Below are 115343 nucleotides of genomic sequence, written 5' to 3'. Positions count from 1 at the left end.
ACTCCAAATAGCGCTGAACTTAAAAAAACAGCAAGTAAACTAGCTTGAACCGGAGTAACCTTACCGAATGTAAGCCCCTCTTTCATATTTGGTATCAAGTATGAGCGAAATTGAAGCTCTTCATACAAACCTACGCTGAGCATTTTAACGAAATAACCCAATGCAGGGATTAACCAGAATGTTGAGGAAACCCTATTCCAGGCATATCCTTGTATTGTGATATCACCTGTTAGCCATTGAATGCCGAAAATCAATGACATCGCACTTGCCGCAGCAATACTTCCGACAAAAAACTCAAGAAACCATGTTTTAGAAGGGCTAATACCCGCTTCTTTCAATGAGCTTCTCTGATCAATAAACCGATAAAAAATGTGAAAGAAAGCTAAGATGATCACACCGGCAAATAGGTACTCAAATCCATATAAATCAAAACCTACAGAGAAGCCCAGCAAAATAATCCCTAAAAACAGAAATACTACAATTCGAATAAGGACTCTGGGCCTGTTTTCTGCTTGATTAAAAAATGGATTCATACTAAATGAGGATACTGCGAAGTTTCTATATATGGAGATGATACAAACATACTTTTAAAACAAACACAGGATTTATGGAGCGTTACGTTTTTAGCACGGACAAAGAGGAAATGGAAGAGATCTTTGGGGTTATACCGGGTTCAAAATCAATTCTTAATCCAACTTATAATGCAGCACCAGGTAATTCGCTTCCTATTCTTTATAAAATAGATGGACGAACCGTTCTGGAAAATTCTATCTGGGGCATGGATGAACTGGGAAGTGCTATTGATATAGATGAGCTACTTGAAAATAAAAAATACCGGGATTTACTTGTCACCAATGCCTGCCTCGTTCCTATCAACGGGTTTTACATATGGAAAAAAACAGTAAGTGATCCATTACCTTTTTATACAAGAATACACACCCGTAAGCTCTTAGGTATTGCCGGTATTTATTCTGAGCATGAGGGCCAAAGGAATACTTTTACCGTAATTACTAAAGCTGCGAATGTACTCATAAAGCCTGTTACCAATACAATGCCTTGTATTATTGATCCCGATGATTTCCAAATCTGGTTTGATGGACAAGCAGCATCAATACTTACCGAAGGATTTAATGATGTGAATTTACTTCCGGAGGTTACAGTAGTCCGGGTACCTGATCTGGTAAATGATCTTGCAAATAACTCCCCGGATTTAATACAGCCTATTCCAAAATTAAGAGAAGAGGACTAGCTCAGGAAGGTTTTGTTCCCGGTTTTCCTTCTTTCGGGTTGTCGTAATAGCGGATGGTTGGATAGGCAAAATCTATGTTATCATACTTTGCATACTCATCTAATATCTGTTCCCAAATCTTTTGACTGGTTCCTCTTCTTCTCCGGGGATCGGTTAAATAGCGGATGGTAAGATTTATACCGCTGTCTTTAACATCTGTATATACTATGGGTGTCAGGTAGGTAAATTCAATTAAATACGATTTGGAAGCCTTTGCTATTTCTTCTTTGGCTTTTTCAATGAATTCCTTAGAAACCTCACTAACAATTTCATTAAGAATCTCTTTCGCCTTTTTCCAATCACTCTCAAAAGTGACAAGTACCTGTAACTCATTCCAAATAAACTTAAAGTCGCTGGTGTAATTAGCTAGTTGTTTTGTGAATACATAGTTATTTGGAATATGAATAACCCGCCCGGTACTCTGATCAGCATCTACCCAGTTGCCAATCTCTAAAATGGTAAATTTGAAGGTTCGAACATCAATTACATCCCCTTTACTATCCCCTAGCTGAATTCGATCACCTACATCAAATGGCTTTCTCCAAATTATGAATAACCAGGCAGCCAGATCTGTTATAGGGTCTTTAAGAGCTATAGCAATACCTGCAGATAGTAACCCTAAATAGGTTGCTATATCGCCAATGCCTGAAAACCAGATCTGCCCAACTACAAATATTCCAATGAAATAAGCGACATATGTTGAGTTTTTCCGCCATTTATACTGTGTACGCTTACTCTCAGACCTCTTAACTATGATTCGAAGAATAATGAAGCGAATAAACCATAAAAGGAAAATAATGCCAATGGTTTCAAAGATATTGGCAGTTAGATCTGGTGAGTTTCCCAGGAAATTTGTTATTCGATTACGAAAGTCTTCCATCAAAGCAATTTAAGATGTTCTTTTAATTGGTTTGAAAATGCAAATTTGAATATCTTTAAGGCCTTTTGCAAAAGTTAAGTTAAAAATCCAATGCTTTATAATATTATCATTGCTGTGATCACTTTAATTTGCGTTCTGTTAACGCTGGTGATTTTACTACAAAACGGTCAGGGACAAGGTTTATCAGGAATTGCCAGCGCAGGGGCTGGAATGGGTGGAAGTGCAGGACTTGGTGCACGAAGAACCGCTGATCTTCTTTCAAAAGCTACTACCGTTCTTGGGGCTGCTTTTCTAGCACTTTGTGTACTCGCAAACTTTGCTATCGACAGAAATACTGCACCTCAAAATAGTGTACTTGAACAAGGAGCTCCTATTAATGACATTGCTGTTCCATCGCAAACTCAATCAGCCGTTCCTTCTCAAACTCCTCCACCTCCCGTCAATAATGATGGGGGTTCTGACGATTCAGACAATTAATTTTTTAAACCCTCACGCAAAAGCGTGGGGGTTTTTTGTTTACAGTATTTTATAAAGTCCTCGTAACTTTCATTCACTCCTCTCGTTGTAAAATATTTTGGCTTTTTTATGCGGGATTACTTCCTGTATATTCAAAGACCATTTCATTAACGATTAATCCTATATCTATGAAAAAATTATTGCTTGCCCTAATTGTGGGGATTGTAAGTCAACCTATTCTTCTTGCTCAAACAAAGTTGGTAGAAGAAGTAAAAAGAGAGGGAGATGAGATTGTTATTCCTTATAAAAAATACGTTTTAGATAACGGTCTTACCCTTATTATCCACGAGGATAACTCTGATCCTTTAGTTCACGTTGATGTAACCTATCACGTTGGTTCTGCTCGTGAAGAACTTTACAAATCTGGTTTTGCTCATTTCTTTGAGCACATGATGTTCCAGGGTTCAGAGAACGTAGCCGATGAAGAGCATTTTAAAATTATTACCGATGCCGGGGGTACGTTAAACGGTACTACTAATCGCGACCGAACAAATTACTTTGAAACTGTTCCAAGCAATCAGCTTGAAGTTATGCTTTGGCTTGAAGCTGATAGAATGGGATTTTTCTTAGACGCAGTTACCCAGGAGAAATTTGAAGTACAGCGTGAGACAGTTAAAAACGAAAAAGGTCAAAATTATGACAATAGTGCATATGGGCTTTGGAGTGAAGTAAATGCTGCTGCTTTATATCCTTTTGGGCACCCTTACTCATGGTTGACTATTGGAAAGCTTGAAGATCTTGATCGTGTAGATGTAGATGATCTTAAAAAGTTCTTCCTCAGATGGTACGGACCTAATAACGCAACTCTTACAGTAGGCGGCGATGTTAATCCGGATGAGGTTGTAGAACTAGTTGAAAAATACTTTGGTGTTATTCCTGCCGGACCGGAAGTAACAGATATGGAATTAGATCCTGTAGTGCTCGATGCCGATCGCTATGTTTCTTATGTAGATAAGAACATTCGCTTCCCAGCACTTCTTTTTACTTATCCTACTGTTCCAAGATTTCACCCTGATGAAGCGCCACTTGATTACCTGGCACAAATTCTAGGAACCGGAAGAAGCTCTTACTTCTATAAAAAATTCGTACTGACACAAAAGGCAATCCAGTCTTCAACTTTCCATCCAGCAAGTGAGCTAGCTGGTGAGTTCACGATGTTTGTACTCCCATTCCCAGGACAAACCCTTTCTGCTTTTGAAACAGAAATGCGTCAAATTCTTGAGGACTTTAAAAATGATGGCGTTTCTGATGCGGATATGACCAAAATCAAGGCATCCTTTGAATCAGGCTTTATCAACGGGTTAACAAGTGTTAGCGGAAAAGTGTCACAGCTTGCTGATTATGCAACTATAGAAGGTAATGTTAACTATATCGAGAAGGATATTGAGAGATATAATGCCGTTACCAAAGAAGACATCATGCGTGTTTTTGAGACATATATTTATGGCAAGCACGCAGTAATTCAAAGTGTTTTACCTAATGACGGCGGTGCAACTGCGCCTGCTCAGCCAGATAATTTCACCCCTATTACTGAAGGTGATAATCCATTCCCTACTACCGATTACTCAGGGCTTGCTTATTCCCGACCAACCGGGGACACCTTTGACAGAAGTGTAAAACCAACTCCCGGAACTGCACCCTTAGTACCAGTTCCTGATTTCTGGAGAGCTGAAATGGATAATGGCATTAGAGTTATCGGAACTGAATCTAATGAGGTTCCATCTGTTACCATCCAAATGACTATTAAAGGTGGTCACAAAATGGATGCTTATCATTCTCAGAAAGCTGGTCTGGCTTCTATGACTGCAGCAATGATGAATGAAGCGACAGAGAATTATACCTCAGAGGAAATCCAGGAGGAGTTAAGGCTTATTGCCAGTTCTATTAGTGTATTTGCTGGTAATAATACTACTACTATTAGTATTAACTCCCTTACCAAAAATATTGACCGAACTCTTGAACTTGCAGAGGAAATCTTATTCAGCCCTGGTTTCACTCAGGAAGATTTTGACCGATTAAAGCAACAACAAATAGAAGGTATCCGATCTTCTTATCAAAACCCTGCAAGTATTGCCGGACAAGTTTACAATCGTCTGCTATATGGTGATGAGCATATCTATTCTGTTCCTGTAGGGGGTATTGAAGAGACTGTTGAGCGAATCACGCTTGACGATGTAAAAGCATTCTACGATCAATTCTATACTCCTGAGCTCACAGAAATTGTAGTAGTAGGTCAGATTTCAGAGGACGAAATCCTCCCAAAACTTGACTTCCTATCTGGTTGGGAACAAACTGGTGCAGTATTACCTGACCTGCCAAAACCAAGTCCAATAGATTACACAAAAATCTATTTGGTTGATAAAGCTGGAGCACCTCAATCTCAGATTAGAATCGGATATATGACTGATCTTACCTATGATGCTACAGGTGAGTACTATAAAACCACTCTAATGAATTACACCTTAGGTGGAGCGTTCAACAGTAGAATCAATCTTAACCTACGTGAGGATAAAGGATGGACTTATGGTGCACGTTCTTTCTTTGGTGCTAGCGAAGATCCTGGTGCATTCACTGCATCTGCTGGTGTTAAGGAAGTAGCTACTGATAGCTCGGTATACGAATTCATGAAAGAGCTTTCAGATTTCCGGGAAAATGGAATTTCGGATGATGAATTAACTTTTATGAGAAACTCTATTGGGCAAAGAGACGCTCGTCGTTACGAAACTCCTTTCCAAAAAGCAGGCTTCTTGAGTACTATTATGAGGTATAACCTTGATCGCTCTTATGTTGATGAACAAGCAGAAATCATCCGCACTATAAGTAAAGAAGAGATCAACGAATTAGCCCGAAGACATCTCGATATTGAGAATATGCATATTCTTGTTGTTGGTGATGGAGCTTCTCATCGCGATAAACTTAAAGCCCTAGGCTATGAAGTAGTGGATGTAACTGAAAAAGGTGACATCATTGAAGAAATAAAAGAGGGAGACTCGGACGGTAAATAAAATACCAATCCCTCTCTGAGTTTAAACCCCGTTACAAATATGTGACGGGGTTTTTTATTCAGTAATAGTAAATGTCTGTGTTTCGAAAAAAGGAATACCTGTTTCTGTTATACCTTCTACTATGATTCGATATGTTGAGGGAACATCATTAGCCCAGAAGCTAAGTGTACTTCCTGATCCTGTCACTTCAAAATCAGACTCCCAGTGCAAGGTAATACGGTTATCCTTAGTGGGATAGTCACTGGGAACAGTTACTCCATATCTGGGAGAATAAAATTGGCTTGGTAGTTGATATCCGATGAGGTTAGCTTGGATCAATCCTCTTACAGATTCATTAAAATCTCCTCCTTTCTTAAGAGAAACTACAATAACTCCATTAGCTCCTCTTGATCCAAACATTGCAAGATCTACTGAACTTCTCATCACTCCTATAGTTTTTATATCATTTCCGTGCAATGATAAAATGTCCGCAGCTCCAACTTCTATTCCATCAAGAAAATAAAGAGGCTCGTTTTCGGGATCATCATCTTCTGGATTATTAAAAGTAGCTCCCATTTCTACTTCTATGCCCGGTGTAATACCTCTATAAACAGTCCTTACTCCCGGTAATTGATCTAATATTTGCGCTACCCTAAAGCTCTTCATCCAGTCTTTTTCATCCAGATTGATATATGCACTTTTTGTATCACTTTGCTTTAACATTTGAACCAGATAGTCTTCTTCTAATTCCTCCTCTGTAAATCCTATACGGTTTGATGTTACAGTTATCTCGTCCAGCTCTGCCTGTTTCATTACTTCAATAAACTGCTCCGACTCTTTGCTGGCTTCTACAGCTCGCTCAAATAATTCCTCTTCTTCCGTACCTGTAGCTTCTATTTCTATAAGCTCCTCTTCGAGTAGCTTCTTCAGAACCTGGACTAATTCTTCTTTGCTCTCGGGTAAATGTGAAAATTGATCGTCCATTTCAATCACAATATTATCACTACCTTTTCTATCGTTCGCTTTTATTTCAACCCTTTCATTCCCATATATCTTCAATCCATCAATCACGAAATAGCCCTCTTCATCGCTAGTTACAAGCCAGGAGCCCTTTTTCTCCCCTCCCATGGATAACATAACCGGGGACTCAGCACTCCCAGTTCGGGTAAAACCTGATATGATTCTTCCAGAAACCCTGAAGCCCTGTTCAGCAAAGGAATACAACTCTATGTTCTCCCACTCTAATACACTAGACATATCATAGGCACGCCAACCTTGTGTCATCATCAAAATGTCCAGATATTCGTCAGCCTGTGAATGATCGCTAAAATAAAAGCCAGGATGTTCAATATGCCCTTCAAGTTCACTTTCGAGGTAAAGGCGACTAACTATTGAAGGTCTGTTACTATTAAATGGATCAATGGAATCATCATAAATCGATATACTCGCACTGGAAGCAAACTCTCCTACAGTCTCACTAGCTACTCTAATTCCAAGATCTATACGGTCACGTAACCCCACTTCTTCATCTGATAAGCTTAATGAGACTTCCAACTCATCTACCTCATTCTTATTAAAGGCTAATCTTTCAGCTACAGGAAGCCCGCTTTGATTCAGTAAGGTAAAGTGCACAACGCCTGTAGGTAACTGAGCTTTTGAAATAAATACCTGTCCCTTTCCATTTTGCATATTCACCAGTTCCGCAGAAAATACTTCCCCTCTTACGTGAGCAAATAAAAGAGGAGTACCTGCTACATCTGTACTGTTAGAAAGAACATTGACACTAAATTGATCTTGATCGTCATTTACAGATAAAAGAGTTCCTTCAGTAACAACCTCAGGTAAGGGAAAGGTCTTGCCGTTTACCTCAGCATAATACTCTCCATTCTGCTGGGGAGTAAATTCTAATACACCCATTCCAAGATGTGCAGTAGAAAATGGAATAGAATCCTGAGCGCCTTCCCGGTAAACCACTCCATGTATATCTTTACCCAATCCATCGGTACCAATTGATTTGAATGCTAACCGTGTAGGTAATCCAGCGACTAATATTCCGCCCTCGGGCATGAATTGTACATCAAAATCTTGTTCTTTGGCAGTAAGTTTACTTTCCTCTCCGGTTCTAACCTCAATATTTTTTTGGAATACATATGAAGGCCCAAAATTAAGAGCCCAAGCCGTATAAGCCTTAATTTTGTAGATACCTGGTTTATCTGATTTTTCTGTAAAACTTATATTTCCACTTGCTCTTCCTTGCTCTATTTCAACGGTTACACGTTCTAGCAATTTGCCTTCAGGCTCATACAGCTCTACATATAACACTTTGCTTAAATCGGAGGGCATGTTGAAGCTCCCAAGCTGTACATAAGCAGAAAACCAGATTCTATCACCCAGATAATAACTATCCCTATCGGTATGAAGATAGATTCTTTCTCTTGGCAGCTCCTTCTCAAGAGCTTTAAACTTCGAAATAAATTTTAATTGATCCTGACTTACCTGTGAATTAGCGTTCTGGTAAATGAACGTACTGCCCAGAAGAATTAGAAAGCAGAGTTTTTTCATGATAGAGTGAGTTAGTTACATAAAGAGTTAAATATATCGTGTTAATTTTTTCAACAATCGCATATTAATGCTAGCAAAATATGCTCTTATGATTACACTTCTAATAACCTTGGAAGCCAGGTTCTAATACTCTAGAAACAAGATTATTAAAGAATTAATAAAGAGTGGGTACTTACGAGAAGAAATAACTCATTTGTACCCTTAATTGAAGCCATTACATTTTTTATTTACCTGTAATAATTGATGCTTTAGTTGTACTAATCCTGGTAACTAAACAACTAAATCCTTACATCATGAAGAGACTCTTAGCCAGGATACTATTGTTCATAGCAAGCTTTTTATTTGGAATAGGGCTCGCAAAAATTACCAAAGCAGCCGAGACTTCAACTAGTACTTATTCGGAAATAGTAACTGTTCTAGTCTGATAAAAAGGAGTACCTGTTTCTGTTACGCCTTCTACTATGATTCGATAAGTAGACGGCACATCATTAGCCCAGAAACTCAATGAGCTTCCTGATGATGAAACCTCAAATTCAGGCTCCCAATGTAGCGTTAGCCTGGCATCATTGGTGGGATAATCACTTGGTACATTCACCCCATATCTGGGAGAATAAAACTGGACTGGCAATTGAAACCCAACTAGGTTGGTCTGAATAAATCCTTTTGCAGGTTCGAACCTGGCACCATTTCTGAGTGTAATAATAATTGCTCCACCTGCACCCTGTGCTCCAAAAATAGCCAGGTCAACAGAACTGCGCATAACTCCGATGGTTTGTACATCATCGGGATCGAGAGACAGCACTGCGTCGAGATCGGTAAATACTCCATTTATCAGAAAAATAGGCTCTACCGGAGTACTAAAACTTCTTGTACCTGTATTTATGGACAAAATATCAGGCAATACGAACGTAACACCAGGCAATTGAGTAATAATAGTTGGCATTGTAGCGCTTCTCATCCATTCTTTTTCATCCAGATCGAAATAACTCCCTCTGGCTTCCGATTGTTTTAGCATCCTTTCGGTATAGTCTTCGTTAATTTCCTCTTCATTAAAGCCTATTCTTTCTGATGTCACAGTTATTTCATCAAGCTCTCCCTGCATCATCACTTCGATAAATTGTTCCGCTTCAGTACTTGCTTCAACTGCTCTTTCAAAAACTTCATCCTCTAATGGAGATTCATACTGATTTTCTTCTGTAATTTCCTGCTCAAGCAAAGCCCCAATAACCTGAGATGTTTCTTCTTTCTCAGTGGGTAAATGTGAAAATTGATCGTCCATTCTTATCGTAATATTATCACTACCCTTTTTGTCATTAGCTTTTATCTCTACCATTTCACTGCCATACACTTTTAATCCATCGATAAAGAAATTTCCTTCTTCATCGGTAGTAACAACTTGAACCTGTTTTTCTTCAGTACCCATTGTGAACATTACGGGTGCTTCACCCTGACCTCTTCGAAGTAACCCTCCCGTTATTCTTCCAGAAACCCTGAAGCCTTGCTCGGCAAAGGAATACAACTCTATGTTCTCCCACTCTAATACACTAGACATATCATAGGCACGCCAACCTTGTGTCATCATCAAAATGTCCAGATATTCGTCAGCCTGTGAATGATCGCTAAAATAAAAGCCAGGATGTTCAATATGCCCTTCAAGTTCACTTTCGAGGTAAAGGCGACTAACTATTGAAGGTCTGTTACTATTAAATGGATCAATGGAATCATCATAAATCGATATACTCGCACTGGAAGCAAACTCTCCTACAGTCTCACTAGCTACTCTAATTCCAAGATCTATACGGTCACGTAACCCCACTTCTTCATCTGATAAGCTTAATGAGACTTCCAACTCATCTACCTCATTCTTATTAAAGGCTAATCTTTCAGCTACAGGAAGCCCGCTTTGATTCAGTAAGGTAAAGTGCACAACGCCTGTAGGTAACTGAGCTTTTGAAATAAATACCTGTCCCTTTCCATTTTGCATATTCACCAGTTCCGCAGAAAATACTTCCCCTCTTACGTGAGCAAATAAAAGAGGAGTACCTGCTACATCTGTACTGTTAGAAAGAACATTGACACTAAATTGATCTTGATCGTCATTTACAGATAAAAGAGTTCCTTCAGTAACAACCTCAGGTAAGGGAAAGGTCTTGCCGTTTACCTCAGCATAATACTCTCCATTCTGCTGGGGAGTAAATTCTAATACACCCATTCCAAGATGTGCAGTAGAAAATGGAATAGAATCCTGAGCGCCTTCCCGGTAAACCACTCCATGTATATCTTTACCCAATCCATCGGTACCAATTGATTTGAATGCTAACCGTGTAGGTAATCCAGCGACTAATATTCCGCCCTCGGGCATGAATTGTACATCAAAATCTTGTTCTTTGGCAGTAAGTTTACTTTCCTCTCCGGTTCTAACCTCAATATTTTTTTGGAATACATATGAAGGCCCAAAATTAAGAGCCCAAGCCGTATAAGCCTTAATTTTGTAGATACCTGGTTTATCTGATTTTTCTGTAAAACTTATATTTCCACTTGCTCTTCCTTGCTCTATTTCAACGGTTACACGTTCTAGCAATTTGCCTTCAGGCTCATACAGCTCTACATATAACACTTTGCTTAAATCGGAGGGCATGTTGAAGCTCCCAAGCTGTACATAAGCAGAAAACCAGATTCTATCACCCAGATAATAACTATCCCTATCGGTATGAAGATAGATTCTTTCTCTTGGCAGCTCCTTCTCAAGAGCTTTAAACTTCGAAATAAATTTTAATTGATCCTGACTTACCTGTGAATTAGCGTTCTGGTAAATGAACGTACTGCCCAGAAGAATTAGAAAGCAGAGTTTTTTCATGATAGAGTGAGTTATAAAAAAAAGGCTAGAATGATTCTAGCCTTTAGACAACAAAAACAGATAAATGTTATTGTTGCAAAAAAATAAATATTTAACTGATACTTACGGACTAACTACTCTGAATGGGCTCTCCTTTACAATTTTATGACTAACCCTTGTCATAATATCTAAGTAGTGGTTGTATTCCGGATCACTTGCTATCGGCGCCTGATCCCCAACTAAACCCCAGGAAATAATCTCTTTCGTAGTTTTATCATATAAATAAAACTCTGTTTGGAACATTAACACCCGGTAAGAAGACGCTTCATTACCAGCGTAGCTTGATCCTGTTGTTTGTTGTTCAGCTACTCTAAATCCGTAACCTTCCAAAAAGTACACATATCGCTCAGGAAAAGAGTTTAACAAACTATCAGGAGGAAGTGTGATTTCAATAGACAGATTTTCAGCATCTAGCATCTTTCTTTCGAATGCAGTAACCGGAAATTCTACATCTTCATTAAATATTTCTACCGGACTTAAAGTGCTTTTACTAAAGCCTGATTCCAGCGCAAGATATAAATATTCTTTAGTTGTTCCGGTAAGCGGAGTAATAACTGCATCCGGAACCCATTCTTTTTGAATTGGTACAACTGCAAAAGAACTCGTAATGGAGTTCTTTTCATAATTTTCATCAAGATAAATTGTCTTAGTAGGTGCACAAGCGATTGCAAATACTAATACACCAAGACTCAGGGATAAATAATTTTTTCTCATAGCTTATTTTAATTACTCTCTTTAGAGTTTTATGAAGACTATTAAAATAACAAAACATTGTTAATAGGTGTTAACGAAAAAGTAAAAAAGTGTTTGCTCTCTTAAACAAACAGTACTTTTAAAAGGATAAATTTTCCTTTTTCGTTTCTACTTCAATGTATTCTCTCATTTTTTTCTACTCCATCGAATTGGTATCATTATTTGCCTATACAAAAGCGAGAAAAGATAGAGTCCAGAATATGCTCGTTTGTAATCTCCCCGGTAATTGTTCCCAATTCGTTAAGGGCTGCTCTTAAGTCGATCGATAAAAAGTCACCAGTGAGATTCTGATTCAACCCTATTAAAGCGGCTTGAACATGGTCTTTCGCTTTTTGAAGACCGTCTCGATGACGAGTTGAGGTAACCAGTATACTGCTTGCATCATAGTGCTTGTTTTCAAGCGCTCGGTTCTTGAGCAGCTTTTTTAGTCGATCAATTCCATCTCCATTGGCTGCTGAAATTTTTAAATCAAAAACAATCCTGCTTTCCCTCTCAATTTCGATATCCGCTTTTGTACCAAGTAGTATAAATGGTGTTTCTCCTGCTTTTTGCTGAAGTGCGGCGATTTCCCTTCTTTCCACCTCATCAAACGGAGTGTTAAGCTCTTTTAGATAAATAGCCAGATCAGCAGCTTCAAAAGCATTCTGTGATCGTTTTACTCCCTCCGCTTCTACTATGTCCTCTGTTTCCCTTAGGCCCGCAGTATCAATTAGCTTGAATAAGAGTCCGTCAAAATTCCAGTCAGCATCTATGGTGTCTCGGGTAGTTCCGGCTATATCAGTTACAATTGCCCGTTCACTACCAATTAATGTATTTAGCAGTGTAGACTTCCCGGCATTAGGGCGCCCTATAAATACTACCTTTATTCCATCTTTAATAAGGCGACCAGCTTCATATGTATTCAACAGATTCCCTAACTCTTTATCTACTGCTTCAAGTAAATTTCTGAGTTGTTCCTTATTGGCAAACTCAACGTCTTCTTCAATAAAATCGAGCTCAAGCTCAATCATTGCAGTCGCATCAATAATTTGCTGGCGAAACTGTTTCACATGCTCCCCAAGCTTTCCTTCTAGTTGTTGGTTTGCTGCATCTATTGCTTTAAGACTTTTAGCATGAATTAAATCTGCTACTGCCTCTGCTTGATCTAATTCAAGTTTCCCGTTTAAAAAAGCACGTTGGGTAAACTCCCCGGCTTCCGCTGCTTTAACGCCCAATGCTAGAATGGTTTCTAAAACCTTTTGAGTAATAAGCACCCCGCCATGGCAGGATATTTCTACCGTTTCTTCACCTGTATATGAGGTAGGTGAGTGAAATACAGTTACCAGGACCTCATCAACAGGTAACCCTTTTTCATCTATTATTTTGCCAAAATGAACCGTATGTGATACCTGTTCAGAAAGGTTTTTGCCTATGAAAGCCTTGTCAACTATTGCAATAGAATCTTTCCCCGAAATCCGAATAACCGCTATCCCCCCTTCACCTATCGGTGTGGCTATTGCAGTTATTGGGTGTGCTTCATGTATTTCGCTGTGCATAGCTTAAGATACAAAGATCCCCGTTTTACTTCGCTTTACAGACATTAGAGTTTTTTTGTGATGAACCGCTTTCAAGATGTGGTAAGTCGTTAAACTGATCGTATTTGGCAATCGTACTATTGTTAGGCGTTCCTTTGATGTTCAGAAAGGGTTTACGCTTGATCAACATGAACAAATATAAATGCCATGAAAACTAAGTCTTTTTTTGTGCTACTACTGCTAGCCCTTTTTGCAATTAACGCGTACGGCCAGGATGATAAGGAATACAACCTTTTTGTTGCTGCAAATAACGGAGATACTAAATCCATTTCTTCACTGATTTCAGGAGGAGTAAATCCAAATATTATGGATCAGCATGGGAATACTCCCCTTTACCTTGCTGCCATGAAGAACAATGCTTCTTCAGTTAGCTTACTTTCCAAATTAGGTGCGTTTATGAACACATCCAACCGTTCAGGAAATACTCCTCTTGCCATAGCTACCATTTATGATAACCATCAGGCTGTTGAGGCATTACTGGCATCCGGAGCAGATCCGAATTATATCCGCAAGGACGGCTTTACCCCAGTCCATATCGCTGCTTCGAAAGGTAATTATCAGTCTCTTGTTTATCTGATCGTTTACAATGCAGATATAAATAAGGCGGCGAATAATGGAGTGACCCCTCTAATGTTAGCTGCTTCAAAAGGACATAAAGATGTTGTCACCTTATTGCTCAGTAATAATACAGCTGATCGCATTAACGAATCCGGAGAAAGTGCTTTAAGCTGGGCTATTGAAGCCGGGCATACTGAAATTGCCGAATTAATCGAAAATCGGAACACTTCGTTTTAAGAATGTATAGATAGAGCAATGAAAGGCTTCTTACTGATACTAAGAGGCCTTTTTTATGCTCGATTCTCTAGAAAGCAGTGAACTTATGGTCAACATCACAACTGAGACTATTTAAAGTGAATATCCTGGCCGTGAAAATTAAATCCGATTTGGATTCATAAAATGCTTTCTGTGATATAAGAAGCATTTTTTCTAGCTCCTGCTTCAGGAACGCAGGCGGAACTATCTTTTTTGAATTTATCTCTATTGTAAAAATGTAGTAGACTAATAGTCTACATGATTATTGAAACTGGTCAAATTAATTATACTCAGCTTAATAACATTAACCCTATTTAGAATTATGAAACGTTTCTTTTCTCTCTCAATGATTTTCCTATTCGGGACAATCATACATACAAACGCTCAAACTTTATATTCTGATCGACCCGGAGACGGATATAGCGCCAGAACAACCAGTGGATTTGTATTAGAAGCTGGCGGTAGTTTAAATGATGATATAAGTGATATTGGACAACTACACCTAAGATTTGGTGTAGGCAAAAACGCTGAATTACAGTTCGATGCAGGTTCTGTTGTTTTTGCTAATGATGAATCGGATCTGACTTCTCAGGCTGCTTTATTTAAGTATCAATTCCATAACGATGGTAAAATTATTCTCACAGGACTTGTTCGAACTGTTTTACCTTTTATCAATCAAGATGACCTTGAAGAAGACTTTTCCACTCGAATTGGTATCCTGGCTGATTTTAATTTTTCCCCTAAGTTTATGCTTAATGCAAATCTTGGCTATGGAGAGTTTTTTAATGATATAGATGATGGCTCCTTCAATTTTAATGTTACCCCTTTTATTGACTTAACAAATACTACAGCGCTTTACTTTGGCTATGCCGTACTATGGTACGATGATAGTGATGCTGATACTGACAAACTCGAAATAGGAATTGCTCATAAACTTGACAGGTCCTTTCAATTAGATGTAGGAATTATGGATATAGAGGGTACTACTTACTTGAACTTTGGAATTGCCAAGGCTTTCTAATATCCCGGTATTCCCAGATGATCAAAGCTCCATTGCTAAAGCATGGGGCTTTTTTTGATTTATGGAATGTTGATTTTCTCTGCCTTTCACAGTTATTTGTTCACTGCTTTCAAAACTAACTAAGCTCTTTTTATGCGAATCATTTCATTCCTTATTCTATTCCTTTTCTCGACAGAAATACTTGCTCAGCAAACCACTGACAATAACAATAAAAACCAGGCGATCGCTTCTATTGAAGAAATGTCTCAAGACTTAATTCAATTAAGCGATGAAATTTGGGGGCATGCAGAAATAGCTTTTAAAGAAGACCAGTCGTCAGCAACTCTTTCTAATTTTGCAGAGAAGCACGGGTTTAGAGTAACACGAGGAGTAGGTGAAATTCCTACCGCTTTTACCGCTGAATTTGGGAGTGGCGAACCTGTTATCGGAATTATGGGTGAGTTTGATGCCCTTCCGGGGCTTTCACAAGAAGCTGTTCCCTATAAATCTCCGATGATTGAAAATGCCCCAGGGCATGGATGTGGGCACAATATTTTTGGAGCTGCATCACTTGGAGCGGCTATCGCTATCAAAAATCTAATTGAAAGCGGAGAACTGGAGGGTACTATTCGTTTCTACGGCACACCAGCAGAAGAGAAGTTTTTTGGAAAGCTTTGGATGATCCGTGCTGGTCTTTTTGATGATGTGGATGTAATGATGGATTGGCACCCCAGTAACAGAACCGAGGCAGATGTGCAAAGCAGTCTGGCTCTGGTCGATTTTTTAGTCGAGTTTCATGGACAGGCTGCCCACGCCTCAAGCGACCCCTGGAATGGGCGTAGCGCCGGGGATGCACTGGAGTTGTATACCGATGGAATTAATATGTATCGTGAGCATATTAAACCAACTGTTCGTATTCATTACCATATACAGGATGCTGGAAAAGTGGTAAACGTAGTACCAGATTATTCCAAAATTTGGGTCAGGGTTCGTGATACCAAACGCGATGGAATGAGGCTGGTGTATGATCGTGTTGTAGAGATGGCAAATGGGGCTGCAATTATGGCTAACGTAGAACATGAAGTTTCGCTCATCTCAGGAATACATGAAGTACTTCCTAACAGAACCGGAGGTGCAGTACTACAGGCAAACCTGGAAACACTTGGAACCATAGAATACACCGATGAAGAGATTGAGTTTGCTAAAGCTATTCAGCGAGCTACCGATAAACCTGAGGTAGGAATTGATATGAAGATCGATCCAATGAAGGAGACGGCCGAACATCCTACAGGGGGGTCAACCGATGTTGGTGATGTAAGCTTTATTACGCCTACTATTCGGTTAAGAGGAACTACAGCCCCATCCGGAACACCCTGGCATTCATGGGCAGTAGTAGCTACCGGAGGAATGTCGATTGGGCATAAAGGACTGGTTTATGCTTCCAAAGCATTAGCAATGACCATGGTTGATCTCTATGAAAATCCAGAACTAAGAGATGATATCCGTTCCGAGTTTTTAGAACGAAAAGGGGACTATGTATATGAAGGAATGATCCCAGCTGGACCACCACCTTTGGATTTTGAGCAGTAAAAAAGAAAAGGCTCTGTAGTTGAGAGCCTTTTCTAGTTTCATGATTTATACATTAATGAACATTACCCATCAACTTCTTCATTGGTTTGATAAGTAACAAGAGTAAGAAACCTGCACCTACAGTTGTATATACGATCATTAAATATTGATCTGGCATTTGAGCCAATGCTTCCGTGCTTTCACCGGAAATCTCCCCACCTATTCGACCAGCGATTAAGTTTCCGAGTGAAACGGACATAAACCAAACACCCATCATTTGTCCATAGTATTTCTTAGGGGCAAGCTTTGTCGTTAGACTTAAGCCTACCGGACTTAAACTAAGCTCTCCAAAGGTGTGAAACAGATAGGTAAATATTAACCAGGTTGGTGCTGCTAAATCTCCCGAAGCGGCAATTTTTGCAGCGAAGAACATAACCAGGAATCCTATACCAAGTAAGATTAGACCCAGAGCAAATTTAAGTGGGCTTGATGGTTCCAGGTTTTTTCGGGCTAGCCACACCCACATTGCTCCAAAAATTGGGGCAAATATGATAATGAACAGAGCATTGATAGATTGAAATGCTCCGGCAGCTATAGTAAATCCTAAAAATTCACGGTTAGTAAAACGATCGGCAAATAAATTGAGCGTTGACCCTGCTTGTTCAAAGCCAGACCAGAACATGGCTGAAAACACAAATACAATACCTATTGCTCCAACCTTCTTTTTCTCATCATCGTTAAGACCACCAAAAAAGGCCACATACCCTAAGAAAAGGAGGGCTGAGCCAACAATCAGATAACCAGAAATATCTGCGATGTACACCGCATCAATTGGTATAATGCCCGAAAATGCCAATACTATAACTAAAATACTGAGTCCTAAAGCGATAGACAGGTTGCGAACAATTTTATTTTTTGCTGCAATCTCATCTTCTGTTTCAAATGTCGGAGCGTCCCCTATTCCATCCAAATACTTCTCAGTATATCGGTATTGAATTAAACCAAACACCATAAACAATCCTGCAGCACCGAATCCTAAGTGCCAGTTAATTCCTTCCCCTAAGGAACTGGCGATAAGTGGACCAAACAGCGCCCCAATATTGATACCAGAATAAAAAATAGAAAAGCCGGCATCCCTTTTTGCACTTTCACTTTCGGGGTACAGAGAACCAACTACAGAACTTACATTAGGCTTTAGAAGTCCTGTTCCAGCTGCTACTAAAATCAATCCTAAAAAGAATGGATAAGTATCCAGTTTTGTGACCGTTTCTGCGGGGTTCATACCAAGTACTTCTATGAAACCAGGAATAGCAATTGTAAAGTGTCCAAGAGCGATTATGATTCCACCCCACCAAACCGATCTTTTGAGACCGAGTAATCTGTCGGCTATCCAGCCCCCAGGAAGTGCCAATAGATAAACGCCCATGGTGTACAAGCCATAAATTGCCCCCGCATTTTGATCATCAATACCCAGACCACCATCCATGATCGCTTTGGTCATGAAAAGGATAAGAAGAGCCCTCATCCCATAGTAGCTGAAGCGCTCGAACATTTCTGTAAAGAATAAAGTGGCTAACCCGCGCGGATGTCCAAAAAAAGTAGCGCCTGAGCCATTGTCTGGATTTGACATAGAGGTAGTTTAATTAGCTGTTACAACATATAAAGTGCGTTGATGATACCTAAACGCTCTGTACACCGCAAGCGAGATTTAAAAAAGCGCTTTTCTAATGTTTTTGATCAATTCGAAACTTTGATGTTCGGTATTCGTGTGAGTTTGAGTAAATTTTTTCGCTATGGAACTACTTTGGATTGCCCTCGGTGTTATTTGTATTCTAATCGGTCTAGTCGGTGCTTTTCTTCCGGTTATGCCCGGTTTACCATTCAGTTATGCAGCTCTTTGGATTCTTCAACTTAGTGGAGTTGCACAGTTCTCAACATTCTTCCTGGTTGCATGGGGGGTTATAGTGGTAAGTATTTTAGTGCTTGAAAACGTGATTCCCATGTACACGACAAAAAGGTTTGGTGGCTCTTCCTATGGAGTTACCGGTAGTACCATTGGTATGATAATAGGAACACTTTTCTTCCCGCCAGTAGGCTTTTTCCTTGGCACACTTGTAGGAGCTTTTGTTGGTGAATTCATCTACAAGCAAGATGCTAATATTGCACTTAAATCTGCCTGGGGATCTTTTGTAGGCTTCCTTACAGGAACTATGATTAAAGTAGTAGTAGCAGCTATGATTGCTTTCGCATTCCTAAGAGCAATCTTATAACTGGTAATAGCAAACAAACTATTAAAGGTCATTCCGTTGCGGGACCCGGAATCTGTGAAGATCAATTTGTTGATAAAATACAGCTTCTTTCCAGCGGTTTAATCTCTAGAGATCCTGAAATAATTTCAGAATGACTGATGAAAAGGCTTTCGATTCACGCTAACAACTACTTCACCAGCAACATCCTACCTATTTCAACTTCACCGCCTGCTCTTAACTGGTAGAAATAAGTTCCACTTGGTAGTTCGCTAGCTTCAAAAGAAACATAAAATTCTCCTGCTCCCTGTACCCTATCCACCAGGGTTTGAACCAACCTCCCGTTTACATCATACACTTTCAAACTAACCTGACCCTGCTGCTTCAGTTCATAAGGAATTATGGTAGAAGGATTGAACGGATTTGGGTAATTATTCCCTAATCTGATAGCTCCCGGAAAATCGTATTCTGGTTCATTTGGGGAACCTTGAGGCAAATTCATTTCATAAGCCCCATTTCCATGGGTAGCAACCCTAAGCATTCTGTTTGATTGAGAAATCACTAAATCCATGGCAAATACAGCATCGGGCAAATTTCCATTGATGTTTTCCCAGGTTTCCCCTCCATCTAATGATTGAAAGACTCCAATTTCATTACCTACAAAAATATGATCCGGAAATTGTGGGTCAACCGTTACCGCCCAGGTAGGCAGATCAGGTAAGCCGCCGCCAATATCTATCCAGTTAGCCCCTCCATCAATAGATTTGAAAAGATGAGAGCTTTCAAAACCTGCAAAGGTGATGTAGACAATCTCATCATTATTAGGATCTACCACAATATCAGTAGGGAAACGGTCGGGAAGATCATTAGTAATATTTATCCATGTATCTCCTCCATTAATTGTCCTATATACTCCCGATCGGGTTACTTTCGGACTTGAGGTAGCATAAACTACGTCTACACTTTGGTGGGAAGCAGCCATTGCCGACATAGAGTTTCCATCCAGGTTTAGGTTTGAATTTGTAGCAAACCAGGAATCGCCACCATCTTCGGATTTATAAATTCTTTCCCCACCCATATACATGGTGGTATTGTCTACCGGGCTTAATACAAATGGAGCAATAAAATTAGCTTCTGAAGTAGGAAACAACTCAAAGCTTGGTCGAGCCCAGGTATCTCCGAATTGAGACTGGGTAAATAGATCGTCCGTTTTAACAGCCTGTGCAAATTGAGCAGAAAGATAGGCTATGTTATTATTATCCTGGTTTAAAGCAGTCCATGCACCATCACCAGCCCATCCCCTTCTCCAGTTTAAATCTCCTTCGTAAATAATACTATTATTGTCCTGAAGACCTCCCAACATCAATGAGCCATTCGTATTGGAGTTAGATACTCCATTATAGAATTGAACGGTCTGGTATCCTGAATTACAATTTTCAAGGGTGGTACCTCCATCAGTAGTTCTAAAAATTCCTCCATCGTTTATAAAGTAAATGATGTTAGAATTTTGGGGATGGAATACAATATCATGATGGTCGGCCCAATTGCTTAAAAAAGGATATAGATCTCCAAAGTCGTTAGGACCAGCAGGTTGAGCAGGATTAGCAAATACGGTATCCATATTACTACCGCCATTAGTTGACCTATATAGTAATTCGGGCTGCCCGGTAGCCCAGATCAAATCCGGGTTAGTTGGATGAATGGCTACTGCATGGGAATACCATCCTTGAAATCGGGCATAAAAATCATTGCTTTCAAATTCTGTAGTCCAGGTGGAGCCACCATCTTCTGTTCTCATTAGCCAGGTTTTGTTAGCTTCTTCAACGGCACCAATTGCTCCATTCGAATTCCCTATGCTTACAACTACTACATCAGGGTCGCTTCGTGACATATCAAGCACGGGTTTTCCCTGAAAACTAATCGGCCCGCCAAAGCTAGACAGGCTCACCTGCTCAAAGCTCTCCCCACCATTTATAGTTCTATATACTCCATGACCAATACTTCCCTGTCCGCCATTCGTAATAAATACCTTAGTGGTATCAACAGGATTAATGGCAATATCCGTGGCCATAGCCACATTATGAATAAGCTCCCAGGTTTCACCTCCGTCCAAGGTTCTGTAGGTTCCTTCTGTAGTAGCTGCCCAAACTGATAATGAATTCTGCGGATTTACCTGGATTTTCTGTACTGCTCGCCGTTGATCAACGGTCCAATCCAGGCTTTTCTCCCAGGTTTCACCTCCATCTTCTGTTCTAAGGATTCCTATCCCATAGCTTCCACGAGTAGTTCGTACCGGACCAACACCGGGCATGAGAGTTTCTGTACCATAAGATTCGCCTGTACCAATGTACATCACATCTGGATTTTGAGGATCCATCGCTATCGCTGCTACTCCAAGAACAGGAAAACCGGTACTCACATATTCCCAGGCATTTAGTCCAACTCCGGCCGAAGTAGTTTTCCAAATCCCTCCGCTAGCCGAGCCTGCAAACATGATATCAGGAGTATCAGGATGAATAGCCAAAGCCAAAGTTCTCCCTCCGATGTTAATCGGGCCCATAGCTGTCCAATCTGGGTTCACAAATCCTTTCGCTTTTGCTCTTTCATTAGAAACTTGAACTTCCTCGAAAGCCTGAGCAAAACCCTGATCCGGAATTGTAAAATTGGGATAGCTTCTGGCCAAACTCACATAATCCAGGGCAAGTTTGGCCCCTGTTGCAGGGCCATCTTCAGGAGTTAAAAGCTGATTTTGTTCAGTAGGGGGTTCTATAAAAAAGAGAATTCCGAATAGAACAAGAGTACAAAGGCAGGCAAGTTTGAATAGCTTCATAACACAAACGACTTATTAGGCACTAACATAGTATGCTAAAAAAAATTGCCAAGCGGAAGGGAATCGAACATTGAACATTGAACATTGAACATTGAACATTGAACAATTGATAATTGGATAATCACATTGTCAATGCATACTTAGTTTTGTTTATTTGGCAGGTGCAGGCTAACCCCAAACATATATTACCGGTCATAGTATTTGCCCAATTTGCAGGAACTTCTCTTTGGTTTGCAGGAAATGCCGTTGTTGACGACCTGATTGCAGAACTCAATTTGCTGGAGATGTTTGTAGGCTTCATCACCATGGCTGTACAATCTGGCTTTATTATTGGCACCCTGGTTTTTGCTTTCATTAACCTGGCTGATCGCTTTTCTCCGGTTAAGGTTTTCCTTTTTTGTAGCCTGGCCGGAGCTTTAGCTAACCTGACCGCCATTTGGAGTACTAATTTTACCGAGATCATGTTTGCCCGATTAGCGACTGGTTTTTTCCTTGCTGGGATTTATCCGGTGGGAATGAAAATAGCCTCCGACTGGCACAAAGAAGGATTGGGAAAAGCCCTGGGCTATTTAGTGGGGGCACTTGTTTTGGGAACAGCTTTTCCTCACTTACTTAAGTATTCCGGCAGCTCTTTTTCCTGGCATTCGGTGATTATTGGAACATCCATCCTGGCTTCGTTTGGAGGAATTCTTTTATTCCTGACTGTTAAGGACGGACCTAATCGCCAAAAGAACTCCAACTCAAAAATTGAAGTCCGTGCTATCCTGGAGCTATTCAAGATCCCCAATTTCCGATCGGCTGCTTTTGGTTATTTCGGACATATGTGGGAACTCTATACCTTTTGGGCCTTTGTCCCGATCATGCTTGCTTACTACCTGGCCACTAATGAACTCGAGTCTATCAGTATTTCCTTGTGGGCTTTTATCATTATTGGAATTGGGGGTGTGGGCTGTGCCATAGGAGGGCATTTATCTCTTGGCAATCGAAGTAAACAGGTGGCCATAGTGAGTCTGGTCATTTCTGGGCTTTGTTGCCTGGTTCTACCCTTTCTCTTTTCTGCACCTATTGTTGTTTTCCTGCTGGTTATGTTGATTTGGGGAATTTTTGTGATCCCTGATAGTCCCCAATTTTCAACCTTAGTGGCTCAATCATCCCCTTCTGAGTATGTAGCCACTGGGCTTACTATTGTGAACAGCCTGGGATTTGCACTTACTATTGTAAGTATTCAATTAGTGAACCTGATTTGGTCTGCTAATTCAAACCCAATGGTATTCTTGATTATGCTGGTTGGGCCCGTTTTGGGACTGTTAGCTATCTCAAGGTATAAACAGGAGGTAAATGAATACTTCTGATAAGAAAAAAATTAGTGCCATCATTAAAGTTCAAATCCAGGCTTTGAATAAAGAAATAGCTGAGCTAAAGGAGTTTACCAAACCGATTCCCTTGGACGCCTCGATAGGAAGAGTATCGAGAATGGACGCCATCAATAACAAAGCCATTAACGATGCTGCTTTAAGGGATAAGGAAAAGCTGCTAAAACGACTAGAACGAACCCAGGATAGAATTGATGAAAAAGACTTTGGACGTTGCCTAAAATGCGGAAAGGAAATTCCCTTTGGGCGATTGGAATACATGCCTCATGCAACAAGATGTGTTTCTTGCGCCGGTTGATTATACCCGCTTAACATAGCCTGGGTATCATTGGTAAAAACTTTATCTAATGAACCGATTTTTACTTTTTCTCCCTCTTCTTTTTTTAGCCTGCTCTATCGATCAGCCAAATCCTGACAACAATACTACACAATCTGAACTAGCATGGCCCGCTTGGTACACCCCTCTCGATACAGTTCGGGTATTGAGTTGGAATGTGGAGCATTTCGTGGATGATTTCGATAACCCATATATCAATAACCGACGTGAGGATAATCCTCCAACAAATATGCCTGAACGGAGAGCTCAACTGGCAGAAGTATTAAAACTGGCTGATGCCGATATCGTCGTATTCCAGGAGTTTGAAAGCAGTACCTATGCAAAGGTTCTGGCAGACGAATATTTCCCTGAATTAGGCTATCAGGTGTATGGAGGATTGGAAAGTGATGACTGGTATATGAATGTGGTGATTCTGAGCCGGGTTCCTCTGGGTACTTTTTATAGTTATGCTACTTCCAATACCCCAATTATTGGGCAAACCAATGACGACGGAACACCAGCTATGCAGACCTTTATTAATAACAGGATGTGGTCAGTGGATGTATTAGTAAATGAGGAGTATGACTTCAATCTTACCGGAGTGCATTTGAAAGCTGGTCGTGGAGAACGAAATGAACAATGGAGACTAGGAATGATCAACCTAATGAGGGACCAATTCTCAAAATTTATAAGCCTGGATCATGATCAAAACCTGTTGGTTGTAGGTGATTTTAATGCTACTCCTGATAGTGATGAATTCAACGCCTTTTTAGGTGATTCAACGGATTTACGTTTTATTGATCCTTTGGCTGGAACTGGAATATTCTCACATCCGGCTGACTCAGTATTTTGGAGAATCGATCACATCATTCCTAATGAATTCATGATGCCTGAGCTTGTTAATTCCGTCCAGGTCTTCACCCCTTTTTCACCTGATTCTATGGATTTTATTGCCGACCATTTGCCCATGATCGCTGATATTGTTGCTTCGGACTAAGGCATTTTGATTGCCAGTTTACTTTGCTGATATTCGACCATGCAAATTTTAGGAATAGATGTTGGAGGCTCAGGGATAAAAGGAGCCATTGTCGATACAGAAAAAGGGGAGTTAATTACGGAGCGTTTTCGGCTCGTAACCCCACAACCCGCCACGCCGGATGCAATGATTGAAACGATGATTGCAATCATTCGGCATTTTGATTGGCATGGTCCAATCGGTTGTGGGTTCCCCGCAGCGGTTGTAAATGAAATCATAAGAACTGCTGCGAATATAGATAACTCCTGGATTGGAGTGAATGCGTCTAAGCGAATTGAAAAAGAAACTGGATGCCCGGTACATTTAGTTAATGATGTGGATGCCGCCGCTTATGCCGAAATGAACTTTGGCGCCGGAGTTGGGGAACATGGTACTGTGGTAATGGCTGCTTTCGGAACAGGAATCGGAACAGCAATCTTTCGAAATGACCAATTGATTCCAAATACAGAATTTGGCCATGTTTATCTAAAAAACGGAAAGAAGGCCGAGCATTATTCAGCCAATTCCGTTCGCGAAAAGAATGAGATGAGCTGGAAAAAATGGGGCAAGCGAGTAAATAAATACCTCCAATATATGGAAGCGTTGTTCTGGCCAGACTTGTTCATAATTGGTGGAGGTGTAAGCAAAGATTTCGATTCTTTTAAAGAATACATTGATGTTGAAGCTCGTGTTGTTCCTGCCGCAAGTCGTAATCACGCAGGTATTATCGGTGCGGCACTTTCAGCAAAAGATTTTGCAATCTCCTGATCGGATTCCTTAAAAGTCTTGTGTACATTTTTCCCGAACGCTGAGACGGCTAAGATTTGAAAAATATCCTCCTTTTTGTCACTCCCTGTTTGATCTGGGGTTCTACCTGGTACGTAATCACTTTCCAGGTTGGTGAAGTAGATCCTTTATTCTCAGTATCCTATCGTTTTGCACTTGCGGGAGTATTAATGCTGGTGATTTGTTCCATCATGAAGCTTAATCTAAAATTCACCAGAAAGGAACATGCTTTCATTCTGCTCCAGGGCCTTCTGATATTCGGTTTCAATTACTGGTTGATGTATATGTCGGAATTGTATCTAACCAGTGGGGTAGTTGGCTTGATTTTCTCCCTGCTCGTTTTCTTCAACATGATCAACAGTAGGATTTTCCTTAAAACTCCTTTTGAGAAGAAAGTGATCTTCGGGGGAGTGTTGGGAATTATAGGAACGGCCTTCATTTTCCAGGAGGATTTATCTCATTTCACCTTTTCGGATACCAAGATTATGGGACTCCTCATGGCCATTGGTGGAACTATCATCGCTTCTTTTGGAAATATCACATCGGCACGTAACCAGGCCGCCGGTATTCCGGTTATTCAATCCAATGCCTTTGGTATGTTTTATGGAGCCGTTGCGATGTTCCTGGTGGCTATTTTTTCTGGGAAAACCCCCACCTTTGAAATGACCCTCGATTATACCCTGTCATTGATATATCTCACAATTTTTGGTTCAATCATCGCCTTTGGCTCTTACCTTACATTGATTGGAAAAATCGGTGCCAGTAAGGCTGCTTATGTTTCCCTGGTTATTCCCATCATAGCACTGACCATTTCCACTTTCCTGGAAGGCTATACCTGGACAGTCATCAGCTTTTCAGGTGCAGCGTTGATTATCATTGGTAATGTGATTGCCCTGAGGCTTTCAAGGAAGCGGAAAGTTGAGGTAGCGGAGTAGACTGTAGTCATCCTGAGCATACTTGCGAAGGATCATACTTACTCAATATCCACGTTGATCCTTCGGCAGTAGCCTCAGGATGACATTAAAAAAATCAATCCAAAAACTCTGCAAAGAGCGTTCCTGCCAGTTTCGCTGTTCGATTATCCTGGTCAAACTCAGGGTTCAACTCACATACATCCATAGACAAGAGCTTCCCGGAGTTCTTTACTAGCTCGATAACCTTGATAGCATGCTCTGCAAAAATCCCATTCCAGGCTGGAGCACTTACTCCGGGAGCAATAGCGGCATTAAATACATCTAGGCAAACCGTTAGGTAGATGTAGTCTCTCTCCTCGATAAAAGCTGCTACTTTTTCTAAAGACGCTTCCTCTTCAGACATGACTTCTTGGTTCTCTATCCATTGAACGCCTAAACTCTCGACTGTCTTAAAAAGTGACGCAGTATTATTGTGCCGATTAAGCCCATACACAAAATACCTTAAATCCATGTTCTCTTTTTGAGCGTGTTCATGAGCCTGGAGAAAGGGTGATCCTGAATGAGGAGTTCCGTCGTAAGGTCTTAGATCAAAATGGGCATCTATATTTAGAATGCCCAGCTTAGCATCTGGTTTTGAGGATGATAGATAATCTGCTATCCCAAGATAATGACCAAAGGCTGTTTCATGTCCACCACCTATCACAAAACTCTTTTTCGAATTTCTTAGAAGATGGGCTACTCCCTTTCCCAGTTCTGCCTGAGCTACTTCTAAATTTCCAGATTTTGGAAGGATATTTCCTACATCTATAAATCCGGATTGCTCTCCGTGCCAACATAAAGAACCAATTGCCGACCTAAATGAATCAGGTCCTTTCGAAGCTCCTATTCTCCCTTTGTTTCGCACTACGCCTTGATCTGATGTAAATCCTAACAGCGCTACTTCTTTGCTTTCTGAAATTCTATCGAGATGAACAGGTTTGGCGACCTGATGGTATCGAAATTGATCAGAATCGGTATCCGAATCTGTCCGCCCTATCCACACATCTTTTTGAGGGGCCTGGTAGTAATTTAAATCAATGTTGGATGCACTCATCACCTATAATAGTATGGGTTGGATGTAACTGACCCTGGCTATAAAAAATATTTCGAAAGTCATCGCCCTCATAAACTGTAAACCTTGCATTATCGCCTATCCTTATAGTTCCAGCATTAACTCTCAAAGCATATGCCGATCGATAGGTTATAGCAGCCAGTGTCTCTGCGATGCTCATCTTCTCGTTGGCGCCAATAATGGAAGCCTGGGCAAGTAAATGACCCATTGGAGCGGAACCTGGATTCCAATCGGTAGCAATGGCTACACATGCGTCATTATCTAACAATTGACGACATGGTGTAAAAGCCATCCCCAATCCTAAAGAAGCACCGGGTAGTGCTATTGCTACGGTTTTGGAATTCCTAAATTTAGTGATGGAATGTTCATCGATACTTTCAAGATGATCTGCTGAAATGCAACCTGTCTCTACAGCCAGACTTGCTCCTCCGGAGCTGAATTGATCTGCATGAACCGTCATCTCAAAACCGAGTTTTTGCATTTCTTTGATGTACCATTCAGATAGTTCGATATCAAAAGCACCTTCTTCAACGAAAATATCCGCTCGCTTCGCAAGTCCTTCTTCTAATACTCTTGGTGCAACTTCATTTACTAAATAAGCCAGGTACTTTTTATGTGTGCCCTCAAAATCCTTTGGCCTGATATGAGCTCCCAAAAAGGTTGGGATTAATTTAGCCGAAGTATGATTATTCGTTTCTTTTATTGCTCTGAGCATTTTGAGCTCATTATCAAGATCCAAGCCATATCCAGATTTAACTTCTACAATCGCTACCCCCTGAGCCAATAGGGATTCTGTTCTTTTAAGAATAAGCGTTACCAATTCTTCTTGAGTAGCACTTCGGGTAGCCAACACTGTATCCATAATTCCACCCCCTGCTTTAGCTATTTCCAGATAACTTTTCCCTGAAACTCTCATGGCATAATCATTGGCTCTATTTCCAGCCCAACAGATATGGGTATGACAGTCAATAAAAGCTGGCACTACTACCTGATGTTTAGTTTCGGTAAGTACTCGTTCCGCAGCAGCATATTTTTTAAATAGCTGATGATACCCACCGATATCTAGTACCTTACCATCCTGGACTACTATCCCGGCATTTCTTATCACTGGAAGTTCATGATCCTGTAAAGGTCCATGAAGGGAAAGTCCGTCCATGGTTACAATTTCACAAAAAGGGCCATATAATTTTATATCAGTCATAGCTGCCCTTAGAGCAAAAGATTATGTTTCTCACCTACTTCGGTTGCTAAATCGTATCCTGCATCATGATGCCGAAAAACCCCCATAGCTGGATCGTTAAATAATACCCTTTTTAAACAGGCTTCTGCCCTATCAGTACCATCTGCCAGAACGACCATTCCGGCATGCTGACTAAAACCCATTCCTACACCTCCACCATGGTGAAAGCTGATCCAGGTAGCACCGCCAGTGGCATTACTCATTAAGTTTAACAATGGCCAGTCGCTTACTGCATCACTTCCATCTTTCATAGCTTCTGTTTCCCGGTTTGGCGATGCAACCGAACCACAATCCAGGTGATCTCTTCCGATTACAATCGGAGCTTTTACCTTGCCTGCTCGAACCAGATCATTAAATATTAATCCCGCTTTTTCCCTTTCACCCATTCCCAACCAGCAAATACGACAGGGCAAACCCTGGAAGGCAATCTTCTCTTTAGCCTGTGTTAACCAGTTAATGAGGTGTGTGTGTTCAGGGAAAGCTTCCATCAAAGCCTGATCAGTTACATAAATATCTTCCGGATCACCCGATAGTGCTGCCCATCTAAAAGGACCTTTCCCTTCACAGAAAAGAGGACGGATATAAGCGGGAACAAAACCGGGAAAGTCGAAAGCATTTTCAACTCCCCCTTTTTGGGCATATGCTCTAAGGTTGTTCCCATAGTCAAAGGTTATCGCTCCCCTTTCCTTTAGCGTAAGCATATGTCTTACATGACGGGCCATACTTGCTATTGATTTCTGCTCATAGATCTTTGGATCAGTATCCCTCAATCGTTTCGCATCTTCAAGAGAGTACCCGTTTGGGATATAGCCATTAATGGGGTCATGCGCGGAGGTTTGGTCTGTTAATATATCAGGAGTAATCCCATTTTCAATCAATCGCTCCAGCACATCTCCGATATCTCCAACCAAGCCAACTGACAGATTCTCTTTTTTGATTTTAGCTTCCATGATCCATCGAATGGCTTCAAAATAGGAATCGGTCATCCTATCGATGTACCTGGTTTTTAGTCTCTTTTCAATTCGAGAAGGGTCAACATCTACACCTAGAAAAGTAGCACCGGCCATTGTAGCTGCAAGCGGCTGAGCTCCTCCCATACCACCTAAACCACCTGTCACTAAAAGCCTGCCTCTCAAATTTCCATGAAAGTGCTTTTGCCCACAAGCCACAAAGGTCTCGTACGTGCCCTGAAGAATGCCCTGGGTTCCTATATAAATCCAGGAGCCAGCGGTCATCTGCCCATACATCATTAACCCACGTTCCTTTAATTCATTGAAATGGTCCCAGGTGGCCCACTCCGGCACCAAATTACTGTTAGCTATTAATACCCTTGGGGCTTCAGGATGGGTTCTTACAACTCCTACCGGTTTTCCTGATTGAACAAGCAAGCTGTGATGTTCATCTAAATCTAACAGGCATTCCACGATTTTTTCTAGTGATTTGCGATCCCTTGCTGCCTGCCCATTACCTCCATAAACAATCAGGCTTTCCGGGTCTTCGGCTACTTCAGCATTTAAATTGTTAAGCAGCATTCGAAGCGGAGCTTCTGTTTGCCAGTTCTTTGCATGTAGCTTTGTACCTATCGGTGTTTTATAGTTTGGATGCTGTACAAACTCATTAATAAAGTCGGAAGTGCTCATTGTATGATCCGTTTAAATCTATGTTCTGTTTATTGGCTATTTCTTCAGCAGTTTTGGACAGCTGGTGTGTCTGGATAAGCCCCAATGCCTTTGCTATATCCTTTGCAAAAACGCGGTCTTCATCTGCATGATCGATATGGTCTCGAACCAGTTCATGGCAAGCTTCAAGAATGGGCCCGGATTTCATTGGTCTTCTAAAGTCAAAGGCCTGTGCGGCATTCACTAATTCTACAGCTAGAATCTTTTCTACATTTTCCACGACCTGGTTAAGCTTCCTGGAGCTGATCGAACCCATGCTTACATGATCTTCCTGGCCAAGTGATGTAGGAACACTATCGGCTGAAGCCGGAAAACACAGTGCTTTGTTTTCGCTTACTAAAGCAGCTGAAGTGTATTGCGGTATCATAAAGCCAGAGTTTAGGCCAATATCATGCATGAGTAGTTTAGGCAAGCCGTGATGACCTCCTTCGAGCAATAAATAAGATCGCCTGTCTGAAATATTACCTACTTCGTGTGCTGCAAGGGTTAGATAATCGCAGGGAAGAGCCATTGGCTGTCCGTGGAAATTCCCACCACTTATGGCTTCCTTTTCAGATAAAATGATAGGGTTATCTGTAACAGAGTTAATTTCAATATCCAGCATTTGCTTGGTGTGTAGCCAGGCATTTCTGCTCGCTCCGTGTACCTGAGGCATGCATCGAATAGAATAGGGATCCTGAACTCTTCCGCAATCTTCATGGGAGGCCACCATTTCTGAATTATTTAGCAAAGCTCTCAACCGATGAGCAACAAAACATGAACCTTCAAAAGGCCTGGTAATGTGTAGGCGCTGATCAAAGGGACTAACGCTACCTAATACACTCTCTAAACTCATTGCTCCAATTATATCTGCAGCATTTAAGCAATAATGGAAATTGTACACTCCCCAAACTGCATGCGCTGCTATAAATTGGGTTCCGTTTATAAGAGCTAATCCTTCTTTGGCACTAAGAGTAATTGGTTCAAGGGAATAGTCTTTAAGAACCTCTTTACTATCCCTGTACTCCCCTTTGTGATAAATCTTGCCCAACCCGATTAAGGGAAGGAATAGATGTGCTAGTGGAGCAAGATCTCCTGATGCCCCAACTGAACCTTGTTCAGGTACCTCAGGAATCAGGTCGTGATCAATCATAAAGAGAATTCTTTCTAAAGTCTCTAATCGAATCCCGGAATAACCCAGGCTCAGATTATGAGCCTTTAGTATCAACATTGCCTTTGCAATCATAGGCGAAATAGAATTCCCTACGCCAACACTATGACTCCTTAGTAAATTATCCTGAAGTTTTTCTGTATTCTCTCTGGAAATCACAGTACTGCATAACGGTCCAAATCCTGTATTGACTCCATATACTACTTCCCCGGATTCAACAATCGAATTTACATGATTAGAGCTTTGTATGATTCTCTCTCTGGCTTTATCAGATAAACGGATAGACTTATTCCCGTAGCAGATATCTACTACATCCTGAATTGTTGCAGTGTCTACTCCTAGATTAAATATGGCCATAGCTTAGTCCTTCTTATGGAAAGTAGAGAATGGTATTAATGTTTTGTAATTCTTTATATGCATATATTGATTACTATGGGTAATCAAATAGAACTCCGACATCTTCACTATTTCAAAACTTTGGGTCGTGAGCTTCACTTCAAAAAGGCCGCTGACAAATTGTTCATTACTCAGCCTGCACTTAGCAGGCAGTTAAAGCAGTTGGAACAGTATGTTGGAGCAGAGCTCCTTTATCGAGATAAAAGAAATGTCTCATTAACCCCTGCAGGTGCTTATTTGCTTGAGGAAATAGATTTTGTTGTTAACCGATTGGAGTTTATAACTGAAAATATTCGACTCATTCAGCAAGGGGAGAAAGGAGAGATTCGAATAGGCTTTGTTGGTTCTGCTATGCAAGTGGTTATACCCCAACTTCTGTCCCAAATAAATAAGGATTCACCCGGAGTACATTCTGTTTTAACGGAGTTACCTAATAAAGATCAGGTAGAACGTATTCAAAAAGATGAACTCGACCTTGGCTTCATTCGAACTCTTCGATTACCTGATGGTCTAAAGAAACTTGACGTTCATGTGGAAACCTTTTCTCTTGTTCTCCCTTCAAGTCATCCCATTTCTTCTAAAGAATTTACTACGGTAAAGAGCCTTCAAAATGAAAAGTTTATTCTTTTTTCAAGCCAATACAGCCATGGGTATTTCGAGAAAATCATGAGCATTTTTGAAGACCAGGGATTTACTCCACAGGTTGCTCATGAGTCTGTGCATGCCAGTACTATTTTTCGTCTTGTTGAAAGTAATCTTGGAATAGGTATTGTACCCACTTCATTAAAGCATGGTTTTTCCCTGGACATAAAGTTTATAGAGCTAGACAAAATTCCTCAAAGAACTACACTTTCTGCCATTTGGAAGGAAAACAATAGGAATCCAATTCTTGATAAAATTCTAGATTACTTATAAATAACAATTATTTAGCCTAGCCCTTATTGAATCAATAAAGCTTTTCTATTATTTTAATGTTGTAACATTAAAGTTTAACCTTTAACATTATTCCATCTTAAATATTATTTCAAACACAACAAACGATATTATTATGAAAACTTTCAATGTACCAACTCGCGAACAAGTAACAGAAGCTAACCAGGCTATCTTTGATAACTTGACATCAAAGGTTGGTTTTGTACCTAACCTATACGCTACTTACGCTTATAACGATACCGCTCTCGGTGATTACTTAGCCCTTCAAGGCAGGAAAAGCACTCTTTCAGCAAAAGAGAGAGAAATTATTAACCTGGTAGTTAGCGAAGTAAATCAATGCTACTACTGCTTATCTGCTCATACCGCTATTGGTAAAATGAATGGCTTTTCTGACGAACAAATTCTTGACATCCGAAGAGCAGAAGTCGACTTCAATCCTAAGTTTGATGCTCTGGCTAAGTATGTACAAAACTCAGTAATCAACAGAAGTAAGCCAGATGCCGAAGTAATAGAAGCTTTATTTGAAGCTGGCTACAACGAAGCTAACCTTGTTGATATCATCATGGTGATTGGTGATAAAATGATTAGCAATTTCATCCATGGAACTACTCAAGTTCCTATTGATTTTCCTCAGGCTCAACCTCTTGAAGAACTAGTTGAAGCTTGATGCATTAATGACCTCATAAAAGATCAGTCCATAGGGCTGATCTTTTTTATATTAATCACATGGCACTAGCAAGCGAACAAATACAACAAACTAAATTCTATAACGAATCTCATAAACTTCGGGTTAACCTCCTCCTTACTTCAGGTTGGTTAAAAAACGAGATCAAGGAATTCCTGGACCAGTTTGATGTGACCCAACAGCAATTCAACATCTTAAGGATTTTGAGGGGCGCGGATGGAGAGCCACTTTCTACTAACGATATTTGCGACCGAATGATTGATAAAATGTCGGACACATCCCGCATTGTTGACCGACTTGTTGCAAAAAAACTTGCTACCAAAAGACCATGCCCACACGACGGTAGAAAAGTGCAGGTTTTTATTAGTTCTGATGGACTTTATTTGCTTTCCACCATTGATACAAAGCTCAATAACCTGGACGCCATTTTCGATAAGCTAAGCGAAGATGAAGCAAAACAGTTAAATGATTTGCTGGAAAAGATTACCTCCTAAGGAGTTACATCTTTTAATACCTATTTATCTCCGTTAATAATTGGTATGAGGAATTTGGAATACATTATATAAAGTACAATGAATTATTACACAATAGTTACTTACTGACCTTATGCGTTATTCGGTAATGGTTATTGGAAAGATAATTCACCAATAACCATTAACAGCTGACAGAAACACATAAGGTTCACCAAAAAATGCAATAAACTATATGTAAAGATTTAATAGCATCTATATAATTATACATCCATGCTTTCTAAATTTTTTAAAACCACACCGTCTATCTCACCTCTAATTGCCCGTATTACTATTGGGCTTGTCATATTTCCTCATGGAGCGCAAAAAATTCTTGGTATTTGGGGAGGACATGGCCTTACTCCTGTAATGAAATCTTTTGAGCAATGGTTTGGGATACCCTTCTTTATCACTTTCCTGGTCGCTGTAGCTGAGTTTTTTGGGAGCATCGCCCTGATACTTGGTTTTTTATCAAGGTTTTCAGCTGGGAGTATTATCGCTGTTATGCTAGGTGCTATTTACTTTGTAACCGGAAGTCATTTCTTTATGAACTGGTATTCCGAACCCGGACGAGGTGAGGGCTTTGAACTTCATCTTTTAGTGATTGGCCTCTGTTTGATCGTCTTAATTTCCGGAGGAGGGAAATACTCCATTGACGGATGGATTCATTCTAAACTAAATACTAAAGAAGAAAATGAGTGATAAAAAACACACACTGGCCTGGTTTGAATTACCAGTCTCTGACATTACAAGAGCCAAAGCATTTTACTCTACAATCCTGGGAGTTGAACTGGCCAGTATGGATTTAGGAGACGGTTTTAAAATGGAAGTATTTCCCGGGGAAAGCGGTAATGTAAGTGGAGCACTGGTTTGGCATGCCGAAGGATGGTATGCTCCAAGTAATACTCACGGCCCTTTAATCTATTTCGATGCCGACCCTGATTTACAACTTGCTTTGGATAAAGTTGAAGAAGCAGGGGGTTCAGTGTTCATTCCTAAGCGACAAATATCAGAAGATCATGGGTATATGGCTGTAATCGAAGATACCGAGGGAAACAGGGTAGCCTTGTGGTCTAAGTCTTAAGGCTTTTCTTTGGTCAAAATCTTTTGGTTTCGAAACCGCAATGGATAAGAAGCGTAGTCGTTTCATCTTTTAAAAAAACTTTATGGCATGAAGCTTCCTAAAACACTTCGCTTTCTTACTCCTTTTCTCTTCTTACTTTTTCTAACTATTTCTGCACAGGGCCAAACTGGCATCCAGTCTGGCGTCGACCTTTTTGAAGACGGACAATTGGAGCAAGCCAAATCCTTTTTTGAAAACTACCTGAAATCAAATAAGTCAGATTCAGAAGCTAATTTTTACCTGGGAAGAATTCTATTTGATATGGAAGAGTTTGGAGATGCTACCAAATCGTTTGAACAGGCAGCCAAATACGAAAAAGGAAATTCCAAATACCATATGTGGTTGGGGCATTCTTTTGGGAGGAGAGCTCAAAATGCTCCAAAGCTAAAACTCCCGGGCTTGGCCAGGAATAGCAAAAAGAATTACGAAAAGGCTATTGAATATGACCCCTCCAATGTGGAAGCTCGAGAAAGTGCTATGGAATATTATTTACAGGCACCAAAATTTGTAGGTGGGGGAAGGGACAAAGCTGAGGAACAAGCCAAAGCCATTTTTGAAATTGAAAAAGAAGCGGGATATATCGCCTGGGGTAGAGTGTACTCTTATTTTGATGAAGACGAAAAAGCTGTTCAAAACTATAATGAAGCCATTGAATCCTATCCTGAGCTAATGAGGCCTTATTATAGCTTGTACAGTTTCCATTTTAATAACCAGGAGTATGGAAAAGCTGCAGAGATAGCAAAAAAACAACTCGCTGTTAATGATACGACTGCGGCAATCTATAATAATCTTGGTAACGCACTTCAGAGAGACAGCCAATATGAAGAGGCCTATGAAGCTTATCAAAATGCCCTCGAAGCAGATTCTGAATACTATAACACCTATTATCAAATTGGTCGGCTAGCAGCAATTTCCGGAAGCTACCTTGATGAAGGAGAAGAATATTTAAATCGTTTTTTGAACGCCGACCTGGATTTGACTGACAACTTCAAAGCCTGGACTTACTATCGATTGGGTACTATTTATGAAAAAAGAAATAATCCAGAAATAGCTAAGACCCATTATCAAACGGCTCTTTCTAACGACAAAGATCACAAGGAATCTAAAGAAGCCTTGGACAGATTAAAGTAAAGTACTGATCCGGATCTCAGATCAGCTTTTGTTTCACAGCTGCATAGTAAGCAGCCCCTACAATACTGGCATCGTACCCGAATTCTGCCGGCTTAAACTTTGTATTTAATTTTATATAAGGAAGGGTCTTTTCTGGCTTCTTACTAATCTGACCTGCCATTATGAACATCCTGGGATGAAATAAATCTTGATAATGCTCCAGCACGGGTTGAAGTCTTTTTGCCCAGGATTTTCTTGAAATCCCTTCTTCTTTTCTTGATTTGTTTGAAGCGCGCTGATCAATACGAAGCCCTTTAATTTCGATCTTTCCCAGTTCTGTATTTGGAACTAGTTGACCATCTACAAAAATGGATGTCCCAAATCCTGAACCTACATTCAGGATAACAACCGTACCGTTTGTTTTTTTACCTACACCGAAAGTCATTTCGGCTATACCCATCGCGTCTGTTTTGTTTATCACATTAACCTTACACCCCGTGATTTCAGAAAAAAGGTGCTCGGCATCAGCATCAATCCAGGCCTTATTCACCTGATCCCCTGAAAGAATGATTCCCTTATGAACTCCAGCTGGAAATGCACATCCCACAGGACCTTTCCAGTCAAACTTCTTTACTACTTTATGCAGTTTAGAAATCAATTTATGTGGGCGGGTATCCTCTATTATATCCGTGGATTTTTTCCCTGATACGATTTCTCCCTTAACGACATCAACGATCGCCCCTTTAATGCCTTTACTCCCTATATCAATGCCTAGAACTTCCACGAGCTGAGTGAGTTAACAATTTCTTAACATGGGCTCCAATGATAAGGAATGAAGACTAAAAACCAATATTAATTTTCACCAGAAATGGCCGCCTTTTTACTTCTCAACCAATATCCAACCTTCTTCATCAACCAGTCGCTTCGCTACCTTCCACTTGGCTTCTTTTGTTGCTCCGGTACTCATATTTTGGATAGTAACAACCTCGTTTCTTCCAGGCTCCTGGGCTATTGCAACAGGTTTCCGTTTTACATTTGGACCTGACGGCCTTTGTTGGTCTCCGTTAATCGGCTGTTGTGGCGCCTGAAGTCCCATACCTGTTGAATCAGCATGTTGAGTTTGCATTTTACTGGTGTCAAATCTGGAACGTTGCTGCTGAGCCTGCTGAAGTTCACCAGCCTGAGCCTCAGGATATGATTTCCAGATTAATGAAATAGCTTCCTGGTTTATCATGTCGATAAGTTGCCTAAACATATCAAAGGCTTCTCGCTTGTATTCAAGGAGTGGATCTTTCTGTGCAAAAGACCTTAAACCAATACCTTCTTTCACGGAGTCCAATTCGCGTAGGTGTTGCATCCACTTATCATCAATAACTGATAATACCGCTGCTTTTTCCAGAGCAAGAGCTACTTCCTTTCCTTCGTTTTCTAGAGCAGCTTCTACATCTACCACCACACGCATTCGACGAATTCCGTCGGTAAAAATTACCTGAACCTTATCGGGCCGTCTATCCGGATTTGACTCCGTAATTTTCTTCATCACTGTATAAAGCGGCTTAGCCATCATTTCTTCTTTCCGCTTATATACTTCTAGTGCACGCTCAATAATCATGTCTACAAGTAGAGACTCATCCATTTCACGCCACTTATCGTTATCAAACTCTACGTCAACGGCTAAGTTTCTTAGAACCTCTGCATGAAGTCCCTCATAATCTCCTGTCGCTACATGATTGGCAACCAAATCTTCCACAAACTCTTCAAGCATTCCCAGGATATCGGTACGTAACTGATCACCAAGAAGGGCGTGCTTTCTTCGAGCATAAACTACATTCCGTTGGTTATTTAATACATCGTCGTATTCCAGCTGACGCTTTCTTATGCTGAAGTTGTTTTGCTCCACTTTAGACTGCGCCCTTTCAAGAGACTTGGTAATCCATGGGTGAGTAATTACCTCTCCTTCTTCGAAGCTTAATTTATCCATCACTCCAGCCACACGATCGCTCATAAAAAGTGACATGAGTTTGTCCTCAAGAGAAACATAAAACTGAGACTCTCCGGGATCTCCCTGACGACCGGAACGTCCTCGAAGCTGCAAATCAATTCGTCGTGACTCATGTCGCTCTGTTCCTAATATTGCCAAACCGCCATTCTCTTTAACACCGGGCGCCAGTTTAATATCAGTACCTCTACCCGCCATATTAGTAGCCACTGTAACGGCACCGGGCTGACCTGCCTGCTTTACAATCTCACTTTCCTTTGCATGCTGTTTTGCATTAAGTACGTTGTGAGGAATACCTGCTCGTTTGAGCATTCTACTCATGGTTTCAGAAACCTCAACACTGGTAGTACCAACCAATACTGGTTGTCCTTTCTTGTGGTATTCTAGAACCTTGTCGATAGAGGCTTTAAACTTTTCTCGCTTGGTTTTGAATACCAAGTCCTCTTTATCGTCCCTTTGAATAGGTCGGTTAGTTGGAATAACAACTACATCCAGTTTATAAATCTCGTTGAATTCTCCTTCTTCTGTTTCGGCAGTACCAGTCATTCCGGAAAGCTTGTGATACATTCTGAAGTAGTTCTGGAGCGTAATAGTCGCATAGGTCTGGGTTGACGCTTCAACTTTTACATTTTCCTTTGCCTCAATTGCCTGGTGCAAGCCATCAGAATAACGCCTTCCCGAGAGCACCCTACCTGTATGCTCATCTACAATTTGAACCTTACCATCCTGAACGATGTATTCTTCCTCTTTCTCAAAATTGGTATATGCTTTTAACAGCTGGTTTACTGTATGAATTCTGTCCCCGCGTTCTGCAAACAAGCGATGAAGCTCACTGAACTTTTGTTCTCTTAGTTGACGAATTTCCGCTTTCGCTTCATCAAGCTTTTTATCCTGGTAAGTGTCACTTAACTCTAGGGCTTTTACTTCTTCAACCTTTTCTGATTCAAGGCCTTCAATCTCTTTCTCAATTACTGAAGTTTCTAGACCCAGATCAGGGATAACGAAAAATTCGGTATCCTCGTTTTTCATAGTGATGAATTCCCGCCCCTTCTCAGTCATCTCGATAGAATTGAGCTTCATATCCACCGCATAGTATAGATATTCATCTACGATAGGCATGTTTTTAGCATTATCTGCCAAGTAGAAAGACTCCGTTTTCTGGATGAGTTTTTGAATACTTGGTTCCTGAAGCATTTTGCGGAAACGAGTATTCTTTGGAAAACCTCTTTGAGCTCTAAATAGGGCTAAACCAGCTTCTTCCTCATTACCTTCATCCAGATATTTTTGACCTTCCTGGACTAATTGAGCAACCAACTTCTTTTGAGCAGCCACCAACGATTCTACCCTTGGCTTCATCTCTACGTACTTGTCCGACTTATTATCGTGTGGTACCGGACCTGAAATAATTAACGGGGTTCGTGCTTCGTCAATTAAAATGGAGTCAACCTCATCAATTATGGTATAGTGATGCTGAGTTTGCACCAACTGCTCCTGACCAATTACCATGTTATCCCTCAAGTAGTCGAAACCAAACTCGTTATTGGTACCATAGGTAATGTCTGCCCGATAAGCTTTTCTTCTTTGCTCGGTATTGGGCTCATACCGGTCGATACAATCCACATAAATGTCATGGAAATTGAAAATGGGCTCATTCCACTCAGCATCACGTTTAGCCAGATAGTTGTTCACAGTAATTACGTGAACTCCTTTTTCGGCAAGGGAATTAAGATAGGCCGGGAAAATAGCTACCAGGGTTTTACCCTCTCCCGTTTTCATTTCGGCTACTTTCCCCTGATGTAATGTAATGGCACCTACTAATTGCACATCGTAAGGAATCATGTTCCACTCAATCTCATCACCTGCTACTTTCCAGCTTTTACCGACAAATCGACGGCAGGTATCTTTTAGTACCGCATAAGCTTCGGGCAATATGTCATTGAGTACGTCTTCAATGATATCTAATTCTTGTTGCTCAAGATCATCTAAATCTTCCGCAAGTACCCTGTGTTCGGCTGGAGAAAGCTCTTCAATATTGTTCAGCTTTTGCTTTATTTCATCAATCTGATCCCTTGTTTCCTGGGTAGCATCCTTTATTTGTTTTTTGAATGCGTGTGTTTTTCCTTTCAGCTCATCATCACTCAATTTCTCCATTTCGGGGCCGTATGATTTGATTTTTTCAACAATCGGCTGAATGGCTTTGATGTCCTTATCGCTTTTCGACCCAAATATTTTGGTAATGAGCTTTCCTACTTTATCAATCATAAATCTCTTGTGGAGTCGGGTTTAATTAAGCATTCAAGTTAACCTTATACTAAGGTTCTTTCAATGCGACTATAGCCCTTTAAACAAATATTACGCCAAACCAGCTTATATGACATGTTGATTTTGCGCTTAGCTCTTTATTTAGTGCCGCTTCTACAGTAAAGGTAGAAAGTGTATTCGAACAGAATGCAAAGAACTTTGATCTAGATTCCCGCCTTCGCGGGAATGACTTAAAAGAAAACTAAAAATGGAATCTTCCTTCAGGGAGTATTTCACCCCATAGATCCTTTAGTTCAGGATTACCAGACTTAATCAAGTTAAATTTCCACTCTCGCTTCCACTTTTTGATTTGCTTCTCTCTAACTATTGCTTGGTACATATCTTGATGTATTTCATAATACAAAAGTAAATAAGCATTGTACTTTGATGTAAAAACCGAACCATTCCCCTGTTTATGGTTATAAACCCTATTTACTAAATCACTGGTAACACCGGTATAGAGAACGGTTCTTTGGACGTTTGGCAGTATGTATACAAAGCCTTCTTTCATAATCATAAGACCCTTAGGCTCAGTATTCCTTACAACTTTTTGTTCCTTAGCCCTCGTTTAAATTGTCACCCCTGCGAAGGCAGGGGTCTAGATTTCTATATTCGTGGACTGACTTCTAAAACAAACTTATAAATTTCCTACAATTCATATTCGTTTTGCAGGATTTTCTCCTTATATTTGAAGCCTTTTTGGATATCGAATTTGAAAGTTAATTATCCTGATTCATGAAACGTACATTTCAACCAAGTAATAGAAAGCGCAAAAACAAGCACGGATTCCGTGAGCGCATGTCCACTAGAAACGGACAAAAAGTAATTGCTGGACGACGTGCTAAAGGTCGCCATAAGCTTACTGTAAGTGATGAGAAAAAAGGAGCAAAGTAATTTAATTGCTCCTTCTTCTCGAAGATTTACCCTTCCAAAATCTCACATTCTAAGGGGCAGAAGGAATTTCGAGCGCATCTTTGGAAGCCGAAATTACATTCTCACCGATTCAATTAATGCCCGATTTGTCGAATTTGATTCTGACCCAAGAGAGTACAAAGTTGGCTTTATAGCATCCAAGAAACTTGGAAATGCCATTCAACGCAGCCGTTGCAAACGATTATTAAGAGAAGCATATCGACTTAATCGACATTTGCTTAGCGAGGAATTGCAGCGTGCTGAGAAATCTATGCATATAGTTTTTTCTACCCGGGTTAATGGCCTGGATTTTGCTACAGTTGAAAACGATATGGTAACCCTGCTTACCAAATTGCGTAGTCGCCTGCTTTCGTCAAATAAAAACGAACTCTAACCCGCTTTACTTTGGATAAAAATACCGTAATCGGATTTTCACTCATCTTCCTTCTCATGCTTGGCTGGTTCTATTTTACCATGCCTTCAGAAGAACAAATGGCCGAACAGCGTCGGCAACAAGCTATTCAGGACAGCCTCGCTTTTGTAGAACAGCAGGAACTGCTTAGGGAAGAACAACAAATCCAGCAACAGGAACTTACAACCCAGCTCGAAGCAGAAAACGAAGACGATGAGGCTTCCATTGTAGGTATGTTTTCTTCGAATCAGGATTCCACGATTTCGGAGTTCACTGTTGAGACCCCACTTTATACCGCTGTTTTTACTACCAAAGGTGGAGGACCTTCAAAATTTATTTTGAAGGATCATAAAACCTGGGATGGTAAACCTGTTCAGCTAATTCGAGATACTACCAGGTCCGCATATAATATTGGGTTTTTATCCACTGAGAATTATAACGTGGAAACTCAGAATCTCAATTTCAGGCAAGTAAATGCTGGGAGCTCATTAACGGTAGTTGAAGGGGATAGCAAAGAGCTTACTTATGTATTGGATATTGGAGATGGAAGAACACTCCAATACACGTATTTATTTTTCGGGGATAGCTATGAAGTTGACCTGGATATTCGATTTGTTGGTATAAGGGATTATATAATAGGTAGAGCTGTAGATTTTGGATGGAATTCTCCACTAAACTTTACAGAGTTGGATCGAGTTCAGGAAGCCCTGGGAACCTCCGCTTATTTCTATGCCGGCGGTGAATTGGAGCAAGTTAAAGCAGACGATTTTGATGATGATAATGGGGTAGTTGAACAAAGTGTAAATGGAAATATTGACTGGGTAGGGAGTAAAACAAAGTTCTTTGCACAAATCATACAACCGACTACCCCTACTGATGGCGCTTATTTACGAGGAGAAATTAATGGTGAAGTAGATGATCCTTTAACTGATCACCGATACTCAACGGCAATTACTTCTGACATCCCTTCTGACGGCATAGTTTCGTATCGCCTTTATATGGGACCAATGAAATATTATGACGTTAAAGACTTCAACGAGCATGCTTTTGACATGGTTGAAGTTGGATATGGTTGGCTACGATGGTTCTCTGATCCTTTTGTCCGATTTGTGGTAATCCCTTTCTTCACTTTTTTCAGTGGGTTTATTTCCAACTATGGATTACTAATCATCATTTTTGCTGCTTCTGTTAAGCTGATACTCTCCCCTCTTACCATTAAGAGTTATAAGAGTATGGCTGCAATGAGGGAACTCCAACCTCAAATGAAGGAAATTCAGGACAAGTACAAAAATGATCCGCAAAAGCAACAAAAAGCTACTATGGATTTGTATAGAAAGAATAAAGTAAACCCTCTTGGAGGTTGTTTACCGATGCTTCTGCAGTTTCCTATCCTTATTACTCTATGGAGATTTTTCCAAAACTCTATCCTTCTTAGGCAAGAGCCATTCCTTTGGGTAAGTGATCTTTCTGCACCGGATTATATCATTGATCTTCCTTTTTCTATTCCTTTCCTGGGAGACCAAATCGCGGGTTTAGTATTATTAATGTCGGCTTCTATGATGTTACAAAGCAGGCTCACAAGCTCTGCTACTACCGGAGGGTCTAATAACCCTATGGCTCAGCAGATGAAAATTATGCAGTACTTCCTCCCTGTAATGCTATTGTTCTTCTTCAACAACTTTGCATCAGGATTGAGCTTGTATTATCTGATTTTCAACCTGCTTTCTATTGTTCAGCAGTTGTACATTAATAAAAGTACTCATCAGGCTGCGGTTGCTAAAGCATCATGATTTCCTTTTCGTTAATCGTTATTCTTTCACCTCTGTTGAATAACGATTAACGAGATTGAAAAGCAGTAGCACACATCATTTTCCTCAGGTAATCTTCCGGAATGAAGAGAAGCTCCTCTGGAATCCTATCCTTAAGAAGCCCTATAAACACCTTCCGGAAGAAAGAGTTCGACTCGCTTTTGTGGAATATTTGATGCTTGAGGCAGGTGTTTCCAAAAATCGTATTTCTTTTGAATCACCAGTTCGTTTACCAGGTGATAAAGGAGCTTCCAGAACAGATATTGTGTGCTATAATGAACACTTTAAACCCCAACTTCTGGTAGAGTGTAAAGCAGGAGATGTCTCTTTAAATGAAAAGACCGCACTCCAAATAGCCCGATATAATCAAAAAGTAAACGCGCCATTTTTACTGGTTACCAATGGCCTTACATATTATTGGTTTTCGCGTGATGAATCACTCCTAAAGCAACTCTCTGAATTACCAATTGAATATGATTCTAAACATGAGATTAACAGAGATTCTGAATATTGGATTAAACGAGGGTTTTTAGGGAAAAACTCTTCTGATACCGTTCAGGATTGGGCAGTCAAAAACTCTCAATTATTGTATTCCAACAGCGATTCTAGTGTTCATTATTTGAGATTTAAAGACTCCCAGTTCGAACTTGAATTGGCGAATTATTACCGAATCTTCTCAACAGGAAATGGACTTAACTTAGCAGTAGCAATAACCGCTACTCCAAAAGGCGGCTCTACACTTAATGTGGTTATGAACAGACAGCATTCAAACGTGGGTATTATTTCTGTTTCTCTTGATGCAGTAAAAAATGCTGATAGAGAAAATGCTACGCTCATGAATGAGAAAGGGATTACCCGTTTTGATGCCGTTCAGGAGCTGGGCTTTTCTTTTGATCAGGATGCAGAAACTGTATTCGAACCTATAGCAAGGTTGTCATCCTGATTACTTAATGAGTTTTTCCAGGCAATAAAACCTGCTATTGCAAGGATCGTGAATATGAGAAATTGAACACTGGTAAGTATCAGGCCTTTATAAAAATAAAGAGGGATGGAAATAAGATCTGTAATAATCCATGCCAGCCAGTGTTCCAGTTTTTTTTGTGCCATTAACCACATTCCAGTAATAGCGAAACAGGTTGTAGTAGCATCCCAAATAGGAACATCGCTGTCGGTAAAGTTGATTAGCACAAAAGAGAGTATTAAAAACGAACCTATAAGAATTCCTGCCGATATCATCCATTCCGTTCTAGAATTTGTAGTTATTGGGATTTGAACTCGGGCACTATCCTTAGTGTCTTTCCAGTGATACCAACCATAAACACTCATCACAAAATAGTAGCTGTTTACCCCCATATCGGCATATAACTGATAATTAAATGCCAGGTGCACATAAATGAGCACACTTACAATTCCAAAAGGGTAGACCAAGATATTTTCTTTCATAGAAAACCAGACACTTAAAAGACCGGTGGTTACTGCTACCCATTCCAAGCCCGAAGTCTGGGTGATTCCATTTATAAAGCCGTCAATGATCACTTGCATTGGGTTAAGATAAGAACAAAAGGTTTGGATTTTACTGTTTGTTATTTAACCTTTGGCAGTTTTTTGGAACCCTTAGTATAATACATACATGCTTTTCGGCACTTTAGATTACATCATTATCGCTAGCTACGTTTTAATTCTTATTGCGGTAGCAATTATAGCGAAACGAAGGGATCAAAAATCTCTTGATGATTATTTTGCCGGAGGAAAGAACCTACCCTGGTGGCTGGTAGGAACTTCAATGGTTGCTACTACTTTTGCAGCTGACACTCCCCTTGCAATAACTGGTATTGTAGCGTCTCAGGGAATAGCCGGAAATTGGTTCTGGTGGAGCTGGATGATTTCTGGTTTGCTCACTGTTTTTATCTATGCCAAGCTTTGGAAACGCGCTGATGTTATCACTGACTGTGAATTTATCGAGCTTAGGTATGGAGGTAAACCTGCAAGCTTTTTAAGAGGCTTCAGGGCACTTTATTTTGCCTTCCCTTTCAATTGTGTAATTATGGGCTGGGTGACTGTTGGTATGGCTAAAATAATGTCTGTACTAACAGGAGCTGATCAGTGGACTATCATTGTTATCCTCTATGGAATGACCGCACTTTACATTGCAATATCCGGGCTTTGGGGAGTAGTAATCACCGACTTTATTCAATTTGCCATTGCCATGGTTGGATCCATTGCTCTAGCCTATTTTGCGATAGATCATGTTGGTGGATTTAGTGCATTGAAATCCCAATTAGCACGCCAGGATATGCTGGAAGTACTAAGCTTTAACCCATTTACAAACCCAGAAATACCCATTGTTACTGCTTTAATTTGGGTGGGAATGGCATGGTGGGCGGCCTGGTATCCAGGAGCTGAACCAGGAGGTGGCGGTTACATCGCTCAACGAATGTTTTCAGCTAAAGACGAACGAAATGCTGTTGCAGGAACTCTTCTCTTCAATATTGCTAATTATGCCATTCGTCCCTGGCCGTGGATCTTAGTTGCCCTTGTATCCCTTGTTATTTTTCCGGAACTGGTAGATAAGGAAGCCGGATATCCAATGATGATGGCCGAGGTGTTACCTGTTGGTTGGTTCGGCTTGTTATGTGTCGCCTTTTTAGCTGCTTTCGTTTCTACTATATCAACCCAACTTAATTGGGGGGCATCCTATGTGATTAATGATTTCTATGCTCGTTTCATCAAGAAAGAAGAAAGCTTCGAAAGCTCGGAAAAAGCACAAAAACACTATGTATTTATCTCCAGATTAGCCACCATTGGTATGGCAGGAGTAGCAGTGGTTGTCTCCTACTTTTTTGATTCAGTAAAAGGGGGCTGGGAATTTATTCTTTCCTTGAGCGCCGGAATTGGTGGGGTTATGTTACTTCGATGGTTTTGGTGGAGAGTTAATGCCTGGAGTGAAATTGTAGCAATGATTGCCGCTACCCTGGGTGCAATTATTTCTAAATCACTGGGGTATGATTTTGCTACAAGCATGATTTTTACAACCACTCTTTCAACGATAAGCTGGTTAATTGCCACCTTTGTTACCAAGCCAGAGAGTGAGGAAACTCTCAAGAAATACTACCATCAGGTTCGACCTTTTGGTAAAGGATGGAAACCTTTTGCTGATGGTAAGGAATCCCAGGACAGACTCGGGCCGGCCTTAGTCTCAGTTCTGCAATCCTTTCTTGGTATTATATTCATTCTTCTAGGAATGGGAGAGCTTTTCTTTGGAGATCGCTTAGCGGGAATTAGCTATCTCTTAGGGGGAGCACTAGCTACCTGGTTTGTAGTTCGTAAGATTTAAGGCTTCAGTAAAACCTTAATTGCACTTTCTTTTTCTTCATCGAATACCCGATATGCTTCTTTTGCTTCAGCCAGAGGAAATTGATGAGTTACTACATCCAATACATCAGCAGGTAACGTGTCAATTATCGGCAGTACTTTATCGATATAGTGCCTGGCCGAGCATCTTCCAAACTTCATAGTAACGTTTTTATCATAGAGGTTTGGAGGAGAAAATGGCAGCTTGTCAAAAGCCTGAACTCCAACTGATCCAAGTACTCCTCCGGGCCTTAACAAATCGAACGCCAGTTTTAGAGGAGGAGCACTCCCTACCGCCTCAATCGCTCCATCCACCCCTCTTCCTCCAGTCTCTGCTTTAATTTTTTTCACGGCATCTTCCTGATCAATATTGATCGGAATCGCTCCAAAAGAGGCTGCTTTTTCTAATCGAAAAGGTATTCTATCTAGTGCGTACACCCTCGTTGCACCTTGTTCGAAAGCACTTAAAGCAGCCATTAATCCTACAGACCCGCAGCCTAAAACCGCATACACCCCTTTCGGATTTATCTCTACCATTTCTACTCCGAAATACCCGGTAGGTAAATTATCAGAAATGAGATTCGCCCGTTCCCAACTTATATGCTCAGGTTTATGAACCAGCGTTGAGTCTGCGAATGGAACTCTTGCAAATTCTGCGTGAATACCATGTAAACCTATTCCTTGTTCCACCCATCCATATAGTTGGCTTTGCTCGCATCTTGCCGTTAACCCATTTTCGCAATAATAGCATTGCCCGCAATTTGTAGTAAAAGGACTTATTACTTCATCTCCTGGCTTAAATCTCTTGACTGAATCACCGATTTCAATGACAGTTCCTACGAACTCGTGCCCCATTATTGTATTAATATCGATCCCTTGTTCCCGGCCATGATATACATGCATATCAGAACCGCAAATCGCTGCACATTCAACTTTTACAATTACATCATTCGGGGTCAGAATCTCAGGATTGGGTACATCTATTACCTCTACCTGTTTTATTCCCTTATAGACCAGTGCTTTCATGAGATTCAGAAATAAGTAGAACTAACGATCTTCACGCCTGTACATAAATTTCAGGCCACTCCAGTCTTCATCCACAGCGCACACCTTCACATCTACCAACCCGATTTGCAGCCCGTATCTTCTTACCTCTGCTTCTGTAAATGTCCAGCTAAAGTTTTTGGACGCTTTTTTAATCCAGGAAATCCAAATCATCCCTGTTTTGGTAAGTTTTTCCTTTAAAATGGGAAATAGATTATGAAGTGTTTCCAGATCTTCACAAAAAAAGTGAATGAAATTCAGTTCTTCAGCTTTAAGATCAAGAATGGCAATTTCTTCAGGAAGCTCTCCCAACAAATCCATGTAGTGAGAAGGTTCATTTACAAATAACACCCGCATACCTTGCTTTATGCCTAGCTTCTTAACCAGCGGAGTACCTGAATATCCGGCCATCTGTTATTCCTCGTATGATTCGGCTATAGCAAGCAGTTTTTTTAAATCCTCAATCCTGGTTGGCTGATTAAGGCGCTCGTAACTATGTATCAAATTCCGGATACAACGAATAATTATCTCAACATCAGAAGCTATTCTAAAATGATCGGGCTTAGGCTCAATATTATTCTTTTTGAGAAAGAAATAGCATTGATCATAGGTAACTATAGCCCCATTGTCATAGGGGTCAATAAGAACCTCTTCTTTATCACTTATATAGTTCAGCATAAAATGAATCGGCATATTTACACCAAAAAATGGCATATCTAAGCGCCGGGCTAAAAACATCACAACCATACTTAATGTAATAGGCAGTCCCCTTCTTCGGTTTACTACCTTATCCATAAAGCAGTTTGCCGGGTTATGATAATCTTCCGTATCTCCACCAAAATTCAAATCTTCGAAAACAAATTTAATGAGCTGTTTCATTTTTCGGCGCTCATCTAAGCGATAGCGAATAGTAGGCTCAACCATTTCCGCAAAATGATCAAGTTTTTGAGAATACTCTCTATTGCCTAGTGTAGGATTACCAAATCGGGCTAACGTGAATGCCGCATTTTCTAAATCCGTCCGGTTTTTTACTCCTCGCTCAAACAGTTCATGAAAATCACTTTCAAGTGTTGAAAAAGTAAGTTGATGAATCAGATCCCCAACTTTCTTCTTTTCCTCTGGGTTTTTTATTTCAAGCCTGAATTGATCAAGTAGTGGAACTGCATTTTCCCCAAGTTCCGTAAATCTGCTATGTACACTCTCTTTAATAAATGGATCGGGATCATCCATTAGGAGGAGGAGTGATTCTATTTCGGATTTGCTAGTCATCTTTTCTCTCGTACTGCGCATTAAGATAGATATTCAAATCTAGAATTTCCGTTTAAATATGGAGCTCATATCTCTATATTTGACTCCCTAACGAAAACTCTGTTATGCATATTAACGTTTCTTCTGAAATTGGACATCTAAACGGAGTCATTGTCCATACTCCCGGTCACGAAGTATCCCTTGTGAATCCGGAAATAAAAGATGAACTACTCTTTGATGATATAATCTTCGAGGAAGATGCTCGTGGTGAGCATCTGGATATGCTTGAAGTTTTCAAAGCTGCTATGCCGGAGAATGGCAAGGTTATAGAAATACTCGACTTATTTAGCGAGGTAATTCAAGAGGAAGAAGCCAGGAATTATTTTATTGAGCAACTTATCCGTGAATTTCCGGAGGAAAACCTTTCTATTATTCATGACCAGCTCATCCGGCTTGATCCCCAGGAGTTGCTAAAATTTAGTACTGAAGGAACCCTGCATGGCTCAACAGATTTCAACCTGAACCCTTCCCCGAATTTACTCTTTACTAGAGATCTTGCTGCAGTAGTTGGAAACAGTATCCTTGTTTCAAGAGCTGCCACAAAAGCTCGATTAAGAGAGTCGTTAATTATGGAAACCCTGGTTAGTTACCATCCATTATTCAATGATATAAAGAGTAATGCGATTCGTATTTCGGGCCATCAATCTATCGAGGGTGGGGATGTTTTAGTGGAGTCGGATAAACTCGTTTTAATAGGTATGAGTGAGCGAACCTCATTTACCGGATTAATGCATGCCGCAAAAGGGTTGTTAAGTCATGGAGTGGAAACGGTTCTTGCTGTTGATATCCCTAAGCAAAGAGCCTCTATGCACCTTGATACTATTTTCACCTTTGCCAGTAGCAATGAGTGCATCGCTTTTCCTCCCGCCATTTTAGAACAGAGGGATAATGTGGTAGCCCTTCAATATAGTAATGACAAGATCCTTGCTGAGTCTCGATCTTCTTTATCAGAAGCTCTTAATGAGTTCTCGGGAACCGACTATACATTTATCAAATGCGGTGGTGAGGATCGTACCAGCCAGTTTAGAGAACAATGGACAGATGGAGCTAACGTTTTTGCACTTGCTCCAGGAGTAATTGTAGGGTATGAACGAAACACTAAGACCTTCAACACGTTGGTAGATCATGGTTATTCTTTTATGACGCAATTTGAATTTGTTGAGGAGTATAGAGATAGGCCACTTGAGTTGAATGATGAAAATAAAATTGCCATTAGTTTTCAGGGGCATGAATTATGCCGGGGTCGTGGAGGCGCGCGATGTATGACTATGCCAATTTCAAGAGAACCCATTAAATAACACTTTTTTTGAGCGAGGAATCTAAAACAACCTTCTTCTATCCTCTTCCTGAAAACAGAGAAGCTGATAACCCAAAGAAACGAGTTAATAACCCGGATATAAAAACGATACTCAAACATTCCGGCTTGTTCATACTCACCTATATATCAGTTTCTTTGGTGAGTACCTTTCTTGTAGGTACACCCGCAGAAGGAGTTTTATGGGGAATCTTACCTGCCTTTTCTGAAGAGAGCTTATTACGCGGCGTAACGTTTGCTACTCTGTTACTCACATTTCTCACTTTTCATGAATTTGGACATTACTTTGCTGCTGTATATCACGGAGTTAAAGTCTCTCTTCCTTATTATATTCCGGTACCGTTAGGCATTGGTACTTTGGGAGCAGTAATAAGAATAAGAGAGCAAATACACGAGACAAAAAAGCTTTTTGATATAGGTGCTGCGGGACCAATTGCTGGCTTTATCGTTTCTATTCTATTGCTACTGATTGGTTTCTCCACTCTTCCTGAGCCTGAATTTTTGAACAAATTCGGTGACCATAATTATATGGTAGAACATTTTTATGAACATGGGGAATATCCAGAAGATCCTCAGGTAGGAGAAAATCAAATGGTGCTCTTTTTTGGAGGTACACCGCTTTATAATTTCCTGGCATCTTTTTTTGCTGATGCTCCGCCATTATGGGAAATTCAGCACTATCCTTTCTTGTTAGCTGGCTGGTTCGGGCTATTCTTTACGGCACTAAATTTAATGCCCGTTGGTCAGCTTGATGGTGGCCATATCCTTTATTCACTTATTGGTTATGAAAAACATAAAATTGTAGCTCGTGTATTTTTTACGGGAATAACTATTCTTGCTGGCATTGAAGCCGTCCCATTAATCCACCAGCAAGTCATAAGCTTCGACAATAACTTTGGGTTACTTTCATGGCTGATTTGGACTGCGATCTTATTTCTTATTCTTCAAAAAGCCTTCAAGCGCGAACAATTATGGGTTGCTACAGCGCTTCCGTTTTCAATAATTAGTTCCGGAGTATATTTATATCTAATTACCGGAGATAACACTCCCGATTCTTCCCTAATATGGGTTTTTTGGACTGTTTTTATCGCTTTTATTGTAAAAGTTGAACACCCTCCGGTACTCATTGAACGACCACTTACTCCGGCCAGAAAAGTGATTGGATGGTTAAGTATGCTTATCTTTGTTCTTTGTATAAGTTTAAATCCATTATCCTTTAAAAATTTCATCAATGAAGAAAACCCTACCCCTACTATTGATAGTAGTTACTCTATGGGGATGCTCACAGAGCCAGCAAACACCGGAAAACCTCTCCATTCAAATTGACGCTTTATTAGAAAAAGACCTTTATGTAGAAGCACTCGCTGTTTTAGATGGTATTGAAGCTTCGGAGGAAACAACTTCTCTTAAAGAAAAGGTGCATCTCAACTATGGATTATTTCTTGAGTACAGAGATTCGAACACTACCAATATGCGAGATAAGATGAATGGAGCTCTGGCACAGTACATTGAAGTGTTGAAGATCAATGAAAACAATGAAAAGGCTATTAGCGAGATAGAGCAAATCCTGGGTATCTACGCCACCTTCCCTGATCGTAGCCCGGATCCGCAAATTGTTGAGGAGCTCCAGAAACTAGGATTTGAAGTTTAGTGACCTTCTCTTGAGTTAACCAGTATTTATGTCTGAGAAAAAAAACACGGTAACTATCCAAAACCGCAAAGCTTTCCATGATTATTCGATTGAGGAAACGTTTGAGGCGGGGATTGTACTCCAGGGCACGGAGGTAAAATCTCTGCGCCAGGGAAAAGCCAGTTTTACAGATGCATTCGCTTTCTTGAAGGATGGAGAAGTGTTTTTAAAAGAGTTTTATATCAAACCTTATGAGCAAGGCTCCTACTACAACCATGACCCTCGCAGAGAACGAAAACTTCTCCTAAGCAAAAAGGAAATCCGTGAGCTCGACAAGGCTGTTCAACAAAAAGGAAACACCATTATTCCTTTAAAAATCTATTTCAAAGGGGGCTTTGCCAAAGTTCAGATTGGATTAGCTCGAGGTAAAAAGAAGTTTGACAAAAGAGAAAGTATAAAGGCTGCCGATACCAAGAGAGATATGGAAAGGAGTCTGAAGGGTGGTACTAAACTAAATCTATAAGTTACTTTTTAGGCTTTGATTCTCAATATTTCTATAAACTCCTAGTGGATAAATCGTAATATCTGGGTATGTTACAAACCTACCAAAAGCTTCTATTCCCTCCATCGAGTCAAATACATTAAGTACTGAGTTACCAAAGCTCCTTACCTTTTTATAGTTGCTTTCTCCGTCTAGAAACTCTCTTTGCTTTGCGGCCTCTGCATCTTCTAAACTGGGTTTTGATGTAATTAAACCTAATACGGTAAGCTTTACATTTGGATTTTTCCCATAAGAAAACATTATGTGGTTTAAATCATCTTCCACAAAATGACTTTTTTTAAGATTGCAAATAACCTCAAACCCCTCGTAGTTGTCAAATGGTTTACTACGTAAATGGATTTGATCTTTGTTAAATGTATCTACCCATTCAGAAAATCCTTCTAAAAGCCACTCATCCGGGCTAGCAATTACTTCGGATAGAGCTTTCACTTTCTCATTAATGTCTTTTTCAAAGCTTGAGACTAGGGACTTTTGCTGTGCTTTTTTATTTCTATCCTTAATATCGTTTAATCCCTTTTTTATTTCTTCGACTTGAAGTCTTAGTAATTTTATATCCTCATTCTGCTCTATAGAATATTTATTGCACTTATTAATGAAATCAACCAACCAGGAAAACTTAGACATTATCTTTTTTAATCTTTCAAAGTCATTAATTGTACAATATCCCTCTGCTCTCACATAGCTTACTCCTTCTAGAAGACTTCTTATAACTATGTCATCTAGTTCTGCTTCTTTTGTAGCTTGATTTAAGTCCAATAACATATTGTTATCTATCAAAAAACTCTCCAACTGATTCAATAGATTGTGATGTAAAATTTTCGTCTGCATTCTTGTGAACTTCTCCGAATCCATACCCCCAAATTCTCTTTGAAAAACTTTCACATCAACTTTATTTGTCCTCTCTTTATTTTCTGAAACCTCTTTTCCTTCGTGAAACTCTTTAGTCAATCCCCCTTCAAATTGACTTAGTAAAGAAGATGCCTTGTCTTGATCAAAATATATTAGATCTTTTATCGCAGTCATATCCTCTCCGTTTTGGCTTTGTTGATAAACTTAATATGAACAATATAATAGATAGGAAAAACAAAACCCCGCCCTTTAGGGACGGGGTTTTCATGTTATAGCGGAAAATCTATAAGCCGGATTTTGTTCCTCCCGGATACCCGGGATTCGGTAATCATTTATCTGGTGCACTCCACCCGGTGGCTTTACGACAAGCGACGCATACCACCCTACATGAGCTTGCACCCCACGAGGTTTACCTTGCCCCCGACTTCACAGTACGGGGCGGTGAGCTCTTACCTCACCTTTTCACCCTTATCCCGACGAATCGAGACGGTTTGCTTTCTGTTGCACTTTCTGTCCCGGCCAGGTCGCCCTAACCGAGCCTCAACTTCGCCCGAAGGATCGTTGAGCGTGGTGCCTGTTGGTGTCCGGACTTTCCTCTCTAATCCACTAAAGCTTCATAGAGCGATTACCCGATTTTCCGCTTTAAAGATACGTTTTTGATCGGATTTATTTAAAAAAAATGGAAGAAAGTCACCCTGAAACAGGTTCAGGGTCTTTGTACAGCACGAAAGATTCTGAAACAAGTTCAGAATGACTTTTAAGTCTTATAGAGTAAGTTGTTCTTTCGCTCTATCAAAAAATGACTGATCAACAACAATACGCCCGCTGTTTTCATCGAAAATGATCTTGTTCATTCGGCGCACTTCAACTTGTTGTTGGGGAGGAAGTACCATTCCGAAAGCGGCACCTCTATCCATTGCTACCACGGCAATACCATTATTCAAGCCATTTCTGAGGCGATTATAATTACGCATGTAACGCTGGTCAATACCTTTCTCTACCTCTCCTCTCTTTTTCATGAGAACAACTTCTTCGTCTTCAGTCGACTTCATAACCTTTTCAAGGCTATTCTGCTTTTGTTCGAATAAAGCTTTCGTATGATCCAGATCGGTTTTGGCTACTTCAAGTTCAGGCCCTATCTCTTCTTTTCTCTTCTCTACTTCTTCAATTCGAGATTTAGCGTTTTCAATAACTTGTTTTTGAGCTTCGATCTCTTTGGTTAAGGCATCATACTCTCTGTTGTTTCGAACTGAGAGTTGCTGATCTTCGTATTTCTTTACCTTTTCTTCTGAGGTCTTTATTTCTAATTCAAGGCTATCAAACTCGACGAATAGATTTTTCTCTTCATCTTCTAACTTCGAAAGTTTTGCTTCTCCGCGAGCAATATCCGTTTCTATATCAAGGATTTCTTCAGGAAGATCTCCTCTTAGCTGCTTGATCTCATCGATTCTGCTATCGATGTACTGTAAGTTTGCTAATTGTTGAAGTATTTCTTTCATGTATGGTTAAATCAACTTTGATGAATGGGTTGAGGTTCTATGTCAGACACATAGATTTTCATTGGGTTGGTTACCATTTGAGTAACCGAGACGCTTACTTCTTCAAAAGCATCTGATAATTCATTTTTTAGCGCTTCTGCAATTGGAAATTCACTTTCGTAGTGCCCAACATCCACAAGCAGGAAGTTCTCCTTTTCAGTGAAATAGTCGTGGTACTTAATATCAGCAGTAACAAAGGCCTGGGCTCCTGCTTTAATCGCAGCTTTTTTAAGTGAGATTCCCGACCCTCCACAAACTGCCACTTTCTTAATTCTGTCTACATTCCCTGAGAATCGGACTGACCGAACATTCAAAGCTTTGGAAACCAGGTGAAGGAATTCGTTTTGCCCAACTCCTTCCTCGGGATACTCTCCGAGCACTCCCATTCCAAAATTCTGAGAATTGGAGGCTAATTCAGTTACCTGAAAGGAGCCTGCTTTAAGGAGTCCTTCTTTCTTAAGACCTGCTTTTAGCGTTGGTACCAGATGTTTATCAATAATTGCTTCAAAACACTTTAGTCCACGCTCCCTGTTCTCTACTTCGAAATAATGAGCTTCCTCTGCTGAATAATAATTCAATAATTTTAACACCGAGGTAGCATCTTCCTCAGCAGTAACTAATCTTATCTTTCGGCTTATGCTATAATTTTTTTCCAGAAACCTCAGGTTATCCAGTCCAAGAATATTTGCAAGAACAAATGAAACTCCGTCCAGCGCAGCATCAAGATTAGTATGGGCTACAAGTAAGCCAATATCATTTTTTATCAGCTTATAAATTATCCTTCCTTGCTGATTGGTTGGATTGATAGAGCCAATTTTATTAAAGATCAGTGGGTGATGAGCTACAATAAGTTCACATTTTTTACTTATTGCTTCTTCAATAACATCATCAGTAACATCAAGACAGGTGAGAACAGACGTTACTTCAGTTTCAGGGTCTCCTACTAGTAATCCAACATTGTCGTAATCCAGTTTTATGTGAGGCGGAGCCCATTGATTCAAAAAAGTGGATATATGCCGGATTTTAGTTGCCATCTATCTACTCCTTTGGAATGTTGGTTGAGATAGATGATCCGACAAGGGATGTTTGTAAACGTTCAGTATAATATTCAAATGATGAAAATCTACGTCTTTCTAGAGCTTCCAAAAATAACGCTTATATACGAATTATAAAAGGCTATCTTTATGTTCATAACTTTAAAATAACTTGAACGAGATTTGGTAAATGATAGAGCCTTCTATTTATAAGAATCTTGAGAAGATTCATCAAAGAATTAACGCCGCTTGCAACAAATCAAATAGAGACCCAAAAGAAATCACACTGATTGCTGTTAGCAAGACAAAACCAAATGAAGCTATTCTAGATGCTTTTTCTGCAAGTCAGCTTCACTTTGGTGAGAACAGAATGCAAGAACTGCAAGAGAAAATGGAAGCAATTAGTGAACCGACCATAGAATGGCATATGATCGGAACAATGCAATCGAACAAGATTAAATACATCGCTAACCGTGTTAACTGGATTCATTCCGCGTCAAAAAGTAAGCACCTTAATGAAATACAGAAACGTGCTGAGCTTGCTAACAGAACCATTAATGTACTTATACAAGTAAATATTAGCGGAGAAGATCAAAAAAGCGGATGTGATCCATCTGAACTTGAAAGCATGTTAACTCATGCTAAAACTCTTCCGAACCTGATGATACAAGGGTTAATGGGAATGGCCACATTTTCAGATAATCCTGAAGATATTCGTCCTGAATTTGCCAAATTAAAAACCACATTAACTGATCATTCTCATTTGAACGGAGAAAATGTCCAGCTCAAAGAACTTTCGATGGGAATGAGCGGAGATTTTGAGGTGGCTATTGAGGAAGGGGCAACCATGATTCGAGTTGGAAGCGCCATTTTTGGATCACGAAACTAAGGTTGATTTAGTGCGTAAGGCTCCCCACTTTCCAACAGGAACTAATTAAACTCGGGCATTATGTTTGGATTACCATGGTTTGCTATCATCCCAATCGTTGCTATAATCGGTGGGTTATTTTACGCATATAAAGAAAAAGAACTATCGTTAGAGGAAAAGCGTCTAACAAGTGCAAAAGAATCTCATGAACTACGGAAGATGATCTTCAACCTGAAAACCAGAATAGAAAACCTGGAAGCAATTGCTTCAGAAAATTCTTCAAAATCAGGTGAAATTTCGCTTGATGAAATAGAGATTAAGGATGATCTTAACGCTTCTGACTCCACTCAACGCTCAAAAGTAAGAGGCTAATACTATGCAAGAAGAAGAATTTATAGTAGCTCTGGTTGCTATTGTTTTTGGAATAGGGTTAACTGGGTTTTTCCTACATAATGTTTTTGGATTGATTAAAGCTTGGATTAATAGAAAAAGCTCTACTTCTTCCGGAGAAATAAACCCTCAGTTTTTTAAAGCACTTGGTGAGTTTAAGAAAACCACCGAAAGAAGGATCTCCAATTTAGAGGCCATTGTTTCTGATCTTGAGGAGGAAAAAATCAGAATTCCTGATTCTTCAGAATCAATAGGAGAAATTACTATTGAAGAGAAAGGTGTTAGAGCCGCCCAGAAAAAAGAGGACGACAGTAATCTGAGGAACATGTTAAACGAATAAGTGTTATTTTAATTAAGATTAGTAAAGACACTTATTATGAAAATCACGCCATTAGAAATTAAGCAGCAGCAATTTGAAAAATCATTAAGGGGCTATGATGTTGCTGATGTACAGGCTTTTCTCACTTTGATTTCGAATGAGTACGAACATCTTCTTTCAAAGAATAAAGAACTTGAAGAACAGATTGAAAAACTTAGTGACAGGGTAAAGCATTATGAACGGGTAGAAGAAGCACTTCACGAAACACTTCAAACCACTAAGGAATCCGTAGCTCAAAAAATGGATAATGCCCGACTTGAGGCAAAAAACACTACGGATAAAGCTCAAATGGAAGCTGAAACCATCATCCAGGAAGCTAATCAGCAAAGAGCACAAATTCGTCAAAGCATTCTTCGACTCCTTGACCGTAGAGATGAAATAATTGCAGGTATATCTTCTTACCTCGACAATGCCAAAACATCCATCGAAAAGTTTTCCAATGATGAAATGAACATTTTTTCCTTACCTAAGGATGAAGCATTGGAAGAATCTGAGAACGTTGAAGAAAGCTCATCAAACTCTTCACGCTTTGAATTTGATGGCGATGAGGACTCTACTGAAGAAGATCAATCTATTCTAAATGAGGATAATGAGGGTTTTCCTCCGGGATCTGATCGCCTGAATGATATTCTCGACGAAATAGATTAATTTTTCTCTATTCACATCCAAAAAGTTTTATATGGCGTTTGATACCGTAGAACAATTCCGGGGAAAAAGAGACCAGGCTGTAGAGTATATTCAGAGTGAAACCAGCCTGCTGCCCGAATATTTACTTATTCTGGGAACCGGGCTGGGACAGCTTGCTGAGGAAATTGAAGCCCACCATGTTATTACCTATGATAAAATCCCTCACTTTCCTGTTTCAACAGTAGAAGGACATGCAGGAAGATTAATATTTGGTGAGTTAGGAGGTAAATCAGTAATGGCTATGCAGGGACGCTTCCATTACTATGAGGGATATACCATGCATCAAATTGCCTTTCCTGTTCGGGTTGCAAAGGCTTTGGGGGTTCATACCCTTATGGTTAGTAATGCATGTGGAGGATTAAATCCCATATATAGACGGGGAGATGTGATGTTGATTCATGATCACATTAACTTTTTAGGAGACAATCCACTTATTGGACCAAATGACGACCAAATGGGTCCTCGTTTCCCGGATATGAGCGAGCCTTATACTGAACGTTTAGTGGAAACAGCCGAAAATGTAGCATTGGATAATGCCATTAAGTTACATAAAGGAGTTTATTTAGCTGTTTCAGGCCCCACAATGGAAACCCGCGCCGAATACCGATACATGCGGCAATTGGGAGCAGATGTAGTTGGAATGAGCACCGTACCTGAAGTAATTGCATCAGTACATATGGGCATGGATGTATTAGGTATTTCAGTTATTACTGATGAATGCTTTCCGGATGCCCTTGAGCCAGTAAGTCTAGACGATGTACTTGAGGCTGCTGCTATGGCAGAACCTAAGTTGACCCAAATCATGGTTGGAGTGCTTGAAAGATTGTGAGACTAATTATCCACAAAAAGCGTTATTTTTCCACGCGCTATTGCAATCTATAGGCGAAATTCGTTTCTATAGTAAACCATAAGCATTGAGACTAGTATATATATGCATTTTGATGGATTTGATGACGAGCTTTGGGATGAACATAAATGGGAAGCTCACCTCAATGAAGTAGAGAAGAAAAGTGATCAACTAAGAAAGTTTATTTCCTCTGATCCTAAAGGAAATACCCCGCGCTGGATTACCCTTCTGCAAGAGAGCTTAAGTGAGGATGATGCTTTTGAAGCTTATGTAGAAGAAGAGTTATTATTAGACGAAGCGTATTTTCCTGAAGATGAAGATTGGGAAGATGATGATGATTTTGAGGAGGATGAAGACTTTCTCTTTGGTTCTGATGAGTTCTCAGAACTTGATGAGGACGAGGAAGATTTTGATGCTGGAGAAGAATGGAAAGCCCTAAGTGAAGAATTTGCGGATTCAGATTATGGCTCTTTAGATAATCTTCTCATTTTCAATAGAGCCCGGCATCTCGCGGTGGATGTACTTAAGTGGTCCGAAACCATCCCTGAGAAAAATCATACCAAAGCTTTTCAGGAATATGTTGGTGAATCTCTTAAAATTGGGGCCAAACTAGCCGGAGGTTACTCCTTTGGGTTTGAAGCCGATTATTTAGGGGCAAATATTGCCTACACTAAGAAAGCTCTTACTTCCGCTAACCTGTGCTTATCACTATTACCTGCTCTTAATGAGAACAAGCAGATGTTTACCAAAGCACAATACCAAAGTTATCACGCTCGATTCTTCGAACTGAGAAATGATATTGGTATTTATGTACAGGATTTGAGAGACCGTTTCCGTTTTGGTTATGAATGACAGGGATTTTTCTAAGTTCTGGATAAATAGCTTTCAAACAGGTAACTCGATAAAGCTCAGGTCATTCCCGTGAATACGGGAATCTAGATTCCGGCCTTCGCCGAGGAATGACGTTTTGCCTTCCACAGATCCCGCAACTTGTACTGAACTTGATTCAGTATCAAAGTGCGGATGACTTAAAAGTTAATTGTTCTAAGCCTGGTTTTGAGTAATTAATGCTAATCCCAGATAGCTACTACTTTATTCCCATCGGAATCATTTGCCGCACGGAACATGGACCCCGTGTTCGTTTCCATTGAATAGTTACCATACTGATCAACTGCAATAAAACCAGCTTCTCTCGGATTTAGTAGCTCTCCAACCAGATAATCCATCGACTGTTGAAGACTCGCTTCTTTAAACTTCATATAAGATGCCAACGCATGTGCAGAAACATTAAGCATTATTCGCTCTCCCCAACCTGTTGCCGAAACTGCAACCTGATCATTTGCATAGGTTCCTGAACCAATAATAGGCACATCTCCTACACGTCCGAATCTTTTATTAGTCATCCCTCCTGTTGATGTGCCCGCTACAAGGTTTCCTTCCTTATCTAGTGCAACACAGCCAACGGTGCCCATTTTCCAGCCATTTTCTTCAAGCAATTCCAGGTTTCCACTAGTAGAAGTATTATTTCTTTTCCATCGCTCATATCGTTCCTGAACTCGGAAGTACTCGTTTTCTACTCGTTCTAGTGTGGTTTCATCCGCAAACTTTTCAGCTCCATCAGCAGCAAAAAATACATGCCGCGAATCTTCCATTACTTTTCGGGCAAGAGAAATTGGATTTTTAACAGTTGTCACTCCGGTTACTGCTCCGGCATTCATATTAGTACCGTCCATGATAGCAGCGTCTAATTCGTTCTTTCCTTCCGCCGTAAATACCGCCCCTCTTCCGGCATTAAACAGTTCGTTATCCTCCATAAATTGTATGGTTTGTTCAACAGCATCCAGTGCTGATCCACCATTAGCCAAGATCTCCGTTCCGATTGCAAGGGCTTCATCCAAGGCCTCCATATAAGCCTGAACTTCCTCTTCAGGAGCATCTGGGGGGTAATATCCTGCCCCTCCATGTAAAGCTATGGACCATTCTTTTTGAACTGGTGCAGGTTGTTCTTGTACAGGTTCACAGGAAATAAATAGGAGTGAACCCATTAAAAATAATGCGAGCTTTTTCATAGATAACCATTTGTTTCGGGCAACTTACCATTTCATTTCTCTTTTCGCTGTAAAAGTTTATCGAGAAAAGTGATACGTTCATCGAATAAATTTCAGGGCCTTTGCAGTTACCCGTTTCTTTGCATTGCAAACGATAACCAACTCTACAAACAATGAGATCTGCAATCAAACTTTTACTATTCATTCTTGCCTGTAGCTTTCTATTCACAGGCTGTTTCTTGAAATCTGTCCACCCTCTAATTAACGAAGACAACGCTATGCTTGTTGACGGACTGGAGGGTAGATGGGAAAGCGGCAATCAACGATGGACTTTTGTAAATGATATTCGAAATGTACCTGATATAACTATTAATGGTGAAAACTACGAAGGAACTATCGGCATTGAAGCTGAAGAAGACGATGTGTTTATCGAAGGTCCCTTTTATATGATCATATTTGAAGAACTGAGTAGCTCCGTTCCTGACACAAGCTATTTCCTTGGTGCGGCAGGACAAATAGGAAACAATCTTTTCCTCGATTTACAACTGTTTGATTTTGATATGAGAGATGACAACTTCGTTGACGCACATCTATTTAGGGTTCATACATTCTCTCGACTCACTTTGAATCAGGATAAGCTTTCTATAGAGCTGTTTGAAGACTCATGGATTACCGACCTGATTGTTGAAAACAGAGTTCGTATTAAGCATGAGAAAATAAATGATACCTTAGCTGGAGAAAGCGAAATACTTATCACTGCTTCAACAAAAGAACTTCAACGGTTCGTGAAGAAATATGGCGATGATGAGGATGCATTTGACGACCCTATTGAGCTAACAAGGGTGAACAATGAACTTTAAGAAGAAATTGGCAATTAATATCGTCCAGAATCTTGTTTTCTGGACGATATCCTTCGTAATCACCCTACGAGTGTTCGCACAAACTGAACAACTTGGAGTAGTTGATTTCATTTATAGCTTTTTATTCCATATTCCTTTTGTGACTGTCGTGTTATTTAATATTTATCGTTTCATTCCAGATATGTTAGTCAAGTATGGAGTGTGGGCTTACATAGGAATGATACTAGTTCCGGGATATGGTATAACCCTATCTTTATATGGCCTATCATATGGAATGTTTTCTGACTTTCTGTTCCCAAACTATTTCATGGTCGGTTCTTTTATGCCACATGAGATTTTCGGGATTATGGCTGTTTACTTAGCCATTTCTTCCATGATAGAATTTTCTAAGTCCTGGTTTGGGAGAAAGGAAACAGAACTAAAACTAGCCCAGCTCCAGGAGGAAAAAACCTTCAGCGAACTTAAAGCATTAAGAGCTCAGATTAATCCACACTTCTTATTCAATAATCTTAATACCATTTATGGAGAAGCACTCAAGAAATCAGAAAAAGCTCCTTCGATGATCCTAAAGCTATCCAGTATCCTCCGATACATTGTAGAAAATATGGACAAAGACATTGTTCCACTTTCTGCGGAAATTGAATACCTGAAAGAATTCATTAACCTGCAAAAAGAACGAATTTCTAATCCCAGGCGAGTGGCTTTCTCAGTCCATGGCAAATTTGATGACCTAAGCATCGCCCCCCTCCTCTTGGTGAACTTCGTGGAAAATGCTTTTAAGCATGGAAGTACTACCGAGGAAACTGACCAAATCAGCTTCAACTTAAGTGTGATGGATAAGACACTTACTTTTCGATCGGTGAATACGAAATCTAATTCCAGAAACCTGGAGGCTACTTCCTCGGGAACAGGCATCCAAAATGTGAAAAAGCGATTAGACTTACTCTATGCAGACCGGCATAGTTTAGAGATCAAAGAAGACAACTATACATACGATGTAACGCTAAGCCTGAGGATGAAATGAAACTGACCTGTATTATTGTAGAAGATGAGCCAATAGCAAGGGATATCCTCAGACAATATATCTCTGAGCTAGATTTCCTGGATCTTATAGCAGAATTTGATAATGGTGTTTCGGCAGTATCTTTTCTTCGGAAACAAGAAGTAGATGTACTTTTTCTTGATATAAATATGCCCAAGCTTTCGGGGATTGATTTGATCAGGAGCTTATCCCATCCTCCTAAAATAGTTTTGACCACTGCTTATTCAGAATATGCACTGGAAGGATACGAGCTGGATGTAATCGATTACCTCCTTAAGCCTTTCTCTTTCGAACGATTCTTAAAAGCGGTGAATAAGGTTTCCAAACTACTTGAAAGCGAACAAGCTTCAGACGAATCCCAGCCATTAATTATAAAAGCCGATGGCAAAACCTACCGTATCGATGAAGAAGACATTCTTTTTGTAGAAAGTCTGGGAGACTATGTAACACTGCATACCTCTTCAGAAAAACTCACTTTCAACCAGAGTTTGAAGTCTTTTTTGGAGAAGTTATCTCCAGATTCTTTTATAAGAGTGCATAAATCCTTTGTGGTCTCCCTTTCAAAAATCAATTATGTAGAAGGAAATATGATTTCTGTCGGGGAAAAAGAGATACCTATTGGAAATGCATTTAAAGATGATTTTAAAAATAAATTCCTAAAGGTATAATCAATCCCAGGAACCGTACATCGCATTGGGTAACACAAGAATATCTACTCCCTGGCGCTTTAGGAATTCGCTAAGGTCAACGTTTTCTTGTGTAGTTTTTGCAAAGTCTTTGATGTTATCTCCAACCTGCATAACCAGTGATAAATCTCTATTCCAGGAAGATTGCGCTTCCAGATAATTGGCCCAGCAGTTTTCAGCTGTTCCAGTAATTACCTCTTTGCGACGAAGGTCTTTGTCATTGATAATTCCATCTTCACCCACAGCATCCCTGTCAACTTGTGCCCTACCAATAATACAGGTAGTAGCTCGATTTATTGGAAAGCCTAATGCTAACAGGTTATTCCAGGTGTGTTGATCATGTGCACGGTCCCGGTTAGTGACCAGGGCGATTTGGCCCCCTGCTTCAATTACTTTGGTAACGAACTGTTTAGATCCAGGAACTTCTGTGGCTGATTCTTCCATCACCCAATCAGCCCAGGTTTCTGGGGTAAATCCCAGTCCTTGTGCATCCCTGCGCTTATTGTAATTACTGTTGTCCAGCAAGGTCTCGTCCACATCCATAATTACTACCCAGGGCTCATCCATGGAAGAAAAACCTTCGATATTTTGTTCTGCCTGCTGGTAAAGAGATGAAGTGATCAGGGCATATTCTGCACTGTTTTGAGTCCATCGAACACCCGTGCTTATTGGAAGAGGCTCAGTCAGCCACAGATCAACAGCTACAGGACAATGATCGCTTAGCATATCATCTTCGGTCATAGTCTGAGGAGTCATTCCGAAATAAAAGACGTCCTGGCTTCCAGGAACGAAGTATTTACTCCCCTGCGAACTTGTTATTATATGGTCGATTGGGTCGGGGTATCGTGGATGGCATCCTCTTATACCTTCCATACTACTTGCTAATCCTATTTCACCACCATCCATTTCTTCAAGATCTTCCCAAAAACGATTCTCCGGGGTAGTTATCCGATGGTTAAAATCCCCAAGAATTACGAAGGCTGTTCCTTCTTCAACTTTGCTTTCCACCCAATCATCAAGCACAGGGGCCTGCTCTTCGAAGGTTTCACATGCATCACGATCGGAAGTAGAATAGTCGTTTACAAAGCATCCGCTTTTCATATGCACATTCATTACCTCAATAGGCTCAGGAGTTCCCGTTAGCCTTATGACTAAACCATAGCGAAGTCCAGGATTGCCTAATGCCAGTTCATCAAAATTCTCAACTCCCTCAAACTCTACTCCCTTGCGGATGGCAAAGGCTACTTTTTGCTGTGTGGATGGACGGCCACTTCCTCTACAATCATAAGAACCACTATCTGGTCGATCAGACATTATAATAGTCCACTCACTTTCCGGAAATACACGAGCCACAGCTTTTGCTGATTCTACTTCTTGTAATGCAACCACATCTGCATCCATAGACTCTGCAAAAGCTCGAAGTTTAGCATAATCAGCTTCGCTTCTGGCAACACAGCCCTCTCCATCATTTTCGGCCAGGTGCTCGATGTTCCAGGCTACCATTCTGAGGGTAGATTCTTCAGCATTTTGGGCAAATACGGTTCCTGTATAACCCAGGAAAAGCAATGCTAACAACATAAATCTCGTTTGTTGGAAAATGGTTTTCATTTGATAAGAGTATTTAAGGTGGTGTAATTTTTACAATGAAAAATTCGCTGGTTAATTCCAGACTTGCAATAGCCCTGACTATATACTAGGTAGTTAAATTGTTAAATCATCAAAATAAACGTTGTATCCTTTCCCCAGCGTGCCTTGCTCCAATAATATTTTTTGCTCCAGGCCCTATTTCCAGCTCGGCAAGTTCCCCAGATACACTCAGATGCTCATGCCAACGTAAAAATGGATCAATAATTGGATACCCGCATTCTGCACATTTAAGATGACTATTGTTTTTCAGGTTTTGAATCAACGTGCTATTTATGGTTGGTGAGAATCCGGTACCCACCAAAATCTGATCACAGAATAAATGCCCTTCACCTTCTAAATTGAGAAATGCATTATCACTCCCAAATAACTCGCCCGATTTAATCTTCCCAATCACGTGATGGGCATGTTCCATTTTCAGAACCTGGTTCAATTTCCAATTTATATCAGGAGTGATGGTACCTCGCTTACGAGCTGATGAAATCATTGCTCGTCTTTTAAAAGTGCGTTGTTCTGAATAGAAGCGATGCAAATATTTCGGCCCCATCCAGCCTGGATCAATATCGTATTGAGATACATTGATTTTCCCGGGAGTTAACAAGGTTATTTTCCCGGAGTAACTTTCAGCAAGCTTTATAAATGTCTGTACTGCTCCCATCCCACTACCTACTACAACGGTATGAAAACCCTCTTTATATGCCTTTACTGAAAAATCGGGACTATAAATATGATGTACAGGAAATGCTTTTGATGCCAGGCTATTCGCCCATTCAGGCATATTTAGTTGTCCGCCATTGCCTATAGCAAGAATAATATGACGAGCATGAATCTCTCCATCTTCTGAAAAAATACGCGCACCCATAGAATGTAATTCGATATCGGTAATCTGGGTTTGTATCCAATAATCCTCTTGTTTATATGCCGAAAGAACATCCCGCACATGAGCATTAAACAAATTGAGCGATGGCCTATTGCGAGGAGCGACAAAAGGTTTAGGCTGTATTGAATGATGGTCGGAGAATTTCTGCAATGCGAAAGGGTCGATATCCACATGATGAACGGAAGGGGATCGCAAAAACTCCATACCACTATTTGAAGTACAATGCTTCCAATTATGAAGCGGAGCCGGATTAGGGTCCGCAATTCCAATGGTCAGCTTATTTTCCGTTCGCTTTTTGATAAGATGGAAGAGATGTACACCATGTACACCTCCACCAATAATCAAGACATCAAATGATGGGGTCATTTTCGAATAGCTTCAGGCTACCATTAAGCAACTAATGCTTTGCTCAGCCATGAATTGATGGACTTTTCGTTAACCCCGGTTCCGATAAAAACAATCTCATTATAGGTATAGTCCGGGTTATTAAATCTCCCAATCGGATCAAATTTTATAAACTTTCCAGCCTGGTTCCATAAAAAAGCGGCATCTGTGTTCTTAATGGTAACAATCCCTTTTGATCTAAGGATATTTTGAGGAAACTCACTTTGGAAAAGCCTTATCAGTTTTTCCTCATCAAATCGCGCGACGGATTTGAAGACAAAGGTTCCAATCCCATATTCTTCGGATTCTGATCCGGGCTCTTTTTCCAGTTCAGCAACCCAAAGAGAAGAATCTTCCGCTACTTCTATGTCAAAAATGTTAGTGTCCACAATTTCATCTATTGGAACTTCTCCATAAGTAGTCTTAAGCATTTTTGCTCGCGGGTTCATTAGCTTCAATAAATCCGTGAGTTTTGTCAGTTCCTGATCTGTACTTTCATCAACTTTATTTAAGAGTAAGATATCAGCTCCTTCTACCTGCTCAGCAAGTAACTGACTATAGCCTCTTCCAAAATCGTCATCAGGAATGAGCGACTGCTTTTCGTACATATCAAAGAACTGGGCGCTGTCTATAACAGTGATGATTGCATCTACAAATACCCGGTCTTGTATATCTGGCAGGTCTGGATTGGCTTCTAATATTTCAGGATGTACATAAAATGCCTGTGCAATAGGGATAGGCTCTCCAATACCAGTAGATTCAATAACCAGTGCATCGATGTTATTCTCGTTTAGTATTTTGTCGACCCCTTCGATGAGATCGCCACGAAGAGTACAGCAAATACACCCATTGGATAATTCGATCATTTCTTCAGTGGTGTGCTGAACCAATTTGGCATCCACATTCACCTCGCCGAATTCATTTACAATAACTGCTATTTTTTTACCTGAGTTATTGGCCAATATGTGATTTAAAAGAGTCGTTTTCCCTGATCCTAAAAACCCGGTAAGAATAGTAATGGGTATTTTATTTGAGGTATTCATATATACTATATTAAAAAGTTAAGTGAGTAAGAGAAGCCACGACGGTCAAATCATGGCTCATGGATTATCGGTTAATTGTACTTAGTCATCTAAGTTTCTTTGTTGTTCATGCCATTTGATTTTCAAGAAGGTTTAGTTCCTGGATCAATTCGTAAATAGATTCATAGCTACCACTGTGATCGTCGGAGGAGATGGACCATTGATGCTTTCCTACCAATGTTTCTGCTGTCACAAGAACATTCGCATCGGGATCTATAGAAATACCATTCCTCAACAAAGCTCTTTCTGTCCAGAGCATATTATGCCCATCTCCTTTAAGAGCTACTCTTTTCCTGTACTCATTATGGATATTGAAGGAGCCACTTTGCTTGTCGAAGTTGATGCCTTCACTTTCAAAGGCTGCTTCAAAAGACCCATTTAGTACTAAATCTTCTGGAGAACCTATATGCAATGAACCATCTTTTGGAAGCAACCAGATTCTGTCGGATCCGCGCAAAGCTAAATCCATATCATGAGTGGATAGAAGAATAGATTTCTTCGATTCGCTAGCCATGTTCCGTAAAAGCTTCATGATTTCAACCCGCCTTGGTAAATCCAGGAAAGCAGTTACTTCATCCAGTATCATTATCTCCGGTTCCTGCGCAAAAGCACGGGCAATCATAATTTTCTGGCGCTCTCCATCACTTAATTCAGAAAGAGACCGTTCAACCAGATCCTGGGCTCCTGTCATTTCTATAGCTTCCTGGATAATCCTGTGATCCTGAGTATCAAGCTTTCCGGACCAGTTCGTATGTGGGTATCTCCCAAGTGCAATTACTTCATAGGCGGATAACATCCCAGCATTTACACGTTCCGTGAGTACTACACTTAGATTCTTAGCTAGTTTTTTTGGAGGAATGCTATAAATATCAACTCCATCCAGGAACACTTCTCCTGCAAGTGGTTTTTGAGAGCCTGAAATAGTACGCATGAGTGTTGATTTCCCGGCCCCATTAGGACCAATTAAGCACACCAATTCGCCCCGGTATAACTCCGCATTAATGTTTGAGGTTACTACACTACTGCTACCTTTGGACTTATACCCTGTTGTCAGATTTTTAAGATTAAGAATGGTTTCCATAATTCGTTAGCTACAATTGAAATCTGAAATCAAGCCTCAAAGCCTCTCATTTTTTTATTCTTGAGAATCACCCACATTACCACTGGCGCCCCTATAAGCGCATTAACAGCATTTAAATGAAGGAAATGCTTATCCCAGGGAAGATGAACGAATAGATCTGCAGCCTGAGCGACAATAGCCCCTAGCAACATCACAGCCGGCATAAGAACTTTATGATCAGATGTATTGAACAGTCCCCTCGCCATATGCGGGATAATTAACCCAAGAAATAATACAGGGCCGCAATAAGCAGTTACCGGACCTGCCAATAACACGGCACAGCCTAGTGTAATTAGCCGTGTTCGCTTTACGGACATTCCCAGGCTTCTCGCGTAGTTTTCGCCCAGAAGGAATGCGTTTAAAGGCTTTGCCATCAGCCACCCGCCCGCAAGCCCAATGATTACCATAGGTACCAGCACAGGAAAATGTTCCCAGTATACCCCGGCAAAACTACCATCATTCCAACCCGCGAAAATTCTGGTTTGAGCTACATTGGTAAAGTGTAGAATTACACTGATTAAGCCCTGGGCAAAAAAGCCAAGCATTAACCCAAAAATGAGAAGGGTGATCGTACTCACATATTTTGATACAGCAACGATCAACAGCAACACAATTAAACAACCCAGCATTGCTCCAAGTACAATACTCAGGTTACCTATGAATTCGAAGTTTTGCAGAAAGGAGGACCCTACCACTGCTGCCAAAGTTACAACCAGTGCTACACCTAGCTGAGCTCCTGCCGTAAGTCCAAGAGCCCATGGGCCTGCTAACGGATTTTTAAATAAGGTTTGAAGTTGTAATCCAGCTGCTCCTAATGCAGCACCTCCTAAAATAGCGGCTAAAGTACGTGGTAAGCGAAGTTCTAAAATAATGGTACTCCAAATGGCTTCGGCATTTGCTGAACCTAGTAGAACATCAATTATCCCTGATGCTGGTATGGAGACAGAGCCTATACCTAACTCCATCAAAAAGATTATAACCAGTAGTACCATTAATACAGGAAAAAGAAATAAACGCGAATGGCCAGGTAGCTTCATTGCTGTGCTTTCAGTTACTGTATTTGATGCAATTGTTGATGACATTCTTGAACAAGTCTAATGTGTGATTTCAATGGGTGCTAAGAAGAATAATTCATGATCAGGCAATAACTCTGGGTGAAAAAGCTTGATCATATCACTTAGCAACATGTCTGGTCTCATTGGAGCCGATTGGTACCAATCGCTGGCCCCATAATCCTTGTAGCGTTTAAAGTGGTGGTACAAATCCTTATTTCGATACGCCGGGAAATTTTCCATATATGCTTTCGTAGGCCAGTTGCCTGTTGTTGACTGGAATGAAAAAATGAAATCTATATCCTCAGCTTTTTGCAGCACCAGTTCATCAGAAATGGTTATGCCCTCAGAAAGGCCATTGGCTTCTGTCTTTGTTATTGCTGCCGAAGCATCTCCAAAAGGATTAACCGCTCCCGCCAGTGTGATCAATTCGGCAATCCCTCCATTTGATCTCACTGTCCAGTTTCCACTTCGACTGTGCATGCCCCACATAGCGGAAGGCTTATCAGATACGTCCTTTACCAGGTTTATCAGGGAATCAGTACGTCCCTTAATTTCATTAAAGAACTTATTCGCCTGCGCTTCTTCATTCAGGAAAAGAGCATCATATTTTATCCACTCCAGTTGCCCCAGGTAGGATGTCTCACTCCACGAAAACTCAGGAGCTGCTTTAAGGCCCAATTCCCGCGTCCGTGATACCCCCTCTGCCTGAGTAAGACTGGCTGCTGTGAGATACGTTAGTTCAGGAGCTATCGCTAAGAGTACTTCAAAATTTGGCCCGGTATGCCAGGAGGCTCCTATTTCTTGTAATTCTCCTTGATCAAACCGGGCCTTAAGGCCGGGATCATAAACATCCTTATGACCAAGCCCCAATAATTTATTATCCACTTCCAGTGCTAAAAACCGGGTGGGCGCATCATCTGCATTTCCAGCAATGGTGTTTACAGGAATCTCAATTACATGAGCTCCTTCAAGCTCCCCGGTAAGTGGAGGAACAGGCGTTCCTCTCTGAACCAAAACCATTACATCTGTAAAAGCGTCGATCCAGGAAAGCGAATCTGAATCTTGTTCAGCGGCACCATAGCTTACTGTTGCTTTGACTACCTTATAATTGTTGTGATAGCTAACACTGAAGTTTTGGGCGTAATCCACGGTAATTTTATCAACGAAATAGTCTTTTCCAGCATCGAAATTAAGTGAACGTTCTTCATCAGATTGAGCCTGATTACAGGAAAACAAGAAAACTGAAAGAATTAATAAATAGGTGTGCTTCATTGTTGAAGGATTATGAGACATCAGTTATAAAAACTTTGACTGGTTTCCGGAGGCAGCTTCATCGACTTATCAAAGTGATCCATGAAATAGAGCTTGTGATCCAGGTCTATTTCCGGATAGATAAGCTTAGTCATGTCGGCTAGAATTAAATCTGGCCTTACGATCGCCCTGCCATACCAATCAAAGGCATTAGCTTCAGGTTTACTCCTCTTCATATTGTGATATAACCTCCCGGAACTCCAGGAGTTAAAATTCTTCATATAGTTTTCAGAAGGGAGTGATTCTGAGTGTATATCCCCGATCATCCAATGAGAGGCATTACGTGCGGTTGTGAGCAGCTCTTCGCTGGAGATGGATTCCCCTTCATTTCGCACAGGACGAGAAAAATCTTCGAGTATATTCAGCACCCCTATATCTCTCATAAACTGGGCTTCTATACTATTTCGATGAACAATCCATCTGTCATCACCTGAATAATATCCCCAAATCATGGTGGGCTTATCATTTACATTGATGGTTGATGTTAATGCTCGTATTTCCTCAACCTGTTCAACAATCTCATTGAATACCGAGTCTGCTCTCGCTTCCGCATTGAAAAAAAGTGAATAGAACTTTATCCATTCTGCCCTGGCTAAATAATTTCCTTCAGACCACTCAAATACCGGGGTAGCCGGAATCCCCAGCTGCCGACTCCTGTCCAGTACTTCAGCAAAATCTAGGTTGGAAAGATTCATCAAGAAAAGATCCACTTTCTCTTCTAGCAACACTTCCATATTAGCAGGCCGATGCCAGCTATACCCAACCTGGGCAAGCTCCTGGTTAATTACTTTCTCTCGGATTGAATCATCATAGGAAACCGCTCCTCCAACTGCTACAATGTTATCCGAAAGACCCAGTTCATTTAGGAAAACCTCTCCATTTTGAATATTAACGGCTACTCGTTTTGCTGGTATCTGGATAATTGTAGCATCCTTCAAATCACCAGTTAGCGCTGGTGCTGGAGTACCTCGTTGAACCAGTACTACTATATCTTCTTTTGCTTCTTCTCCATTGCCTTCCCAGGAGCTTAGTTGTGCATTGGTCCGTACTACCTTGTAGTTTTTATGGTAGCTAACACTGAAATTTTTAGCGTACTGGAGGCTAACTTTATCGGGGAAGTAATCCCTTCCAGCGTCATAGTCCAGGGTCTGCTCCGTACCTGATTGGGCTCGGTTACAAGATAGGAGAAATACCAGGCTAAGTATTAACCAGGTAGATTTTCCTAGACCAGAAAAGCTTGTTAGAGACATCATAGTTGAAAAAGCATTTGTTGTTTTCTGAAACCGATTGCCAACAAAAGGCCTGATATGGCCATTAATGCAATTAAATTCGTGCTGGTAAATCTTCTGTCAACGGTAACCTGATGTTCAAAAGAAGGCAGCAATTCTAAATCACTAATCGTCAGCATCCGATTTTCGAACACCATAGGCATAAAGAATTCTCTCCAGCTTATTGAAAAGTCTTTAACCCCGGCTTTGAATTCGTTGTACTGCCTTGATGAAGTGCCTGCTAATTCGGTAAAGCTGGATTGAAATAAAATGGCAGGGCTCAAAAATCTCCAGGTATTCACCCAGCTGCTTTGTTTTGCTAACTGTGTATCAAATTGCTCAATGAGTGGCGAAAGGGATTGCTCCATCATTTCCTGGCTGGCGAAAAAGCCTTGCCAATATGCAAACCGGTTCTCCCCTTCGTTCCGAGCTAATTCCGGATGATTCCGCAGATATTCAGCCAGAACTTTATCCTGTTCCTCCGACAATTCCTTTTTGGTCTCCCGAATTTCATTCAACAGTAAGACTCTTGAAGGAGTTGGATAAATTGAGTTTGCCTGTTGATTTACGGTCGCGGGGATAATCAGAACCAGTACAATCCAAATTGATAATAAAACGACTGCATTTTGACCGGATGTAGTACCGAACACATTAACTAAGAAAGAGACTGCAAACCAAAAACATAGATATGCAAAAGTAGCCAGAGCCATACTGGTAAGGCGCGCATCAGGGTCTGCATTTAAAACGAGTAATAACAGAATATTTATTACCCCTAATATGAAGCATATCGAAAGAAATCGGGTCAGGTACCGCTGGAACAACCATATTTTTGGGTTAATTGGACTGGAAGCCAAGAGTTTTAACCTTCCGCTTTCGAGTTCCTGTGATTGCAAATTGTAGGTAAATGCAATTATGATTAGAGGGATCAGATAGGTGAATACAAAAACCAGATCAAAATTTCCGAACAGCAGCTGAACCGGGTTACTCATTTCGGTAAAAGTTAGGGTAGCAATATCCTCCCTTGCTGAAATCTTTATTTGATGCGTGTATAAGTCACTTTGCCCTATCGCAAACATGTTCAATGGTTCAGGGGCCATATATGCAAGAGCTCCGGTAGATATGGATGCATTCATCGGAGATAAACGGTAGGCATTATCAGGGGACTCTCCATTTTGAACTGCCTGAGCAACACTAAACACATTATCTATCAATTCTTGTTGTTCAGCCTTTGCCTGATCCAACTCCACTGTCCTGAATTCATGATGAGTCATCCCATTATATCCGGCATAGAGGCATAGCAAAATGAAAATTAACGACAATGCCAGAAACCAATAACTTCTGCTAAGCAGGCGTATCTCATGTATAATATTTTGAATAAGCATATTATAAACGTGTTGAGGCGATGAATAGGAAACCAATAGAAGCCATGGACCACAAGGCTAAAACGAAGATATTTGAACGGTTTTCCTGGATAGTTTCCGAGAAACCTGGGAACTCGAATTCGAATTCTGGTATCTCGGCCAACAAGGATTCATCCGCTCGATAACTCCACTCTCCTAGTTTTGAATTTTCTGCAAAATTAGTGTTGAGTATTCTCTGCATCTCTATACGATGCTTCTCGGCTTCATCCGTAAAATTCCAGTGCGTGGAATAATCGGTATGTGCCAGCGACATTGACATAAACCGAACAGGAAGAAAAGGAGAAAAAACTGCCAACCGTCTATATACCTCAGACTGCTGCTTGTATACTGCTTTTAAATTCTCATAGTGTTTGTAGTAAACCTGAGCTTCATGTTCCTCCCCTTTTTGCATGCGATATGCATCAAAGTTGAACGGCAACTCTTCCAGTGATGATACCTGGTATGTTTGCAGGGTTTCCTGTTCAAGCTTTTTGGATGCTTCATTCCAGGGATCATGCCCATCTATACCTTTGCTTTTATCTTCTGCAACTGCATTTTGAAACTGCTGCCTGCTTGGATAAGGGTATTCCCCATTTGTATAGCTACTCGCGATTTTTGGAATCGCAAGACAGCTTACAATCCAAAACACTAAAAGAACAACCAGTGAAATCCCAGAGTTTTTGCTAAGTGCTGAAATAGAAACAGAAATACTGGTTATAATGGCAAAGTAAACCAGGTAGATCACAGCCATTGCAACAATAAAACTCCAATCGAAGGTAGCATTAACCAGTGTAATCGTGAGGGTTGCTAGTACAAAAATGATCGTTGATAAAACTACTATTGGCAGGTAGTTCCCTAACCATTTTCCCACAATAAATTGAAAATTGCTAACTCCCTGCATCTTTATGAGCCGGAGTGTTTGTGCCTGTCTCTCCCTCGTAATTGTTTGGTGAGACATGATTATGATGATCAGCGGGATTATAAACAGCAGGATAAAATCGGGAGTAATATCTCCAAATCGAGAAAGGCCGGTCTGATCTGCGGCGGCAACCTGTTCGGCTTCGTTTCGCGCATGTGATTCAAGGAAAACCGATACGCCCGTGAATTTTTCCACGCCCGGATCAACTAATGATAATGCAGAGTTAGGCTTAAAAGCATAGGTGCCATAGTGAGCCGCACTATGGGGATTTTTACTTCCCTGTCCCAGCCAGCGCTCTCTTTCACCTACACGTGCTAATTCGCGTTGTTCTTCCTTATCAGTGTAATGATTATAGCTTAGGAAAAAAGAGCTCCCTCCCATCAAAACAATGATAACGGCCATCCACAGGAATGACTTAGACCGCCTAATTTCCTTCATCTCCTTTTTTGCTATATAAAAAATCATGGCTCAGTTATTTATCTGGTTTAAATAGAGTTCTTCAAGTTCACTGTGAGTGATCGAGTCTGTAGAGATATTTTCCAGCAGGTCTCCTGCTTTCATAATTCCTATATGCGTACCCGTTTCCTTCGCTCGAAATAAATCATGAGTTGCCATGAGTGTAGCTACCTTATGCTCGCTAAGCCGAATAAGGAGTTCCGAAAATTCATTACTTGCCTTTGGATCAAGACCCGAGGTAGGTTCATCCAATAGCAAAACCGTAGCATTTTTTGCTATGGCCAAAGCAATTCCAATCTTTTGCCTCATGCCTTTAGAATAGGTTTTGACCCGATTGTTAAATGCTTCGCTCTGTAAACCTGCTTCCATTAAATATGCCTCTAAGTCATCATTAGCATACTTAATGCCCGCTAAGCCTAGAAAATATTCCAGATTCTCTAACCCTGTTAATTCATTATATAGCACAAGATTTTCTGGGATATAAGCGAGATGTTTTTTTGTTTCTATCGAGTTTTTAGTCACCTCCAACCCATTAATAAATGCCTCACCAGATGTTGGCTGAATGAAGTTCATCAGGAGATTAATGGTGGTGGTTTTTCCTGCTCCATTAGCTCCTAAGAGACAGAATATTTCACCCTTTTCAATACTCAGATTTAGGTTATTCAGGGCAACGGTCTCGTTATATTTCTTAGTTAAGTTTTTAGTTTGAAGCATGAGTGTGAAACTGATTTTAGATAAACAAGATGATTTGGTTAGAACTGTCTCAGTAGGGTGATCTTGGCAATGAATTGTTGCTCTTCAAATGGAGTGTTTAAGCTTTCAATCCGTCGATCATTAAATACGAGGTACACGAAGGACAAAGGCATGTATTCCCAGCTCAACCGCACATTCCATCGGCCCTGCTCATCAAAGGTGTTGTATTGATAGAAAGAGGAAAGTTGTACCCTTGGGTTTAATGCGAACCGGGCTCCTACTGAAGTCAGGTGGGTATCCAGGTCTTCGTTCGAGCTACCTAAGTTTCTCAGATCATTGTATTCATAATCAGCGGTAAGGGCGGTATAAACAAGGGGTGCAAAACGAATCCCTCCTCTTATCGAAGTTCGTGTACCATTGTAGAAATCACCCCATTCCAATCTTCCTGAAAAGGAGAGCTTTGCTGATTGATCTGAATTATAATTTATCCTGTGGCGAGTATAGTAATAGTCGTCTTGCTGGATTGGCACACCAAGAGGTGCAAAATTGAAGTTGATGTTTTGCCAGGTCGGCAAGATAGAGTATGCGATAAAGGTGCCATCGGTTAGATAAACCCATACCGGAAATATCCATAGACTGGCTTGTTGGAATTGCCCGGGGTCATTTGCATCATGAAAATAATCAACGAAAACACCTGGGTCCCAACGCCTGATCCAGGGCAGTTTTTTGGGGCGCCATATATAATACCCCCCCGTACTATGATGAATCACATTGTTTTGAAATACAAAGCCCATGCCTGGGGTATAATCTTCTGAGACGAGATTGGTATTCCAGAACATGTACCAGTCATTGGCGTTGTAGGTCGCAGACAATCGTCCAGCAAGCCCGTCAGTATTACTTGCTTCATCATTAGAGCCTGAAAGCAGGTAAGAAACCGTCCAGTTATTGGTTGGCCGAATAAGCCCATCGACTGTTACGGTAGTATTGGAATTACTGGATACCGTATCAGCAAAGCTTTCATTAAACCGATAGGTAACCATGGCCCCAATGTTGTTTTCGCGACCATAGTTCTGTAAGTATCTACCTACGGCAAAGCTTGATGCAGCAGAGTTATCGGTCTCAGCCTGATGAATGTACAAGCCTGCTACCGAGCGCTCTTCATCGCGGAAGGTATACCTGGTTCCGGCATTGATTCGAGCAGGTTCTGCGTTAAACGTACCCTGAAGTCCAATTCTTCTACTAAAAAAGGGAACGATGGACCGGTTGTTGGCCCCTGCCCATATTCCTGAATTTTCAAGGAAGAACTGACGTCTTTCCGGGAAGAAAATGTTAAAACGCTCCAGGTTATTCACCGCCCGATCTACCTCTGCCTGGGCAAAGTCTGTATTAAAAGTTACATCCAGTACGGAACGGGGAGTAATGGCCCACTTGATGTCCCCTCCAAGTTTAGGGCTGTTATCGGTATCGGCTCCTCCTCCGGTGTCCAGACTTTCAAGCTGATTCAGTACATAAGGTTCAATTCGGATATTTGAACTTGGTTTTGGTACTTTCAGTCCTTTGAGCTCTGCAGCATAGGTCATTCGATAAGGGCTATAAGACTGAGGTATCGCAGGAAACACGGTTTGCTCATAATCTCTTCTTGCAAGCCGATAGAAGGTAATTCCCCAGGTTACTTCCTCTGAGTTTTCTGGTAATTCATATCGGATGGATTTAAACGGAATAGCAAATTCGGCATAGTATCCTGACTCGGTCCGGTGGGTACGTACCGACCACAATGCATCCCAATCATTATCGGTATTAGTGTCATTAAAGTTCTGTAAGTCTCTCTGGCTTGCGTATGGAGTGGTTTGAAAAGAAACGCTATACTGCTTCAGGTTTTGAGCATCAATTTGAATACCAAAAATATCATTATTTGGCCAGCTGAAATCACGACGAAGGTCCTGAACCCGAACTCCTTTTAACCCTATAGAGTCTTCAGCAAAAACTCCGAAATAGATGTTTTTATCATCAAACAACACCTTAACCGAGGTTTTGTATTTGACCAGCCCCCCTTGCCTTGGCTCCATTCGGAAAAAATCGGTAACTGCAGGAGCACGCTCCCAATCGGGTTCTAATAATTTTCCATCCACATTTATGCTTCCATTTGCCTGTACCGCCTCTACTACTGGTGGTTGTTGAGGTGGCGGAAAATTCTGTGAATTCTGACCAATAGCAGATGCAGGGATCAAAAGAAACCCGGCAACAACCAGTAAATAAAATCTATGTGCAATGTATTCGAAACTTACAGTACTCAAATACAACTTGATTGAGTTGACTTGTCCCAACATGGCATAACCTTAATTAACTTTTTAAATGAGTAAACAGAACCATACTACATAGCAGACGCAATCAATCGCCTGATGAATAATCAGTGTGGTTTTCTAGCTAGATAAGTGAGGGATGTTAGACCGAAGGAGGGGCGCGTAGACTAACGTAATGCTTGTTGGCAGGAATAGTAATAGAAAAAGGAGTTTCTTCTATTGGTGAAAAAGTAAACGTCAGAAACAGGCCTTCAACATTACTATCTACCAGTTTTTGGTTTTGATAGATATAGCAGAGGTCACAATCCGATTGGGTTTCTGAAATCGCAGGTTGCTCTATATCGAAGTGAAAATGATCGTGATGATGCTCAAGTGAATGAAGCACATTAAGTACGGGCAGCGTAATTAAATACGCGGCTATAAATAAAGCACCGTTTTGCATAGACTTTTTCACAAACTAAAAGAAAGGAATTTTTTTAGCTGATGTAATTCGAGTTCATATAAAATATGTAAATGCGCTTCGACAATCTAACCATTCTTTAGTCATCCCGAACTTGTTTCGGGATCTTATGAAAAGGCGTTGATTAATTATTTACTCTGTAATTGCCTTATGGTCTCCACAAAGATGCTGAAACGAGTTCAGCATGACCTAGATAAGGGAATACATAAACTTTGATATATACTATCGTTCTAATACCCTGCTGCCTGGCCGTCAACCCTGGCTTCTGAGGCTCCGTAATACACACCGGTTTCTAAGTCGCGCATAATGGCCTGGAAACGGCCAAAGAAACTGTCTCCAACTTTTACTTCATGCCCCATCCTTCTCAGCGCTCTTATCACCTCGAAATCAATTGAGCTTTCAATACTTACCATCCCAACATCGGTAAGAGTTTCATCCAATGCATCGGTTGGCTGGGTAGATCCTGAGTGCTCCCATCTTAAGGCATCACCAGCTTCCTGCATGTTCATCCCAAAATCGATGACGTTGGTGATTAAGCTCACATGCCCCATGGGCTGATATCCCCCCCCCATATTACCAAGCGTCATAAAGGGCTCCCCGTCTTTCATAACGAAGCCTGGGATAATAGTATGGAACGGTCGTTTTCCTGGCTCATATACATTCGGGTGATTTGGATCGAGTGAGAATAACTCTCCCCGGTTTTGAAAGCTAAACCCCGTTCCTGGCACCACAAAACCAGTTCCCATACCGCGGAAATTACTTTGAATAAGAGAAACCATATTTCCGTACTGATCAGCTGTGGTAAGATAAATGGTATCGCCATCTTCGAGCACATCTACCCCGGTAGTAATATCACGGCGAGCTCTTTCGCCAATTAATTCTCTTCGTTCAGCTGCATATTCTTTGGAGAGCAGTTTCTCGTATGGCATATCGTAAAAATCTTCGTCCACATAATGCTTGGCTCTGTCTTCGAATACCAGTTTTTTGGCTTCGATAAACAGATGAAAAGTCTCTGCAGTAGCAAAACCAGTTTCTTTAAGGTCAAAACCTTCCAGGATATTCAACATTTGAAGAACAGCTGTACCCTGTACATTCCCACCCACCTGGTATACATCATAGCCGCGATAGTTTACCGTTTGTGGCTCCACCCAGGTTGAAGTGTGCTTATCGAAATCTTCATAGCGGAGGTAACCATCATTCTCTTTCATCCAGGCATCGATTTTCTCCGTGATTTCACCCCGGTAAAAAGCATCTCGGCCATCTCTAGCCAATAGCCGGAAGGTATTTCCCAAATCCGGGTTTTTGAACACTTCCCCTTTTTCCGGGCCGCGGCCATCAAAGGTAAAGGTTTCTATGAAGGCTCCTGGTTGCCGGCTTAGGAAGCGGGCACTTCTTCTCCAGGCTCCCGATATGGCTTCACTCACCGGAAAGCCATTTTCAGCATACCAGATAGGTTCGGCTAAAATATCTTCCATGGATGCCGACCCAAAACGATCATGCATCTCAAACCAACCATCTATAGCTCCTGGTACAGAAACAGACAGTAAATCATAAGGATGGATTCTGTCCAATTCCTTTTCCTCAATGATTTCCATCAATCGGTCATAAGAAAGTCCCAATGGAGATCGACCGCTTGCATTAAGCGCATACAGCTGACCACTTTCCTCATGCCAAATTATGGCAAAGAGATCCCCTCCAATTCCATTTCCAGTGGGCTCCATGAGTCCCATCGCTGCATTAGCCCCTATCGCTGCATCAATGGCATTACCTCCATTTTTGAGGATTTGAAGACCAACCTGGGTGGCCAGTGGCTGGCTGGTAGCAACCATCCCGCGTTGTGCAATAACTTCAGACCGGGTGGCAAAAGCACTGCCCGCTTCGCGATCGATCTGAGCAAACAAGCTAAAAGGGAAGAGAAGAAGTATGGCAAGTACTAAAGGAGTGATAACTGATTGAGCATCCATAATAAGAAACAGGTTTTTTGATTTAGAGCGCTGAATTATAGCATACCTAACCGGATTACTCAAGCAATGGTTCTTTAGGACTTGTAAATAGCTTTCGCACTAGAAGTATGGAATTTGTTATAATTATCGAATGAGGCCTAAATATGGAAATACACTTTATCAAGTACTTGACTGGACGCTAATTTTCCTACTCTATATTTTACTTCCAGTTGCGGAGCTACAATACATGTTTCATCTTCTTCAACAATATATTGATCCTAAAAAAGTCTTAGAGAAGTTTCCTATTCTGGAAAATGAAACAGTGCTCACAATTGTAATTGCCCCAATAGTTATAGTCGTAGTTTTAGCAGTATATAGAGTAAACATCGAGCTTCATTTTAAGATTATAAACTGTGCATATAAGTATCTAAAAGAATAAACTGGGCTATTTACTTTGAGATAAGCGAGAAAAAGTATTTTCAAAATCATGACTTGAAGGGACTTTGTAATGTACGCCCAGGAGGGCTAAAACATTGGTCTTTGAATCTCCATTAGTTCCCTTTGGTACCCTCGGAAATAAATACCATCACAGATGTTTTGGAAGCAGACAGGGTTGACTAGAAATCACTTTAACTATCCGTTCTACCGTTAATGTACGATCACCAGAACAGAGCGTACAGAATTGAGGTCAAGATCAGTACAACATACGCTCCGATATTAAACTGAGGACTGGTTTTGAATGTCTTTGAAGTAAAACGAATTGCTTTGGGGTCATCGCCTTCTTCATTGGTAGATAAGCTAATCCCAACAATGATCACTATTGTAATTATCAGTGTGTAGAACATTTGATCCAAGAATGGTAGGTCTATCGATGGTATTTTTAATAATAATGCAACAACGATCGAAGACAATACTCCAATAGTTGCGGCCCTTGTTGTAGTAGGTTTCCAGAAAAGGCCCATTAGAAATACTGCCAAGATACCGGGGCTCACTAGGCCTGTATATTCCTGAATAAATTGAAATACTTGTGGTACTGTTTCAAGCTGCGGAGCGATTAATATTGCAAAAACTAATGCAACTCCCGCAGTAAGGCGGCCAACGTTTACAGTTTTGGAATCTGAAGCTTCTTTGTTGAAATATGGCTTATAAATGTCCATTGTAAATATCGTAGCAATTGAATTTAGCATTGATGCCATGGAAGAAATGATTGCTGCTGCAAGGGCTGCAACCACAAGACCTCTAAAACCAGGAGCGACAAAAACGCTTATTAACCAGGGATAGGCGTTATCATTGTCCGTTGTTCCATCAGATTTTGTAAATGCTTCTACTACACCTGCAATTTCCGAAGTTCCTTCTGGTTGTGCATACATCACGTAGGCGATAATCCCTGGAATAACCACGATAAATGGGATAATCAGTTTGAGAAAAGCAGCTAAAACGATACCCTTTTGGGATTCTTCTAAAGATTTGGCTGCTAGCGTACGTTGAATGATATATTGATTGAATCCCCAATAATAAAGATTCGCCACCCACATTCCGCCGATGAGTACTGCAATGCCTGGTAAATTGTTAAACTCAGGGTTAGATCTATCCAGTATCATATCAAATTTATCATTCGCAACTTCAAAGATATGCACGGCACCTTTTATTACTCCTCCTTCGGGAGTTACTGCATTTAGCGCGACAATAGTCGTTACTATACCCCCCAAAACTAATAGTATAACTTGAATTACATCTGTCCATGCTACAGCTGATAATCCTCCGTAAATAGAGTAAGTAGCTGCAATTAGTGCCAAGCCAATCAGTGCAAGCAGCAATAAACTACCATCTCCAACACCCCAAATAGTATCCAAGGCTTTTGCTCCCAGAAACATGACTGTAGTCAGGTTCACAAGGGTGAAAAGTGCAATCCAAAAAACAGCTAGAATAGTTTTAAGAGTCGTATTGAACCGGTGTTCGATAAACTCAGGAATTGTGTATAATTTTTTCTCTATAAAAATGGGTAATAGATATTTTCCTACAATAAGAAGAGTAACAGCAGCCATCCATTCATAAGTAGCAATAGCTAGTCCTACAGCAAATCCAGAACCAGACATACCTATTATTTGTTCTGCTGAAATATTAGCAGCAATTAAAGATGCACCAATAGCCCACCAAGGAAGGGACTTACCGGCTAGGAAATAGTCTTCAGCGTTTTTCGTATGTCCTTCTTTATCTCTTGAGACCCATAGACCTATGCCAATTATCATTGATACATAAGTTATGAATACTATTACATCAATTGTTTCCATCTCGGAGTCCTTTTATATAGAGAATAAATGTAGCATTACTTACCTGAGCCCTTTCTGCTTCAGATAGTCAATAAGTTCTTTGGGATAATCAGTTTGAATAATTGCTGGCCTGTGAGCTATGAGAGAATCCATTTCCTGAGTCTGACCATCTATAAATAGGTCATCAATTTCCCAAAGTGAATTAATAAAAATAAGTTGGCCATTGCTTTTGGCTTCTTCAATAATCTCTGGCTGATAACTTTCTTCTGTGAAGTGAATTAATTTAGAATCTACGAAGCTATTGAAATACCTTACCTCCTGAATCGTATTTGCCAGTGGCAAAACAGCATATAAGCTATCCTTTTCTAACAGTTCCCAGAAAAGTTCTTCATCCCAAATATAGCTCATCACTTGATACTGCATCTTAAACTCTTCAAGTAACTCATAATACTGGTGAGTATTCACATCCTTTAAATCCAAATTCAAAATAACGTCTTCATTCTGTGTGAGATAAAGAACCTCTCTAAGAGTGGGTATTTTTTCGTTGGTTAGTGAATCGGCATGGGTTAAGAAATATTCTTGCAGGGCAGAATAGGACATGCTTGACACGTATCCAGACCCGTTCGTTGTCCGGTCGATATCATGATCATGCATAATCACTAAACTATCATCTGCTGTCGTACGAACATCCAACTCAATAATATCAACGCCGAGTGCTACCGATTCCCTTATTGCAGAGAGAGAGTTCTCGGGAAGGTAACCAACAGTAGCTCTATGAGCGCAGACTAGGATTTCTAATGTGCTTTTATGCTTTATTCGAAGGATTACCTCCGTTTCATGGGTTTCTTGAATTGGGTCCGAAGTAGATTCACATGCAATAATTCCTAAAAAAAAAAGATGCCTATGTATTTCATAGCTCAAATTGAAATTTTTTTGAGGATATTAGCGCTGTATTCCGGCGTTGTATCTCGCTGTAGATTAGCAAGTAATTCATAGCCAACACTAAACTTTTTAATGGTAGAAGACCTTAAAAGCGGGGGATAAAAATGCATATGAAAATGCCATTCTGGATAATTTCCACCATCTGTTGGTGCAGGATGTAACCCAGCCGAATACGGAAAGGACACATTAAAAACTTTGTCATACTTCCTGGTGATTGTCTGGATTATATGTGCAAAGTTTGTCTTTTCTGAGTCACTAAATTCGTCTAACCTTGATATTGGCCGTCGGCTGATAATGAGTGTCTCGAATGGCCAAAAAGCCCAAAATGGAACCAAAACAACAAAATCATCATTTTCAGCAACTATTCTTTCCTGGAGGCTGAGTTCCAGTTCTAAATAATCCGTAAGAATGGTTCTTCCATACTCTTTGAAATATTCTTCAAAGCGAATACGCTCTTTTTCGGGCTCTGTTGGAATTGATTTTTGAGCCCATATTTGCCCATGCGGATGTGCATTACTACACCCCATTATTTCTCCTTTGTTCTCAAATATTTGAACGTAGTTTATATTCTCTCTACTTCCCAATTCTACATATTCGTGAACCCAACATTCAACTACTTTCCTGATTTCTGAAACACTCATATCCGGAAGTGTTCGGTTATGCTTTGGAGAAAAACAAATTACTTTACAAATGCCCGGCTCACCCTGTGAAACCAGCAACCCTTCTATTGAAATATGATCATCAGGGACTGATTCAATCAAGGCGCTAAAATCATTTACAAAAGAATACGTAGAGGAGTAGTGAGGATTGATTACGCCATTAGCACGCTTATTTCCCGGGCACAAATAACAACTCGGATCATACTCAGGCTTTGTATCAATATTGACCTCTTCTTGTTGACCTTGCCACGGTCTTTTTGTTCGATGAGCGGAAACCTGGACCCATTCTCCTGTTAATATATTTAACCTTCTATGTGGATACTCTAAATGTCTCGAGGTCATTGATTTAGCCTTCAATTATATGTACACCTTCATCAATTTTCATCACATATAATTCAGGGTCAATTTGAGTTTTCGATCTGTACTTGTCAGTAATAGTCTCTTTGAAACTTTCTACAGAATCATCCATGACTAAATTCAAGGTACATCCACCAAATCCACCTCCCATCATCCTTGCCCCAAGTACTCCATTCTGTTTTACAGCAATATCCACCAGTAAATCAAGTTCCAGACAGCTCACCTCATATTCCTTACTCAAACCAAGATGAGATTCAATCAGCTTCTCCCCCAAAGAATCAATCTCTCCCGACAATATTAAATCACTTGCAGTATGTACCCTTTCTATCTCCTCGATTACAAATTTAGTTCTCTTTTGAATGTCAGGACTTAAGCCTTTTCCTTTGGAGTTAAATAGTTCTATCGAAACATCTCTAAGCTTTTTTATCTGGGGGTCGAATTTCTTAAAATAGCTGACCGCCTCGGCACACTGCTTCCTCCGTTTGTTATACTGCGTTGTATATAGATTATGACTGACCATGGAATTACAAAGAACAATAGCTACATCCCGGTTTTCGAAGGGGAGAATATCATAGCTAAGATCCCGACAATCCAATTTTAGAATGCCGTCTTTCTGACCATATACATTGATAAACTGGTCCATTATCCCACATTGTACTCCAATATGATTGTGCTCAATATCTTTCCCCATCATCGCTATTTCTTTTTTTGTTATGTCCAGCGAAAAAAGATGTGAAAGCCCGGTCAGCAACCCCCCTTCTAAGGCTGCAGAAGACGACACCCCAGCCCCAATGGGAATATTCCCTCCAAAAACCACATCGAATCCGGCCACTGAATATCCCCTTTCACCTAATTCGAGAAGTGCTCCTTGAATGTATTTTGTCCATTGGTACTTAGGAGGTATTTGCAGATTATTTAAATCTATTGATTCTTTCTCTCCTAAATCCAGAGAAACCAGGTTTACAACAGAAGTATCATTAGCAGCTATCGCAAATACAACATGCTTATTTATAGTTGCAGGAAGAACAAACCCATCATTATAATCTACATGTTCACCAATTATATTTACCCTTCCTGGTGATTTGATCAAAGTTGGTATACCGTCAAACCGATTTGTGAAAGCTTCGGCCACATACCCCACAATATGCTTACCTATTTTAATCTGAGAATCAAACATTTCCATACCCTGGTTCTATACAAAGCTCAAAAAACCAGCTATTACTTTTTCCTGGCATTAACGATGTATGTTTTCCCTGTTGTATGGCTTCCGAAAGGCAATCGGTATCGCAATTTGTTGGTTCTATCGCTACGGTAAGCTGTTTTTCTTCTGAGGATTCCGGCCAGCCTCCGTAGCATAGCCAGAGCCCAAGATGGCGCAGGTGGTAAGTATCAAAATTGAAGACAATGGATTCATCGGACTTTTTCCGGTAAAAGCCTGCTTTCCCAGAGCTAATATTGTTTGCAAATAATTTAAGAGCTATTTCTTTCCAAGGCTCCTGCACATTGGCCAGTGCTACGTTTCTAACGTTAATTGGCCATTGGAGGTGATCCCCTTTTAACAGGCTTTGGATATTTGAGTAATATACCTCGAAATGCCTGATTCCTTCTGGCAGGAGTATTTCATCTTCCGGATCTACCTCTAATAACGGATGAGCTGACCAAATGTAATTAAGTTCTGTATCGGAAGTATTCTCCAGTTCATATTCAATGAGTAACCGCTTGCCATTCAAGGAAACCTTTTTTTTGAAAATGTATTCTTGAAAAACACCATTAGTCTCAATTTTGCAGGATTTTTCTCTTCCATTTATTTCATAATTGAATTTACTGGTCCACAACTCACCATGATCAGGATAATCGCGCTCCCCTATCGGCAACCGGAGTGTTGTTTTTGCTATGTTGGGAAAACAATCATCAAAACCGAATGCGTACGGAGGCAAAAAACTCATTCCGTACTGTAAATCTCTCTCATTTGAAATGGTTTGTGAGGGTTGCAATAAGAACTCGGTTCCGCTTTTATTGCTTTTTATGCTGGAGATTTTCCCACCACATTCTGGTAGTATTGAAACCCTTAATTGTCCGTTTTCAAGGACAATCTCCTTGTTTATTGTAATATTCTGGATATGTGATGCTATCATTATTGCTAAGCTTTTATTGTACCGTTAGCGATAAGGAAGCCTCTTTCAATGCGGCACTACTAGCCTTTATAATAAGACTGTCCGTATTTTCTCCTATCCGTACTAACATGGTTGCAATACCTGCTTCGGCTTTAATCGGGTTATTACCAATCAGTTCACCATCTCCTTCAATTTTGAAGAAGATTTGATTTGAAGCATCAGGTACTGCGTTTCCATTTTTATCGGTAATCGATGCATAAACAAACACCACATCGTTTACCCCAGCTGTCGGTTGCTTGCCACTGATATCTACCTGTAATGATATATTTGTGGCTTCTCCCGGGGTAATACGCTCATGTGTGGCAACCAACTCTCCATTTATAAACGCTTCTGCCGTTAATATTCCCGGAATAAAAGAATCCAGATTAAAGGTAAAAGGGGGATGGTTAAGATGGGTCGAATACTGATCTATATCCGGGTTTCTGCGTTCGATTTCTTCATTATTCAAATACAGTACCACTTCCTCTGCATTACTATACACTTTAACTTCAGTGAATTCCGAATCCGTCCAATAGTTTGCAATATATACCATTGGGGAGTTAAACAATGTCTGTTCAGGACCTAAAACCGGATCAATCTGGCTCCGGTAGAAATAGTTGGTAAATTTAGGAATTCTAAAAATGTCCTGAATTCCAGAGGCCTCTAAATCTGGTGCGTAACCCCGGTTGTAATCAAACATTACCCAGTTAGCATCTCCAAAAGAGTTTCCTTTAAGATTTGAGTTGTGTGCCTCCTGGAAGTTAAGGGCTTGTTGGGCTAATCTTACCTGTCCAAATCCACGCAACTGTCTGGAATTCCGCTCTTCTTCTTTTAGATTTTCAAAAGCTGCTTGATTGAAACCTGCATTCTGGGCATAGTATTCCCAATCCCCATATTCAGCAATAAAAAGTGGTTTATCTTTGTCGTAATTACTCCAGTAAGCTGGTGGTTTTGAATGTTGGCGTGCAGGGATGAATATGTCATACGCGTGGTCTAACCAGCCACTTGTGTACACATCATTAATTGGTAGCTCCTCCTTAACCGTTTGATGGGCAATTTCCATGAATTCTTCCGGCATTCCTGATTCGTTTAAAGAAGCTTCCCAAATAATTATGCTTGGGTGGTTACGATCTCGTCTGATCATGTTTCGAATATCATTCAAAGCCCGCTCTTGGAATTCGTTCTCACCAAAAAACTGCCATCCTGGTATTGCATTCATAAATAGAATTCCGAGTTCATCACATGCTTCTAAAAATGATGGATCGGGTGGATAGTGAGCGGTTCTTATAAAATTAAAACCCGCCTCTTTAATCTTGTATGCATCTCTGTATTGGGCCTCGTTTGAAAGAGCATACCCTATATAAGGATAGTCTTGGTGACGATTGGTTCCCCTTAAGTATAATTTCTCACCATTAAGTACGAATTGATTGTCTTCATCGAATTCGAATATGCGTATCCCGATTTTTTGTTCTGCTTCATCTACCTTTCCATTGGCGCTGAATAACTGAACACTAAGCAAGTATAGATTTGGATGATCAGGAGACCAGAGGAGAGGATTCTCAACTATAAATTCGCTTCTAACTAAACTATTTGTACCGGATTCTAATTGAATATTATTTTCACCGCTCGCTACAATTGCTCCGTTAGCATCTTTAAGTGAAATTAGTAGCTCTCCTTCTACCGATTCATCGCGCCCATTTTCTATATCAACTTGCACGAATACGGTGGCTTTTTCGTCAGATATGTCTTCGTAATGAACAAAAACCCCTCCAGCTGCGACGCGATTGGCACCTATAGGATCTGATATGCGAAATTTGTCCTTTATAGATAAATGAACATCTCTGTAAATCCCTCCATAATAGTTGAAATCCAAATCTGCGATCGGTTTTCCCGGTGGAATATCTGGATTGTCTTCATTGTTTACCTTCAGAATGAGCTCATTGCGTTCAGAAAATTTTACTACATCAGTCAAATCAACATAAAACGGAAGGTACCCGCCTGCGTTATAATAGATCACCTCTCCATTTAAGTAGACCTCCGTTTCATGCATTACTCCTTCAAAGGTTAAGGAAATATGTTTTTCCTCTACTCTGGGCGATAACGAAAAATATTTTCGATAATAGCTGGTTCCCTGCCATTGTTGATCTGCAATTACTAAGGGTTCAATATTAGCTGTATGCGGAAGGGAAACCTTTTCCCATTGAATAGTGGCATCATTTATTGATATAGCTGGATCGATATCTTTCACAAATTCCCAATCATGATTAAATAATTGAGAATTCTCAAAATTCTGGGCTTGAATTGTACATGCTAAAGGAATCAATAAAAGTATGCTAACTTGAAGCTTTTTGAAGCTGATTCTTATCGAAGTGGTATTGAACATCTTTTTGCTGCTACTATTTGCCTAATTATTCTGAATAATCGTAAGTCATGAAATCGAATCCTCCATGCGCATTCCCTTCATAATCAAAAAACGTACTGTTTTCCCATGAAGAACCTGTTCCCCACAAGTCTTTTAGGTTTGAAGTAATCCACGCAGGTTCCCAGTAAAAGACTCCAGTACCTCCTCCATCCATAACTTCCTTTACAAGGTCAATCATAAATTGCCGTTGACCTTCGATAGTGGCCTCATACCCATCAATTACACTGTCGGAACCAAGTATGTTTCCATAACTATCAGCATTGGTGAGAGTCCAGGGATACGCAGTTTCCAGTATCATCACCTCTCGATCGTATACAGCCTTGAAATTGGCCACATAATTTGAAATCCTGTTGATAGAAATTTCAGACCATTTTGGATAATACGAGAAACCGACTACCTCGAAATCAGTCACGCCGCCAATGCTAATCACATTTTCGAACCAGTAATCGACATTTTCGGGTTGAGCAACGTGTAGCATTACTTTTATTTGACTTCCCGTTTCTAACTCTGTCTCCCTGACTGCTTTAATCCCTTGGTTAAGTAATGTACCAAGCTCTTCCCAGTCATCGGATTCGCAAACATTTGCATAAGGATGAACCAATCCACAATTGTTTTCATTACCGATTTGAACCATTTCCGGCAATGCATCTTCACTGTATAAGTGCATCAAGATTTGATAGGTATACTGATAGATTGAATCCGAAATTTCCTCAAAAGAGAGATCATTCCAGGCCTCCGGAACCTCCTGATTTCCGGGATCCGCCCAGACATCTGAATAATGGTAGTCGAGCAGCACGTTCATACCAGCACTTTTAGCAAGTTGAATGGCAAGAGTAACATCGTCTATATCATTGTAAAGTTGAGTACCTAATTCACCATATACTTCTTTAGTCCAAACCGGATCTTTAAATAATCTAAATCTCGCAGTTGTAGTACCTAAGTCCGCAAAAATTGAATATGGATCTGTTTGGACATCGTTTGATTTATATACTCCACCAAAGTCCAATATTTGATTTACATATGATAAATCAGCACCAAATAGGAATTCCTCAGATGGCGCTGGATCTTCGTCATTGTTTTTTGAGGGGTTATCAGTACATGCAATAACAAGTATTACTGCAAGAAATATCAAATTTGGCATTTTAAAACTCATTATATACTTAATTAAAGAAACAGGCTTAACTCAATAAACCTGTCAAAAATCGTGGTACTTTTACTATTTCAATACAGTCATTTTCCTGGAAAGTACTCCCATTTCGGTTCTCAATGTATAAATGTAAACTCCCGAGCTTAGATTTGAGGCATTTAAGCTTACTAGGTGACTACCTGCTGATTTAAATCCATTTTCTATAGTCAATATCTGTTGGCCCAGCAGGTTGTATATACTTAGTTCAACAGGCCCGGCTTGCTCCAAAGAATAGGAAATTTGGGTTTCCGGGTTAAAAGGATTTGGATAATTTTGTTCTAACTTGAACGAATACTGGATTAGTTCTTCTTCATTCGAAGTAGCCATCCCACTAACAATCTTTAAACTATTAAAGAAAAGACTTCCTTGCCCGGAACCTCCCCAATTGAGGCCATCATCGTTAAAAAAGTTTATCCGATCTGCATTAACACCCTCAACGGTTCCTGAAAAATCGACCGGGGATTCCGGGGTAATTGCTTTAACTGAATATGTTAAACCTTCAGCTGTCTTAACTATAGAAAAGTGCATGGCTTCTCCTTCCTGTCGCCATGGATTCGAGCCATTCCAATCATCTTCTGTTGGTGGCGGGGCTACAGAATCGCTGTTTACATAAAATCCAGTTATGTCAAAATCTATAGTGAGAGTAACATCTTCACTTTCCCAACTACCATTACTTAATGAAACTCCCTTAAGTCCGTCTACCCAATTCCACGCAATATCAAAAGAGAGCGTATCTCCATCTGATAACGCAGATAAAAACTCTCTCCCAAGATCTACACGATTGCCTAGTACATCAGTTGGAGAAGCGATTAATGCAAAAGACAACGCATCCGTATTTATAGCGGCGCTGTTTGCACCATTACCATTTGCATCCAACAATTCTACTGAAGCATCATCAGTTAGTATACTATTCCAAGGACCAAAGCCTGTACCTAAATTCTCAAGAGAGGCTAGTTCCTCTAAGGTGTAATTGGAGGCTTTATCCTCTGCAATTGTTTCCTGGCCGGAAACGATATTGCTTGATAACAAAAATGTTATCGTTAACAAAAATATATCTCGTAATTCTGTTTTCATAGTTCTTGCATTAGTTATTGGTTAAGTAGGAAAGAAAATTTTAGTTGTACCCTGGATTTTGCTCAATGATACCTTCACCCTGTAGAATTACTTCCTGAGGAATTGGAAACAATACATGATGAGATTGCGCACTTGTACCGCGGGCTTGTGCGTATTCTATGAACTTTCCATGTCGAATTAGGTCTTGACGTCTTACACCCTCAGCAAAAAGCTCGTGTCCTCGTTCTACAAGTATTGCATCTCGAAATTCGGTTTGACTTAATCCGGACAAATCTGAAAGACTAACACGGTTTCGAACTTGATTAATATATTGATAAGCATCTGCCGGACCTCTTTGTTCATTTATTGCTTCAGCAAGGGACAATAAAACTTCTGCAAAACGATAAACAATTTGGTCGTTACTGTGCCCAGGGCCATTTCCATCAAGTTCTGTGTATTTAAGGGGAATTGCACCGTTCATTCCATTAGACCTGTCCACTGTATTGTTCCTGAAATCTATATAAGAATCTAAAATGGTATCCAGGCGCTCATCTCCTGCATCAAAAGTATCATAAAAATCCCACGGCATCCAAAGGCCATACCATCCCGAGCTACGGATAAAACTTCCACTTGACTCAAAATTAGTTGGAATAATTTCCTGTGTGTAATAATTAGGGGAAGAAGCATCTGCAGGAACTGCGTAAATCAGTTCGTTATTTTGTTCATTATTAAAAACATCGGGATAGGAATCCAATAATTCATAATTCATAGCAACTATTTCCTGTGCAATTTGCTCGGCTTCTGCCCAATTCTTTTCGTGCATATAAATTTTGAGTAATACCATTCGAGCTAAGCCCTGACTGACCCTCCCCCAATTCTCTGTGTCTCCATTGTACTTATCTGTTAGATTGGGAATAGCTTCCTCTAGGTCTGTTATCATCGCTGCCAAGTAATCTTCTTTAGCAAGCCGGGGAGTAATCTCTATGTCGCTAAGTGTTTCCGGGTTCAGTTTTACATTTACAGGGCCAAAGAAATCGTAAATAATATACATGGTCCATGCCCTCAGTACTTTTGCTTCTGCTACATATAGGTCTCTGATATTTGTAGGTACATCCGCTGATGAGTTTTGGATTTTATCGATTACGTCAGTAGCTCGTGCTACATATCTTATTTTCGCGTAGGTCGAAGCCTGAAAACTACTTAACGTAGCAGGGCCAAAAGTAAAACCTGTAAAATCAGGCACCCAGGGACTGAACATTTCATCAGTGGTAATCATACTCCTCATTAAATAGGTTTTTGGGTCTGCATTATATAAAGATGCATACCATTGTCCGTCACCTTGGTCAACCACTCCCCAATCTGTCATAAATGGGCTGTATAGAGCAATAACTGCATTATTAAAATCTGCCTCAGAGCCAAAAAACGTTTCTGGTGTCAAATCTCCATATACTTGTGGCTCAAGTACATCTCCACAACCTGCTCCAATTAAAAGTGTGGCAACTAGGAAAATTTTTGTTCTATTTTTTGTTATCTGCATACTATCCTTCTCTAATATTTTCTAAAAATTTATATCGATTCCCAGAGTGGTTGAATATGAAGCGGGGTAGGGGTTTGGTTCACTAAACTCAGGATCAAAACCTGAGTAATTAGTAATCAAGGCGATATCCTGCATACTTATAAAAATCCTTGCTGAGTTAATACTCCCTAAAAATTTTGATGGAAAAGTATATCCGAAATTGATATTGCTGATTCGAATGAAATCCCCATTTTCTAGGTCAAAATCACTTCCAGCAGGATTGTTACCATCATAAGGATTATTGGCAAGTCCGGGACGTGTGCCTTCAGTATTATCAGCTGACCACGTATCCCTAATCAAATTTGTGGTGTTAGAGGGGTTAGTTGATTGTGAGATTGAGAATATATTGGGGGCGTAGTTATTATAGATCTGAAAATCTAAACTTCCATACATATAAATACTCAGATCAAAGCCTCTGTAGTTAAAGTCGTTTCCAAAGCCAATCCTCCATCTTGGAACACTGTTGCCAATTTTAACCACGTCCTCGCTATCTAGCCTGCCATCATTATTGATATCGACGTAAATTACATTCCCAAGATTAGCATCTGGCATATGAACCGGAATGTCATCTTCACTTTGGATGATACCATCTGTTTTCCAGCCATAGATGGTTCCTAATTCATCATTTTCTCCGATATATGGAGACAAAGCGACTCTGGGATTTCGTTCATTCCAATAGCTTTTATTATATGAGATATTAAAATTTGAATACCAACTGAATTTATTACTAAGAATATTCGAAGTATTTAGTTCAAGCTCTATCCCTTCACTTCTTGTAGAACCAACGTTATCGGCCACTATACCCACTGCATTATTTGACGGTAATTGATTAAAATCGAGCAAATCGTTAGCCGTTCGTTGATATAGGTCAAACTTCCCAATAATTCTGTTAGTAAAAACTCCAAAGTCAATTCCCAAGTTAATGGTAGTGACTGTTTCCCAGGTAAGATCTGGGTTGGCAACCTGTGAAAGCGCAATTCCATTATAAGCAGTTTGACCTATTACGAAGGGATACCCTGGACTATACAGCTCCAGTGTATTTCCACTTAGTATGCTTTCATTTCCCGATTGTCCATACCCTATCCGAAGTTTAAGACTGGATAACTTCTCATAATCGTTTAAAAATTTCTCTTCAGAAAGTATCCATGCCAATGAAATACCAGGAAATATACCATACTGATTATTTTCAGAAAAAATGCTTGATCCATCTCTTCTCGCAACAACAGATAATATGTAACGATCTTTAAAACTGTAATTTGATCTAAAGAATTGAGACAATTTTGTTCGTTGGTTTCTGTATGAGTTCACAGAGTTTTGGAGCAATTCAGTAGCCACACCAACATTATTATCTCTGAATGCATCGGTAAAGAACCCTACCGCCTCTAAACTAAAGCCACTGCTGCTTGTCTCATAATATCCGGCTCCAAAAACTACACTCAAATCTCCCCCAAAAACTGTTGAAGTATAGGTCAAATATGATTCTGCACTATAATTCTCAATAGTGTTCTCATTTTTTTGAGCCATCCCATCTGGGAGTTGGGTATTATTTGTAATCCTGGGCAAATAGAAATTTCTGTTTGTTGATTCATAATCAACTTGAGCGATTCCCGTCAACTTTAATGATGGAAGGAACTGAACTTCAATTTTGGGAGCCGCGAAAATCTTTGACGTTTCTGTATTGTCTGAAATTTCAAGAAAGGCTGCCGGGCTCATAATCAATGGATTGTGCGTGGAATTAAAATTTCCGTTTTCGTCAAAAACTTCAATCACTGGGCTGTAGGCATAAGCTGCCTGGATCATATTGAATGTTTCTGAACCACCTATATTGCCCCCGGTAGATGCGTTACTACCAAGTAACCGACCTACGGTGGATTTAACACTGAGCGTAATAACATTGGATAACTTCTGTTCAACGTTCAGTCTACCGCTGTACCTGGTCAATTTTGAATTTTCAAGTACGGCTGTATTGTCCTGATAATTAAAAGAAGTGAAGACTTTCGTATTTTCATTTCCTCCGGAAACAGAAAGATTGTGCTCATTTATCAGACCATCTCTAAAGATCAAATCAAACCAGTCTGTTCCAGTAACGCCATCCAAAATTTCTTGTTCGGTAAATAGTGGCTGATATGCCGGGACACTGCTGGGATCATTTGTTCCATATGGAAATAGGCCGTTGTCAAATAAGTATCGATCATAAGCCAGTCTATCCTGCTCAACCATAAATTGATTCCCTGTTAGCATTGGGAAATAATCTCTGGTGCGTTGCATCGTTAAACTACCACTGTAATTTACTTGCACAGCTCCTGCTCTTCCGCTTTTTGTTGTTATTAAGATTACCCCATTGGCTGCTGAAGAACCATAAATTGCCGTAGCACTGGCGTCCTTCAAAATACTTATGGATTCTATATCATTTGGGTTTAGATAACTTAGTGGATCACGGTCTATCCCACCAAAAAATCCTAATGTAGCATCTTCCAGTCCTGCAACTGATGAAGAGTTATTAGTGATTGGAACCCCATCAATTACATATAGCGGGGTATTATTTCCATTTGGTGATATAGCCCCTCGTATGTTAACCGTTACACCGCCTCCAGGCTGAGCTGAGCGTGTTTGTAAATTAAGTCCGGCAGCTTGACCCTGTAACATCTGATTCACTGATGTTCTACCTATACTTTTTATTTCTTCGGAACTTACCGTGGATATCGCACCTGTGACATCTTTTTGTCTTTGATCGGAATACCCCAAAGCCACAATTTCTTCTCCAACTAATATCTCCTGCTCAAGAGCAATTGATATGTAAACCCTACCATTTATCGGTATTTCTTGTGGTAAATATCCAATAAAAGAAACCACTAATGTATCTTCTAAACTCGGTACCCTAATCGAAAATTCTCCTTCTGAATTTGTCGCACCCCCCATAGTAGTACCTTTTACCGCAATATTTACCCCAGGTAGTGACTCACCATCTTCTGAGTCATATACTTTTCCTGTAAGAACCTCTTGCCCTATCACGCTCAGTTGTGACACAAGGCTAATTATTACAACCAGCAGAAAGCGCTTTCTGAAAAATTCAAACTCCATCAAGTAAGTCTCCAACTAATTTTGTTATCGTTAACATTTATTAAACTTAAATAGGGGATAAAAGCACAACAAAGCTTCGCTTAATAAATACTGACAAATTGTTATCGTTAACAATTGGCAATATTTTAATACTTCTAAATCTTTTTGCCAAATTTTTTATTCAAAAATTTAATCCGATCTCTTCTCGACTATATAGATCTGGCAGTTCCGCTAGAAGCACGAATGATCAGTTCCGTACTCATGTATATATTTTCTATAGACTCTGATTTATTTTCTATAGTAGAGATTAGCTTTCTTGCCGCCCGTTCCCCCATTTCGTAGGCGGGTTGCTTAACTGTTGTTAGTGGTACAGGAAGCAACTCGGAACGTATGTCGTCACTGAATCCGACAATTGCGATGTCATCTGGTATTCGGTACCCGCTTTCATTAATAAATTTGATTGCACCAAAAGCTGCCGGATCGTTTACGGCAACAATTGCTTCCGGAAGGTGGGCTGAATTGCTCATTAACTCATTCATCGCTTTATAGCCCCCGCTTTCCTTAAAGCCACTTATAACTACTAATGAATCATCAAATAAGAGATCATTCCTTTCTAAAGCATCTTTATATCCTCTAAGCCGCTCGGAACTAATATTTAAGTTTGGTGGACCAGCTAAATGAGCAATTTTTTTATACCCATTATTAATTAAATGCTCTGTTGCCTGGAACGAACTGGAATAGTCATTCACACATATACAGCTTGCTCCTATATTTTCAACACAACGATCAAAAAATACAATCTGTGTTCCTGTATCAATTAATTTCTTATAGTAACCTTCATCATCAGAGTCTTCAGAGCGTGAGATTAGCAATCCATCTACTCTCCTTGATTTCAACGTTTCAATTACATCCTTCTCACGTTCGAAACTTTCAGAGGAGTTTGTTAAAAATAGATGGTAGTTATTATCATAAACAACTGATTCAATCCCGCTAATAACAGCCGAAAAAAAGACATGCTGTATTTCAGGAATTACTACCCCTATCGTATAGGTTTTTTTGGTTTGTAGGCTTTTAGCAATTTGGTTTGGTATATATCCTAACTCTTCGGCTTTCTTAAGAACCAGCTCTTTGGTACCTGCATTTATTTTATCGCTGTTATTCAGTGCCCTTGAAACGGTCATAACTGACACGTTTAATGCACTTGCAATTTGACTTAATGTTACCTCACTTCCCAATTCAGACCCTTTTTATAAAGCTATCGTTTAATAAGTATTTATATGTTTCTCTACTCTAAGTCAACAAACGGTTTTGCATAAGCTACAATAAACTATATCGTACTACTGTAAATAATAACTAGGGTTTATGTATTCTATTTATTGACTTGCATATTTGGATTGATCAAAAAATTCGAAAGTGATCAGAGCTTCATTATTGTTGGCTGCATCAAAAAAAGTAGCATTCTCCCAGTGTGAGCCCGTTCCCCATAGAGTTTTACATTCCGTCGAAATCCAGGCTGGTTCCCAATAAATTACTCCTGAACCCCCGCCAGAAATTACCTGCTGGGTGAGATCTTGCATATACTTTAGCTGGCCTTGTGGAGTGGCTGGATAACCATCAAGCACAGCGCTGTGCCAAAGAATATTATTCGCATCATCAAATTCTTCGATAGTATAGGGATAGGCAGTTTCGATAACCATTAATGGTTTATTAAAGGTTTGTATAATGCTATCAATTGCCGTTGCTGCCTCTGGTATTTGATATTTTGACCATAGTGGATAATAGGACAAACCAATCCAATCAAAATCACTCAAACCCGAACGAATAGCCTGACTAAACCACGGGAAAGCAAACTCTGGTTGAGCAATATGAAGCATTGACTCAATCTTTTGTGCAAGTTCCTTTTCGACATCTTCAACTGCTTTTAACCCGGCATTAAACAGAAGGATATTTCGTGACCAATTAATAGGCTCGGTTAATTCATCAACATGCTCTTCCAGCAGTATTTCGCTATTGGTTTCGTTACCTATCTGGACAAATTCAGGCAGTAACCCTTTTGCATTCAAAGATATCAATGTTTTGTAGGTATACTGATATAATGAATCTGCTAATATTTCATCATTAAGACCTTTCCACGCAGCAGGAATTATTTGATCACCCGGATCTGCCCATGTATCCGAATAATGAAAATCCAGAAGGGTTTCCATCCCTGCGTTTTTTACCCTGGAGATGGTTTTAACCACGTCGTCATAGTCAGAGTACCCTGTCCAGTTTGGGGTATGCCATAATCTCACCCGGACAATATTGCTACCCTGAGATTTAAAAAACTCGAATGGATCAACTAATTCGCCATTTGCCCTATATGATCCACCGCAATCTTCCATTTCATTTACATAAGAAAGATCTGCTCCCAAATATAATTTACTACTTTTTGAAGGGCTACTCTTCTCATTGATCTCAGAGCATCCAATAGCTATGATTATAATGAGAACATAAATTGTTTTTCCTGTTTTCATTTGTTGGTATAGGTTAAGCGGGGTTTATATTTGTGAATCTTATCGTTAATACAAGCATTAATATGTTTCTCTGCTCTTAGTCGACAAACTGTTTTAAAAAAGCAGCCCATTTCTCGTATCCCAGTGAAGTCAAGTGTACCCCATCCGTTGTATATTGGCTTTCAAGAAACCCTTCATTGTTAGCCATCTCAGCAAATGTATCTATCAAAATGTATGATACATCTTCTTTCGATTTGAGTGCAGTATTGATGCCAATTAATCTTTCTGACATACTATGTCCGCTTTCAAGAGGCATAATGGTTTGAACATAAATGTTGGCATCCGGAAGTTCTGAAGAAAGATAATTACCGATTTCATCAATAGAAGAGGCAACCTCTATCTCCGTGTATGGCGTCCAAAGATCATTGGTGCCAATCATTACGAATACGATTCTGGGTTCACTACAAATAATCTCGCCCAGTCTTGCAGAAAGTCCATCTGTATTATCACCGGAAATACCTCTATTACTCACATTTTCTTGCCCTAGTTTGTCGGACCAATCTTCACCCTGTTCAGTCAAGCTATTCCCTAACATCACAATACTATTTTGAAAGATTGAATCCATCATGAATTCTTGAATTCGTTGCGGGTAGTACTCCCTGGTAAATGAGGTATGACTAGTGATAACCGTATCAAGAGGAGGATATAATTGTAATGTACAAGGTTGTTCAATAATCTCTTCTTCAACACTTGAAGTACAATAGAGAAGTATTGCTGCAAAAAGAAAGAAAATTGGAAGCACTCTTTTTTTCATAATCGCAACGTGCTATATGAGTTTACATTCGTGATTGTTATCGTTAACATATATATAAATTGATATCATTTCAATAGATCGAAAACGAATTGATAATTTCTTGCGCTAGTATGAATAACCCATTCGTGATTTTTTTTGCCTTCTTGTTGACGGCTTTTGGATGCAGTTCAATCGACGAAAACCAAGAAATGTATTTATGGCCGGGAGCTTCTCAAGAATCAACTGAGCGAGTATTGGTTGAATATGATGATGAAATACTGAGAATCACCGACGTGAATGCCCCGTCACTTCGTTATTTTCAAGCTAATAGGTCTGGAAGACGACCAGCTATGCTAATCTTTCCGGGAGGAGGCTATAACTTACTTTCATACGATTTGGAGGGAACTGAACCCGCTGAATGGGTAAATTCTCTAGGGATACATGCTATTGTTGTTAAATATACGGTACCCAACAATCGAGATGCAGCTTACAATGACGGATTAAAAGCCTTAGAAATCGTGTATGAGAAAGCAGAAGAATGGAATATTGATACAACGAAAATAGGAGTCATGGGTTTTTCCGCGGGTGCTCATCTTACTGCCAGACTAAGTCATAGCTCGAGTAGAGCAGAGGATTGCAGCAAACGTTTGGCGCTAGTTAAATGCACTCCACCTGATTTCTCTATACTCATTTACCCAGCTTACTTGGCTGTTGAAAATTCTTCATCGATCTCTCCCGAATTAGAACCTATGGATATCATTCCTCCGATATTTATTGTGCAAACCTTGGACGATTCGGCTTTTGTTGGCGGTACCATACAATACTCTGAAACACTTCTAGAAAGAGAAGCTGATTTAGAGTTTAATCTATTTGAAAAGGGTGGACATGGGTACGGAATGCGGTTAGAAGGAGAAAATGAATTATCTAATTGGCCTACTTACTTAGCGGATTGGCTAGTCCAAAAAAATATTATACAGTATGTTTTGGAAGTAGAAGGAGCTAAACAGAAATAAGTAGCTCCATTTTTTGTACAATTATTGAACAACATAAATTTAATCAAGAGGTTCAATATTATATGAATCTTCATTCAAATATCTAAGCCTACCATTAAATTGATGCCCATATGATACGATACCTTCTATCGATATTACTTGTATTTGTGTTCCAGCACTTTGGAATGGCTCAGGATAAGTATCATGCCAGACTTCCAGTTAAAGGTTATGTAACTGAACTTGGATTATCACCCTTAGGTGAAATATGGATGGCATCAAAAGCTGGAAATGTATACTACACTAAAGAGTTTGGGGATTTATGGCATATTGGGCCCTTTGGTTCACTTGATCCTTTGGCTTTTGATTCTGGTAAAAACTTTGAACGGATTAACTTTTTGTCCGAAAATGTCCTGATCATTTCCGGTTTTATTCAAGAGAATGGAAAACAAAATTTTATATATCGCTCAGAAGACGGAGGAAAATCCTGGGATAAAGTAATTTTTGGGATGGAGAGTAGTTGGATTGATGCTACTTATTTCAAGCACAATGGAAAGGGGTGGATGAGTGGAGGTTCTCAACTAATATACTATACTGAAGATTATGGACTTACCTGGAGCGCCAAGCCTAAAATTGAAAATATGGCTAATCGTCGAATCATGAGTATCCATTTTTCAAATGACGAAAAAATTGGCCTATTTGCTTCTAATTGGAATACAATTCACAGAACATTTGATAATGCAGAAACTTGGGAAATACTAGAAACCCCTCTTTACCAAAAAAAATATCGTGTGGTCTCTAATGATAGTAAGCCAAGAATTGATAAAATTAGGATACTTGGTGACTATTATCTTGTCAGTCAGCAACAAAGAGTTTTTATAACGCAGAACAATGACATCAACTGGACTCCTTTACCAGATATAATTGATTTTGAGGTATCTGATAACCAGGGATTCCTGATAACTCGTGACTATAACGTTAAAGTGTTAGATGAAAACTTAACTCCCACCTGGACATCTGAAAGAACACTATTAAATCCCCCTAAAGCACTTAATGTAATTGATTCTACATTATATGTTTACGCTGGAGATGAAATATTCCAAATTGTCAACCAAAGGATTAAAAGTTCTCCATTAGTTACTAATAATATCCCAATCCCTGAACCCTATACTAAAGTTGATTTTAAAGGAGAAACATATGGTTTTTCTGGTGTTGATATTTTGAAATTGGAGAATAAAAGGTGGGCTAGAATAAACGAAACTCAATTTCCTATAGGTAATGCTTCTGTATTCAATGGGAAGTTAGTCATTGCCGACCAAACACTGGAAAACAGAGTTGAGTTAAATACCGAAACTAATGAGTTTATTAAATACGATCTACCTGATAAAATCTTTCCTCAAGATTTAGAATTGAAAAGCCTAACAATTGGGTATGGTAGCCTTGGTTGCTTTCATTATGATGATCAAACAAGAATCTACAACTTAAATGGTTCCTTTTTAGAGCTTTCCAAAAGTGACAGAAGTTTTCTAAATAGTATGCCCAGAATACTTAATCATAAATTAGTTAAGGAGATCATTTCTGAAGCTAATCAAGCCAGATTAGATGAATTATCAGTGGATGATTTACTGCTCAAACCATCTATAATTTCTGATTACAAGGATTTTATATCTCAAAAAGAAGAAGAGATAAAAGAAAATGGAATTGATCAGTTTGACTTTGAGAACCCATATCAATTCCCTGGAGAGAATACCGATTTTAGTTTCTACAAAAGTGTGGCAGATTCAATCGAGTCTATCGATGATAGTGTAATCAATGATGTTTTTTCCATAGGATATGGAAATTGGAGTACAACCCAAATCTGGCATCAACTTATCTTTGATTTCAAGAATGGGTCAAAGCTAATTATTTCTAACTCTGATGATATCCCAAACTATTTGTATACACCGTGGGTAATCAACTATAATGGATTAGAATATAAAACTAATTCATTCGCTCTTGGTCGTTTGATTAATAAACTCACCAAAGGAAAGTTTTATGAGGATTATGCAGATGATCCGGAGTATGCTTTATTCAAAATCTCTGACTATTTATATAAAAAGAAACTTTCATTTGAAAACTAATCGGATACATATAAGCATATCAAAAAAACTCGAATACCTTTCTGGTTGTTTTAATCTCCAGACTCATGACTTCATGAAAACAATTATTATATCTCTTTTTTTATTAATGCTCTCTTTTCCTGCCTATGCTTGCAGCTGTATGGGCTATGAAATAGAAGAAGCTTATCAAACTTACGAAGTAGTTTTTATTGGGAAAGCGGTTTCGATTGGCGAACAATCTTTTTTTGAAGGCAGAGGGTTATTTACTGAAGGACTCACTAAAGTCCGATTTGATGTCATCCAAACATTCAAAGGTATTCAAGAAAATAAAACTTTCGTTTTTACAGACGGTCATCCAGAAGCCTGTGGGTTCTCCTTCGAAAAAAACAGTGAGTATGCAATATTTGGGTATTACTCGAAATCGGATAAAGGTGACAAAAAAATATATACAAGCATCTGTTCACCTACCATCCATACTAATCCAAAAAACGATACCGATTACGAACTTGAGCTATTAGGAAAAGAGACCATGAATTTTTTAAACTCATTATAACCATATAACAAGCATTTCAAATTGGGCATAGCTAGGGTCCGCACTTTGCTTTGTGGCAATAAAAATATTCAGTTACTGAAACAAAAAACCCTAACTCAATATTAAAAATTAAGTTAGGGTAGGTGTATTGTACGCCCGGGAGGGTTCGAACCCCCAACCCCCAGGGCCGAAACCTGGTACTCTATCCAGTTGAGCTACGGGCGCATTTATTTTCAATAAATTCCTTTGCGTCTTATTCAAAGACTCGGGTGAAGGCCGAAACCTGAATCGATCTATATAATCAAACAGGCTGCAAAAGGGCGATAAATATACGCATCCTTCTATATAACCGCTTGTGAAATTATATCCCTGATATTGCCGTTCAATAGCTAAATCACGACCTTTAAGTGTTTGAAAATATCCTGGTATTATGTCAACAATGTTACTTACTCTTGTCCTTGCAGTTGTCCTAATTGGAATCGGTTTTGCAGGTATTGCTATTAAAATCCTAGTGAAGAAAGATGGAGAATTTGCCGGAACCTGTGCTAGTAACAGCCCTTTTCTAAATAAAGAAGGCGAAGCATGTGGTTTTTGTGGAGCTCTACCTGATGAGAAGTGTAAGAGTGACAACAAGAAAAAGGAAGAAGGCGAATTCAGTCCTTTTGTAGCTTAGTTAATGGTTAATAGTTATTGGGAAACTGATTCACCAATAACCATTAACTAATAACTATTCCAAGATATACTTCTCAAAGCCTTCGGTGATTAGCACTTTCCATTCTCCTTGATCGTCGGTGAATACTAAATAGCCTTCTAGTTCGGGCTTAGCTTCCAGGAAGTCCATACATCCTTCGACTCCTTTTACCATACATACGGTAGCATAGGCATCTGCATCCATGGAAGTCGGAGCAAGCACAGAAACACTTAATAATCGATTTCGGGCAGGGGTACCAGTATGTGGGTTTATAGTATGCGAATACTTAAGTCCGCTTGCTTCATCTACCCAGTATCGCCGGTAATTTCCTGAGGTAGCCAGTGCATTATTTTCCATTTCTACAATCACCTGGAAGCGGGATTCATCATCAATTTGAGGTTTAGGCTTGTCTATCCCAATTCGCCACAGATTTCCTTTTTCATTTACCCCTAAGGTTTTCACTTCTCCACCAACTTCTACCATATAATGTTCAATGCCCTTTGATTCGAGATGTCCTGCAATTGCATCTACCGTATAGCCTTGCGCAATGGCATTAAAATCCAGGGACACTCCATCCGGTAAAGAGACTCGACCTCCTGCATAGCGAATTTTTTCAAATCCGGTTTTTTCAAGGGCAGCTTCTATCATTTCGGTATCTACATCGGCACGAACCTCTTCAAAGCCAAAACCCCACAAGCTTACAAGCACCCCTACTGTGGGGTCAAAATCACCATCGGTTTCTTCGGATATTTCCAATGCTCTGTCCAGCACTTTTCTAAAATGATCGTCAACGCTTAGTTCTACATCTCCACTATTCAATTGTGAGATCAATGAGCCCGGCAGATAGGTGCTCATAGACTGATCAATACTTCTAAATATGTTATTGATGTCCTCTTCAAAATTCTGGTTTGAAGTAGTTAGATATCTTACCTGGAAGGTTGACCCCTGTGCATTTCCTGTATTAACTACCAGTTTGGATTCCTGTTGTTTGGTACAGGAAAGTGCGAGGAGTAAAAGAACTACTGATGCTATTTTGATTTTCATATTCATCGGTTTAAATAACACAAATTTGAGCTAAGATACTTTCTTTAGGACGGGAATATGTGAAAAACTGTCACTCAGAGCGAAGAGTCTGCACAATTTTTACCAAGCATGACTTGAGTCTTGAAAATCCTTCGCAGGTATGCTCAGGATGACGGGCCGCGGAATGACCGAGGAAATTTCTTACTTCATGACCCTAAATAAAAAGCCCCCACGTTTACACGTGGGGGCTTTACAAAACTGGTGCCTATCCTCCGAAATCATCGAAAGCAACGTTCTCATCCGGAACTCCCCAGTCGTCGCACATTTTAAGTACGGCCTGGTTCATTAATGGAGGTCCGCAGAAGTAGAACTCAATATCTTCTGGTTCAGGATGGTTCACAAGATATTCATCAATCACCGCCTGGTGAACAAAACCAAGGAAGCCATCTCCTTCTTCATCGTTAATGTCTTTCTTCTCTACCCAATTATCTTCTTCAAGAGGCTCAGAAAGAACTACATAGAATTTAAAGTTATCAAACTTCTCTTCTAACTGATGGAAGTGATCTAGGTAGAACAACTCTCGCTTAGAACGACCACCATACCAGTAGCTCACTTTTCTTCCGGTCTCAAGAGTTTTGAAAAGGTGATATAAGTGAGAGCGCATAGGAGCCATTCCTGCACCACCACCGATATAAAGCATCTCACTTTCTGTATGGTCCTTGATGAAGAACTCACCATAAGGACCTGAAATAGTAACCGTATCCCCTGGTTTTCGGTCAAAGATGTACGAAGAAGCAATCCCTGGGTTCACGTCCATCCATGCGTTTTTAGCTCTATCCCACGGTGGAGTTGCGATACGCACGTTAAGCATAATTCTCCGACCTTCTGCTGGATAGCTAGCCATAGAATATGCACGTTCTACCAGGTCGTCATTTTTCATCTTTAATGGCCACAACCCAAATTTATCCCATTCAAGCTTAAATTTATCAGGATCTCCAGGATGCTCTTCCGGGTGCGCAGTAATGTCAATGTCTTTGTACTCCACTTCGCAAGGAGGGATTTCGATCTGGATATATCCACCAGCTTCATAATCCATATCCTCAGGAATCTCAACAATAAACTCTTTGATAAATGAGGCCACGTTATAGTTTGAAACTACTTTGGCTTCCCATTTCTTGATCCCAAATACTTCTTCAGGAATAGAGATATTCATGTCCTGCTTTACCTTTACCTGGCATCCAAGCCTCCAATCATCGGCTTGCTCCTTTCTTGTAAAGTGTGGGGTTTCAGTAGGAAGGATTTCTCCACCACCTTCATGCACCTGGCATAAACACTGAACACAGGTTCCACCTCCACCACATGCGGAAGGAAGGAAAATTTTATTATCTCCCAGGGTACTTAAGAGGGTTCCACCTGAAGACACTTCGATTTCTCTTTCACCATTGATAGTGATCTTCACAGGCCCTGATGGGGTGAGCACTGTTTTTGCTCCTAGAAGTAGGGAAACCAAAAGGATTACCACCGCAAAAAATACGATGACACTTGCTCCTACTATTAATAATGTTGATCCAAATACCATGTCAGTCTCTTCCTGATGATTATAGTTTTATTCCCATAAACGACATAAAGCCGATGCCCATTAAGCCAGTCACGATAAATGTAATACCGAGACCCTTTAGTGGAGCTGGAACATTTGAGTATTGAATTTTCTCACGGATGGCGGCAATAGCTACAATAGCCAGGAACCAACCAATTCCACTACCAAAGCCGAATACAGTAGCTTCAGTAATATTCGCATAGTTTCTTTCCTGCATGAAAAGGGATCCACCCAAGATTGCACAGTTAACAGCAATTAGAGGGAGAAAGATTCCAAGTGCACCATATAGAGCTGGTGAAAACTTCTCAACTAACATTTCTACTAATTGCACCATGGATGCTATTACTGCGATAAACAAAATGAAGGAGAGAAAACTTAAATCTACGTCCGCGAATCGTGGCCCAATCCATGCTAAAGCACCTTCCTGAAGTACAAAGTTTTGGAGGAGGTAGTTAGTAGGAACGGTTACAGTTAGTACGAAAATAACCGCTATTCCAAGACCCACTGCTGTAGATACTTTCTTTGATACCGCCAAATACGAACACATGCCTAAGAAGTAGGCAAATACCATATTATCTACAAAGATCGACTTAGCGAAAATGTTTACTAATTCTTGCATGGCTTAGTCCTCAATAAGTTTAGTATTGCGGGATCTCTGTACCCAAATTATGATACCTACGGTAATCAATGCCATTGGAGGGAGTAGCATAAAACCATTGTCACTGTAGAAACCGCCGTTAGCGAGGTACCAGCTTTCAGGAATAATTTGAAAACCCATTAGCTGGCCAGAGCCGAATAGCTCACGGAAGAATGCCACAACGATCAGAATGATACCATAACCCCAGGCATTTCCAATTCCATCCAGGAATGATCTCCATGGCGTGTTACCTAAGGCGAATGCTTCGAGCCTACCCATGATGATACAGTTGGTGATGATCAGCCCCACAAATACGGCAAGTTCTTTACTTACATCATACACAAAGGCTTTCAAAACCTGGTCAACTAATACTACCAGTGACGCCACTACTACCAACTGTACGATGATTCGAATACGATTCGGTACAAAATTTCTTAGCAAAGAGATAATAACGTTACCGGCAGCCATCACAAATATTACCGATAAGGTCATAACAATAGCTGGTTGCAGCTTCACGGTAATAGCCAACGCCGAACAAATCCCAAGTACCTGAACGGTGATTGGGTTGTCATCATTAAAGGGATCACTTAATAGTTTTCTATTCTTTTTACTGAATAGTGGTTCTTTAGGAACTTTATCAATCAGCTCCTCTTTTTGTACATCTTTTTCTAAAACTTCTGCCATGATGTTGTATTAGTTTTGGCTTTTGAAGGATTAAAGGTCTGCACTTGAAGTAGTGCCAGTGTTCAAATATTCTTTTAAGAACGGAATATATGCTTCCAAACAGTCTGCGATCATTAATTCCACACCGTCTGAAGTAATCGTTCCACCGCTAATTCCATCTACCTCATATGCAGTAGTAGAACCACCCTTGCGAACATCGATACCAAGAAGCTCGCCATTATCATCTAAGATCTTTTTCCCCGGGAATTGATCTGTAAATACAGCTGTATTGATTTCAGCACCTAAACCAGGCGTTTCTGCTTTGTGGTCAAACACAGCGCCATACACGGTATTCATATCTTCTTCCAAAGAAATATACCCCCAAATCGGGCCCCATAGCCCTGTTCCTTGTAGAGGTATTATGTAATAGGTTTTCCCTTCTTTCTGTGCAATATATAAAGGAGAATTACGCTCCGTATTCGGCTTCCGAACTTCCTTAAGCATATCAACGGAAAAGGCATCTACCCCATCAACTCGCTCAGAGGCACTTACTACAAAAGACTCCGTGATGTAATCGCCATAAATTTCGGCAGCATCTTCGCGCTTCACATCAATTTTGATTGAGCTGAGGATATTCTGCATTTTCTCTTGCTCAACATTTGTGTCCTGCATTGGCTTTAATGTAGTAGCTATGAACGATAGAGAAGCAGCTACTACCAATACCATTGCAACAGCAAAGAAGTAGGTATATCCATTACTATTTTGATCAATAGCCATATTTATGCACCTGCAGTTTTAAGAGCTAATCTTTTTTGACGTTTTTTGATATTCGCCTGAATCACATAGTGATCAATTAGTGGAGCCATAGTATTCATGAAAAGGATCGCTAACATAATTCCTTCCGGGTAGGCCGGGTTGAATACACGGATCATGATTGCAAAGAGTCCGATAAAGAATCCATAGTAATATTTGCCTTTCTCTGTTTGAGAACCTGAAACAGGATCAGTGGCCATAAACACCACACCAAATGCAAAACCACCATATAGCATTTGCTGCCAGAATGGTACAGCCATGAATGCTTGTTGCTCCGGAGAGATGGCAAACTGAGCGAAGATATTAAAAATCAGTCCCATTACGGCACCACCTATTATAGCGCTGAGCATGATTCTCCAGCTTCCAATTCCTGTGAAAATCAGCAGACCTGCACCCATTAGTACAAGTAAGGTAGATGTCTCACCAATTGAGCCAGGAATAATTCCTAAAAACGCATCCAGCGCTGAATACTGAGTAGTTCCGGTTGTGGCTAAATCACCAAGAGCAGTAGCTCCTGAAAAACCATCAACCACAGCTTGTCCTTCTTGCACTGAAGTATTAATCCAAACTTTGTCTCCGGACATATAGGTTGGGTAGGCGAAGAAGGCAAATGCCCGTGCAAGAAGCGCCGGGTTAAAGATGTTCATTCCCGTTCCGCCGAATACTTCCTTTCCAATAACAACGGCAAAGGCTACGGATAGTGCAACCATCCAAAGTGGAATATCTACCGGCATGATTAAAGGGATTAACATTCCACTAACCAGATATCCTTCTTCAATCTGATGACCCTTTATCACACAGAACAGGAATTCCAATCCAAGACCAACACCGTAAGAAACAACCACCATTGGTAGTACTTTGATAGCTCCAAAAATGAATTGCTCCATAAAAGTAGCATCAACTCCCAGAGCGATATAGTGGTGGTATCCCACATTCCACATTCCGAATAGCAAACATGGAACTAATGCCATGATTACTGTATTCATGGTTCGTTTTAGATCGATACCATCTCGAATATGAGCGCCACTCTCGGCAGTGTGACCAGGCACAAACAGGAACGTTTCGAACCCATCGAATACTGGCCAAAGCTTGTGGTATTTACCGCCTTCCTCGAAATGCGGCTTAACTTTTTGCTCTAATAAATTGTGTAGTGCTTTCATCTATATGTTTATTAGCCCATTTCTTCTTTCATGAGATCGAGACCTTTTCTTACGGTCTCTTGCACGGGAATTTTGGAGGTACATACTACTTCACAAAGCGCAAAGTCTTCTTCTACCACTTCATAAATCCCTAAATTCTCCATCAATTCTACGTCACCAGTCATCATGGCTTTCAGTAATTGAACCGGGAAAATATCGAATGGAAACACCTCTTCGTATTGACCCGATACAACAAATGCTCTCTTCTCACCATGGGTATTTGTATCAAGATTATAAGAAACCTTTTGTCCGGTAACTTTTTCTGCCTGGCGCATAAAAAATGATGGGAGCGCCCTTGAAATACTGAATTTATCCGGCTTTGGAATCAACCATCCAAACAGTTCCGGGTCTGTTCCCTCTCTAAGAACCGTAACCTGCCGATCATAACAACCGAGATATCCTTCTTCTGTAACTTTTGTACCCGTTAACACATTTCCGGAAATAATTCGGTTAAGCCCTCCGGAAACATTGCCATTTAGAAATGGCTTTAGTGCTGCACCCAAAATAGTTGAGTGGTACTTACGGTCTTGTACTTCAGAACCAGTAAGAGCAATGTTGATTCTGGCATCAAATTTACCTTCAAGGAAAAGACGGCCTATAATGACAACATGCTCAGGGTTAATCGTCCAAACAGTTTCTCCTTTGTTAATTGGGTCTAACTGCGCGATATGAACTCCAACAAGTCCTGCTGGGTGCGGTCCATCATACTTGGTGATCTTTACCCCTTTCACTTGTGCCAGAGTTCTTCCTACTTGCTTGGTAGCATTTAATCCAAGGTGAACCTGACCGGAAGTAAGTTTTGAGATAGCATCTATCCCCGCTTGGAATGCTTTTTCATTTCCTTCGAGAATCAAACCAAGGTTTGGAGCAAGTGGCGCTGAATCAAAGCCTGAAATAAAAATGGCTTTTGGAGTTTTAGCTGGATCCGCAATGATATTGTATGGTCTTTCTTTGAAGAAAGGCCAACATCCTGAAGCGGCCATTTTTTCGATAATGGCTTCTCTTTCCAGCTCGATAGGGTCGGCACTTCCAAAATCTTCGTAGCTAGTTTCTTTATCGGCCAGGACCCGAACTTCTAAAATTCTTCTTTTTGCCCCACGAACAACCTGAGCTACTTCACCACTCACCGGAGAGCAGAATTTTACTTGTTCTTTATCCTTATCAAAAAGTAAAGGAGTACCCGCTTTTACTTCATCGCCTTCTTTAACGGCTAATTTAAATCGAACTCCATGGAAATCGGTAGGCTTTACAGCAGCGGTCTCGATTGGAAGAGCAGGTGCAAATACTTCTTCAGCTTCACCCACAAGGTTAATATCAACCCCGCGCTTAATCTTAATTACGTCTGACATCAGATATTCAGATAACGATTATTTATATGTTTATTTCGAACTAGTGCCCCAACAATCCTTGAAAACAAATAATTCGAAGGCGAAGAAGATACTAATTTTTTAAGGTGATTTGGTAGCTATTTGCGTTAAAACCTTTTCAAAAGCGTTGAAGAAATTGAAGAAGCGCTTTTCCTCAAAAAAGGAAGAATTTATAACCTGCTATCCGCGAGAAATTTAGGAGTTGACTAGCTAGAGAATCAGCATTCCATCCCCGAAAGAATAGAAACGATATTTTTCTGAAATAGCATGTTCATAGAGCCTGTGCATCTCTTCAAAACCCATAAAAGCCGATACCAACATGAGCAGGGTACTCTTTGGTAAGTGGAAATTTGTAATTAAAGAATCCACGGCTTTGAAGGAATACCCAGGAGTTATGAATATATCGGTATCCCCGCTGCTTGGCTCAAACACTCTCCCTTCTTTTGCAACCGACTCTAATACTCTTACCGAAGTCGTTCCAACTGCGGTTCTGTGGGTAGCTTGTTGTAGCTCATCTGCCGTAGCTTTGTCAAGTTGATACCATTCGCTATGCATGATGTACTCATCCAGTTTTTCGGATTTAACCGGAGCAAATGTTCCAAGTCCTACATGAAGAGTTACTTCTGACTTGCCTATTCCCTGATCCTTTAGCTTTTGAAGAAGCTCATCCGTAAAGTGCAAACCTGCGGTAGGCGCTGCTTTGCTCCCCAAATCTTTGGCATAAACCGTCTGATATTCCCCAGCCAATGACTCATCTTGCTTGATATAAGGAGGGAAAGGAGTGTATTTGAACGGCTCCAGTTCAGGGGCATCCAAATCATGGGACAGGATGAGCGTTCGTAATCCATCTTCAGCAACATGGGTGACTTTGCTAGTAATTCCTTCTGCCAATTCGATCTCTTTCCCCACCCTAAACTTCTTGCCAGGCCTAACCAGGGCTTCTATGGTATTGTTGTTTCGAACAGAGGTAACAAATAGCTCTTTCTTACCCTCATCAAACATCAGTCGGCATTTTTCAACCTTACTGTTGTTTACAACCAATCGGGTTTGGGGATGGAGGTAGTTGCCCAGACTGTAGAAATAGTCATCAGAAATTTCCCCGGTTGCACGATTATAGACCAACAATCGTGCATGATCTCTTGGAGAAGCCGGAGATTGAGCTATGAGTTCTTCCGGGAGATGATAATCGAAATCGGAGAGGGTGTAGGTCATCCTCGAAGATACTAAGCTTTGATAAGTATCTTTTTTACTTGGGTGATTACGCCATCAACATCAATTCCAACCTCAGTGTGGAGTTCTTCCTGGGTACCATGCTCGATAATTCGGTCTGGTAATCCCATGATGTTTAGCGTAGGCCTCTCTTCTTTTTGAGCAATGTACTCTGCAACAGCACTTCCGAATCCCCCTAGTCGGGCTCCATCTTCAAGCGTAATGATGTGATCGTATTTCATACAGATTTCATCCAGCAGCTCTTCATCAATAGGCTTGGCAAAGCGCATATCATAGTGTCCGATTTCTATTCCTTCTTCCAGAAGTTGGTCAACGGCTTGTGTAACATACTTTCCAATCGGACCAAAACTTAGCAAGGCTAATCCCTCACCTTCTCTCAAACAAACTCCTTTTCCGATCTCAATAGAACTAAAGCCTTCCCGAACTTCCATACCAGTGGCTGCGCCTCTTGGATACCTGATCGCCCATGCAGCTTCATCATATTCTGAGGCTGTGAACATCATATCCCGCAAATCCTGCTCATTAAGAGGAGAAGAAATAATCAGGTTAGGAATGGAACGCATATAGGCCACATCATACGCACCATGATGGGTTGGCCCATCAGCACCTACAACCCCGGCACGATCAATACAAAAAACAACGGGTAGTTTTTGGATGGCCACGTCATGCACCAGCTGATCGAAACCACGTTGCAGGAAGGTTGAATAAATGGCGCAAAATGCTTTTTTCCCTTCCGTAGCTAATCCTGCAGCAAAGGTAACCGCATGTTGTTCCGCAATACCTACATCAAATGCTCTATCAGGAAAACGATTCATCATTGGCCACAAGCTTGATCCACTTGGCATGGCTGGGGTCATGCTTACAATGCGTTCGTCCTTTTCTGCTAATTCAACCAACGCATCACCAAACACATCTTGGTATTTAGGAGCTGATTTTTTGGTGGACTTCGGTTTGAGGGAGTCTCCAGTGATCTTATCAAACGGGCTACTTTGAGCATGCCATTTTGTTTGCTCACGTTCAGCAGGAGCAAAACCTTTTCCTTTTACCGTAACAATGTGAAGAAGCTTTGGTCCTTTAATTTCTTTTAGATCTTCCAGCGTCTTTCTAAGCAGGTTCACATCATGCCCATCTATCGGTCCATAGTATTTGAAGCCTAGTGAGCGAAATAAGGAACCCGGAGTCAATGCTGCCATCATAGCGGATTCCAAACGAGAAGCCACTTTTCTCATTTTTGTCCCAGCTGACTTGAAATGTCCCAAGAGATCATACACTTCATCACGAAGTTTATTGAAAGTACGGCTGGTGGTTACTTCTGCTAAATATTCTTTTAGAGCGCCTACATTTGGGTCAATAGACATGCGATTATCATTCAACACGACCAACACATCGCTTTCCAGACCTCCCGCATTATTCAATGCTTCAAAAGCCTGGCCACCGGTCATAGCCCCATCACCAATAATTGCCACTGCTTTATGATCTTTCCCATCGAGACTATGTGCCACTGCCATACCCAGTGCAGCAGATATTGATGTTGATGAATGCCCTACTCCAAATGCGTCATATTCGCTTTCTGAACGCTTTGGGAAACCGGAAACTCCTTTGTATTTCCGATTTGTATGAAAATTATCGCGTCTCCCGGTAAGAATTTTATGGCCATAAGCCTGATGGCCAACATCCCATACAATTTTGTCTTCCGGGGCATTGTACACATAATGAAGCGCAGTAGTCAGTTCTACTACTCCTAAACTAGCACCAAAGTGCCCTCCGTATACAGAAACTATGTCAATAATAAACTCTCTGAGTTCGTCGCAAACATCCCGAAGCTGCTCTGGAGCCAACTTCTTTAGATCAGCAGGCGAATCAATTTCTGCTAAAAGAGGACCTGGAACCGGAAGCTTATTTTGTATGGACATGGTACTTACCGAAAATCTTTATTTAGTATCGTTCACTTCTTCTATACGAAGTTCAGCCTGTTGAAGGATTTCGGTACAAAATTTTGAAAGCTGAATCCCTTCTTCATAGAGTTTAACTGATTCTTCAAGTGTAACTTCGTCTTTTTCCAATTGCTGAACTATTGTTTCCAATTTTTCTAAAGCTTCTTCAAAGCTTGGTCGTTCCTTTTCTTCCATTAGAATCGTTGATGGTATAAGCGCCCCGATTACAAATTTGTTCCTGAAAATATCGTTTTTTAATGAGAACTCCATTTCACAAAAAAAGGCGGTGGATGTCATCCACCGCCTTTTGGCTTTGTAACTAACTAATCTTGGAGTTTAAAAGTCTTTTAGAAATAGCTTAATCTAACTGATCCGCCTGAGGTTTTTGCAGAAAGCTTGGTTCCTCCACCATTCAAGGTTCCTTCCATGTCATTTTTATCTAGCTCGCCTTTAAAGTTTGCTAAGTCGGCACGAACCCTATTTCCACCAAGGTCTACATCAAAACCATTATCCTTTGGGACCTTGATACTAATACTTCCACCCGAAGTTCGAAGCTCGATGAAATCGTCA

The 115343-nt window shown here is 40.3% G+C and carries 100 protein-coding genes, 1 tRNA gene, 1 other RNA gene and 1 pseudogene (2 of these 103 only partly in view); 40 read left to right on the top strand and 63 right to left on the bottom strand.

What is annotated here, in order from left to right:
• A protein-coding gene (locus ED557_11325; protein ID RNC83282.1) for a CPBP family intramembrane metalloprotease crosses the window boundary here: on the bottom strand, positions 1-533 show its 5' portion. It extends 385 nt beyond the left edge of the window; 533 of the gene's 918 nt are visible here — the first part of the coding sequence; it begins with the start codon at positions 531-533; its stop codon lies beyond the left edge, outside the window.
• Between the two features lie 74 nt (positions 534-607).
• On the opposite strand from ED557_11325, the gene ED557_11320 reads away from it, so the two are divergent.
• Positions 608-1249, top strand: coding sequence for a hypothetical protein (locus ED557_11320; GenBank protein ID RNC83281.1), 642 nt, complete (start codon positions 608-610; stop codon positions 1247-1249).
• A gap of 1 nt (position 1250) precedes the next feature.
• Here the strand turns inward: ED557_11320 and ED557_11315 are convergent, their stop codons facing one another.
• The gene (locus ED557_11315) at positions 1251-2168 is read right to left on the bottom strand and encodes a mechanosensitive ion channel family protein (GenBank protein RNC83280.1); all 918 of its coding nucleotides are present in this window, start codon (positions 2166-2168) and stop codon (positions 1251-1253) included.
• Positions 2169-2258: 90 nt separating this feature from the next.
• Between ED557_11315 and secG the strand changes: the two genes are divergently transcribed.
• Both secG and ED557_11305 read left to right on the top strand, forming a co-directional pair.
• Positions 2259-2645, top strand: coding sequence for a preprotein translocase subunit SecG (gene secG, locus ED557_11310; GenBank protein RNC83279.1), 387 nt, complete (start codon positions 2259-2261; stop codon positions 2643-2645).
• A gap of 167 nt (positions 2646-2812) precedes the next feature.
• Complete coding sequence (locus ED557_11305; protein ID RNC83278.1) at positions 2813-5689, top strand: insulinase family protein; 2877 nt, start codon at positions 2813-2815, stop codon at positions 5687-5689.
• Positions 5690-5743: 54 nt separating this feature from the next.
• On the opposite strand, the gene ED557_11300 is transcribed toward ED557_11305, so the two are convergent.
• The 4 genes from ED557_11300 to mnmE all read right to left on the bottom strand — a co-directional run bounded on the left by ED557_11300 (position 5744) and on the right by mnmE (position 13414).
• The gene (locus ED557_11300) at positions 5744-8230 is read right to left on the bottom strand and encodes a hypothetical protein (GenBank protein RNC83277.1); all 2487 of its coding nucleotides are present in this window, start codon (positions 8228-8230) and stop codon (positions 5744-5746) included.
• 394 nt (positions 8231-8624) lie between these two features.
• Positions 8625-11087 carry a hypothetical protein gene (locus tag ED557_11295; protein ID RNC83276.1) on the bottom strand — a complete coding sequence of 821 codons (2463 nt, stop codon included), beginning with the start codon at positions 11085-11087 and terminating at the stop codon, positions 8625-8627.
• A 102-nt stretch (positions 11088-11189) separates the two neighbouring features.
• On the bottom strand, positions 11190-11840 hold the full coding sequence (locus ED557_11290; GenBank protein RNC83275.1) for a hypothetical protein: 651 nt from the start codon (positions 11838-11840) through the stop codon (positions 11190-11192).
• A gap of 197 nt (positions 11841-12037) precedes the next feature.
• Positions 12038-13414, bottom strand: a complete 1377-nt coding sequence (gene mnmE / locus ED557_11285) for a tRNA uridine-5-carboxymethylaminomethyl(34) synthesis GTPase MnmE (protein RNC83274.1) — start codon at positions 13412-13414, stop codon at positions 12038-12040.
• Positions 13415-13600: 186 nt separating this feature from the next.
• On the opposite strand from mnmE, the gene ED557_11280 reads away from it, so the two are divergent.
• The 3 genes from ED557_11280 to ED557_11270 all read left to right on the top strand — a co-directional run bounded on the left by ED557_11280 (position 13601) and on the right by ED557_11270 (position 16856).
• Positions 13601-14248, top strand: a complete 648-nt coding sequence (locus ED557_11280) for a hypothetical protein (GenBank protein RNC83273.1) — start codon at positions 13601-13603, stop codon at positions 14246-14248.
• Positions 14249-14588: 340 nt separating this feature from the next.
• Positions 14589-15287 (top strand): hypothetical protein, encoded by a 699-nt coding sequence (locus ED557_11275; protein RNC83272.1) that lies wholly within the window; start codon positions 14589-14591, stop codon positions 15285-15287.
• A gap of 132 nt (positions 15288-15419) precedes the next feature.
• A complete protein-coding gene (locus ED557_11270) occupies positions 15420-16856 on the top strand; it encodes an amidohydrolase (protein RNC83271.1) in 1437 nt (478 codons plus the stop codon).
• Between the two features lie 52 nt (positions 16857-16908).
• Here ED557_11270 and ED557_11265 read toward each other — a convergent pair whose 3' ends face one another.
• Positions 16909-18465 (bottom strand): MFS transporter, encoded by a 1557-nt coding sequence (locus ED557_11265; GenBank protein RNC83270.1) that lies wholly within the window; start codon positions 18463-18465, stop codon positions 16909-16911.
• A gap of 163 nt (positions 18466-18628) precedes the next feature.
• Between ED557_11265 and ED557_11260 the strand changes: the two genes are divergently transcribed.
• Positions 18629-19105: a DUF456 family protein gene (locus ED557_11260; protein RNC83269.1), complete on the top strand. Its 477-nt coding sequence runs from the start codon at positions 18629-18631 to the stop codon at positions 19103-19105.
• 166 nt (positions 19106-19271) lie between these two features.
• Here the strand turns inward: ED557_11260 and ED557_11255 are convergent, their stop codons facing one another.
• Positions 19272-21911, bottom strand: coding sequence for a T9SS C-terminal target domain-containing protein (locus ED557_11255; GenBank protein RNC83268.1), 2640 nt, complete (start codon positions 21909-21911; stop codon positions 19272-19274).
• A 152-nt stretch (positions 21912-22063) separates the two neighbouring features.
• On the opposite strand from ED557_11255, the gene ED557_11250 reads away from it, so the two are divergent.
• From ED557_11250 to ED557_11230, 5 genes are read left to right on the top strand one after another with little or no spacing between them, the layout of a single operon-like run.
• Entirely contained in the window at positions 22064-23263 is a 1200-nt protein-coding gene (locus ED557_11250) for an MFS transporter (protein RNC83425.1), read from the top strand.
• A complete protein-coding gene (locus ED557_11245) occupies positions 23250-23582 on the top strand; it encodes a TraR/DksA family transcriptional regulator (protein ID RNC83267.1) in 333 nt (110 codons plus the stop codon). The genes ED557_11250 and ED557_11245 overlap by 14 nt, the downstream gene beginning before the upstream one ends.
• 49 nt (positions 23583-23631) lie before the next feature.
• Positions 23632-24597 carry an endonuclease/exonuclease/phosphatase family protein gene (locus tag ED557_11240; GenBank protein RNC83266.1) on the top strand — a complete coding sequence of 322 codons (966 nt, stop codon included), beginning with the start codon at positions 23632-23634 and terminating at the stop codon, positions 24595-24597.
• Between the two features lie 39 nt (positions 24598-24636).
• Positions 24637-25383 carry an ROK family protein gene (locus ED557_11235; protein RNC83265.1) on the top strand — a complete coding sequence of 249 codons (747 nt, stop codon included), beginning with the start codon at positions 24637-24639 and terminating at the stop codon, positions 25381-25383.
• Positions 25384-25439: 56 nt separating this feature from the next.
• The gene (locus ED557_11230; GenBank protein RNC83264.1) at positions 25440-26336 is read left to right on the top strand and encodes an EamA family transporter; all 897 of its coding nucleotides are present in this window, start codon (positions 25440-25442) and stop codon (positions 26334-26336) included.
• 94 nt (positions 26337-26430) lie between these two features.
• Here ED557_11230 and hutG read toward each other — a convergent pair whose 3' ends face one another.
• Genes hutG through hutH form a run of 4 tightly spaced genes read right to left on the bottom strand, consistent with a single transcriptional unit; the run spans position 26431 to position 31852 of the window.
• Positions 26431-27408 carry a formimidoylglutamase gene (gene hutG / locus ED557_11225; GenBank protein RNC83263.1) on the bottom strand — a complete coding sequence of 326 codons (978 nt, stop codon included), beginning with the start codon at positions 27406-27408 and terminating at the stop codon, positions 26431-26433.
• Positions 27389-28618 carry an imidazolonepropionase gene (gene hutI, locus ED557_11220; protein RNC83424.1) on the bottom strand — a complete coding sequence of 410 codons (1230 nt, stop codon included), beginning with the start codon at positions 28616-28618 and terminating at the stop codon, positions 27389-27391. Before hutI ends, hutG begins: the two co-directional genes overlap by 20 nt.
• A gap of 17 nt (positions 28619-28635) precedes the next feature.
• Positions 28636-30306 carry a urocanate hydratase gene (locus tag ED557_11215; GenBank protein ID RNC83262.1) on the bottom strand — a complete coding sequence of 557 codons (1671 nt, stop codon included), beginning with the start codon at positions 30304-30306 and terminating at the stop codon, positions 28636-28638.
• Positions 30284-31852, bottom strand: coding sequence for a histidine ammonia-lyase (hutH, locus tag ED557_11210; protein ID RNC83261.1), 1569 nt, complete (start codon positions 31850-31852; stop codon positions 30284-30286). The genes ED557_11215 and hutH overlap by 23 nt, the downstream gene beginning before the upstream one ends.
• Before the next feature lie 75 nt (positions 31853-31927).
• Between hutH and ED557_11205 the strand changes: the two genes are divergently transcribed.
• From ED557_11205 to ED557_11180, 6 genes are all read left to right on the top strand, one after another.
• Positions 31928-32806 carry a LysR family transcriptional regulator gene (locus ED557_11205; GenBank protein ID RNC83423.1) on the top strand — a complete coding sequence of 293 codons (879 nt, stop codon included), beginning with the start codon at positions 31928-31930 and terminating at the stop codon, positions 32804-32806.
• 133 nt (positions 32807-32939) lie between these two features.
• Positions 32940-33491, top strand: a complete 552-nt coding sequence (locus tag ED557_11200; protein RNC83260.1) for a carboxymuconolactone decarboxylase family protein — start codon at positions 32940-32942, stop codon at positions 33489-33491.
• 59 nt (positions 33492-33550) lie between these two features.
• On the top strand, positions 33551-34003 hold the full coding sequence (locus ED557_11195; GenBank protein ID RNC83259.1) for a MarR family transcriptional regulator: 453 nt from the start codon (positions 33551-33553) through the stop codon (positions 34001-34003).
• Positions 34004-34252: 249 nt separating this feature from the next.
• Positions 34253-34720 carry a DoxX family protein gene (locus ED557_11190; GenBank protein RNC83258.1) on the top strand — a complete coding sequence of 156 codons (468 nt, stop codon included), beginning with the start codon at positions 34253-34255 and terminating at the stop codon, positions 34718-34720.
• Positions 34713-35102, top strand: coding sequence for a VOC family protein (locus ED557_11185; protein RNC83257.1), 390 nt, complete (start codon positions 34713-34715; stop codon positions 35100-35102). The genes ED557_11190 and ED557_11185 overlap by 8 nt, the downstream gene beginning before the upstream one ends.
• A gap of 87 nt (positions 35103-35189) precedes the next feature.
• A complete protein-coding gene (locus tag ED557_11180; protein ID RNC83256.1) occupies positions 35190-36272 on the top strand; it encodes a hypothetical protein in 1083 nt (360 codons plus the stop codon).
• A gap of 16 nt (positions 36273-36288) precedes the next feature.
• On the opposite strand, the gene ED557_11175 is transcribed toward ED557_11180, so the two are convergent.
• The 3 genes from ED557_11175 to ED557_11165 form a co-directional block, all read right to left on the bottom strand.
• Positions 36289-37035 (bottom strand): ROK family protein, encoded by a 747-nt coding sequence (locus ED557_11175; GenBank protein ID RNC83255.1) that lies wholly within the window; start codon positions 37033-37035, stop codon positions 36289-36291.
• Positions 37036-37131: 96 nt separating this feature from the next.
• Entirely contained in the window at positions 37132-40512 is a 3381-nt protein-coding gene (gene secA, locus ED557_11170) for a preprotein translocase subunit SecA (GenBank protein ID RNC83254.1), read from the bottom strand.
• Positions 40513-40753: 241 nt separating this feature from the next.
• On the bottom strand, positions 40754-41062 hold the full coding sequence (locus ED557_11165) for a GIY-YIG nuclease family protein (protein RNC83422.1): 309 nt from the start codon (positions 41060-41062) through the stop codon (positions 40754-40756).
• A gap of 224 nt (positions 41063-41286) precedes the next feature.
• Between ED557_11165 and ED557_11160 the strand changes: the two genes are divergently transcribed.
• The 4 genes from ED557_11160 to ED557_11145 are packed head-to-tail and all read left to right on the top strand — an operon-like array spanning position 41287 to position 44626.
• Positions 41287-41445: a 50S ribosomal protein L34 gene (locus tag ED557_11160; GenBank protein RNC83253.1), complete on the top strand. Its 159-nt coding sequence runs from the start codon at positions 41287-41289 to the stop codon at positions 41443-41445.
• Positions 41423-41857, top strand: a complete 435-nt coding sequence (gene rnpA, locus ED557_11155) for a ribonuclease P protein component (protein ID RNC83252.1) — start codon at positions 41423-41425, stop codon at positions 41855-41857. Before ED557_11160 ends, rnpA begins: the two co-directional genes overlap by 23 nt.
• Positions 41858-41868: 11 nt before the next feature.
• Complete coding sequence (locus ED557_11150; protein ID RNC83251.1) at positions 41869-43665, top strand: membrane protein insertase YidC; 1797 nt, start codon at positions 41869-41871, stop codon at positions 43663-43665.
• Positions 43666-43720: 55 nt separating this feature from the next.
• Positions 43721-44626 (top strand): type I restriction enzyme HsdR N-terminal domain-containing protein, encoded by a 906-nt coding sequence (locus ED557_11145; GenBank protein ID RNC83250.1) that lies wholly within the window; start codon positions 43721-43723, stop codon positions 44624-44626.
• Here ED557_11145 and ED557_11140 read toward each other — a convergent pair.
• Complete coding sequence (locus tag ED557_11140) at positions 44578-45225, bottom strand: nicotinamide riboside transporter PnuC (protein RNC83249.1); 648 nt, start codon at positions 45223-45225, stop codon at positions 44578-44580. The genes ED557_11145 and ED557_11140 overlap by 49 nt on opposite strands.
• 88 nt (positions 45226-45313) lie before the next feature.
• Here ED557_11140 and ED557_11135 point away from each other — a divergent pair, with 88 nt between their 5' ends.
• A complete protein-coding gene (locus ED557_11135; protein RNC83248.1) occupies positions 45314-47017 on the top strand; it encodes a hypothetical protein in 1704 nt (567 codons plus the stop codon).
• Here ED557_11135 and ED557_11130 read toward each other — a convergent pair.
• Genes ED557_11130 through ED557_11120 form a run of 3 tightly spaced genes read right to left on the bottom strand, consistent with a single transcriptional unit; the run spans position 47014 to position 49368 of the window.
• Positions 47014-48060: an alcohol dehydrogenase gene (locus ED557_11130; GenBank protein ID RNC83247.1), complete on the bottom strand. Its 1047-nt coding sequence runs from the start codon at positions 48058-48060 to the stop codon at positions 47014-47016. The two genes, ED557_11135 and ED557_11130, sit on opposite strands and share 4 nt — an antisense overlap.
• Positions 48061-48081: 21 nt before the next feature.
• Positions 48082-48489 carry a DUF3052 domain-containing protein gene (locus ED557_11125; protein RNC83246.1) on the bottom strand — a complete coding sequence of 136 codons (408 nt, stop codon included), beginning with the start codon at positions 48487-48489 and terminating at the stop codon, positions 48082-48084.
• Between the two features lie 3 nt (positions 48490-48492).
• Entirely contained in the window at positions 48493-49368 is an 876-nt protein-coding gene (locus ED557_11120; protein ID RNC83245.1) for a hypothetical protein, read from the bottom strand.
• Between the two features lie 83 nt (positions 49369-49451).
• Here ED557_11120 and ED557_11115 point away from each other — a divergent pair, with 83 nt between their 5' ends.
• Genes ED557_11115 through smpB form a run of 4 tightly spaced genes read left to right on the top strand, consistent with a single transcriptional unit; the run spans position 49452 to position 52854 of the window.
• Positions 49452-50684, top strand: a complete 1233-nt coding sequence (locus ED557_11115) for a hypothetical protein (GenBank protein ID RNC83244.1) — start codon at positions 49452-49454, stop codon at positions 50682-50684.
• A gap of 8 nt (positions 50685-50692) precedes the next feature.
• Entirely contained in the window at positions 50693-52027 is a 1335-nt protein-coding gene (locus ED557_11110) for a site-2 protease family protein (protein ID RNC83243.1), read from the top strand.
• The gene (locus ED557_11105) at positions 51957-52352 is read left to right on the top strand and encodes a hypothetical protein (GenBank protein RNC83242.1); all 396 of its coding nucleotides are present in this window, start codon (positions 51957-51959) and stop codon (positions 52350-52352) included. Before ED557_11110 ends, ED557_11105 begins: the two co-directional genes overlap by 71 nt.
• A gap of 28 nt (positions 52353-52380) precedes the next feature.
• A complete protein-coding gene (gene smpB, locus ED557_11100; GenBank protein ID RNC83241.1) occupies positions 52381-52854 on the top strand; it encodes an SsrA-binding protein SmpB in 474 nt (157 codons plus the stop codon).
• Here smpB and ED557_11095 read toward each other — a convergent pair.
• The 4 genes from ED557_11095 to ED557_11080 form a co-directional block, all read right to left on the bottom strand.
• Positions 52849-53916, bottom strand: coding sequence for a hypothetical protein (locus ED557_11095; protein RNC83240.1), 1068 nt, complete (start codon positions 53914-53916; stop codon positions 52849-52851). The genes smpB and ED557_11095 overlap by 6 nt on opposite strands.
• A 96-nt stretch (positions 53917-54012) precedes the next feature.
• An RNA gene (rnpB, locus tag ED557_11090) (RNase P RNA component class A) lies at positions 54013-54383 on the bottom strand.
• Positions 54384-54506: 123 nt separating this feature from the next.
• Positions 54507-55241, bottom strand: coding sequence for a hypothetical protein (locus ED557_11085; GenBank protein RNC83239.1), 735 nt, complete (start codon positions 55239-55241; stop codon positions 54507-54509).
• An 11-nt stretch (positions 55242-55252) separates the two neighbouring features.
• Positions 55253-56314 (bottom strand): Nif3-like dinuclear metal center hexameric protein, encoded by a 1062-nt coding sequence (locus tag ED557_11080; GenBank protein ID RNC83238.1) that lies wholly within the window; start codon positions 56312-56314, stop codon positions 55253-55255.
• 190 nt (positions 56315-56504) lie between these two features.
• Between ED557_11080 and ED557_11075 the strand changes: the two genes are divergently transcribed.
• From ED557_11075 to ED557_11055, 5 genes are read left to right on the top strand one after another with little or no spacing between them, the layout of a single operon-like run.
• The gene (locus ED557_11075; protein ID RNC83237.1) at positions 56505-57203 is read left to right on the top strand and encodes a YggS family pyridoxal phosphate-dependent enzyme; all 699 of its coding nucleotides are present in this window, start codon (positions 56505-56507) and stop codon (positions 57201-57203) included.
• A gap of 60 nt (positions 57204-57263) precedes the next feature.
• Positions 57264-57554: a hypothetical protein gene (locus ED557_11070; protein RNC83236.1), complete on the top strand. Its 291-nt coding sequence runs from the start codon at positions 57264-57266 to the stop codon at positions 57552-57554.
• Positions 57555-57558: 4 nt separating this feature from the next.
• Positions 57559-57912, top strand: coding sequence for a hypothetical protein (locus ED557_11065; protein ID RNC83235.1), 354 nt, complete (start codon positions 57559-57561; stop codon positions 57910-57912).
• A gap of 36 nt (positions 57913-57948) precedes the next feature.
• Positions 57949-58599: a DivIVA domain-containing protein gene (locus ED557_11060; protein RNC83234.1), complete on the top strand. Its 651-nt coding sequence runs from the start codon at positions 57949-57951 to the stop codon at positions 58597-58599.
• 31 nt (positions 58600-58630) lie between these two features.
• Positions 58631-59467, top strand: coding sequence for a purine-nucleoside phosphorylase (locus tag ED557_11055; GenBank protein ID RNC83233.1), 837 nt, complete (start codon positions 58631-58633; stop codon positions 59465-59467).
• Between the two features lie 323 nt (positions 59468-59790).
• Here ED557_11055 and ED557_11050 read toward each other — a convergent pair.
• A pseudogene (locus ED557_11050) lies at positions 59791-59910 on the bottom strand (FmdB family transcriptional regulator).
• 645 nt (positions 59911-60555) lie between these two features.
• Positions 60556-61554 (bottom strand): isoaspartyl peptidase/L-asparaginase, encoded by a 999-nt coding sequence (locus tag ED557_11045; GenBank protein ID RNC83232.1) that lies wholly within the window; start codon positions 61552-61554, stop codon positions 60556-60558.
• A gap of 257 nt (positions 61555-61811) precedes the next feature.
• Here ED557_11045 and ED557_11040 point away from each other — a divergent pair, with 257 nt between their 5' ends.
• The 3 genes from ED557_11040 to ED557_11030 are packed head-to-tail and all read left to right on the top strand — an operon-like array spanning position 61812 to position 64103.
• Positions 61812-62393 carry a hypothetical protein gene (locus tag ED557_11040; protein ID RNC83231.1) on the top strand — a complete coding sequence of 194 codons (582 nt, stop codon included), beginning with the start codon at positions 61812-61814 and terminating at the stop codon, positions 62391-62393.
• Positions 62383-63417, top strand: a complete 1035-nt coding sequence (locus ED557_11035) for a hypothetical protein (GenBank protein ID RNC83230.1) — start codon at positions 62383-62385, stop codon at positions 63415-63417. Before ED557_11040 ends, ED557_11035 begins: the two co-directional genes overlap by 11 nt.
• Positions 63418-63419: 2 nt before the next feature.
• Positions 63420-64103: a DNA-binding response regulator gene (locus tag ED557_11030; GenBank protein RNC83421.1), complete on the top strand. Its 684-nt coding sequence runs from the start codon at positions 63420-63422 to the stop codon at positions 64101-64103.
• Here ED557_11030 and ED557_11025 read toward each other — a convergent pair whose 3' ends face one another.
• The 13 genes from ED557_11025 to ggt form a co-directional block, all read right to left on the bottom strand.
• Entirely contained in the window at positions 64104-65729 is a 1626-nt protein-coding gene (locus ED557_11025; GenBank protein ID RNC83229.1) for an endonuclease/exonuclease/phosphatase, read from the bottom strand.
• Positions 65730-65838: 109 nt separating this feature from the next.
• On the bottom strand, positions 65839-67011 hold the full coding sequence (locus ED557_11020; GenBank protein ID RNC83228.1) for a hypothetical protein: 1173 nt from the start codon (positions 67009-67011) through the stop codon (positions 65839-65841).
• 23 nt (positions 67012-67034) lie between these two features.
• The gene (locus tag ED557_11015; GenBank protein RNC83227.1) at positions 67035-68072 is read right to left on the bottom strand and encodes a GTP-binding protein; all 1038 of its coding nucleotides are present in this window, start codon (positions 68070-68072) and stop codon (positions 67035-67037) included.
• A 106-nt stretch (positions 68073-68178) separates the two neighbouring features.
• Positions 68179-69195 carry an ABC transporter ATP-binding protein gene (locus ED557_11010; GenBank protein ID RNC83226.1) on the bottom strand — a complete coding sequence of 339 codons (1017 nt, stop codon included), beginning with the start codon at positions 69193-69195 and terminating at the stop codon, positions 68179-68181.
• A 26-nt stretch (positions 69196-69221) separates the two neighbouring features.
• Complete coding sequence (locus tag ED557_11005) at positions 69222-70313, bottom strand: iron ABC transporter permease (protein RNC83225.1); 1092 nt, start codon at positions 70311-70313, stop codon at positions 69222-69224.
• Positions 70314-70325: 12 nt separating this feature from the next.
• Positions 70326-71579, bottom strand: coding sequence for an ABC transporter substrate-binding protein (locus ED557_11000; GenBank protein ID RNC83224.1), 1254 nt, complete (start codon positions 71577-71579; stop codon positions 70326-70328).
• Positions 71579-72850, bottom strand: coding sequence for an ABC transporter substrate-binding protein (locus ED557_10995; GenBank protein RNC83223.1), 1272 nt, complete (start codon positions 72848-72850; stop codon positions 71579-71581). Before ED557_10995 ends, ED557_11000 begins: the two co-directional genes overlap by 1 nt.
• Positions 72847-74247 carry a DUF3526 domain-containing protein gene (locus ED557_10990; GenBank protein RNC83222.1) on the bottom strand — a complete coding sequence of 467 codons (1401 nt, stop codon included), beginning with the start codon at positions 74245-74247 and terminating at the stop codon, positions 72847-72849. The genes ED557_10995 and ED557_10990 overlap by 4 nt, the downstream gene beginning before the upstream one ends.
• 1 nt (position 74248) lies before the next feature.
• Positions 74249-75649, bottom strand: coding sequence for a DUF3526 domain-containing protein (locus ED557_10985; protein RNC83221.1), 1401 nt, complete (start codon positions 75647-75649; stop codon positions 74249-74251).
• 3 nt (positions 75650-75652) lie between these two features.
• On the bottom strand, positions 75653-76354 hold the full coding sequence (locus ED557_10980; GenBank protein ID RNC83220.1) for an ABC transporter ATP-binding protein: 702 nt from the start codon (positions 76352-76354) through the stop codon (positions 75653-75655).
• A gap of 38 nt (positions 76355-76392) precedes the next feature.
• Complete coding sequence (locus tag ED557_10975) at positions 76393-78660, bottom strand: hypothetical protein (GenBank protein RNC83219.1); 2268 nt, start codon at positions 78658-78660, stop codon at positions 76393-76395.
• Between the two features lie 115 nt (positions 78661-78775).
• Entirely contained in the window at positions 78776-79075 is a 300-nt protein-coding gene (locus ED557_10970) for a hypothetical protein (GenBank protein ID RNC83218.1), read from the bottom strand.
• A 248-nt stretch (positions 79076-79323) separates the two neighbouring features.
• The gene (ggt, locus tag ED557_10965; GenBank protein ID RNC83217.1) at positions 79324-81057 is read right to left on the bottom strand and encodes a gamma-glutamyltransferase; all 1734 of its coding nucleotides are present in this window, start codon (positions 81055-81057) and stop codon (positions 79324-79326) included.
• Positions 81058-81187: 130 nt separating this feature from the next.
• Here ggt and ED557_10960 point away from each other — a divergent pair, with 130 nt between their 5' ends.
• Positions 81188-81475, top strand: coding sequence for a hypothetical protein (locus tag ED557_10960; protein RNC83216.1), 288 nt, complete (start codon positions 81188-81190; stop codon positions 81473-81475).
• Positions 81476-81695: 220 nt separating this feature from the next.
• On the opposite strand, the gene ED557_10955 is transcribed toward ED557_10960, so the two are convergent.
• From ED557_10955 to ED557_10895, 13 genes are all read right to left on the bottom strand, one after another.
• Positions 81696-83327 carry a sodium/glucose cotransporter gene (locus ED557_10955; protein ID RNC83215.1) on the bottom strand — a complete coding sequence of 544 codons (1632 nt, stop codon included), beginning with the start codon at positions 83325-83327 and terminating at the stop codon, positions 81696-81698.
• Positions 83328-83366: 39 nt separating this feature from the next.
• Positions 83367-84227, bottom strand: a complete 861-nt coding sequence (locus ED557_10950; protein RNC83214.1) for a hypothetical protein — start codon at positions 84225-84227, stop codon at positions 83367-83369.
• On the bottom strand, positions 84224-85249 hold the full coding sequence (locus ED557_10945) for a UDP-glucose--hexose-1-phosphate uridylyltransferase (GenBank protein RNC83213.1): 1026 nt from the start codon (positions 85247-85249) through the stop codon (positions 84224-84226). Before ED557_10945 ends, ED557_10950 begins: the two co-directional genes overlap by 4 nt.
• Before the next feature lie 4 nt (positions 85250-85253).
• Complete coding sequence (gene galK / locus ED557_10940) at positions 85254-86447, bottom strand: galactokinase (protein RNC83212.1); 1194 nt, start codon at positions 86445-86447, stop codon at positions 85254-85256.
• Complete coding sequence (locus ED557_10935; GenBank protein ID RNC83211.1) at positions 86434-87399, bottom strand: hypothetical protein; 966 nt, start codon at positions 87397-87399, stop codon at positions 86434-86436. Before ED557_10935 ends, galK begins: the two co-directional genes overlap by 14 nt.
• Before the next feature lie 13 nt (positions 87400-87412).
• On the bottom strand, positions 87413-89800 hold the full coding sequence (locus ED557_10930; GenBank protein ID RNC83210.1) for a DUF4982 domain-containing protein: 2388 nt from the start codon (positions 89798-89800) through the stop codon (positions 87413-87415).
• Positions 89801-89825: 25 nt separating this feature from the next.
• Entirely contained in the window at positions 89826-90992 is a 1167-nt protein-coding gene (locus tag ED557_10925; GenBank protein ID RNC83209.1) for an arabinogalactan endo-1,4-beta-galactosidase, read from the bottom strand.
• A 63-nt stretch (positions 90993-91055) separates the two neighbouring features.
• The gene (locus ED557_10920; GenBank protein RNC83208.1) at positions 91056-92099 is read right to left on the bottom strand and encodes a T9SS C-terminal target domain-containing protein; all 1044 of its coding nucleotides are present in this window, start codon (positions 92097-92099) and stop codon (positions 91056-91058) included.
• A gap of 40 nt (positions 92100-92139) precedes the next feature.
• Positions 92140-93615, bottom strand: coding sequence for a RagB/SusD family nutrient uptake outer membrane protein (locus tag ED557_10915; protein ID RNC83207.1), 1476 nt, complete (start codon positions 93613-93615; stop codon positions 92140-92142).
• 21 nt (positions 93616-93636) lie between these two features.
• On the bottom strand, positions 93637-96735 hold the full coding sequence (locus tag ED557_10910) for a SusC/RagA family TonB-linked outer membrane protein (protein ID RNC83206.1): 3099 nt from the start codon (positions 96733-96735) through the stop codon (positions 93637-93639).
• Between the two features lie 188 nt (positions 96736-96923).
• Positions 96924-97895 (bottom strand): LacI family transcriptional regulator, encoded by a 972-nt coding sequence (locus tag ED557_10905; protein RNC83420.1) that lies wholly within the window; start codon positions 97893-97895, stop codon positions 96924-96926.
• Between the two features lie 192 nt (positions 97896-98087).
• Positions 98088-99227: an arabinogalactan endo-1,4-beta-galactosidase gene (locus ED557_10900; GenBank protein RNC83205.1), complete on the bottom strand. Its 1140-nt coding sequence runs from the start codon at positions 99225-99227 to the stop codon at positions 98088-98090.
• Between the two features lie 76 nt (positions 99228-99303).
• Positions 99304-100020: a hypothetical protein gene (locus tag ED557_10895; GenBank protein ID RNC83204.1), complete on the bottom strand. Its 717-nt coding sequence runs from the start codon at positions 100018-100020 to the stop codon at positions 99304-99306.
• Positions 100021-100130: 110 nt separating this feature from the next.
• Between ED557_10895 and ED557_10890 the strand changes: the two genes are divergently transcribed.
• The 3 genes from ED557_10890 to ED557_10880 all read left to right on the top strand — a co-directional run bounded on the left by ED557_10890 (position 100131) and on the right by ED557_10880 (position 103640).
• Entirely contained in the window at positions 100131-101012 is an 882-nt protein-coding gene (locus ED557_10890) for an alpha/beta hydrolase (protein RNC83203.1), read from the top strand.
• Positions 101013-101122: 110 nt separating this feature from the next.
• A complete protein-coding gene (locus tag ED557_10885; protein ID RNC83202.1) occupies positions 101123-103108 on the top strand; it encodes a hypothetical protein in 1986 nt (661 codons plus the stop codon).
• Entirely contained in the window at positions 103023-103640 is a 618-nt protein-coding gene (locus ED557_10880) for a hypothetical protein (protein ID RNC83201.1), read from the top strand. The genes ED557_10885 and ED557_10880 overlap by 86 nt, the downstream gene beginning before the upstream one ends.
• 127 nt (positions 103641-103767) lie before the next feature.
• On the opposite strand, the gene ED557_10875 is transcribed toward ED557_10880, so the two are convergent.
• Positions 103768-103844, bottom strand: a tRNA-Arg gene (locus ED557_10875).
• 214 nt (positions 103845-104058) lie between these two features.
• Here ED557_10875 and ED557_10870 point away from each other — a divergent pair.
• Positions 104059-104292 (top strand): membrane or secreted protein, encoded by a 234-nt coding sequence (locus tag ED557_10870; protein ID RNC83419.1) that lies wholly within the window; start codon positions 104059-104061, stop codon positions 104290-104292.
• Positions 104293-104346: 54 nt separating this feature from the next.
• Here the strand turns inward: ED557_10870 and ED557_10865 are convergent, their stop codons facing one another.
• The 11 genes from ED557_10865 to ED557_10815 form a co-directional block, all read right to left on the bottom strand.
• Complete coding sequence (locus ED557_10865; GenBank protein RNC83200.1) at positions 104347-105360, bottom strand: FAD:protein FMN transferase; 1014 nt, start codon at positions 105358-105360, stop codon at positions 104347-104349.
• 238 nt (positions 105361-105598) lie between these two features.
• A complete protein-coding gene (locus ED557_10860; GenBank protein ID RNC83199.1) occupies positions 105599-106912 on the bottom strand; it encodes an NADH:ubiquinone reductase (Na(+)-transporting) subunit F in 1314 nt (437 codons plus the stop codon).
• Between the two features lie 19 nt (positions 106913-106931).
• Positions 106932-107549, bottom strand: a complete 618-nt coding sequence (nqrE, locus tag ED557_10855) for an NADH:ubiquinone reductase (Na(+)-transporting) subunit E (protein RNC83198.1) — start codon at positions 107547-107549, stop codon at positions 106932-106934.
• A gap of 3 nt (positions 107550-107552) precedes the next feature.
• Entirely contained in the window at positions 107553-108251 is a 699-nt protein-coding gene (locus ED557_10850; protein ID RNC83197.1) for an NADH:ubiquinone reductase (Na(+)-transporting) subunit D, read from the bottom strand.
• Positions 108252-108281: 30 nt separating this feature from the next.
• Positions 108282-109001: an NADH:ubiquinone reductase (Na(+)-transporting) subunit C gene (nqrC, locus tag ED557_10845; GenBank protein RNC83418.1), complete on the bottom strand. Its 720-nt coding sequence runs from the start codon at positions 108999-109001 to the stop codon at positions 108282-108284.
• 8 nt (positions 109002-109009) lie between these two features.
• The gene (locus ED557_10840; GenBank protein RNC83196.1) at positions 109010-110203 is read right to left on the bottom strand and encodes an NADH:ubiquinone reductase (Na(+)-transporting) subunit B; all 1194 of its coding nucleotides are present in this window, start codon (positions 110201-110203) and stop codon (positions 109010-109012) included.
• Between the two features lie 11 nt (positions 110204-110214).
• Complete coding sequence (locus ED557_10835) at positions 110215-111591, bottom strand: Na(+)-translocating NADH-quinone reductase subunit A (GenBank protein ID RNC83195.1); 1377 nt, start codon at positions 111589-111591, stop codon at positions 110215-110217.
• Positions 111592-111819: 228 nt separating this feature from the next.
• Entirely contained in the window at positions 111820-112821 is a 1002-nt protein-coding gene (gene queA / locus ED557_10830; protein RNC83194.1) for a tRNA preQ1(34) S-adenosylmethionine ribosyltransferase-isomerase QueA, read from the bottom strand.
• 11 nt (positions 112822-112832) lie between these two features.
• Complete coding sequence (locus tag ED557_10825) at positions 112833-114746, bottom strand: 1-deoxy-D-xylulose-5-phosphate synthase (protein RNC83417.1); 1914 nt, start codon at positions 114744-114746, stop codon at positions 112833-112835.
• Between the two features lie 24 nt (positions 114747-114770).
• Positions 114771-114968 (bottom strand): exodeoxyribonuclease VII small subunit, encoded by a 198-nt coding sequence (xseB, locus tag ED557_10820; GenBank protein RNC83416.1) that lies wholly within the window; start codon positions 114966-114968, stop codon positions 114771-114773.
• Between the two features lie 152 nt (positions 114969-115120).
• Positions 115121-115343: the end of a hypothetical protein gene (locus ED557_10815; GenBank protein RNC83193.1), read on the bottom strand. The gene runs 716 nt beyond the window's last position; 223 of the gene's 939 nt are visible here — the last part of the coding sequence; the start codon falls outside the window, past its right edge; its stop codon occupies positions 115121-115123.

This window comes from Balneola sp. (assembly GCA_003712055.1).
Taxonomy (GTDB): domain Bacteria; phylum Bacteroidota; class Rhodothermia; order Balneolales; family Balneolaceae; genus RHLJ01.
This window is presented reverse-complemented; position numbering and strand designations above follow the sequence as displayed.

What these genes read in the sequence shown, in the direction of transcription:
- ED557_11320 (RNC83281.1), top strand. Translation starts at nt 608, where the DNA reads ATGGAGCGTTACGTTTTTAGCACGGACAAAGAGGAAATGGAAGAGATC.
- ED557_11315 (RNC83280.1), bottom strand. Translation starts at nt 2,168, where the DNA reads ATGGAAGACTTTCGTAATCGAATAACAAATTTCCTGGGAAACTCACCA.
- secG (RNC83279.1), top strand. Translation starts at nt 2,259, where the DNA reads ATGCTTTATAATATTATCATTGCTGTGATCACTTTAATTTGCGTTCTG.
- ED557_11305 (RNC83278.1), top strand. Translation starts at nt 2,813, where the DNA reads ATGAAAAAATTATTGCTTGCCCTAATTGTGGGGATTGTAAGTCAACCT.
- ED557_11300 (RNC83277.1), bottom strand. Translation starts at nt 8,230, where the DNA reads ATGAAAAAACTCTGCTTTCTAATTCTTCTGGGCAGTACGTTCATTTAC.
- ED557_11295 (RNC83276.1), bottom strand. Translation starts at nt 11,087, where the DNA reads ATGAAAAAACTCTGCTTTCTAATTCTTCTGGGCAGTACGTTCATTTAC.
- ED557_11290 (RNC83275.1), bottom strand. Translation starts at nt 11,840, where the DNA reads ATGAGAAAAAATTATTTATCCCTGAGTCTTGGTGTATTAGTATTTGCA.
- mnmE (RNC83274.1), bottom strand. Translation starts at nt 13,414, where the DNA reads ATGCACAGCGAAATACATGAAGCACACCCAATAACTGCAATAGCCACA.
- ED557_11280 (RNC83273.1), top strand. Translation starts at nt 13,601, where the DNA reads ATGAAAACTAAGTCTTTTTTTGTGCTACTACTGCTAGCCCTTTTTGCA.
- ED557_11275 (RNC83272.1), top strand. Translation starts at nt 14,589, where the DNA reads ATGAAACGTTTCTTTTCTCTCTCAATGATTTTCCTATTCGGGACAATC.
- ED557_11270 (RNC83271.1), top strand. Translation starts at nt 15,420, where the DNA reads ATGCGAATCATTTCATTCCTTATTCTATTCCTTTTCTCGACAGAAATA.
- ED557_11265 (RNC83270.1), bottom strand. Translation starts at nt 18,465, where the DNA reads ATGTCAAATCCAGACAATGGCTCAGGCGCTACTTTTTTTGGACATCCG.
- ED557_11260 (RNC83269.1), top strand. Translation starts at nt 18,629, where the DNA reads ATGGAACTACTTTGGATTGCCCTCGGTGTTATTTGTATTCTAATCGGT.
- ED557_11255 (RNC83268.1), bottom strand. Translation starts at nt 21,911, where the DNA reads ATGAAGCTATTCAAACTTGCCTGCCTTTGTACTCTTGTTCTATTCGGA.
- ED557_11245 (RNC83267.1), top strand. Translation starts at nt 23,250, where the DNA reads ATGAATACTTCTGATAAGAAAAAAATTAGTGCCATCATTAAAGTTCAA.
- ED557_11240 (RNC83266.1), top strand. Translation starts at nt 23,632, where the DNA reads ATGAACCGATTTTTACTTTTTCTCCCTCTTCTTTTTTTAGCCTGCTCT.
- ED557_11235 (RNC83265.1), top strand. Translation starts at nt 24,637, where the DNA reads ATGCAAATTTTAGGAATAGATGTTGGAGGCTCAGGGATAAAAGGAGCC.
- hutG (RNC83263.1), bottom strand. Translation starts at nt 27,408, where the DNA reads ATGAGTGCATCCAACATTGATTTAAATTACTACCAGGCCCCTCAAAAA.
- ED557_11215 (RNC83262.1), bottom strand. Translation starts at nt 30,306, where the DNA reads ATGAGCACTTCCGACTTTATTAATGAGTTTGTACAGCATCCAAACTAT.
- hutH (RNC83261.1), bottom strand. Translation starts at nt 31,852, where the DNA reads ATGGCCATATTTAATCTAGGAGTAGACACTGCAACAATTCAGGATGTA.
- ED557_11205 (RNC83423.1), top strand. Translation starts at nt 31,928, where the DNA reads ATGGGTAATCAAATAGAACTCCGACATCTTCACTATTTCAAAACTTTG.
- ED557_11200 (RNC83260.1), top strand. Translation starts at nt 32,940, where the DNA reads ATGAAAACTTTCAATGTACCAACTCGCGAACAAGTAACAGAAGCTAAC.
- ED557_11195 (RNC83259.1), top strand. Translation starts at nt 33,551, where the DNA reads ATGGCACTAGCAAGCGAACAAATACAACAAACTAAATTCTATAACGAA.
- ED557_11190 (RNC83258.1), top strand. Translation starts at nt 34,253, where the DNA reads ATGCTTTCTAAATTTTTTAAAACCACACCGTCTATCTCACCTCTAATT.
- ED557_11185 (RNC83257.1), top strand. Translation starts at nt 34,713, where the DNA reads ATGAGTGATAAAAAACACACACTGGCCTGGTTTGAATTACCAGTCTCT.
- ED557_11180 (RNC83256.1), top strand. Translation starts at nt 35,190, where the DNA reads ATGAAGCTTCCTAAAACACTTCGCTTTCTTACTCCTTTTCTCTTCTTA.
- secA (RNC83254.1), bottom strand. Translation starts at nt 40,512, where the DNA reads ATGATTGATAAAGTAGGAAAGCTCATTACCAAAATATTTGGGTCGAAA.
- ED557_11165 (RNC83422.1), bottom strand. Translation starts at nt 41,062, where the DNA reads ATGAAAGAAGGCTTTGTATACATACTGCCAAACGTCCAAAGAACCGTT.
- ED557_11160 (RNC83253.1), top strand. Translation starts at nt 41,287, where the DNA reads ATGAAACGTACATTTCAACCAAGTAATAGAAAGCGCAAAAACAAGCAC.
- rnpA (RNC83252.1), top strand. Translation starts at nt 41,423, where the DNA reads ATGAGAAAAAAGGAGCAAAGTAATTTAATTGCTCCTTCTTCTCGAAGA.
- ED557_11140 (RNC83249.1), bottom strand. Translation starts at nt 45,225, where the DNA reads ATGCAAGTGATCATTGACGGCTTTATAAATGGAATCACCCAGACTTCG.
- ED557_11135 (RNC83248.1), top strand. Translation starts at nt 45,314, where the DNA reads ATGCTTTTCGGCACTTTAGATTACATCATTATCGCTAGCTACGTTTTA.
- ED557_11130 (RNC83247.1), bottom strand. Translation starts at nt 48,060, where the DNA reads ATGAAAGCACTGGTCTATAAGGGAATAAAACAGGTAGAGGTAATAGAT.
- ED557_11125 (RNC83246.1), bottom strand. Translation starts at nt 48,489, where the DNA reads ATGGCCGGATATTCAGGTACTCCGCTGGTTAAGAAGCTAGGCATAAAG.
- ED557_11120 (RNC83245.1), bottom strand. Translation starts at nt 49,368, where the DNA reads ATGCGCAGTACGAGAGAAAAGATGACTAGCAAATCCGAAATAGAATCA.
- ED557_11115 (RNC83244.1), top strand. Translation starts at nt 49,452, where the DNA reads ATGCATATTAACGTTTCTTCTGAAATTGGACATCTAAACGGAGTCATT.
- smpB (RNC83241.1), top strand. Translation starts at nt 52,381, where the DNA reads ATGTCTGAGAAAAAAAACACGGTAACTATCCAAAACCGCAAAGCTTTC.
- ED557_11095 (RNC83240.1), bottom strand. Translation starts at nt 53,916, where the DNA reads ATGACTGCGATAAAAGATCTAATATATTTTGATCAAGACAAGGCATCT.
- ED557_11085 (RNC83239.1), bottom strand. Translation starts at nt 55,241, where the DNA reads ATGAAAGAAATACTTCAACAATTAGCAAACTTACAGTACATCGATAGC.
- ED557_11080 (RNC83238.1), bottom strand. Translation starts at nt 56,314, where the DNA reads ATGGCAACTAAAATCCGGCATATATCCACTTTTTTGAATCAATGGGCT.
- ED557_11075 (RNC83237.1), top strand. Translation starts at nt 56,505, where the DNA reads ATGATAGAGCCTTCTATTTATAAGAATCTTGAGAAGATTCATCAAAGA.
- ED557_11070 (RNC83236.1), top strand. Translation starts at nt 57,264, where the DNA reads ATGTTTGGATTACCATGGTTTGCTATCATCCCAATCGTTGCTATAATC.
- ED557_11065 (RNC83235.1), top strand. Translation starts at nt 57,559, where the DNA reads ATGCAAGAAGAAGAATTTATAGTAGCTCTGGTTGCTATTGTTTTTGGA.
- ED557_11060 (RNC83234.1), top strand. Translation starts at nt 57,949, where the DNA reads ATGAAAATCACGCCATTAGAAATTAAGCAGCAGCAATTTGAAAAATCA.
- ED557_11055 (RNC83233.1), top strand. Translation starts at nt 58,631, where the DNA reads ATGGCGTTTGATACCGTAGAACAATTCCGGGGAAAAAGAGACCAGGCT.
- ED557_11045 (RNC83232.1), bottom strand. Translation starts at nt 61,554, where the DNA reads ATGAAAAAGCTCGCATTATTTTTAATGGGTTCACTCCTATTTATTTCC.
- ED557_11040 (RNC83231.1), top strand. Translation starts at nt 61,812, where the DNA reads ATGCTTGTTGACGGACTGGAGGGTAGATGGGAAAGCGGCAATCAACGA.
- ED557_11035 (RNC83230.1), top strand. Translation starts at nt 62,383, where the DNA reads ATGAACTTTAAGAAGAAATTGGCAATTAATATCGTCCAGAATCTTGTT.
- ED557_11025 (RNC83229.1), bottom strand. Translation starts at nt 65,729, where the DNA reads ATGAAAACCATTTTCCAACAAACGAGATTTATGTTGTTAGCATTGCTT.
- ED557_11020 (RNC83228.1), bottom strand. Translation starts at nt 67,011, where the DNA reads ATGACCCCATCATTTGATGTCTTGATTATTGGTGGAGGTGTACATGGT.
- ED557_11015 (RNC83227.1), bottom strand. Translation starts at nt 68,072, where the DNA reads ATGAATACCTCAAATAAAATACCCATTACTATTCTTACCGGGTTTTTA.
- ED557_11005 (RNC83225.1), bottom strand. Translation starts at nt 70,313, where the DNA reads ATGTCATCAACAATTGCATCAAATACAGTAACTGAAAGCACAGCAATG.
- ED557_11000 (RNC83224.1), bottom strand. Translation starts at nt 71,579, where the DNA reads ATGTCTCATAATCCTTCAACAATGAAGCACACCTATTTATTAATTCTT.
- ED557_10995 (RNC83223.1), bottom strand. Translation starts at nt 72,850, where the DNA reads ATGATGTCTCTAACAAGCTTTTCTGGTCTAGGAAAATCTACCTGGTTA.
- ED557_10990 (RNC83222.1), bottom strand. Translation starts at nt 74,247, where the DNA reads ATGCTTATTCAAAATATTATACATGAGATACGCCTGCTTAGCAGAAGT.
- ED557_10985 (RNC83221.1), bottom strand. Translation starts at nt 75,649, where the DNA reads ATGATTTTTTATATAGCAAAAAAGGAGATGAAGGAAATTAGGCGGTCT.
- ED557_10980 (RNC83220.1), bottom strand. Translation starts at nt 76,354, where the DNA reads ATGCTTCAAACTAAAAACTTAACTAAGAAATATAACGAGACCGTTGCC.
- ED557_10975 (RNC83219.1), bottom strand. Translation starts at nt 78,660, where the DNA reads ATGTTGGGACAAGTCAACTCAATCAAGTTGTATTTGAGTACTGTAAGT.
- ED557_10970 (RNC83218.1), bottom strand. Translation starts at nt 79,075, where the DNA reads ATGCAAAACGGTGCTTTATTTATAGCCGCGTATTTAATTACGCTGCCC.
- ggt (RNC83217.1), bottom strand. Translation starts at nt 81,057, where the DNA reads ATGGATGCTCAATCAGTTATCACTCCTTTAGTACTTGCCATACTTCTT.
- ED557_10960 (RNC83216.1), top strand. Translation starts at nt 81,188, where the DNA reads ATGAGGCCTAAATATGGAAATACACTTTATCAAGTACTTGACTGGACG.
- ED557_10955 (RNC83215.1), bottom strand. Translation starts at nt 83,327, where the DNA reads ATGGAAACAATTGATGTAATAGTATTCATAACTTATGTATCAATGATA.
- ED557_10945 (RNC83213.1), bottom strand. Translation starts at nt 85,249, where the DNA reads ATGACCTCGAGACATTTAGAGTATCCACATAGAAGGTTAAATATATTA.
- galK (RNC83212.1), bottom strand. Translation starts at nt 86,447, where the DNA reads ATGGAAATGTTTGATTCTCAGATTAAAATAGGTAAGCATATTGTGGGG.
- ED557_10935 (RNC83211.1), bottom strand. Translation starts at nt 87,399, where the DNA reads ATGATAGCATCACATATCCAGAATATTACAATAAACAAGGAGATTGTC.
- ED557_10930 (RNC83210.1), bottom strand. Translation starts at nt 89,800, where the DNA reads ATGTTCAATACCACTTCGATAAGAATCAGCTTCAAAAAGCTTCAAGTT.
- ED557_10925 (RNC83209.1), bottom strand. Translation starts at nt 90,992, where the DNA reads ATGAGTTTTAAAATGCCAAATTTGATATTTCTTGCAGTAATACTTGTT.
- ED557_10920 (RNC83208.1), bottom strand. Translation starts at nt 92,099, where the DNA reads ATGAAAACAGAATTACGAGATATATTTTTGTTAACGATAACATTTTTG.
- ED557_10915 (RNC83207.1), bottom strand. Translation starts at nt 93,615, where the DNA reads ATGCAGATAACAAAAAATAGAACAAAAATTTTCCTAGTTGCCACACTT.
- ED557_10910 (RNC83206.1), bottom strand. Translation starts at nt 96,735, where the DNA reads ATGGAGTTTGAATTTTTCAGAAAGCGCTTTCTGCTGGTTGTAATAATT.
- ED557_10905 (RNC83420.1), bottom strand. Translation starts at nt 97,895, where the DNA reads ATGACCGTTTCAAGGGCACTGAATAACAGCGATAAAATAAATGCAGGT.
- ED557_10900 (RNC83205.1), bottom strand. Translation starts at nt 99,227, where the DNA reads ATGAAAACAGGAAAAACAATTTATGTTCTCATTATAATCATAGCTATT.
- ED557_10895 (RNC83204.1), bottom strand. Translation starts at nt 100,020, where the DNA reads ATGAAAAAAAGAGTGCTTCCAATTTTCTTTCTTTTTGCAGCAATACTT.
- ED557_10890 (RNC83203.1), top strand. Translation starts at nt 100,131, where the DNA reads ATGAATAACCCATTCGTGATTTTTTTTGCCTTCTTGTTGACGGCTTTT.
- ED557_10885 (RNC83202.1), top strand. Translation starts at nt 101,123, where the DNA reads ATGATACGATACCTTCTATCGATATTACTTGTATTTGTGTTCCAGCAC.
- ED557_10880 (RNC83201.1), top strand. Translation starts at nt 103,023, where the DNA reads ATGAGGATTATGCAGATGATCCGGAGTATGCTTTATTCAAAATCTCTG.
- ED557_10870 (RNC83419.1), top strand. Translation starts at nt 104,059, where the DNA reads ATGTTACTTACTCTTGTCCTTGCAGTTGTCCTAATTGGAATCGGTTTT.
- ED557_10865 (RNC83200.1), bottom strand. Translation starts at nt 105,360, where the DNA reads ATGAATATGAAAATCAAAATAGCATCAGTAGTTCTTTTACTCCTCGCA.
- ED557_10860 (RNC83199.1), bottom strand. Translation starts at nt 106,912, where the DNA reads ATGGTATTTGGATCAACATTATTAATAGTAGGAGCAAGTGTCATCGTA.
- nqrE (RNC83198.1), bottom strand. Translation starts at nt 107,549, where the DNA reads ATGCAAGAATTAGTAAACATTTTCGCTAAGTCGATCTTTGTAGATAAT.
- ED557_10850 (RNC83197.1), bottom strand. Translation starts at nt 108,251, where the DNA reads ATGGCAGAAGTTTTAGAAAAAGATGTACAAAAAGAGGAGCTGATTGAT.
- ED557_10840 (RNC83196.1), bottom strand. Translation starts at nt 110,203, where the DNA reads ATGAAAGCACTACACAATTTATTAGAGCAAAAAGTTAAGCCGCATTTC.
- ED557_10835 (RNC83195.1), bottom strand. Translation starts at nt 111,591, where the DNA reads ATGTCAGACGTAATTAAGATTAAGCGCGGGGTTGATATTAACCTTGTG.
- queA (RNC83194.1), bottom strand. Translation starts at nt 112,821, where the DNA reads ATGACCTACACCCTCTCCGATTTCGATTATCATCTCCCGGAAGAACTC.
- xseB (RNC83416.1), bottom strand. Translation starts at nt 114,968, where the DNA reads ATGGAAGAAAAGGAACGACCAAGCTTTGAAGAAGCTTTAGAAAAATTG.